This window comes from Acidobacteriota bacterium, from assembly GCA_026393675.1.
GTDB lineage: Bacteria > Acidobacteriota > Vicinamibacteria > Vicinamibacterales > JAKQTR01 > JBAXOX01.
Map to the genome: position 1 here is coordinate 57,672 of JAPKZQ010000004.1, position 115,343 is coordinate 173,014.

87 protein-coding genes and 1 pseudogene (2 of these 88 cut by a window edge) are annotated in these 115,343 nt (G+C 64.7%); 38 read left to right on the plus strand and 50 right to left on the minus strand.

Annotation, left to right across the window (positions count from 1 at the left end; genetic code table 11):
* A protein-coding gene (gene argH, locus NT151_01720; GenBank protein ID MCX6537644.1) for an argininosuccinate lyase crosses the window boundary here: on the minus strand, window positions 1–1,438 show its 5' portion. 17 nt of this gene lie to the left of the window's left edge; the window shows 1,438 of its 1,455 coding nt (coding positions 1–1,438); the start codon lies at window positions 1,436–1,438; its stop codon lies off the left edge, out of view.
* 364 nt (window positions 1,439–1,802) lie between these two features.
* Between argH and NT151_01725 the strand changes: the two genes are divergently transcribed.
* Window positions 1,803–4,721 carry a TonB-dependent receptor gene (locus NT151_01725; protein MCX6537645.1) on the plus strand — a complete coding sequence of 973 codons (2,919 nt, stop codon included), beginning with the start codon at window positions 1,803–1,805 and terminating at the stop codon, window positions 4,719–4,721.
* Window positions 4,722–4,765: 44 nt separating this feature from the next.
* Entirely contained in the window at window positions 4,766–7,591 is a 2,826-nt protein-coding gene (locus tag NT151_01730) for a PIG-L family deacetylase (GenBank protein MCX6537646.1), read from the plus strand.
* Between the two features lie 12 nt (window positions 7,592–7,603).
* On the opposite strand, the gene NT151_01735 is transcribed toward NT151_01730, so the two are convergent.
* On the minus strand, window positions 7,604–8,071 hold the full coding sequence (locus NT151_01735; GenBank protein ID MCX6537647.1) for a universal stress protein: 468 nt from the start codon (window positions 8,069–8,071) through the stop codon (window positions 7,604–7,606).
* Between the two features lie 198 nt (window positions 8,072–8,269).
* Here NT151_01735 and NT151_01740 point away from each other — a divergent pair, with 198 nt between their 5' ends.
* Together NT151_01740 and NT151_01745 are read left to right on the plus strand one after the other, a co-directional pair.
* Window positions 8,270–11,074, plus strand: coding sequence for a cation-translocating P-type ATPase (locus NT151_01740; GenBank protein MCX6537648.1), 2,805 nt, complete (start codon window positions 8,270–8,272; stop codon window positions 11,072–11,074).
* A 74-nt stretch (window positions 11,075–11,148) separates the two neighbouring features.
* Window positions 11,149–14,439, plus strand: a complete 3,291-nt coding sequence (locus NT151_01745; GenBank protein ID MCX6537649.1) for a carboxypeptidase regulatory-like domain-containing protein — start codon at window positions 11,149–11,151, stop codon at window positions 14,437–14,439.
* A gap of 80 nt (window positions 14,440–14,519) precedes the next feature.
* On the opposite strand, the gene NT151_01750 is transcribed toward NT151_01745, so the two are convergent.
* The 7 genes from NT151_01750 to NT151_01780 form a co-directional block, all read right to left on the minus strand.
* Window positions 14,520–16,040, minus strand: coding sequence for an aromatic amino acid ammonia-lyase (locus tag NT151_01750; GenBank protein MCX6537650.1), 1,521 nt, complete (start codon window positions 16,038–16,040; stop codon window positions 14,520–14,522).
* Between the two features lie 156 nt (window positions 16,041–16,196).
* Window positions 16,197–17,498: an ABC transporter permease gene (locus NT151_01755; GenBank protein ID MCX6537651.1), complete on the minus strand. Its 1,302-nt coding sequence runs from the start codon at window positions 17,496–17,498 to the stop codon at window positions 16,197–16,199.
* The gene (locus NT151_01760) at window positions 17,495–18,424 is read right to left on the minus strand and encodes an ATP-binding cassette domain-containing protein (GenBank protein ID MCX6537652.1); all 930 of its coding nucleotides are present in this window, start codon (window positions 18,422–18,424) and stop codon (window positions 17,495–17,497) included. The genes NT151_01755 and NT151_01760 overlap by 4 nt, the downstream gene beginning before the upstream one ends.
* Before the next feature lies 1 nt (window position 18,425).
* Entirely contained in the window at window positions 18,426–18,866 is a 441-nt protein-coding gene (locus NT151_01765) for a hypothetical protein (GenBank protein ID MCX6537653.1), read from the minus strand.
* Between the two features lie 283 nt (window positions 18,867–19,149).
* A complete protein-coding gene (locus tag NT151_01770; protein ID MCX6537654.1) occupies window positions 19,150–19,659 on the minus strand; it encodes a Rieske 2Fe-2S domain-containing protein in 510 nt (169 codons plus the stop codon).
* Between the two features lies 1 nt (window position 19,660).
* Complete coding sequence (locus NT151_01775) at window positions 19,661–20,365, minus strand: hypothetical protein (protein ID MCX6537655.1); 705 nt, start codon at window positions 20,363–20,365, stop codon at window positions 19,661–19,663.
* Window positions 20,366–20,394: 29 nt separating this feature from the next.
* Complete coding sequence (locus NT151_01780) at window positions 20,395–20,799, minus strand: hypothetical protein (protein MCX6537656.1); 405 nt, start codon at window positions 20,797–20,799, stop codon at window positions 20,395–20,397.
* 321 nt (window positions 20,800–21,120) lie between these two features.
* Here NT151_01780 and NT151_01785 point away from each other — a divergent pair, with 321 nt between their 5' ends.
* The 14 genes from NT151_01785 to NT151_01850 all read left to right on the plus strand — a co-directional run bounded on the left by NT151_01785 (window position 21,121) and on the right by NT151_01850 (window position 37,107).
* Window positions 21,121–21,771, plus strand: coding sequence for a cytochrome c3 family protein (locus NT151_01785; GenBank protein ID MCX6537657.1), 651 nt, complete (start codon window positions 21,121–21,123; stop codon window positions 21,769–21,771).
* Between the two features lie 19 nt (window positions 21,772–21,790).
* On the plus strand, window positions 21,791–24,847 hold the full coding sequence (locus NT151_01790) for a TAT-variant-translocated molybdopterin oxidoreductase (protein ID MCX6537658.1): 3,057 nt from the start codon (window positions 21,791–21,793) through the stop codon (window positions 24,845–24,847).
* Window positions 24,848–24,908: 61 nt separating this feature from the next.
* Window positions 24,909–26,288: a polysulfide reductase NrfD gene (nrfD, locus tag NT151_01795; GenBank protein MCX6537659.1), complete on the plus strand. Its 1,380-nt coding sequence runs from the start codon at window positions 24,909–24,911 to the stop codon at window positions 26,286–26,288.
* 357 nt (window positions 26,289–26,645) lie between these two features.
* Entirely contained in the window at window positions 26,646–27,182 is a 537-nt protein-coding gene (locus tag NT151_01800; GenBank protein MCX6537660.1) for a DUF3341 domain-containing protein, read from the plus strand.
* Window positions 27,172–27,768, plus strand: a complete 597-nt coding sequence (locus NT151_01805; protein ID MCX6537661.1) for a cytochrome c — start codon at window positions 27,172–27,174, stop codon at window positions 27,766–27,768. The genes NT151_01800 and NT151_01805 overlap by 11 nt, the downstream gene beginning before the upstream one ends.
* A gap of 79 nt (window positions 27,769–27,847) precedes the next feature.
* Window positions 27,848–29,032 (plus strand): hypothetical protein, encoded by a 1,185-nt coding sequence (locus NT151_01810; protein MCX6537662.1) that lies wholly within the window; start codon window positions 27,848–27,850, stop codon window positions 29,030–29,032.
* Between the two features lie 10 nt (window positions 29,033–29,042).
* Entirely contained in the window at window positions 29,043–29,558 is a 516-nt protein-coding gene (locus NT151_01815; GenBank protein ID MCX6537663.1) for a hypothetical protein, read from the plus strand.
* The gene (locus NT151_01820) at window positions 29,555–30,439 is read left to right on the plus strand and encodes an SCO family protein (GenBank protein MCX6537664.1); all 885 of its coding nucleotides are present in this window, start codon (window positions 29,555–29,557) and stop codon (window positions 30,437–30,439) included. The genes NT151_01815 and NT151_01820 overlap by 4 nt, the downstream gene beginning before the upstream one ends.
* A 6-nt stretch (window positions 30,440–30,445) precedes the next feature.
* Window positions 30,446–31,435 (plus strand): cytochrome c oxidase subunit II, encoded by a 990-nt coding sequence (gene coxB / locus NT151_01825; GenBank protein ID MCX6537665.1) that lies wholly within the window; start codon window positions 30,446–30,448, stop codon window positions 31,433–31,435.
* A 4-nt stretch (window positions 31,436–31,439) separates the two neighbouring features.
* Complete coding sequence (gene ctaD, locus NT151_01830) at window positions 31,440–33,035, plus strand: cytochrome c oxidase subunit I (protein MCX6537666.1); 1,596 nt, start codon at window positions 31,440–31,442, stop codon at window positions 33,033–33,035.
* A 7-nt stretch (window positions 33,036–33,042) separates the two neighbouring features.
* Entirely contained in the window at window positions 33,043–33,708 is a 666-nt protein-coding gene (locus NT151_01835) for a cytochrome c oxidase subunit 3 family protein (protein MCX6537667.1), read from the plus strand.
* Between the two features lie 4 nt (window positions 33,709–33,712).
* Window positions 33,713–34,060, plus strand: coding sequence for a cytochrome C oxidase subunit IV family protein (locus tag NT151_01840; GenBank protein MCX6537668.1), 348 nt, complete (start codon window positions 33,713–33,715; stop codon window positions 34,058–34,060).
* Between the two features lie 541 nt (window positions 34,061–34,601).
* The gene (locus NT151_01845; protein ID MCX6537669.1) at window positions 34,602–35,849 is read left to right on the plus strand and encodes a CBS domain-containing protein; all 1,248 of its coding nucleotides are present in this window, start codon (window positions 34,602–34,604) and stop codon (window positions 35,847–35,849) included.
* 10 nt (window positions 35,850–35,859) lie between these two features.
* The gene (locus NT151_01850; protein ID MCX6537670.1) at window positions 35,860–37,107 is read left to right on the plus strand and encodes an Nramp family divalent metal transporter; all 1,248 of its coding nucleotides are present in this window, start codon (window positions 35,860–35,862) and stop codon (window positions 37,105–37,107) included.
* A 129-nt stretch (window positions 37,108–37,236) separates the two neighbouring features.
* Here NT151_01850 and NT151_01855 read toward each other — a convergent pair whose 3' ends face one another.
* The 6 genes from NT151_01855 to NT151_01880 all read right to left on the minus strand — a co-directional run bounded on the left by NT151_01855 (window position 37,237) and on the right by NT151_01880 (window position 48,799).
* On the minus strand, window positions 37,237–37,566 hold the full coding sequence (locus NT151_01855; protein MCX6537671.1) for a DHCW motif cupin fold protein: 330 nt from the start codon (window positions 37,564–37,566) through the stop codon (window positions 37,237–37,239).
* 141 nt (window positions 37,567–37,707) lie between these two features.
* Window positions 37,708–38,292, minus strand: a complete 585-nt coding sequence (locus tag NT151_01860) for a Uma2 family endonuclease (GenBank protein MCX6537672.1) — start codon at window positions 38,290–38,292, stop codon at window positions 37,708–37,710.
* Between the two features lie 412 nt (window positions 38,293–38,704).
* Window positions 38,705–41,140 (minus strand): M20/M25/M40 family metallo-hydrolase, encoded by a 2,436-nt coding sequence (locus NT151_01865; protein ID MCX6537673.1) that lies wholly within the window; start codon window positions 41,138–41,140, stop codon window positions 38,705–38,707.
* Between the two features lie 114 nt (window positions 41,141–41,254).
* The gene (locus tag NT151_01870; protein ID MCX6537674.1) at window positions 41,255–41,683 is read right to left on the minus strand and encodes a response regulator; all 429 of its coding nucleotides are present in this window, start codon (window positions 41,681–41,683) and stop codon (window positions 41,255–41,257) included.
* A gap of 303 nt (window positions 41,684–41,986) precedes the next feature.
* Window positions 41,987–45,259 carry a hypothetical protein gene (locus tag NT151_01875; GenBank protein ID MCX6537675.1) on the minus strand — a complete coding sequence of 1,091 codons (3,273 nt, stop codon included), beginning with the start codon at window positions 45,257–45,259 and terminating at the stop codon, window positions 41,987–41,989.
* Window positions 45,260–45,367: 108 nt separating this feature from the next.
* Entirely contained in the window at window positions 45,368–48,799 is a 3,432-nt protein-coding gene (locus tag NT151_01880) for a PDZ domain-containing protein (GenBank protein MCX6537676.1), read from the minus strand.
* Between the two features lie 333 nt (window positions 48,800–49,132).
* On the opposite strand from NT151_01880, the gene NT151_01885 reads away from it, so the two are divergent.
* Window positions 49,133–50,047, plus strand: coding sequence for a cyanophycinase (locus NT151_01885; GenBank protein ID MCX6537677.1), 915 nt, complete (start codon window positions 49,133–49,135; stop codon window positions 50,045–50,047).
* A gap of 285 nt (window positions 50,048–50,332) precedes the next feature.
* Here NT151_01885 and NT151_01890 read toward each other — a convergent pair whose 3' ends face one another.
* A complete protein-coding gene (locus tag NT151_01890; GenBank protein ID MCX6537678.1) occupies window positions 50,333–53,269 on the minus strand; it encodes a prolyl oligopeptidase family serine peptidase in 2,937 nt (978 codons plus the stop codon).
* A gap of 225 nt (window positions 53,270–53,494) precedes the next feature.
* Here NT151_01890 and NT151_01895 point away from each other — a divergent pair, with 225 nt between their 5' ends.
* The gene (locus NT151_01895; GenBank protein MCX6537679.1) at window positions 53,495–57,013 is read left to right on the plus strand and encodes a hypothetical protein; all 3,519 of its coding nucleotides are present in this window, start codon (window positions 53,495–53,497) and stop codon (window positions 57,011–57,013) included.
* A gap of 72 nt (window positions 57,014–57,085) precedes the next feature.
* On the opposite strand, the gene NT151_01900 is transcribed toward NT151_01895, so the two are convergent.
* Complete coding sequence (locus NT151_01900) at window positions 57,086–58,156, minus strand: cytochrome-c peroxidase (protein MCX6537680.1); 1,071 nt, start codon at window positions 58,154–58,156, stop codon at window positions 57,086–57,088.
* 196 nt (window positions 58,157–58,352) lie between these two features.
* Window positions 58,353–59,306: a diacylglycerol kinase family protein gene (locus NT151_01905; protein MCX6537681.1), complete on the minus strand. Its 954-nt coding sequence runs from the start codon at window positions 59,304–59,306 to the stop codon at window positions 58,353–58,355.
* Window positions 59,307–59,622: 316 nt separating this feature from the next.
* On the opposite strand from NT151_01905, the gene NT151_01910 reads away from it, so the two are divergent.
* The 7 genes and pseudogenes from NT151_01910 (at window position 59,623) to NT151_01940 (ending at window position 70,671) form a co-directional block, all read left to right on the plus strand.
* The gene (locus NT151_01910; protein MCX6537682.1) at window positions 59,623–60,399 is read left to right on the plus strand and encodes a hypothetical protein; all 777 of its coding nucleotides are present in this window, start codon (window positions 59,623–59,625) and stop codon (window positions 60,397–60,399) included.
* Between the two features lie 246 nt (window positions 60,400–60,645).
* Complete coding sequence (locus NT151_01915; GenBank protein MCX6537683.1) at window positions 60,646–64,500, plus strand: TonB-dependent receptor; 3,855 nt, start codon at window positions 60,646–60,648, stop codon at window positions 64,498–64,500.
* A gap of 684 nt (window positions 64,501–65,184) precedes the next feature.
* Window positions 65,185–65,364, plus strand: a pseudogene (locus NT151_01920) (hydroxyacid dehydrogenase).
* 167 nt (window positions 65,365–65,531) lie between these two features.
* Window positions 65,532–66,284, plus strand: coding sequence for an exodeoxyribonuclease III (locus NT151_01925; GenBank protein MCX6537684.1), 753 nt, complete (start codon window positions 65,532–65,534; stop codon window positions 66,282–66,284).
* Between the two features lie 50 nt (window positions 66,285–66,334).
* Window positions 66,335–67,162, plus strand: coding sequence for a protein-disulfide reductase DsbD family protein (locus NT151_01930; GenBank protein ID MCX6537685.1), 828 nt, complete (start codon window positions 66,335–66,337; stop codon window positions 67,160–67,162).
* Between the two features lie 58 nt (window positions 67,163–67,220).
* Window positions 67,221–67,838: a thioredoxin family protein gene (locus tag NT151_01935; protein ID MCX6537686.1), complete on the plus strand. Its 618-nt coding sequence runs from the start codon at window positions 67,221–67,223 to the stop codon at window positions 67,836–67,838.
* Between the two features lie 100 nt (window positions 67,839–67,938).
* Window positions 67,939–70,671 (plus strand): glycoside hydrolase family 3 C-terminal domain-containing protein, encoded by a 2,733-nt coding sequence (locus NT151_01940; protein ID MCX6537687.1) that lies wholly within the window; start codon window positions 67,939–67,941, stop codon window positions 70,669–70,671.
* Window positions 70,672–70,701: 30 nt separating this feature from the next.
* On the opposite strand, the gene NT151_01945 is transcribed toward NT151_01940, so the two are convergent.
* Window positions 70,702–71,910 carry a radical SAM protein gene (locus NT151_01945; protein ID MCX6537688.1) on the minus strand — a complete coding sequence of 403 codons (1,209 nt, stop codon included), beginning with the start codon at window positions 71,908–71,910 and terminating at the stop codon, window positions 70,702–70,704.
* A gap of 131 nt (window positions 71,911–72,041) precedes the next feature.
* Entirely contained in the window at window positions 72,042–73,640 is a 1,599-nt protein-coding gene (locus NT151_01950; GenBank protein MCX6537689.1) for a methyl-accepting chemotaxis protein, read from the minus strand.
* Between the two features lie 255 nt (window positions 73,641–73,895).
* Between NT151_01950 and NT151_01955 the strand changes: the two genes are divergently transcribed.
* Together NT151_01955 and NT151_01960 are read left to right on the plus strand one after the other, a co-directional pair.
* Window positions 73,896–74,612, plus strand: coding sequence for an HAD-IA family hydrolase (locus NT151_01955; protein ID MCX6537690.1), 717 nt, complete (start codon window positions 73,896–73,898; stop codon window positions 74,610–74,612).
* 202 nt (window positions 74,613–74,814) lie between these two features.
* A complete protein-coding gene (locus NT151_01960) occupies window positions 74,815–76,113 on the plus strand; it encodes an amidohydrolase family protein (protein ID MCX6537691.1) in 1,299 nt (432 codons plus the stop codon).
* 22 nt (window positions 76,114–76,135) lie between these two features.
* Here the strand turns inward: NT151_01960 and NT151_01965 are convergent, their stop codons facing one another.
* On the minus strand, window positions 76,136–78,835 hold the full coding sequence (locus NT151_01965; GenBank protein MCX6537692.1) for a M28 family peptidase: 2,700 nt from the start codon (window positions 78,833–78,835) through the stop codon (window positions 76,136–76,138).
* A 14-nt stretch (window positions 78,836–78,849) separates the two neighbouring features.
* Window positions 78,850–80,538 (minus strand): glutamine--tRNA ligase/YqeY domain fusion protein, encoded by a 1,689-nt coding sequence (locus NT151_01970; GenBank protein ID MCX6537693.1) that lies wholly within the window; start codon window positions 80,536–80,538, stop codon window positions 78,850–78,852.
* A gap of 100 nt (window positions 80,539–80,638) precedes the next feature.
* Between NT151_01970 and NT151_01975 the strand changes: the two genes are divergently transcribed.
* The 3 genes from NT151_01975 (at window position 80,639) to NT151_01985 (ending at window position 85,083) form a co-directional block, all read left to right on the plus strand.
* Window positions 80,639–81,355, plus strand: a complete 717-nt coding sequence (locus NT151_01975; GenBank protein MCX6537694.1) for a superoxide dismutase — start codon at window positions 80,639–80,641, stop codon at window positions 81,353–81,355.
* A gap of 345 nt (window positions 81,356–81,700) precedes the next feature.
* A complete protein-coding gene (locus NT151_01980; protein ID MCX6537695.1) occupies window positions 81,701–82,258 on the plus strand; it encodes a hypothetical protein in 558 nt (185 codons plus the stop codon).
* A gap of 182 nt (window positions 82,259–82,440) precedes the next feature.
* Window positions 82,441–85,083 (plus strand): hypothetical protein, encoded by a 2,643-nt coding sequence (locus NT151_01985; protein MCX6537696.1) that lies wholly within the window; start codon window positions 82,441–82,443, stop codon window positions 85,081–85,083.
* Window positions 85,084–85,409: 326 nt separating this feature from the next.
* Here NT151_01985 and NT151_01990 read toward each other — a convergent pair whose 3' ends face one another.
* The 11 genes from NT151_01990 to NT151_02040 form a co-directional block, all read right to left on the minus strand.
* Window positions 85,410–86,480: a chemotaxis response regulator protein-glutamate methylesterase gene (locus tag NT151_01990; GenBank protein MCX6537697.1), complete on the minus strand. Its 1,071-nt coding sequence runs from the start codon at window positions 86,478–86,480 to the stop codon at window positions 85,410–85,412.
* A 10-nt stretch (window positions 86,481–86,490) separates the two neighbouring features.
* The gene (locus NT151_01995) at window positions 86,491–87,000 is read right to left on the minus strand and encodes a hypothetical protein (GenBank protein ID MCX6537698.1); all 510 of its coding nucleotides are present in this window, start codon (window positions 86,998–87,000) and stop codon (window positions 86,491–86,493) included.
* The gene (locus NT151_02000; GenBank protein MCX6537699.1) at window positions 86,969–87,409 is read right to left on the minus strand and encodes a response regulator; all 441 of its coding nucleotides are present in this window, start codon (window positions 87,407–87,409) and stop codon (window positions 86,969–86,971) included. Before NT151_02000 ends, NT151_01995 begins: the two co-directional genes overlap by 32 nt.
* Before the next feature lie 11 nt (window positions 87,410–87,420).
* The gene (locus NT151_02005; GenBank protein MCX6537700.1) at window positions 87,421–87,993 is read right to left on the minus strand and encodes a chemotaxis protein CheD; all 573 of its coding nucleotides are present in this window, start codon (window positions 87,991–87,993) and stop codon (window positions 87,421–87,423) included.
* Complete coding sequence (locus NT151_02010; GenBank protein ID MCX6537701.1) at window positions 87,993–88,856, minus strand: protein-glutamate O-methyltransferase CheR; 864 nt, start codon at window positions 88,854–88,856, stop codon at window positions 87,993–87,995. The genes NT151_02005 and NT151_02010 overlap by 1 nt, the downstream gene beginning before the upstream one ends.
* A 5-nt stretch (window positions 88,857–88,861) precedes the next feature.
* Complete coding sequence (locus tag NT151_02015; GenBank protein ID MCX6537702.1) at window positions 88,862–89,377, minus strand: chemotaxis protein CheW; 516 nt, start codon at window positions 89,375–89,377, stop codon at window positions 88,862–88,864.
* 35 nt (window positions 89,378–89,412) lie between these two features.
* The gene (locus NT151_02020) at window positions 89,413–91,290 is read right to left on the minus strand and encodes a chemotaxis protein CheA (protein MCX6537703.1); all 1,878 of its coding nucleotides are present in this window, start codon (window positions 91,288–91,290) and stop codon (window positions 89,413–89,415) included.
* A gap of 158 nt (window positions 91,291–91,448) precedes the next feature.
* Window positions 91,449–91,817 (minus strand): hypothetical protein, encoded by a 369-nt coding sequence (locus NT151_02025; protein ID MCX6537704.1) that lies wholly within the window; start codon window positions 91,815–91,817, stop codon window positions 91,449–91,451.
* A gap of 99 nt (window positions 91,818–91,916) precedes the next feature.
* A complete protein-coding gene (locus tag NT151_02030; GenBank protein MCX6537705.1) occupies window positions 91,917–92,714 on the minus strand; it encodes an OmpA family protein in 798 nt (265 codons plus the stop codon).
* Between the two features lie 43 nt (window positions 92,715–92,757).
* The gene (gene motA / locus NT151_02035; GenBank protein MCX6537706.1) at window positions 92,758–93,633 is read right to left on the minus strand and encodes a flagellar motor stator protein MotA; all 876 of its coding nucleotides are present in this window, start codon (window positions 93,631–93,633) and stop codon (window positions 92,758–92,760) included.
* Entirely contained in the window at window positions 93,630–95,246 is a 1,617-nt protein-coding gene (locus NT151_02040; protein MCX6537707.1) for an ATP-binding protein, read from the minus strand. The genes motA and NT151_02040 overlap by 4 nt, the downstream gene beginning before the upstream one ends.
* A 419-nt stretch (window positions 95,247–95,665) precedes the next feature.
* Here NT151_02040 and NT151_02045 point away from each other — a divergent pair, with 419 nt between their 5' ends.
* Window positions 95,666–96,847 (plus strand): DegT/DnrJ/EryC1/StrS aminotransferase family protein, encoded by a 1,182-nt coding sequence (locus tag NT151_02045; GenBank protein MCX6537708.1) that lies wholly within the window; start codon window positions 95,666–95,668, stop codon window positions 96,845–96,847.
* Between the two features lie 52 nt (window positions 96,848–96,899).
* On the opposite strand, the gene NT151_02050 is transcribed toward NT151_02045, so the two are convergent.
* The 8 genes from NT151_02050 to NT151_02085 all read right to left on the minus strand — a co-directional run bounded on the left by NT151_02050 (window position 96,900) and on the right by NT151_02085 (window position 104,596).
* Window positions 96,900–98,057 (minus strand): polysaccharide biosynthesis protein, encoded by a 1,158-nt coding sequence (locus NT151_02050; GenBank protein MCX6537709.1) that lies wholly within the window; start codon window positions 98,055–98,057, stop codon window positions 96,900–96,902.
* A gap of 42 nt (window positions 98,058–98,099) precedes the next feature.
* Window positions 98,100–98,795, minus strand: a complete 696-nt coding sequence (locus NT151_02055; GenBank protein MCX6537710.1) for a hypothetical protein — start codon at window positions 98,793–98,795, stop codon at window positions 98,100–98,102.
* Window positions 98,792–99,805, minus strand: a complete 1,014-nt coding sequence (locus tag NT151_02060) for an ATP-grasp domain-containing protein (GenBank protein ID MCX6537711.1) — start codon at window positions 99,803–99,805, stop codon at window positions 98,792–98,794. Before NT151_02060 ends, NT151_02055 begins: the two co-directional genes overlap by 4 nt.
* Window positions 99,795–100,856, minus strand: a complete 1,062-nt coding sequence (locus tag NT151_02065) for an N-acetylneuraminate synthase family protein (GenBank protein ID MCX6537712.1) — start codon at window positions 100,854–100,856, stop codon at window positions 99,795–99,797. Before NT151_02065 ends, NT151_02060 begins: the two co-directional genes overlap by 11 nt.
* Complete coding sequence (locus tag NT151_02070) at window positions 100,846–101,538, minus strand: HAD family hydrolase (protein ID MCX6537713.1); 693 nt, start codon at window positions 101,536–101,538, stop codon at window positions 100,846–100,848. The genes NT151_02065 and NT151_02070 overlap by 11 nt, the downstream gene beginning before the upstream one ends.
* Window positions 101,535–102,518: a hypothetical protein gene (locus NT151_02075; GenBank protein MCX6537714.1), complete on the minus strand. Its 984-nt coding sequence runs from the start codon at window positions 102,516–102,518 to the stop codon at window positions 101,535–101,537. Before NT151_02075 ends, NT151_02070 begins: the two co-directional genes overlap by 4 nt.
* Before the next feature lie 2 nt (window positions 102,519–102,520).
* On the minus strand, window positions 102,521–103,714 hold the full coding sequence (locus tag NT151_02080) for a DegT/DnrJ/EryC1/StrS aminotransferase family protein (protein ID MCX6537715.1): 1,194 nt from the start codon (window positions 103,712–103,714) through the stop codon (window positions 102,521–102,523).
* Window positions 103,715–103,993: 279 nt separating this feature from the next.
* A complete protein-coding gene (locus tag NT151_02085) occupies window positions 103,994–104,596 on the minus strand; it encodes a hypothetical protein (protein MCX6537716.1) in 603 nt (200 codons plus the stop codon).
* Window positions 104,597–104,768: 172 nt separating this feature from the next.
* On the opposite strand from NT151_02085, the gene NT151_02090 reads away from it, so the two are divergent.
* The 5 genes from NT151_02090 (at window position 104,769) to NT151_02110 (ending at window position 109,208) form a co-directional block, all read left to right on the plus strand.
* Entirely contained in the window at window positions 104,769–105,575 is an 807-nt protein-coding gene (locus NT151_02090) for a flagellin (GenBank protein ID MCX6537717.1), read from the plus strand.
* A gap of 230 nt (window positions 105,576–105,805) precedes the next feature.
* Window positions 105,806–106,612: a flagellin gene (locus tag NT151_02095; protein ID MCX6537718.1), complete on the plus strand. Its 807-nt coding sequence runs from the start codon at window positions 105,806–105,808 to the stop codon at window positions 106,610–106,612.
* 335 nt (window positions 106,613–106,947) lie between these two features.
* On the plus strand, window positions 106,948–108,324 hold the full coding sequence (fliD, locus tag NT151_02100; GenBank protein ID MCX6537719.1) for a flagellar filament capping protein FliD: 1,377 nt from the start codon (window positions 106,948–106,950) through the stop codon (window positions 108,322–108,324).
* Window positions 108,325–108,336: 12 nt separating this feature from the next.
* Entirely contained in the window at window positions 108,337–108,738 is a 402-nt protein-coding gene (fliS, locus tag NT151_02105) for a flagellar export chaperone FliS (protein MCX6537720.1), read from the plus strand.
* Window positions 108,735–109,208, plus strand: a complete 474-nt coding sequence (locus tag NT151_02110; protein MCX6537721.1) for a hypothetical protein — start codon at window positions 108,735–108,737, stop codon at window positions 109,206–109,208. The genes fliS and NT151_02110 overlap by 4 nt, the downstream gene beginning before the upstream one ends.
* A 45-nt stretch (window positions 109,209–109,253) precedes the next feature.
* Here NT151_02110 and NT151_02115 read toward each other — a convergent pair whose 3' ends face one another.
* From NT151_02115 to NT151_02155, 9 genes are all read right to left on the minus strand, one after another.
* Window positions 109,254–109,547, minus strand: coding sequence for a hypothetical protein (locus tag NT151_02115; GenBank protein MCX6537722.1), 294 nt, complete (start codon window positions 109,545–109,547; stop codon window positions 109,254–109,256).
* 137 nt (window positions 109,548–109,684) lie between these two features.
* Window positions 109,685–110,653 (minus strand): GNAT family N-acetyltransferase, encoded by a 969-nt coding sequence (locus NT151_02120; GenBank protein ID MCX6537723.1) that lies wholly within the window; start codon window positions 110,651–110,653, stop codon window positions 109,685–109,687.
* A 10-nt stretch (window positions 110,654–110,663) separates the two neighbouring features.
* The gene (gene csrA / locus NT151_02125; protein MCX6537724.1) at window positions 110,664–110,909 is read right to left on the minus strand and encodes a carbon storage regulator CsrA; all 246 of its coding nucleotides are present in this window, start codon (window positions 110,907–110,909) and stop codon (window positions 110,664–110,666) included.
* A 4-nt stretch (window positions 110,910–110,913) separates the two neighbouring features.
* On the minus strand, window positions 110,914–111,393 hold the full coding sequence (gene fliW, locus NT151_02130; protein ID MCX6537725.1) for a flagellar assembly protein FliW: 480 nt from the start codon (window positions 111,391–111,393) through the stop codon (window positions 110,914–110,916).
* Complete coding sequence (locus NT151_02135; protein ID MCX6537726.1) at window positions 111,390–112,283, minus strand: flagellin; 894 nt, start codon at window positions 112,281–112,283, stop codon at window positions 111,390–111,392. Before NT151_02135 ends, fliW begins: the two co-directional genes overlap by 4 nt.
* A 30-nt stretch (window positions 112,284–112,313) precedes the next feature.
* Window positions 112,314–113,690 (minus strand): flagellar hook-associated protein FlgK, encoded by a 1,377-nt coding sequence (flgK, locus tag NT151_02140; protein MCX6537727.1) that lies wholly within the window; start codon window positions 113,688–113,690, stop codon window positions 112,314–112,316.
* Window positions 113,690–114,058, minus strand: a complete 369-nt coding sequence (locus NT151_02145) for a hypothetical protein (protein ID MCX6537728.1) — start codon at window positions 114,056–114,058, stop codon at window positions 113,690–113,692. Before NT151_02145 ends, flgK begins: the two co-directional genes overlap by 1 nt.
* Window positions 114,059–114,185: 127 nt before the next feature.
* Window positions 114,186–114,482, minus strand: coding sequence for a flagellar biosynthesis anti-sigma factor FlgM (gene flgM / locus NT151_02150; protein MCX6537729.1), 297 nt, complete (start codon window positions 114,480–114,482; stop codon window positions 114,186–114,188).
* Window positions 114,463–115,343 carry the 3' portion of a peptidoglycan DD-metalloendopeptidase family protein gene (locus tag NT151_02155; protein MCX6537730.1) on the minus strand. Its footprint extends 13 nt past the window's final position, so 881 of the gene's 894 nt are visible here — the last part of the coding sequence; its start codon lies off the right edge, out of view; the stop codon is at window positions 114,463–114,465. The genes flgM and NT151_02155 overlap by 20 nt, the downstream gene beginning before the upstream one ends.

Sequence of the window (115,343 nt, forward strand, 5' to 3'; positions counted from 1 at the left end):
GCTCGCGCAAGGTGGCACTAGCCGCGATCAGGCGCGACCGGGCCTGGCTCACCCACTGCCGGTCGGCCTCCAGCGCGGATCGTGATGCGGCCAGCGCCCTGGTGGTTTCGGCGGGGGCCGGCCCGCCCGGGGTGGTGCGGACGTCGACAAAGTGCCTGGGAGACAGGAGCAGGGCCAGGCATGCCTCGGTGTAGACGAGCGGCGTGCCCAGTAGCTCCTGCGACGCGGTGGCGACAATGGCGCTGATGAGGGCCGACGGGTCCTCGTCGCGGCCCTTCACGACACGACCGGCAATCGCGTGCGCGGTGTCGAACGCCAGGCCGTGCTCGCGCACGAGGGTGTCGGCCAGCTCACTAATCGTGATCCACCCGGCGCCGGCCCTTGCCTCGAGGCGTGCGGCATCGAACCCGGCGCTGGCGATCGCCGCGGAGACAAGCGTGATGGCCCGGCCCGCGTCGTGAAACGTCTGATCGACCAGCGGCTGCAGGTCGTCCTCGGTGTCGACAATGTCGCCAAACGGCGTGTTGTGGATGCAGGTCACGATGGCGTTGGCCTGGCCGAGCGCCTTGCTGCAGATGGCCCTGGCGTGCTCGAGAGCCACCGGGTTGCGCTTCTGCGGCATGATGCTGCTGCCCTGTACGAAGCCGTCACCGAGACGCAGGTAAGCGAACTCGGCCGTACACCACAAGAGCATGTCCTGCACAAACCGCCCGAGGCCCGCCACCAGCACAGCCGTCGTCGTCACGTTTTCGAGCAGGTAGTCGGCCGTCGCGATGCTGCCGTAGGTGTTGCCGGTCGGCGCCGAGAAGCCCAGCAGGTCGCTGGTCAACTGCCGGTCGATGGGGAACGCCGTGCCGGTGATCGCGCAGGCCCCGAGCGGGCAGCGATTGGTCGTCTCGTGCGCCGCCTTGAGCCTTGTGGCGTCCCGTTCCAGTTGCTCAATCATCGCGAGCAGGTAGTGCGCCACCGTCGACGGTTGCGCCGGCTGCGTGTGGGTATGCAACGCCAGGATGGTGTGCCGGTGGCGGTCGGCTACGTCGAGAAGCGCCGATCGAAGCCCGAACGATGCGTCCAGCGTGGCCAGCACGTACTGCCGCTGGCGCATCCGGTACAACGTCATGTCGATATCGTTGCGGCTGCGGGCCGTGTGGAGGCGACCGGCGACGCCAGGTCCGCACGACGCGGTCAGCAGGTGCTCAACGTGGTAGAAGAGGTCCTCGCAGGTCCCGTCGTAGCAGGTCCGTTTGATCTGATCGATGGACACATGGTCGAGGGCGACCCGGATGGCGTGCGCATCGGCGCTCGAGATGATGCCGCAACTGGCCAGCATGACCAGATGCGCATAGTGCATCGCCATCATCGGCTCGAGGAAGAGCGACTTGGCGTCCTCGAAGTTCTCGTTCAGGACGCACGAGACGTATTCCGGTGCGAACGTCATGGCGCAGGTGCTCCTGGTTCGATGGAAAATAACACGCCGAAGTCAGCACGCGCGTGCTCAGCGCGCGCCGGGCCTCAGTCTACCAGAAGCCCGACGTCCCGCCGGGTCACAGGCCCTGGTCCTCCGGCCCGGCATGGTTGACGCCGGCGCGCCGACTTCTTATAGTCGAATTCATATTTCGAATTCATATTGCTCAGGATCCCGGCTCTCGTGCCAGAATCGATGGAACCCCGTCTCTCGCCACCGATCCGGACTCATCGTTGCCCTCTGGCGGGATTGGCTAGGGTGTGTTTACTGCAACGTTTGTGTCACTACCACGCAGGGGGCCGGGCATTTGGGCCCCAATTGAGGAGGATCACAAGAGATGCGCCTTACAATTCTCGTAGCCATACTGGCGCTCGCTCTGGCCGTTCCCGCCGCTGCTCAGTCGCAGGCGGCCAACGGCTCCATCCAGGGCACGGTCGTCGATGCGTCGGGCGCCGTGCTGCCTGGCGCGACGGTGACCGTGACCAATCCCGAGACCGGTGCGCACCGTACGGTCGTCACGAACGAGGCCGGGATGTTCCGCGCGCTGTTGTTGCCGCTCGGCACCTACAAGGTGGTCGCCGAACTCGAGGGTTTCAAGAAATACGAGGAGTCTGGCTTGAAGCTGAGTGTCGGCCAGACGATCGTCGTCAAGATCGCGATGGGCATGGGCGCGATCACTGAGACGGTGACGGTCAACGCGGCCGACAGGCCGGCGCTGGACCTCGCCCGCATCGACATCGGCCACACGATGACCGACCAGGAAGTGCACAGCCTGCCGCTGGTCGCGCGCAACCCGTACAACTACGCGCTGGTGCAGCCGGGCGTGACCGGCATCGAGAACGTGGAGTTCGGCGTTCCGCGCCTGGCGGCCAACGGCGCCGCGATGCGCATCAACTACCAGATTGACGGCAACACGAATACCGAGAAGGACCGCGCAGGCCTGCGCCTGCTGCCAATGTCCGAGGTCATGATCCAGGAAGTGAAAGTCGTGACCACGGGCTTCGCGCCCGAGTTCGGCCAGACGATGGGCATGGTCTTCAACGCGGTCACGCCGTCGGGCTCGAACACCTTTCACGGGCAGACCAGCTACCTGTTCCGCCGCAACGCGTTCAGCGCCTTCCCGTTCTTCTTCGGCTGCGGCAGCACGACGGCCGCGGCGAGCTGCCCGCCGGTGGCCGCCAACGCGGTGCGCCCGGCGACGAAAGTCGACACGATGACGGGAAACGTGGGCGGCCCCATCGTGAAGAGCAAGCTGTTCTTCTACGGCGGCGCGGAGCGGACGCGGCGCGACCTCTCGTCGGGCAGCCTCATCACGGTGAGCCAGGACGTCGTGGCCTCGGTCGGCCTGAAGCCGCAGCCCGACGCGGCGCCCAACGTGCAGACCGCGCAGTTTGTCATTGCGAAGCTCGACTACCAGCTGAATAACAACAACCGGCTGACCGGCCGCTGGATCCAGTTCCACAACAACGCGCCGTACAACAGCGGTGGCGGCACGGCGACGCTCGAGCGGGCGACCGACTTCCTCGACGCGATGGACTCGATCGCGGCGCAGATGGTGTCGACGTTCGGATCGAACCTGCTGAACGAGTTCCGGGTGCAGTACGCGCACCGCCACCAGAGCTCTGTCGCCAACGCCGACTCGGGCACCGGTCCGGCCGTCACGATCAGCTCGCCGGCGATCGCGTTCGGCGGCCCGTGGTCCGGCACCGGCCAGGGCAACGCCGGCTTCGACTTCAAGCAGAACATCTCGCAGGTGATCGACAACTTCACCTTCGTCCGCGGAAAGCACAGCTACAAATTCGGGTTCGACCTGCAGCACGTCTACGACGAGCGCACGGCGGCCCCGCAGTTCGTCTACACGTTCCCGACCGTGGCGGCCTACCTGGCGGCCAAGGCGGGCACCAGCCCGTTCGGCTACACGACGATGCAGCAGCTGACGGGCGATCGGTCGTTCAACATGGCGACCAACATCATGAGCTTCTTCGTGCAGGACGACTGGCAGTTGACGCCGTCCCTCAAGATGCTCTACGGCGTCCGCTACGACCTCTACCGGTACCCGGCTGGTCTCGCGAACGCTCCGCTGACGCAGACGCAGTCGTTCAACCTTGACAAGAACAACTTCGGCCCGCGCGTCGGCTTCGCGTGGTCCGTGAACCCCAACACGATGGTTCGCGCGAGTGCCGGCATCATGTACGACCAGCCGATCCTCGGCGGCTACGAGCAGGCGCTGCAACTCTCCGGTTCCCCGAAGGCGCCGGTGTACACGCTCAGCTCGACCTCGCCGGGCGCCCCGGCGTTTCCGAGCGCCATCAGTTCAGGCACGCTGGCCCAGCAGTCGCCGTGGGCGATCGATCCGACCTTCCAGGTCGCGCACACCTGGCAGACCAACATCCAGGTGGAGCACGCCTTCCGGCGCGACCTGTCGGTGTCGGCGGGGTTCATGTACGCGAAGGGCAGCCAGTTGCCGGTGGTCACCGACGTGAACCTGATCAACCCGATCGGCGCGCTGGGTGACGGGCGCCCGATCTACAGCACGGCGGTCAATGCGGACACGCGCGTCGATCCGCGCTTCAACCACATCCTGGAGGTGCAGTCGATCGGCACGTCGACCTTCAAATCGATGACGCTGCAGATGACCAAGCGCGTCGGGCAGGGGCTGGCCTTCAACGTCCAGTACCAGCTGGGCAAGGGGCTCGACACCACCCCGCTGCTCACGCAGATGACCGTGCAGTCGGAAGCCGGGCGCTCGGATCCCAGCAATCTGAACCGCGACCTCGGCCCGAACCCGCTCGACATGCGGCACAACTTCACCGGCAGCATCGTCTACACGACGTCGAGCAAGTCGACCAATCCGATTGTCCGCACGCTGCTGAGCGGCAACGAAATCGGTGTGCTGCTGCAGTTCAACAGCGGCCTGCCGGTGAACATCCTCGCCAACCGCGATCTCAACGGCGACGGCGTCAGCAGCGACCGCCCGCTTTTCGTGAATCGCAACCCGATGTATCTGCCGGTCCGCAAGAATGTCGACCTGCGTTACACCCGGTGGATCCCCATCCACGGATCGGTCCGCGGCGAGGTGATCATGGAGCTGAAGAACCTGTTCAACACGCAGCAGTTGTCGGGCATCAATACGACGACGGCGGTTGACACGCTCGGCAACCCGACGGCGGCAATTCCGACCGACCCATATCAGTTCGTAAACCCGTCGGGCTACGAGCAGCGGAAGTTCCAGCTCGGGTTCCGCGTTCGCTTCTAAACCCTGAGCTCACTTGAACTGAGTCGAAGGGTAGGAACATGACCATGAAGCGTCTTCTGATTATCGGCATCACGACCGGCGCCATCGCCTTTGCCGGGATCGCGACACACGACGCAGGCGTCCACGCACAGAGCCGGCAACTCTCGATCGTCAACGCCGACGGCGGCCACGTGGCGCTCGGCCTGGCAATCCGGCGCCTGGGGGTGTCGGGCACGTTCCTGCAGACGGCGGCGCACCCGGATGACGAACACAACCAGTTGTACGCCATGTTCACCCGGGGAATGGGCCTGCGGTCGATCGACGTCCAGACCACGCGTGGCGCGGGCGGGCAGAACGAAATCGGGCCGGAACTCTTCCAGGATATGGCGGTGCTCCGCACGTCGGAACTGCTGGCGGCGCACCGTCTCGATGGCGCCGAACAGTGGTTCATTCGGGCCATTGACTTCGGCTATTCGTTCAGCCCGGACGAGATCTACCAGAAGTGGGGACGCCGCGAGGTGGTCGCCGACTTCGTGCGTCTCATTCGCACGTTCCGTCCCGACGTGGTACTGACGATGAGCATCCAGGGGCGGGGCGGCGATCGCGCGCACGAAGCGACGGCGGTGTTGACCAGGGAAGCGTTCCGCGCGGCGGCCGATCCGACGCAATTCTCCGAACAGATCGCGCAAGGGCTTCGACCGTGGCAGGCGAAGAAGCTGTACTTCACCGGCGCGCCTGGGGCTGGCGCCATCGGCGGGCCTGGCGGTCCGCCCGCAGGCGGCGGCCGCGGCGCGGGCGCCCAGCCTCCGGCACCAGCAGCACCCACCACGCCGCCAACCGTACGGCTGGCGACGATCAACACGGGCATCTACGACCCGCTGCTGGGCCGCACGTACACCGAGATCGGGGCGGACGCCCGCAGCAACCACAAGTGCCAGGGCATGGGGCAGATGCCTTCCCTCCCAGGCAGTACCGGCCGCGGCGCGGGCCCAAGCCGCTATCAACTGGTGGACTCGACGATCCCGGGACAGACCGACAAGGACGAAACGTCGCTCTTCGACGGCGTTGATACGACGATCGCAGGTCTGGCGCAGTACGCGGGGTCAAACCCGCCCGACGCGCTGAAGACGGGGCTTGCGGCCATCGCCGATCAGGCCCGGATCGCCCAGCAGGCGTTTGATGGCGGCAACGATGGCGCGACGGCAGGCCCCATCGTGGCGGGCCTCTCGGCGCTGCGGGCGCTGCGGGCGCAACTCGGGTCGATGGGCCTTGGCGAGACGGCGCGCTACGAACTCGACACGCGCCTGTCGATCAAGGAACAGGACTACCAGAACGCGGCGCTGGCCGCCTACGGCGTCAGTTTCGAGGCGCTCGCCGATGACGGTCTGGTGATTGGCGGGCAGCCGGCCAAGATCTCGTTGCTCGTGACCAATCGAGGCGTAGCCGAGATCGCAGTGAGCGACGTGGCCGTCACCGGGTTTGACGGGCGTGCGGCGTGCACTCCCGGCCCGGTCAAGAAGGACGCGACGTTGACGTGTACCGCCGACGTCCAGATTCCAAAGACGGCGAAGCTGACGTCGCCGTACTGGACCGACGAGTACTGGAACACACCGACCCCGAAAGCCGCGTTGGACATCTACGAACCCGATGTGCCGTTTGGTGCGCCGTTCCGGCCAACGCCATTCCGCGCGGTGTTCCGGCTGAAGCTGGGAGGCGCCGAGGTCACAAGGGAATTGCCGGTTCAGTACCGCTACGCCAAGGACATCTTTGTTGGTGAGAAGCGGATTGAACTCAACGTCATACCTGCGTTCTCGGTCAAGATGACGCCGACGACGGCCGTGGTCCCGGCGGCCTCCGGGGCGGCTGCCAAGCCGGTGACGCGCGAGATCCACGTCTCGGTAACCAATGGCACCAAGGGACCGGCACAGGCCACCATCGCGCTCGAGGTTCCGCAAAGCTGGCAGGTTGTTCCGGCACAGGCACCGCTCAACTTCGTGGCCGAAGACGAATCGCTCACCGTGCGATTTGTCGTGACAGTACCGGCAACGGTCAAGCCCGGCGACTACAAGGTGCGGGCCGTGGTCACGTCGGCGGCCTCCGGTACCGATCGATTCAGCAGCGGCTATCAGGAGATTGACTATCCCCACATCGAGCGCCGCCAGGTAATCAAACCCGCCGTCACGTCGCTCAAGGTCATGAACGTCAAGGTCGCCCCCAACATCCGGATCGGCTTCATCGTGGGTGCCGGCGACCAGGTGCCGGCCGCGTTGGAGCAGCTCGGCGCCAAACTGGACTTCATCGAGCCCGACGATCTGGCGTGGGGCGATCTCAGCAGGTACGACGTGATCATGACGGGCGTCCGTGCCTACGAACGCCGGAAGGACCTTCGGGCCTACAACCGTCGCCTGCTCGACTTCGCCGAGCGCGGCGGGACGGTGATCGTGCAGTACAACAAGATGGAGTTCAACCAGGCGCAGTATGGCCCCTACCCTGCCCGGGTCAGCTCAGGCCGCGTCACCGACGAGAACGCGCCGGTGAAGGTGCTGGTCGCCGACCACCCGGTGTTCACCTTCCCGAACAAGATCGGCGAGAACACGTGGCGGGGCTGGGTGCAGGAGCGCGGTCTGTACTTCCTGGGCGAGAAGGATCCGAAATACGTGGACCTGGTACAGATGGAGGATCCGTTTCCCGACAATCCCGGCGTCAAGCTTGGTTCGCTGGTTGAAGCGAGAACCGGCAAAGGCCGGTGGCTCTACGTCGGCCTGGGCCTGTGGCGCCAGGTACCGGCGGAAGTCGAGGGAGCGTATCAGCTTCTGGCGAACCTGATCAGCCTCCCGAAGGCTCCGGCAACCGCACCAAAGACGCCGGCCAAGGCCGGGGCGCCGAAGTAGGAGGGGCCCGGATTACGGCATCACGAATTCGTGGTGCGCAGGTCGCACAGTCAGCACCGGACACGGCGCCTTGCGCACAACCTTCTCGGCCACGCTGCCAAGCAACATGTGGGCGACCGGACCACGGCCGTGCGTCCCCAGCACGATCAGATCGACGTCGTGGGCGCGGGCGTAGCGGATGATCTCGAGGAACGGATTGCCCGCAATGACCGCCGTCGTGACGCGCAGGCGTTGACGCTCCTCGTCGGTCACTATGGCACCAAGCCGCTCGGTCGCCTCTTTCTCGATCTCCTCGCGCAGGCTCGGCATCGACGCCACGTAGACCTCCGCGGCCCACGCGTGCGCCAGCAGGTCTTCCACCACGTGCACCAGGTGGAGTGACGACCCGAACGCCTCGGCCATCGCCTTGGCGTACTTCACGGCTGCTTCGGACGCCTCGCTGAAATCGGTGGGAACCAGGATGGTCTTGATGGCGAGCATGGGCACCTCCCGGAAGCCGAGGGACGGGAGCCGCGTGACGACTCCATTATCGCGCCGTCAGGATGGAAACGAAAGACATCGTCTGCGTCATTCCGGCGAACGCCGGAATCCACGCAGCGGGCGGGTCGCCGCTCGCGTGGTCGTCGGCGCCTTCGCTTGCGCACATGAGATGATGAGTGAACAATGAGTCAGAAGGCCATGCCGACCGAAACACGTCCAAAACAGCCTGTATCCTCTTCTCTGTCGCCATCCGGCGACTGGCACGTGCGCTCGACCGACGATGCACTGGCCGCACTTCACACCAGCGCCGAGACGGGGCTGTCGTCGGATAATGTGGCCCGCCTGATCGACGAGCACGGCCCTAACGAACTGGCCGAGCGCGATCAAAGAAGCGTGTGGCGGATGTTGTGGGAACAATTTTCCGCCACGATGGTCCTGCTCTTGATCGCCGCGGCGATCGCCTCGGCCGCGCTCGGCGACTTCAAGGACGCCATCGCGATCTTCATCATCGTCGTCCTGAACAGTGTGCTCGGCCTCTTCCATGAGCACCGCGCCGAACGCGCCATGGCCATGCTCAAGCGCATGGCCGTTCCCATCGTCAAGGTTCGTCGGGATGGCCGTGTGCAGGAGGTGTCCTCCCGCGATCTGGTGCCCGGCGATGTCGTGCTCCTCGAGGCGGGCAACCTGGTGCCGGCCGACTGCAGGGTGATCGAGACCGCGAACCTGCGCGTGCAGGAAGCAGCCCTCACTGGCGAGAGCGAGCCCGTCGAAAAATCCCATGACGCACTGGCCGATGTGGATCTGCCCATCGGCGATCGCGTCAACATGGTCTACATGGGCACGAGCGTCGCCTATGGCCGCGGGGTCGTGATCGCCGCCGAGACCGGCATGCGGACCGAGCTCGGGCACATCGCCGATCTGCTCCAGTCGGTTGATCGCGAACCCACGCCGCTCCAGCGGCGCCTGGATCAGTTGGGTCGTGTGCTGGCCCTGTTGGCAGTCGTGCTGGTCGGTGTCATCTTCGCGAGCGGCCTGCTGCGTGGCGAACCCCTGAAACTGATGTTCCTGACGGCGGTGAGCATGGCCGTAGCGGCCGTGCCCGAAGGGCTCCCGGCCGTCGTCACGATTGCACTGGCGCTCGGGGCGCAGCGGATGCTGAAGCGCAAGGTCGTCATCCGCAAGCTGCTCGCGGTCGAGACGCTCGGATCCGTCACGGTCATCTGCTCGGACAAGACCGGCACGCTGACCCAGAATCGCATGACCGTCTCTGTGCTCGATGTCGCGGGGCGGCGGTTGGATGTCGCCGAGACGCTGCACGGCGCGGCACAGGCGAGCGACCTCGAACCCGGTCACGCGGCCGTTCCCGACAATGACAGCGCGCTGACGTTGCTGTTGACGGGCGCCGCCCTCTGCAACGACGCCGTGCTGGCGCCGCAAGCCGATCAGCCCGCGCAACTCCACACGATTGGTGACCCCACCGAGGGCGCGCTGGTGGTGGCCGCCGCCCGCTTCCGCCTGAGCAAACCAGACCTCGACCTGTTGTTTCCCCGCGTCGCCGAGGCGCCGTTCAGTTCGGACCGCAAGCGGATGACGACGATCCATGAGATGCCGCCGACGCCGATTGGCGCGGTGCCTGGTCTCGAGCCGCTGTGGGCCAGCGGCGTCGTGCTGGCACCGCATCGCTGGATCGCGTTTACCAAAGGTGCGGTCGAGCCGTTGCTGCAGGTGTCCTCGTCTATTTGGGTCGGCGACCAGGTCACGCCGATTGATGACGGCTGGCGGACCCGCGTGATGCGCGGACACGACGCGTTGGCGCACGATGGCATGCGCGTGCTCGGCGTCGCGTTCCGCATCCTAACGGAGCCGGCGGTTGATGATCCGTCGAGCGTGGAACGGGACCTCGTGTTCGTCGGGCTCGCCGGTATGAACGATCCACCGCGGCCAGAGGTCAGGGACGCGGTCGCCACCTGCCGAACTGCCGGCATCAGGCCCGTCATGATCACGGGCGATCACCCGCTGACAGCCAAGTACGTCGCGGTACAGCTTGGCATCGGCGGCCAGGGCGCGGCGGTCGTCACCGGACAAGATCTGGCGCGCATGAGCGACGACCAGCTCCAGACGACCGTCGGCAACACGACGGTGTTCGCCCGCGTCTCACCGGAGCACAAGTTGCGGATTGTCCAGGCGCTGCAGGCGCAGGGCCAGGTGGTGGCGATGACGGGCGACGGCGTCAACGACGCGCCCGCGCTTCGGCGTGCAGACATTGGCGTGGCGATGGGCATCACAGGCACGGAGGTGTCGAAGGAAGCGGCCGACATGGTGTTAAGCGACGACAACTTCGCCACCATCGTCTCGGCGGTCGAAGAAGGCCGCGTCATCTACGACAACATCCGCAAGTTCATCAAGTACCTGCTGACCAGCAACACCGGTGAACTGTGGGTGATGCTGCTCGCGCCGCTGTTGGGTATGCCTCTGCCCCTGCTGCCGTTGCAGATCCTCTGGATCAACCTCGTCACCGACGGCCTGCCCGCCCTCGCGTTGAGCGTCGAACCGGCCGAACCCCACACGATGCGCCGCGCTCCGGTGTCGCCCACGGAAAACATCCTGGGGCGCGGACTGCTGTGGCAGATCATCTGGGGAGGTCTGGTGGTGGGCCTCACGCCGCTCGGCATGGGCTACTACTTCTTCGCCATTGGCGACACCGGGTGGCAGACGATGGTGTTTACCACCTTGACGCTGTCGCAACTGGCGTACGTGCTGGCCGTGCGATCGAGCCGCGACTCGTTCTTCAGGATTGGGGCGCTGACCAACACACCGCTCGCCCTGACGGTGGTCTTCACGTTCCTGCTGCAGTTGATGGTGACCTACGTGCCCTTCTGGCAGGACCTGCTGAAAACGCGGCCGCTCACTGCTGGCGAGCTGGGTGTCAGTCTGGCAGTCGCGACGCTTCCGTTCTGGACTGAGGAAGTCTACAAGTGGCTCCGGCGCCGGCGCCTGAGGTGATCAGGTTTCGGCATTGCGCGAACCCCACCAAATTGGTGTAGATTAGGCGACTGCCCTGTAGGAGGTGTGGACTCATGCGAACCTGCCTTGTGCGCGGCATTGCCGTTGTTGCGGTGATGCTCGCGCTGATAGTGCCTGCGTACGCGCAGGAAACGACTGCAACTATTACCGGCGTTGTGACCGACGACACGGGGGCCGTGCTTCCCGGCGTGGCGATCATCGCCAAGCACGTCCCGACCGGACGAACCTTCGAGTTCGTGTCGACGAGCACCGGCGCGTACAGCGCGACGCTGCTGCCGATTGGCGCGTACGAAGTGACATTCACCCTGTCCGGCTTCCAGCCGCTCACGATCAAGGGCATCACGCTCAACGTCAACGACCGCATCGACGTCAACGGCAAGCTCAAAGTGGGCGGCCTGGCCGAGGTCATCGAGGTCAGGGCCGAGACGATGATGGTGCAGCCGACGCCGGCCGTGCAGAACCTGGTCGACGCCAAACAGGTCCAGGAGTTGCCGCTCAATAATCGCAACTTTGTGCAGCTCGCCACCCTGGCCCCGGGTGTCTCGAGCGACCTGCCCGACGAGGTCGGCATCGGCCTGACCAGCACGGTCAGCATCTCGGTCAACGGCTCGCGCCGCAACGCGGTCAACTGGCTGGTGGACGGCGTGTCGAACGTCGACGTGGGCTCCAATATCACACTGCTCTCGACGCCGACGCTCGAGTCGATCGAGCAGTTCAAGATCATCACGAGCAGTTACGCGGCCGAGTGGCCCCGCAGCGGCGGCGGCATCGTGAACGTGATCACCAAGTCCGGATCGAAGAAGTACATGGGCGTGGCGTACGACTTCATCCGCAGCGACGCGTTCAACGCGAATTCCTGGATCCGCAACCGGAGCACCGATCCCACGGTGGCTGGCCACCCGCCGAAGCTCGACTACCAGAACTTTGGCTACACCTTTGGCGGCCCCGTGCCGAAAATGAGCGACAAGCTGTTCTTCTTCTGGTCGCAGGAATGGCGCCGCATCACGCGCGCGCCGGCGTCGCTCACGGCCACCGTGCCGGATCCGACGTGGCTCACCGATCCGACCAGTACGAACTACGTGGACCCGAGCCTGCGCGACCCGAACGCGGTGAAGCTCCTCGCGGCGTATCCGGCGCCGAATGTGCCCGGCAAGAACCAGTACCTGGTGTCGTCGCCCAACATCAATAACACGCGGCAGGAAGTCATCCGCATGGACTACGACCTGTCGTCGCGGTGGCGGTTGACGGGCCGGTATACCCACGACCTCAGCCAGACGCGCGAGCTGGGTGGCCTGTGGAACGGCATCGCGATCCCGAATATCGCGACCACCGAGACGAACGTGCCGGGCCAGGTCCTCGCACTCCAGCTCAAGACCATCCTCAGCAACAACGCGCTGAACGAGTTCTCGTATCAGAAGTCGGGCAACGTGATTTCCACGACCAACCCGTCGGACACGAAGGGCATGCGGTCCGACTATGGGATCAACATCCCTGAACTGTTCCCTGAGAACCTCACGAACCGCATCCCGGGCATCGCGGTGAGCGGGCTGTCGACGTTCAACTCGATGCAGCTGTACCACATCGAGTACGTCAACCACACGTTCACGGACAACTTCTCGCTGCAGCGGGGCAACCACGCATTCAAAGCCGGCGCCCTGATGACCTTCGAGCAGAAGAATGAGAACGCCGCCAACGTCACCCAGGGCAGCTTCTCGTTCGTGGCCTCGACCAACCCGACCCGGACGGCGTTCCAGAACTTCCTGCTGGGAAATGCCGACGGCCTGTGCACGGCCTGCAGCTATTCCGAGGCCGAGCGCGACGTGACGAACCACCTGCGCTTCAACCGCTATGAGATGTACGCGCAGGACACCTGGAGAGCGCAGAAGAACCTGACGATTGATCTGGGCGTCCGCTACTCGCTCTACCCGCCCATCACCGACGCGAACAACATGCTGGTGACCTTCGATCCGTCGTTCTACAAGGCCGCGACGGCGCCACAGTTCACCAACGCCGCCGGCACCCTGGTTGATCTCTCGACGGGTGATTGGCTCGACGGCCTGGTCATCGCCGGCAAGAACTCGCCGTATGGCAATGGCATCTACGCGTTCCAGAAGAACAGCATCCAGCCGCGCCTCGGCTTCTCGTGGGATCCGAAAAGCAGCGGCAACACGATCGTCCGCGGGGCGTTCGGGATCTACTACGACCAGCCGCTGGTCGGCATCTTCGAGCAGAACTCATTCAGCAGCCCGCCGTTCGTGAACAATATCAGCCTGACCGGCATCAAGCTCAGCAACCCGGGCGCGGGCGTCACCGGGACAACCACCGGCATGCGTGCGATCCAGGCGACGTCGCTCGACTTCAAGAACCCGCGAACGACGCAATGGAACGTGGCCATCACCCGCCGGCTGTTCTCAAAAGCCACCATCGAGGTGAGCTACGTCGGCTCGCGCGGCGACAACCTGATCCGGCCGACCAACCCCAACTTTCCGCAACCCGCCGACGTGGTGGCGCTGCAGAGCACGGTCGCTAGTGCGGTAAACGCGGCCCGACCGTTCCGATCGTACGGCACCATCACTATGCGCGAGACGACGGCCAAGAGCCGGTATCAGGGTCTGCTCTCCGCGTTCAGATGGCAGTTCGGCCAAAGCGGGACGCTCTCGGTCAACTACACGCTGAGCCACGTGAAGACCGACTCGACCAACGATCGCGACGCGATTGACATCCCGCAGAACCCGGCCAACCCGATGGCCGATTACGCGGATGCCCGCACCGACCGCCGGCACATCTTCTCGGCCTCGTACGTCTACGAGATCCCGTTCTTGCGCGACTCCCCCAACTTCGCCTTGAGAAACATTCTGGGCGGCTGGCAGGTCTCGGGCATCACCTACGTCAACTCGGGCCAGCCAGTGCCGCGCATGTCGGTTGACGTGAATAATTTCCGCCGCGGCGGCTTCGCGGATCTGGTCGGCAACCCGATGGTCGGCATGCTGTCCACCAACGGCACGCCGCCGATGTGGTTCAACCCGGCAGCCTTCGCGCCGCCCGCCGACGGCACCTTCGGCAATTCGGGCCGGGCGCCATTCCGCCAGCCCGGATTCTACAAGTGGGACATCACCCTGTCGAAGAACTTCTACCTGACCAAGGATGTCAGGCTGCAGTTCCGGGCGGACTTTATCAACGCGTTCAACCAGGTCAACTGGGCCTCCGACCCGTCGGCCACGGGCCTGGACAACACCTGCACGACCAGCATCACCTCGTGCACGGTTGCGACCGACACGTTCGGCCAGCTCATCGCGGTGCGCGCGCCGCGTGAGATTCAGTTTGGGTTGAAGCTGTTCTGGTAGGGTTCGGAAAGCGCCAGACGCCAGGTATGAGTCGAAAGGGGCCGGGGATCACGCGATCCCCGGCCCCTTTCGTTTTTTTCCTAGTCGAACTTACCGACGGCCGCTTCGACCTCGCTCAACAACCCGCCGGACTGCACCAGCGCCTTCATTGCGTTGTGGTCGTTGAACAGCGGCCGGTCCACCTCAAGATGCGCCACGTGCCGGCGGATGACCTCCCGCGCCTTAAGCGTGCCCTTGCCGGGCGTGAACGTGCGGAAATCCAGGGCCTGGGCAGCCGCCATCAACTCGATCCCGAGCACGCCGTACGCATTGTCGAGAATCTGGCCGTTCTTGAGCGCCGTGTTCATGCCCATCGAAACGAAGTCTTCCTGATCGGCCGCCGCCGGGATCGACTGAATCGATGCGGGTGCCGAGAGGATACGCTGCTCGACAATCAGGTGATCGGCCGTATACTGGCTGAGCATCAGGCCCGAGTAGAAGCCGGGTTCGTGAGCCAGGAAGGCCGGCAGGCCCTGTGATAGCGCCGGGTTGGTCAGCCGGTTGAGGCGGCGCTCAGACAGCACCGACACCATCGTGATGGCGACACCGGCCATATCCATGGGCAGCGCGACCGGCGAACCCTGGAAGTTGGCGCCGGTCAGCGTCAATCGTTGCTCGGGGATGAAGATGGGGTTGTCACCGACGCCGTTCAGCTCGATCTCGACCTGGGCGCGAGCGTACACGACGGCGTCGCGCGCGGCGCCAATCACCTGGGGCGTCGAGCGCATCGAGTAGGCATCCTGGACCTTGGTCTTCATCCTGCCCGTGGCCAGGTCGGATCCCTCGATCATCCGCATGATGTTCCGGGCCGACGCGATGGCGCCGGCAAATCCCCGCAGCGTGTGCAGCGTCGTGTTGTACGGTTTCAGGTTGCCCAGCAACGCCTCGATCGACATCGCGGCCGCGATCTCGGCCTGCCGGATCCAGCGCTGCATGTCGTGGATATGGAGCGCGGACATCCCGGTGAGCAGGTTCGACCCGTTGATGGTCGCCAGTCCGTCCCGCGCGTGCAGGCCCGGCACGGGAATTCCCGCACGCCGCATCGCCTCCGCACCAGGCCTGCGTTCACCCTGGTAGAAGGCCTCTCCTTCGCCCATCAGGAGCAGTGCCGCCTGCGCCATCGGCGCGAGATCGCCGCAGGCGCCAACCGATCCCTTCTGGCAGACCACCGGGGTCACACCCCTGTTGAGCATCTCGACCAGCGTGAGGGTGATCTCCGGCCGGCACCCGGAATTGCCGTGCGCGTGCACGTTGATGCGCCCGACCAGTGCCGCGCGCACGTGTTCGACGGGGGCCGGGTCGCCAATACCCGCCGCGTGGTTGTAGACGAGATACCGCTGAAACTCCTTCACCTGCTCGTCGTTGAGCACCTTCTCCGAAAACTCGCCGATGCCGGTGTTGGTCCCGTACATGATCTCCCGGGCAGCCAACTTCTCCTCGATCATCAGTCGGCACACTTTGATCCGTTCACGCGCGGCGGGGGCCAATTGAACCGGGGTCCCATGTCTCGCGACGCTCACCAGTTTCTCAATCGTCAGATTCGATCCGTCGAGCACGATCATGAATGCCCTCTCCTTCGCCCATCGCCCTGCCGAGTCCGAAGATGGTCGGTCCCGGGCGCCCGTGATGAAACATCAGATGGTACGTCGCCGGCGCGCCAGCGTAAAGGCCGCCTGCCGGCGTCAGCCGTCAGCCAGATACGCGTGATCGGGATTGCCCTAGCGGGCGCTGATCCACTTCGCGAGATCGCGGAAGCTCGCCGATTTGCCCTGCATCAGCAGGCCGGTCCGGAAGATCTTGCCCGCCGCCCAGACGAAGACGAGCGCAGTCGCGCTCGTCAGCACGAGCGATAGCCCCACCTGCCAGGCCGGCGGGGCCGGATGCAGGAACAGTCGCAGCAGCATCAGGAATGGTGTCGCCGGTGGGACCAGCGAGATGACGACGGCGAACAGGCTGTCGGGCGCGCGTGCGACCGTCATCCACGTCGCGATCGGAATGACGATGATGATGACGACAGGTGTCATCAGGCTCTGCGCGTCCTTGAGATCCGAGCAGGCTGCGCCAATCGCGCCGTAGAACGAGCCGAACAGGAGCACTGCGAGGCACAGGAACACCACGAACCAGATCAGGAGCCTCGCCGTAATGATGTCGCCGTATCCCTGGGTCACCGCCACGGCAATGGCACCACACAAGTAGGTGCCAGCGAACACGAGTGTGACGCCGGAGGCACCGACCAGTTTGCCCAGCATGAACTCGAAGGGGCTGAGCGACCCCAACATGACCTCGCTGATCCGGCTCATCTTCTCTTCGAGCACGGTGGTCATCAGTTGGGGCGTCGCGGTCATCACCGAAATGAGCATCAGGAACATCAGTCCGGCCGGAATCCCGAAGGTCCTGATCACGTCCACGGTGTCCGCCTGCTTCAGTTGGCCCGTCGCGTCGCGGACGAAGAGTCCACGCTCGGTCGCCTTAACCGGTCTGACAAGCTTCGAGACGACGACCGGATCCACGCCGGCCATCCTGAATCGCTCGGCCTGCACGATGCGCGTGACCGCGGCCTCGATCCATCGTGGCAGCAGCGTGTAGGTCGGATGATTGGAGTAGTAACCGAGCGCGCGGTCCGCCGACCCGTCCGACGCCAGGATCGACTCCCCGATTTCGACGAAGGCGAACAACTCCCGGGACGTCACGCGCCCGGAGAGTTCGACCCGGATCTGATCCAGCGACCGCGACCCCGCATCGACCTTGATGGGAACAAACGAGGGCCCGCCCCTGCCCGTTGCTGCCGTCGCGTTGTACTCGGAGGCGGCCCGATCGAGAGCCGCGAACAGCTTCCCCGACTGGTCGACGACGGCAAAGACCCGCGTCTCGGTGTCAACCTGATCCATGGCGCGCCGCTGCATGAACATGATGCCGCCCATGAGCACCGGCATGAGCAGCAGGCCAATCACGAACGCCTTGGTCCGCACGGTCAACTGAAACTCGGAGGAGGCGACAAGGCCGATTTTCGAGAACTTCATGCGCGGCCTCCCGTTGACGGTGACACGTGCTCGGGCCCGGGCCTGGCAATTCTCACGAAGATGTCCTGCAGCGACGGCCGGGTCACCTCGAAGTAGGTGACGCTGGTCTTCGACGACAGTTGTTGGAGCAGTCGCTGTGGGTCGCCCTGGATGCGGACTTCCTGCATATTTCCGTAATCGTTGACGGATTCAATCCCAGGAAGACCGGCGAGCGCTTGCCGGCCGGCTTCGGTGCGGACTCGGATCGTATCGGCGCCGTAGGCGGCCTGGATCTCGGCGAGTGTGCCATCGAGCACCTTGCGGCCCTTGAAGATCATGAAGATGCGATCACACATCCTCTCGGCCACGCTCATATCGTGCGTGCTGAGCACGACGGTCGTGCCCCGTCGCCGCAAGTCGAGCATCGCATCCTTCAGGACGTCGGCATTGACCGGATCGAGTCCCGTGAACGGCTCGTCGAGGATCGCGAGGTCGGGTTTCGACACCACGGCCGCCATAAACTGGACCTTCTGCGCCATGCCCTTCGACAACGCGTCGATGCGCCGATCGGCCCAGTCGACCAAGTCCATCGCCTTCAGCCATTCACCAATCGACGTGTCGACTTCGGCCGCGCTTCGCCCCTTGAGCCGCCCGTAGTAGCGCAGCAGGCGGCGCACGGTCATCTTCTTGTACAGCCCGCGTTCTTCCGGCAGGTAGCCGACCCGATCGCGCGCAGCGGCTGTACCGTCGTCACCAAGCACCTCGACGCGGCCCTGGTCCGGCAGCAGGATACGCATGATCATGCGCAGCGTGGTGGTCTTGCCCGATCCGTTCGGCCCGATGAAACCGTAGATGCAGCCGGTCGGAACTTCGAGCGAGACGGTGTCGACAGCGGTCACCTCGCCAAAGCGCTTGGTGACGTCGCGGAGGCTGATGGCAGTATCCATATCAGTTCTTGAACAGATCGTCGAAGGCGCTGCGAGCCGGTGTCTGCCGCACGGACCCCGTCTCGCGTTCGACGGTCGTGCGGGCCTCGAACAGCTCGCAGAGGTTGAAGGCGTCTTTGGGCGCCACGCGTGCGGTGATCGGCTGCATGCACTCGAATCTGGCCGCCGGGTTGAACGATTCACACTGCGCGCAGCAGTGCAGCGGTGACGCGCACTTCGCGCACTTCGCGCTCGACAACACGCTGCCGTCGGTCACGTGGCCGCAACGATAGCACCGTACGGCGGTGCGGAATCCGGGCATGTTGGGCGTGCGCGGACCTTCCGGGCGGTCCGCCGACCGCGGTTTGGCGGTTCCGCTGTCGCCGGTTTTCGGCCGGGCGTGTTCCCGGTCGCGCGAGCCGTCGTCCTGGTAACCGCGCTGGCGGTATTTCCGATCACTCATGACACGAACTCCCTGTCGATCCTCAGAAGAGGAGAAGACGTGCGCGACAGTGGCACACGGAAGCTGGCATGGTCTCGGGGGCGGGCGACGGCAGGAGCCGCAGCATCAGACTGCCCCATCGCGGCTCACTGTATCACAGGGATTCTCGCAGTCGGAGGGCGGCCTTCACGCGCACTCGCGCGAGTGCCAGCCGCCACGCCGGTCCAACCGGCCGTTGCCGAACTGGTGGCCACCGCCTGAGCAGGTCGCGCAACGCGTTCGGCGAGGGCTCGCCAGGGCGGGTCTACACCGCGACGAAGGCGGTGTGCCACGCGGCGTTCTGCTCGCCCGACTGAATCATCTGCGCCACGTTGACGATGATCGAGCTGCCGCTGCGCTTGATGGCGAAGCGATCCATGTTGCGGGTGGCACGCCCGCCGACGTAGGTGCCGTCGGGACTGTAGACCGAGTCGTGCTTGCTGCACTCGAACCGCAGGTCGGCCTGGCGCCAGCGCACGGCGGCGTTCTGGTGCGGGCACGACAGGTTGAAGGCCATGACCTTTCCCTGAAACCGCACGATGATGACCGCGTTCTCGCGGTCGATGGTCACGCCGTCACTGGCGGGGACCGGGTACGTAATCTCGTCGCCTGAGCGTCCAAGGGAGTCGCCCAAGGCTATGGGGAGTTCGGCGGCCGCAGCGATGCCGCGGCTCCCCGCGACCAGGCCCGCGGCCAGCATGGCCACCTGGCGGATGAAATCCCGGCGTGGGTTGACACATGAACACGGGTCGCACCCGTGGGAGGCAGACGTCATGTCACTCACCTCCGCCAAACAGCATCATCAGATAGCTGATACCCGAAACGACCATCGACGTGGTGGCGATGGCCCGGTGAACCATGCGCTGGTGGTAGTAGTTGTCGACGCCGCCTCTGAGGCTGGGCCGCATGGCGCCAGAAACCGCGAAGCCGGCGTCGGCGGCGAGCATCGTGATTCCGTGCAGCATCCGCCGGCCCCGATGGTTCGGATCCTTGCGGCCGTCCCACAGATTCCAGACGCCGGTGACGGTGTTGACCGCGAACAGGCTCCCGATCGACATCCCCAGCGTGCGGTGCACCGATTGCAGCGACGACGTGATATTGACGGGATACGCGTACATGTACGCGCCAACCCAGTACTCCGCGACAAACAGCGGGATCGTCGTGTAGCTGGCGATCTTGTGGATCTTGTTCCTGATCTTGTAGGCGTCGCTGTACTCGACGGCAATCGCGCGTCGCCTCCCGGTGGTGGCCTGGTCCGCCGCCTCGGCTGCGCCGACATTCGTGGTGCCAATCGAGGGCATCGAGAGCCGTGGTGCCGGAGCGACGCTCGTCGCCGCCCAGTTCACCGCCCAGGGACTGCCGCGCATCGGCACATCGGCGCAGGGTTGCCAGGTCGATCGGGCGAACTCATCATCGGCGGATGCCGGCAAGACGCCCCCAAGTACCGCGACGACGATCGCGATCGGAAATACGTGACGCATAGATGACTCCGAGGTCAGAGGGAGGGGGTTTACCGATTCTGCAGGGCGCCGCCAAGCACCCAGTTCCTGATCATCGTCGACTTGGTCGCCCGGTCGCCGCTCAGCAAGCCGTACATCGAGCCACCAGATCTCGTGGCGACGACCAACCGGGAACTGGCATTACCGGCGACAACGGCACGCATGACGGCTGTATAGGACGACAGGTCGTATCCAGCCGAGGGGCTTCTGCTGCCGTGGCATCGAACGCAATCGCCATCAAGAATGGGTTTGACGTCCTGGGTATACGCCGGGGTCGTCCCGGCCGGAGGCGCGACGACGGTGGTTGGTGACGTGGGAGAAGCGGACGAATCGAACGTGCCCGCAGCACACGCGGACGCGAGCGCAGCCGCCGCCACGGGCACAACCAAACATGCCAATAGGCATCGTGTCTTCATTGGGGCCTTCGGTGCATCAGCGATTGATCAGTATCTACCCAGCCTTGCAAGTGTGGTGCCTGCCGCCTCACGTTGTGATCGTGTGCCCGTACCTGAATTATCGCACGCTGGGCAAGCCGGCCACCGATCCGGTCCGTGCTCACCAGATGACAATGTGTGATCGTCTGAGTACAGCGTGGGGTACGCAGACACCACGTCCATCGGGCGCGTGCGCATGAACGATCGTTCATTGAAAACGCATCGATCCAGTGTTTCGGTACGCAGCGGCCGCATCGTTGTAGTAGGCTAAGAATCTGGGGTTGGGCCCCAACAATTTAACCAATGTCTCAGATCTTTCATCCGAGTGCGAACAGCATCGCCCGGATCATGCTCACGGTCACGGTTGTGCTGGTCGCGACAAGCGGCTATCTGGTCTATGAACTCGGCCGTTCGCCGTACGTCACGCGAGCCTACGAAGCGCGGCAGCAGCCCATCCAGTTCAGCCACGAACGGCATGTCGGCGGTAACGGTCTCGATTGCCGCTATTGCCATACCTCGGTCGAGACATCCGCGGTGGCGGGCATCCCGCCGACCAAGGTCTGCATGAACTGTCACTCGCAGATCCTCTCGTCCAGTTCGTACCTGGAGCCGGTGCGCGCGAGCTTCCGAACTGATCAATCCATCCAGTGGGTCAAGGTGCACGACCTGCCGGATTTCGTGTATTTCAACCACGGCATTCACGTGAACAAGGGCGTCGGGTGCACGACGTGCCACGGCCAGGTGGACCAGATGCCGCTGATGTGGACGGTCACGACGCTCCAGATGGAGTGGTGCCTCGACTGTCACCGGAACCCGGAAAAGTACGTGCGCCCGCGTGGTGCCGTCTTCAGGGTGGACTATCAGCCGCCGGCCGACCAGATGGCACTTGGCCGGAAGCTCGTGCAGGACTACCAGATCCAGACGCTCACCAGTTGTTCCACCTGCCATCGGTAAGACCACTTCCAGCAGACGCATGAGCGAACACCACGATCGCGACCACTCGCCGCAGCAGACCGCTCCGATGTCAGGCGGCCGTCAGGAATACTGGCGCAGCCTCGAGGAGCTGGCCGACACCGAGGAGTTTCAGCACTGGCTCCACCGTGAATTTCCTGAGCAGGCGTCCGAATTCACCGATCCGGTTGGCCGGCGGCAGTTCCTTCGGCTGATGGGCGCGTCGCTGGCGCTGGCGGGCGTGACCGCGTGTACCAAGCAACCGGCCGAAGCGATCGTCCCCTACGTCCGCCCGCCCGAAAACTTCGTGCCCGGCAAGCCGTTGTTCTTTGCGACGGCCGTCACGCTTGGCGGGGTCGCCACCGGGGTACTGGTCGAGAGTCACGAGGGGCGGCCGACCAAGATTGAAGGCAGTCCAGAACACCCGGCCAGCCTGGGCGCCACCGACCTGTTTGCGCAGGCGTCGATTCTCTCGCTCTACGATCCCGACCGTTCCCAGACGTTGTCGTATCGGGGAGATATTCGCACGTGGAGCGCGTTTCTCGGGGCGGTCCGGAGCGCGCTCGAATCGGTGCGCGCGGCCCGAGGCAAGGGTCTTCGCATCCTGACCGAGACGTGTACGTCCCTCACGCTCGCGCGCCAGTTGCAGGCGCTTCTGGCGGAGTTCCCGGCAGCCAGGTGGCACCAGTACGAGCCAGCCGGTCGCGACGAGGTCCGCGCCGGTGCCAGGCTCGCCTTCGGGTCTGCGGTCGACACCCGTTATGTCGTCGACAAGGCCCGGGTGATCGTGTCGCTCGATGCCGACTTCCTTGGTGTGATGCCAGGGTCGGTGCGCTACACGCGCGACTTTTCGGCGGTGCGCCGGGTGCGCGGCGGTCACGTCGAGATGAACCGTCTGTATGCGGTGGAAAGCGCGCCCACCAACACCGGGGCGAAAGCGGATCACCGCCTGGCGGCGAAGCCGAGTGCCATGATCACGATCGCCCGCACGCTGGCGGCGGCCATTGGTGTGATTGGTGTGACGCCAATGATGCTGCCGGCCGAATCGCAGCGCTTCGTCGAGGCGGCAGCCCGCGATCTCGCCGCGAACAAGACTGCCTCGCTGGTGGTGGCCGGTGACGAGCAACCCGCAGCGGTGCACGTCCTGGCTCATGCCATCAACCAGGCGCTCGGCAACGTCGGCCAGACGGTTCTGTATTCCGATTCGATCGAAGCCAATCCGATCGATCAGATGGCCTCTCTACGCGAACTGATCGCCGACATGCAGGCGGGCGCCGTGAGCGGTCTGCTGATCCTCGGCGGCAATCCGGTCTATAGCGCCCCGGCAGATCTGAAGTTTGGTGAGGCGCTGCAGCGGGTCGCGTTCTCGGCTCACCTGAGCCTCTACGAGGACGAAACCTCGGCCGCCTGCCAGTGGCACATCCCCGAAACGCACCCGCTCGAAGCGTGGAGCGACGCCCGCGCATGGGACGGAACGGTGACGATCCTGCAGCCGCTCATCTCGCCGCTCTACGGCGGCAAGTCCGCGCACGACGTGGTCGCGGGATTATCGGCATCCCCGGGCCGCGGCGGCTACGACCAGGTGCGCGACACATGGGAGCTGTTTGCGGATCAAGCCGGGATCGTTGATTTCGAGGCCTTCTGGCGCAAGTCCGTGCATGATGGCACCGTGGCCGGCACCACGCTTGCGCCAAAGCTCGTCACGTTGGGTGATGTCGCCAAGACGATTGGCTCACAACCGTCGACCAGTGCCGGACTGGAGTTGGTCTTCCGGCCCGACCCCACCGTGTACGACGGCCGCTTTGCCAATTCGGGCTGGCTCCAGGAACTCCCCAAGCCGTTCAGCAAGATCACGTGGGACAACACGGTTCAGTTGAGCCCGGCCACGGCCGCCAGCCTCGGCATGGGCAACGAGGATGTCGTCGACGTCACGGCGAACGGGCGGACGGTGCGGGGGCCGGTCTGGGTCGTTCCGGGTCAGGCCGATGGCGTGGTGACGGTGCACCTGGGGTACGGCCGCACGCACGCCGGGCGCGTCGGTAACCGGGTCGGCTTCAACGCCTACCAGCTCCGAACGAGCGACGCAGCCTGGGCCTCGATCGGCGTCACGCTTGCCAGGACCGGCGGGCGCTACGCGGTGGCCAGTACGCAACTGCACCATGACATGGCCGGCCGACCGCTCATCCGGTCGGCGTCGCTGGAGGAGTTCCGGAATAACCCCGACGTCGTGAAGGCCGAGGAACCGGAGCCGCCAGCAACGCTCACGCTCTATCCCGAGCACGAGTACAAGGGCTACGCCTGGGGGCTCGCCATCGACATCAATTCGTGCACGGGCTGCAACGCCTGCGTCGTCGCCTGCCAGTCGGAAAACAACGTGCCGGTGGTGGGCAAGGAGCAGGTGGCCAAGGGTCGCGAGATGCAGTGGATTCGCGTGGACACGTATTACAAGGGCCACCCCGACGCGAACCCCGAGGCCTATCACCAGCCGGTGATGTGCCAGCAATGCGAGAACGCGCCCTGCGAGGTGGTCTGCCCGGTCGGCGCCACGCTGCACAGCGACGAAGGTCTGAACGACATGGTCTATAACCGCTGTGTCGGTACGCGGTACTGCTCCAATAACTGCCCCTACAAGGTGCGGCGCTTCAACTTTCTGCTCTACCAGGATTGGGACACGCCCACGCTCAAGATGCAGCGCAACCCCGACGTGTCGGTGCGCAGTCGGGGCGTGATGGAAAAGTGCACGTATTGCGTGCAGCGAATCACGCGCGCCAAGATCGACAGCGAGAAGGAAGACCGCAAGGTCCGCGATGGGGAGATCGTCACGGCATGCGAACAGGTCTGCCCGGCCCAGGCGATTGTCTTCGGCAACATCAACGACCCGGAGAGCCGCGTCGCGAAGTTGCGGGCCGAGTCGCTGAGCTACTCGCTGCTCGGGGAGCTGAACACGCGTCCCCGCACGACGTACCTGGCGGCGCTGAAAAACCCGAACCCGGCGTTTGGGATTAGAGACACGGACGAAACAAGTAGCAAGAAGTCAGTAGCAAAACGACGAAAGCGAGAACGCATCCCTGCTCCTTGATTCTTGATGCTTGTTCCTTGCTTCTGACATGGATGACGGAATGTCCGACGATACCAACGTGATGCCGACTTCGGGTGCCGCGGGCCACGAACCGCGGCCGGCGTTCATCGCGCCGGGCCATTCGTTCGCGACGGTCACCGACAAGATCAGCTCGATCGTCCTGACGCAGAAGTTCTCAGTGGGCTGGTTGGCCGGGCTGACCGTCTCGTCGATGCTGGCTGCACTGCTGCTTGTGTCGGTCGGTTACCTGTTCACCAAGGGCATCGGCATCTGGGGCAACAACATCCCGGTCGGCTGGGCATTCGACATCACGAATTTCGTCTGGTGGATCGGCATCGGCCACGCGGGCACGCTTATCTCGGCCATCCTGCTGCTCCTGCGTCAGCAGTGGCGCACTTCGATCAACCGGTTCGCCGAGGCGATGACGCTGTTTGCCGTCGCCTGCGCCGGCATGTTCCCGCTGATTCATGTCGGCCGCCCGTGGCTGGCCTACTGGCTGCTGCCCATCCCGAACACGATGACGGTCTGGCCGCAGTTCAGGAGTCCGCTGATCTGGGACGTGTTTGCCGTCTCGACTTACGCCACCGTGTCGTTGCTCTTCTTTTTTGTGGGTCTCATCCCCGACCTCGCCACGTTGCGCGATCGCACACCGTCGAAGATCGGACGGGTGATCTACGGCATCTTCGCGATGGGCTGGCGGGGCTCGGCCATGCACTGGCACCGCTACGAGACGGCCTACCTGCTGCTGGCCGGCCTGGCGACCCCACTGGTGGTCTCGGTGCACACGATCGTGAGCTTCGACTTCGCGGTCTCGCTCATCCCGGGCTGGCATACGACGGTGTTCCCGCCGTACTTCGTCGCCGGCGCCATCTACTCGGGATTTGCGATGGTGCTGACGCTGGCGATTCCGATCCGGGCGATTTACGGACTCGGCGACTTTATTACGAAGCGGCATCTCGACGTGATGGCCAAGGTCATGTTGTCGACGGGCCTGATCGTGGCGTACGGCTACTTGATGGAAGCCTTCATCTCCTGGTACAGCGGCAACATCTACGAACGCTCAACCATGTGGAACCGCATGACCGGACCGTACTGGTGGGCGTACTGGAGCCTGATCCTCACCAACGTCGCGATCCCGCAATTGCTGTGGGCCAGGCGGGTGCGGGCCAATGTCGTGGCACTCTGGATGCTGTCGATCGTCATCAATATCGGGATGTGGCTCGAGCGCTTCGTCATCATCGTGACGAGCCTGCACCGGGATTTCCTGCCCTCGTCGTGGGGCATGTACCGGCCGTCGTTCTGGGATTGGTCGACCTTCGTCGGCACGCTTGGGTTGTTTTTGACGCTGCTGTTCCTGTTTATCCGCTTCCTGCCGATGATCTCGATTTTCGAGATGCGCACCATGGTGCCGGGAGCGCGGGTGGAGCGACACGGAGAGTAGGGATGCCCGCCTTCGCCCGCGGATTGTCAACGGGCTTCGGCGGGCAAGCGGGATTGGGGATTCGGGGGGAGCCCGCAGGCGCGGGTGTTCGTGTCGGTGGGAGGACGGCTTCCAAAGCGGCCCCTCGAACCAAGCCGACAGCGAAGTCCTGAGCGAAGTCGAAGGGCGTCAGTTTGCAAAACCTGCCGTGAGGGCCAAGACAGGCAGGGGGATCGGGGCCCCGGATCGTAAGGTCGGCGTCACGTCCCGGCAAGGCGCGTTTTGCGGGCTTGCGTGAGCGGGGACGCGGAGGAACTGTCATCCCGCAAGCGCGAGGCTGCGCGCAGAGAGCAAGAAGAGGGAGTTCGGGATACGACTATGGCTGAACAACCGCTCTACGGCCTGATGGCCGAATTCGAGAGTCCGACCGCGTTGGTCGCCGCGGCCCACAAGGCGCGCGAGGCCGGCTACCGGAAGATGGATGCGTACTCCCCGATCCCCATCGAGGAGCTGCACGAGGCTCTCGGGTTACCGACGACGAAGCTCCCGATGCTGGTCGCAGGCGGCGCGCTCGTCGGCGCGCTGACGGGATTCGGTCTCCAGGTGTGGGCGTCGACGGTGGCATACCCCATCAACATCGGCGGACGGCCGCTGTTGAGTTGGCCGTCGTTCATCCCGCCGACTTTCGAAACAGCCATCCTGTTTGCGGCCTTGGCGGCGGTATTCGGGATGCTGGCCCTCAACGGTCTGCCGATGCCCTATCACCCGGTGTTCAACGCTACGCGGTTCGTCATGGCCAGCCGCGATCGGTTCTTCCTCTGCATCGAGGCGCGGGATCTGAAATTCGATCTGGCGGCGACGCGCCAGTTCCTCCAGGGGTTGGCTCCGCGCGAGGTGTCCGACGTTGAGAACTAGCACGACGCTGGCATTGTTGGCGGCGGGCCTGCTGATGGCCGGCTGCCGGCAGGACATGCACGACCAGCCAAAGTTCAAGCCGTACGCGAAGAGTGATTTCTTCGCCGACCAGCGATCAGCCCGGCCGCTGGTCGACGGCACCATCGCGCGCGGACAGCTGCGAGACGACGAACTGCTCGAGACGGGCAAGGTGGCAGGTAAGCCATCCGACCTGTTTCCGTTCCCCATCACGGCGTCCGTGCTGGAACGCGGTCACGATCGCTACGACATCTACTGTTCACCGTGCCATGGACGGACCGGCCAGGGCGACGGCATGATCGTGCGGCGAGGCTATCGCCGGCCGCCCTCGTTTCATCAGGATCGCCTCAGGCAGGCCGCGCCCGGATACCTCTTCGATGTGACGTCGCGCGGGTTCGGTGCGATGCCCGACTACGCGACGCAGGTGCCGGCACACGATCGGTGGGCGATAATCGCCTACCTGAGAGTCTTGCAGCGGAGCCAGCGGGCCACGCTGGCCGACGTGCCCGAGCGAGATCGGCGGCAGCTCGAGGCGGCAGGCAAACGCGAACCACGACAGCCGCAGTAGGTGGCTCAGAGGATCCCGGGCCACACCGTGGGGTTGAGGAAAGGCCTGGGCGCGGGGATTGGAACCGGACAGTAACGACATGCACGACGCGACGTACACACCACCCGCCAGTCTCGACGCGCTGCGCCGGCGGTCGCTTATTATCGGGATCGTCGGCCTGGTCGCCTCCGGGGCCGGCGGGTTCATCAACCCGAATCAGTTTCTGCACTCGTACCTCCTGGGATTTCTGCTGTGGCTCGCCGCCGCGCTCGGCGGCCTGGCATTGACAATGCTGCAGCACATGAGCGGCGGCGGATGGGGTGTGGTGCTCCGGCGGATCTTCGAGGCCGCGGCCCGAACGCTGCCCTGGATGGCCCTGTTCTTCGTGCCGATCGCGTTGGGCGCCACCCGCCTCTACCCGTGGACTGACGCGGCCCGCGTCGCGGCCGATCACGTGCTGACGGAAAAGGCCCTGTACCTGAACCTGCCGTTTTTCTACGCGCGTGCCGTGCTGTATTTCGCGGTGTGGTGCGGCCTCGCCTGGTTCCTGACGAAGTGGTCGGCCGAGCAGGATGTGACCGGCGCCCCGGATCTGCAGCGGCGGATGCGGGCAATGAGCGCCATCGGCCTGGTCGTTTACGTGTTGACGATGACGTTTGCGTCGATTGACTGGGGCATGTCGCTCGAACCGCACTGGTTCTCGACGATGTACGGGTTCCTCTTTATCGGCGGTCAGGCCCTGATGGGACTCTCGATCGCCATTGTCATGGCGAGGCGGTTGTCACTCGAGCCGCCGATGTCGGGCGTCTTCAACGCGGGGCACTTCCACGATTTCGGCAAGCTGCTGTTCGCGTTCACGATGGTGTGGGCGTACCTGTCTTTCTCGCAGTTCCTGATCATCTGGTCGGCGAATCTGCCCGAGGAAATTCCGTGGTACATCCACCGGATGCACGGCGGGTGGCAGTCGATCGGGATCGGGTTGATGCTCTTCCACTTCGCCGTACCGTTCGTAGTGCTCGTGAATCGGAAGGCCAAGCGGAACTCCGCGATCCTGGCCGGCATGGCGCTGTGGATGATCGCGGTGCGCTTCCTCGATCTGTTCTACATCATCGGGCCTGAGGCCTACCCGGATGGATTGCGCCTCCACTGGCTCGATGTCGCGACGGTGGTCGGCATCGGCGGCGTCTGGATGGCGCTCTTCGCGGCGAACTTGAAGGGCCGCCCGTTGCTGCCGCTCAAGGATCCGGAACTAGCGAGCGCGCTGCGGGGACCGGAGGGGCACTAGAGAAACGGTCATGACAGAAAACAAGCGAGACGAGGGACGGTCGGAGAGCACGGCGTACGAGACCCGGGATATCAAGGTCCGCCCGCTGGTCGGGTTTGCCGCGGGCCTCGCCGTGTTGATCATCTTCTCGTTTCTCGTCGTCCTGTGGGTCTTCAGGTTGTTCAGTTCGCAGCACGCTGCGCAGGACGCGCAGGCGGCCCCCTCGTCAAGTGCGCGCCCGACCGCCGCCGCCCCGGCTGACGAGCAGTTGAAGTGGCCGGAACCCCGTGTCCAGAGCCGCCCGGCCGATGATCTCAAGGCGCTGCGCGAGGGAGAAGACGCATCGCTCACGACCTACGGCTGGGTCGATCGCGCGGGCGGCGTGGTCCGCGTGCCGATTGACGTGGCCATGCAGCTGATACTGAAGGAAGGGCTGCCCGCACGTCAGCCCGCGACGGTCTCTCCGGCGGCGGGCTCGCCCGAAACGGGCTCGTCGGCTCGGGTCATTGCGCCGAAAGGCGCGGGAAAGAAGCAGAAGTCGCCATGAAGTCCCTGATTGCCGTTCTCGCGCTCGGGCTGACGCTGGCCAGCGCCCAGCCACCCCGCTTCACGGGCGGCGGTCTGCCCCGGGAGCAAGGGATGACCGGTCCCGGCACGCCGTCAGAGCTGGTGCCGGACATTCTCGCAAAAGTCGGCGTCGACCAGAAGCTGAACGCCCAGGTGCCACTCGATCTCGCCTTCCGGGACGAGTCCGGCCGTCCGATCAGGCTGGGCGACTACTTCGGCAAAAAGCCCGTCGTCCTGATGCTTGTCTACTTCGAGTGCCCGATGCTTTGCACGCAGGTGCTCAACGGCGCGGTCGCCGCGATGAAGATGCTCAACTTCACGATCGGCGACGAATACGACGTGGTCACAGTCAGCTTCAATCCGAAAGAAACGCCGGCGCTCGCGCAGTCGAAGAAGACGACGTATGTGGCGAAGTACGGGCGGCCGCCGGCCACGACCGGCTGGCACTTCCTGACCGGCGACGAGCCAGCCATTGCATTGCTGGCAAGCGCCGTGGGCTTCCGCTACACCTTTGATCCGACGACGCAGCAGTACGTGCACACCACCGCGATCATGGTGCTGACGCCGCAAGGCCGCGTTTCGAAGTACTTCTTCGGGATCGACTATCCGCCCAAGGATCTCCGCCTGGGCCTGATCGAAGCGTCCAACGGCAAGATCGGCAACCCGGTTGATCAGTTGCTGCTCTATTGCTACCACTACGATCCACATACCGGGAAGTACAGCATGATGGTGCTGAACGTGCTCCGGTTGGCGGGCCTCGCGACGGTCGCGCTTATTGGCGGCTTCATTGCAGTGATGTGGAGCCGGGATCGACGGAAACTGAAACACGCCGTGGCCAGCGTGCCGCCGGTGACGCGGTAATCGCGTATGCCTCAGACGCAGCTGCTTCCGGAACAGGCCTCCACGATGGCGCCCCGCGTGGATGCCTTGTACTTTTTCCTGCTCGCCGTCGCGGCATTCTTTACGCTGCTCATCGCGGGCCTGGTCATCTACTTCGCGTTCAAGTACCGCCGCAGGTCGAAGAATGAAGCCGGCGTGCCCATCCACGGTTCCATCTGGCTGGAAGCGACGTGGACGATCATCCCGATCATCATTGTCCTGGTCATCTTCGGCTGGAGTTCGAGCATCTTCTTCTCGATGGCGCGGCCGCCGGCCAAGACGCTCGACGTCTATGTGGTCGGCAAGCAGTGGATGTGGAAGTTCCAGCATCCCGATGGCCACATGGAAGTGAACGAATTGCACGTGCCGGTGGGCGTGGACGTCAAGCTGACGATGACGTCACAGGACGTGATTCACGACGTGTACATCCCGAACTTCCGGCTCAAGGCCGACGTCCTGCCGGGTAAGTACACGCACATGTGGTTCAAAGCCACCAAGCCGGGTAAGTATCACCTCTTCTGCGCGGAGTACTGCGGCACGAACCACTCGGGCATGGTCGGGTGGATTACCGTCCAGGAGCGGGCCGAGTACGAGCAGTGGCTCGCCGGGAGCAGCGGCCAGGGCACGACGATGGCCCAGGCGGGAGAGAAGCTGTTCAAGGACCTGGCCTGCTCGTCATGTCACCAGACCGACACAATCGGCCGGGGACCGACGCTCGTCGGCTTGTACGACAACAAGGTCACCCTCGACAACGGGTCGACCGTGATGGCCGACGACGCGTACCTGCGAGAGTCGATTACCAATCCGCGGGCGAAAGTGGTCGCGGGTTTCCAGCCCGTGATGCCGTCGTTCCAGGGCCTCGTCAGCGAAGAAGGCCTGCTGCAAATACTGGAGTACATCAAGTCGCTGCGGACCACGCCCTCGAACGCGACCGGGGTTGTTCCCCCACCTGCTCCCGCGATCCCAGCGAAGAAGTAAGCCTATGGATACCGCCGCCACGCCGCATTCGAACTACCTGACCGACGGTTACAGCTTGAAGTCGTGGCTCCTGACCCGCGACCACAAGCGCATCGGGCTGCTGTACCTGTTCAGTGTCACCGCCTTCTTTCTGCTCGGCGCGTTTTTCGCCGGGATCATCCGCCTGGAGCTGCTGACGCCGGCCGGCGACCTGGTCTCGTCGGACATTTATAACCGGCTCTTCACGATGCACGGCGTCGTGATGATCTTCTTCTTCCTGATCCCGTCGATTCCGTCGGTGCTCGGCAACTTTCTGGTGCCCATCATGATTGGCGCCAAGGATCTCGCCTTTCCGCGTCTCAACCTGCTGAGCTGGTATCTGTACACGTTCGGCGGGCTCTTCACGCTGTGGGCCCTGGTGACGGGCGGCGTGGACACGGGCTGGACCTTCTACACGCCGTACAGCAGCTCGTTCTCGAACTCGAATGTCGCGCTGGTAATAGTCGGCATTTTCATTAATGGTTTCTCGTCGATCCTGACCGGCCTCAACTTCATCGTCACGATCCACAAGATGCGCGCGCCCGGCATGACCTGGTTCCGGATGCCGCTTTTCGTCTGGGCCCACTACGCGACCTCGCTCATCTTCGTCCTGGGGACGCCGGTCATCGCCATCACGCTCCTGATGGTCGGCGCCGAGCGGGTGCTGCACCTGGGCATCTTCGACCCGAAACTGGGCGGCGACCCGGTGCTCTTCCAGCACCTGTTCTGGTTCTATTCACACCCGGCCGTCTACATCATGATCCTGCCGGCCATGGGCGTCGCAAGCGAGTTGGTGGCCGCCTTTTCACGCAAGGCGATTTTCGGCTACGAGTTCGTGGCCTTCTCGAGTCTCGCGATCGCGGTATTCGGCTTCCTCGTCTGGGGCCATCACATGTTCGTCAGCAGCGAGTCGGTGTACTCGGCAATGGCGTTCTCGCTGCTCAGTTTCCTGGTCGCGATCCCGTCGGCGGTCAAGGTCTTCAACTGGTCCGCGACGATGTACAAGGGCTCGATCTCGTTTGAAGCACCGATGCTGTACGTGTTCGGGTTCATCGGTCTGTTCATGATCGGCGGGCTGACGGGCTTGTTCCTGGCGGCGATCGCGGTCGATGTGCACGTCACCGACACGTACTTCGTCGTGGCGCACTTCCACTACATCATGGTCGGGGGCGCCATCATGATGTACATGGGCGGTCTGCACTTCTGGTGGCCCAAGATCTTCGGCAAGCTCTACAACGAGTTCTGGGCTCAGGTGGCGGCGGTGACGATCTTTGTCGGCTTCAACCTGACGTTCTTCCCGCAGTTCATCGTCGGTTACCTCGGCATGCCGCGCCGCTACCATGCGTATCCGCCGGAGTTCCAGTTGTGGAACATCCTCTCGACCGCCGGCGCCACTGTGCTGGCGGTGGGCTACGCGATGCCGGCGTTCTACCTGCTGCACTCGCTCTTCAAGGGCAAGCGTGCGCCGTCGAACCCGTGGGGCGCGAAGGGGCTCGAGTGGGAGACCACGTCGCCGCCGCCGACCCATAATTTCGAAACGCCGCCGGTGGTGACCGAACCGCCATACAACTACGCGAAGTGAGGACGTGATGTCGGGCACGCACTCAGACGAACCCTCGGTCCTCCAGCACCACTTCGACAATCTCGGACAGCAGTTCGAGGCGTCGGCGCTCGGGATGTGGGTGTTCCTGGTGACCGAAGTCCTTTTCTTTGGAGGGCTGTTCACGGCCTACATGGTCTACCGGATGACGTACCCGGAGGCCTTCGCGGAGGCCAGCCACCAGTTGAATATCGTGCTCGGCGGCACCAACACCGCCGTGCTCATCGGGAGTTCGCTCACGATGGCCATGGCGGTCTACGCGGCCCAACAGGGCGACCGCCACAAGCAGGTGCTGTTCCTGGTGCTCACGATGGTGCTCGGTATGGTGTTTCTGGGCGTCAAGTCGGTGGAATACAGCCATAAGTTCGCCGAGGGCCTGGTCCCGGGGCCGAACTTCCGATTCGAGGGCGACGCCATCCATGCGCAGTTGTTCTTCTCGCTCTACTTCGTGATGACCGGCCTGCACGCGCTGCACATGATTGTCGGCATCGGTATCATGGCCGTGCTGACGGTGTTCGCGTGGCGAGGGCGGTATACCAGCCGCTACCACACGCCGGTTGATGTGAGCGGTCTCTACTGGCATTTCGTGGACATCGTCTGGATCTTCCTGTTCCCACTGCTCTACCTGATCGACCGGCACGGGGCGGTCCGTTGACGGCATGGTAAACGACGTGACGCACGCCGACGTGGAATACGGCGGGACCGAGCGGCCCAAGCATCTCGTCCCCTTGAGGGTCTATTTCGCGGTGTTTGCCGCGCTGATGACGTTGACGGCGCTGACCGTCTTTGCGGCCATGCAGGACCTCGGGCCATTCAACACGGTGGTGGCGCTGGTCATCGCCTGCACCAAGGCTGTGCTGGTGGTGCTGTACTTCATGCACGTGCGATACAGCACGAAGCTGACGTGGGCCGTGATTGCCGGCGGCGTCTTCTGGCTGCTCCTCCTGCTGCTCATGACGCTCAGCGACTACATCACGCGCGGCCCCGGCTGGCTGCACTTCGGGTAGCCCAGCGGGACGGTCGTTCCCTTCGCGTCCCCTCGTTTTCCGTCGGTCGCCAGTTGCCTCAAGGGTGACGCGGCGATTCGCGGCGCGGCCCCAGCTGGCTGTACTTCGGGTAGCCCCGCGGGATGGTCGTTCCCTTCGCGTCCCCTCGTTTTCCGTCGGTCGCCAGTTGCCTCAAGGGTGACGCGGCGATTCGCGGCGCGGCCCCTCGAACCAAGCCGACAGCGAAGTCCTGAGCGAAGTCGAAGGGCGTCAGTCTGCAAAACGTGCCGTGAGGGCCGGGACAGGACCGGGGAATGGGGGCCCCCATCGTAAGGTCGGCGACACGTCCCGGTAAGGCGCGTCTTGCCGGCTTGCGTGAGCGGGGACGCAACGCGAAGCACCGCGTCGCCATGCAATCCGCCTCTGTGCCGTTTTCGGTGGCATGAGGCCGTATCCTGCGTGGTATAAGAAAGAGACGCGCCGGCAGCGGCCCGCATCGCGAGACGCGCGTCTTCAGTCCGATCAACACCCAGACACGACCGACGTCGAGCGGAGCGGTGCCATGGCCGACAGCCTGCTCTTTCTCACTGAACTGATGGGTATGAGGGTCTACGACCTGAAGGGCCGAAAAATCGGTCGCCTTCGGGACGCCTGCCTTGTACCCAGTGTCGATCCGGTCCTGGTCGACCGGTACCTGGTCGGCGGAGAATTGACGTGGTGGACCGTCCGCCAGGACCAGGTTGAGCGGATCTCGCTCGACGGCATCTACCTCCGCGACGAACAACTCACCCCGTACCACGAGGACGAGTACATGCTGCGGATGGTGCGCGACCTGCTCGATCAGCAGATCATCGACATCCATGGCCGCAAGGTGGTCCGTGTCAACGATGTCACGCTCGAACTGAAGCGCGCCAACAGCCACGATCAGCTCTGGGTGCGCGAAGTCGACGTGGGTATGCGGAGCATCTTCCGGCGCCTGTGTCAGGGCATCGTTCCTCCCCGGCTGGTCCGCCGGATGATGATGCGCATTCCGCCGAACTCGATTCGCTGGGAATTCTGCAACATCGTCGAACCCGACCCGCAGCGCCGATTGCGGTTGAAGATCGACATGACGGCCCTCGAGGACATGCACCCGGCCGATCTGGCCGACATCGTCGAGGAACTGAGTCACGAAGATCGGGAGGCGGTGTTCGAAGCGATCGACAGCGAGGTCGCGGCCGACACGCTCTCGGAGGTGGACGACCCGCGCACGCAGGCGTCGATTCTCGAATCCCTCGAAGCTGATCGTGCAGCCGACATCGTCGAGGAGATGGACCCAGACGAGGCCGCCGATGTGTTGGCTGAACTGGAAGACGAGAAGTCGGAAGCCATCCTCGACGAGATGGAAGCCGAACCGAAGACCGAGGTCGAGGAACTACTCGAATTTCATGAGAAGTCGGCCGGCGGCATGATGACCAGCGAGTTTGTCGCCGTCGCCGACACCGGGACGGTGGCCGACGCGATGGCGGCCGTCCGCGAACAGGTCGAACACATCGACACGCTGACTAACCTCTTCCTCGTGGATGCCGACGGCCGGCTCACCGGTTCGCTACCGGTGGGACGGCTGCTGCTGGCTGAAGCGCCGACTCTGCTGAGAGATCTCGCCGCCGACGACGAAATCGTGTCGGTGGTTGTCACGGAACGCCGCGATCGCGTCACTGAGATCGTGGACAAGTACAACCTGATGGCGCTGCCGGTGGTCGACGAGCACGGGGCGCTTGTCGGCGCGATTACCGCGGACGACATCATCTCGGTGCTCAGGCAGGAGTAGGCGCGTGCGGATTCTCGATCGTCTGCCTCGCCAGTGGCTGGTCTTCTTTGCCGTGATCGGCCCTGGCTTCGTCACGGCCATGGTGGATAACGACGCGGGCGGCATCTACACCTACTCGCAGGCGGGCGCCAAGTTCGGCTACATGATGCTCTGGACGCTGCCGCCGATTGCCCTGCTGCTCGTGGTGACGCAGGAAATGAACGCCCGCATGGGCGCGGTCACCGGCAAAGGACTTTCCGATCTCATTCGCGAGGAATTCGGCCTCCGGACGACGTTCGTCGTGATGATTCTGCTCGTCCTGGGGAATTTCACCAACGTCGTCGCCGAGTTCGCTGGCGTCGCCAGCGCGCTCGAGTTGTTTCACATCAGCAAGTTCATCTCGGTGCCGCTCGCCGCCCTCGCCGTCTGGCTGCTCGTCGTCAAGGGCACCTACGCGAGCGTCGAGAAGATCTTTCTCGGCGCCTGCGTGGTGTATATCGCCTACATCGTGGCGGCGGTGCTCATCAGCCCGGACTGGGAAGCCTCGGCGCTGGCCAGCGTCAGGCCGGTGCTCTTGTGGGATGCCGCGTACCTGACGCTGCTCGTCGGACTGGTGGGCACGTCTGTCGCGCCATGGATGCAGTTCTATCTGCAGGCGGCGGTGGTCGAAAAGGGCATCACGGTCAAGGACTACAGGGAATCCCGCGTCGAGGTCATCGTCGGCTGCATCGTCATGGTGGTCGTGGCGTTCTTTATCATCGTCGCGTGCGCCGCGGCCATTTACAAAACCGGGCCGCGCGACATCAACAACGCGGCCGAGGCGGCCAAAGCGCTCAGGCCCTTCGGCGAGTACGCCTATCTGCTGTTCAGCGCCGGACTGCTCAACGCATCACTGTTCGCGGCAAGTATCCTGCCCCTCTCAACGGCGTATTCGGTCTGCGAAGGTCTGGGGTTCGAATCCGGCGTCAACAAGCGATTCCGCGAGGCACCAATCTTCTATTGGCTCTACACCGGCTTGATCGTCATTGGCGCCGCCGTTGTCCTGCTGCCGAACTTCCCGCTCATTAAGATGATCCTGTTCTCGCAGGTCGTGAACGGCGTCCTGCTGCCCGTCATCCTGGTGTTCATGATCAAGCTGGTCAATAAGACCGACCTGATGGGCGAATGGGTCAATCCCCACTTCTACAACGTGATCGCGTGGATTGCCGTGGTTGTGCTGGCGGGGCTCACCTTCGTACTGACGGGCCTCACCGTGCGCGACATGTACTTCTCTGGGTAGCGCACAAACAAGCGTAGGGGCAACCCCCCGTGGTTGCCCTACCGGCGCAAGGCGGGGCGGCCACAGGGGTCGCCCCTACCAGAGAGAAACGAGCCGGACCCCCATAGGTAGGTTACCAGCCCGTCACCGTCAGTCGACGACGAACAGCTTCGCGCCCGATGCGGTCCTGGAGCGGTGCGGCTCTTCATTGTCGGCCACCTGGTAGCTCTGGCCGGGCCGCAACGTGAAGGTGCGACCGTCTTTGAGTTCGGTGACCAGCTCGCCCTCGAGGACGAGCAGCACGTGACCTCGGCTGCACCAGTGGTCCGCCAGATACCCTGGCGAGTACTCGACCATGCGGACGCGGATGTTCCCCGCTTCGAATGTCTTCCACCGCGCGGTTCCGGTTTCACCCGGATGATCCGTGCTCGGGACCTTGCTCCAATCGGTTACACCAAATGGCACGCCGGTGATCGGCATCGCGTACTCCTGAGTGTTTCGGCTGGCAACTACGGCCGCGGATTCGCGTGAGGCGATCTGGTCAAGACGCTCGCTCAGCACTACGTCCTAAGGGAATGAGTTCGTCGCCGAACTCATGAATCGAAGGAGCTAATCCCGATACTACTCCGCTATGTCCGCCCACAGCGAGCTGAGCTCCAGATCGAGCTCAACGAACGGCTCCGCTCGCACCACCTCGTCGCACATGTGGGTCGAGACGATGGTCCAGCGGCCGGATTCGAGGCGCAGGACTTCGAGCGATCGGCCAATCGGATCGATCAGCCAGGCATGCGGGATTGACTCCCGAGCATAGATCGTCAGCTTCCTGACCCTGTCGAGCGCAGCGGTCTTCGGCGACACAACCTCGCAGATCCAGTCTGGGGCCAGCGGGAAGTAGGCAGTCTTGGGCGGCTGAGCCATCCGGCTGCGACGCCAGCCCGCGACGTCCGGCACCAGGACGTCTGGGCCGAGGTGGAGCTCAGGCTCGTCCAGAATCCACCACCCACCGGGTCCGCCCTTCCCGTAGTGGTACGGCACGCTGACGAGCGCGCCAAGACCAGAAGCGGCCACCGCGTGGGGAGGTGTTGGCCTGGGTGATGCGTGCAGTTCGCCATTGACGATCTCGGCCACAAGGTTGTCGGCCAGTTGAACGAGATCGTCATACGTGGCAGGGCGATCGAACGGCGGAACGCGAGGCACGGGTTGCATTGTACATCGTCGCCAATGCACGTCACGTGCCCGAGACGGAGCCATCCCAGTGTGCGGAAATCGGTGCGTTTCGCAGGGGTAGCGAAGGCGGATGGCAGAATCTGCACGTCGCGCCGTCGACGCGAATTGCAGATTCTGCGAGAGTCTGGCTTCTCAAACGTGAAACAAGAAATCCGTCAGTTGATGACGGACAACGTCGCGTCGCAGTCGGTCAGGGAAGGGTCGCCAGAATTCACCGGTCTCGACGGACAACCCGGGGTCTGAAGACCCCGGGCTCCACCAGAACAAACAAGAACGACGAACAATGCCTGACCCGTCTCAATCACTGTCGGCATGGGCGGCCACGGGCGGCCGCCCCTGCGGAATCCGGTCTTGAAGGCGCGGGGGCAACCTCCCGTGGTTGCCCGTTCAGCTACTGACCGCCCCTTCCGGCTGGCGCCGGCGAGAAGCGGCTCAGATTGCTCTGACCGGGCGCGCCGGCCGATCCGGCGGCGGCGACGCCCACCATGGCGTTGATCTCATCTCGGGTCCACTTCGCCTTGAGCAACGACATGTAAAGCGTGCGCGTGATTTGGGCGCGATCCTTGTGGGCGCCCATCGATAGCATCAGGTTGTTCTTTCCGACGACTGCCGCCGACGCTCCGAGCTTCTTGACGCACCCGTCAATATCCGCCGGGTCGCACACGACGATGGCCAGTGCCTTCTTCGCCTTGAACTTCTCTGCAAACGCGGTATCCATCGCGCCAGGCTCGGTCACCATGACCGGCTTCTGGGCGTTGTCGAGCACATCGCCGAGAAGACTGGCTTGCGGGCGCACGAGGTTGACCACAATGTTGGCGGCCTCCATCGCCTTTAATGCCGCCTTGCCGTCGGCCGACAGCTTCTCGCCAAACCACGTGCCGTCAGGCCCGGCGACGTCGATACGACCGAAGTTCAGCAGCGCCGCCGCGGCTTCCATCGTCTGGATGCTGCCCTGGAAGACGCCAGGACCGCGGACGCCGGTGCTGTACCTCGCGCCGCCACCACCGCCCCGGCCGCCACGACCGCCGGCCGCTGTGGCTCCGGCGGCCTGCATCTCCCTGATGCGCTGCGTCATCGCCGTCATCAGTTCGCCGTTGGTGGACACTCGCACGAACGACCAGCCGCCTCGTCCGCCCCCGCCCTCTCCTGCAACGTCGGGCACGACGAATCGCTGCGCGTTGTACTGGTCGAGGCGATCGGAGACGATCAGGTTGACCTCGGTTTCGTTCGCCACGTTCAACGCGCCCTGCAGAACAAACTGCCCGGTCGACCCCAGAATGTCCGCCTCGATCTTCGACGGGTCATCGGTGGAGTCGTGGTAGTCGGGATGGCCACCGCGGCCGCTCGTCATCAACGCCAGCGCTTCGATGCCGCGCGAGATGAACGCCGAGTAGTCGCTGCCACCGGCACCGGCTTCGCTCGCGTCCACGATTTTCGCGATTGCCGGATCCTGGTCCTTCATGATCACCTTGAAGATCGACGGGAAGTTCAGCGCGCCCGGCGCGCCGATGCGATCGCCGAGGCCGACCATATCCATGTTGAAGTTGGTGACGACGGTGTCCATCTTCACGCCGTCGGTCGGGTTCTCGGCCCAGTAGTTGGAGCCCAGCAACCCCTGTTCCTCGCCGCACCACAAGCCGAAGATGATCGTCCGCTTCGGCTGCACCTTGTTGACAGCCATCAGGCGCGCCACCTCGAGCACCACCGCGGATCCGGACGCGTTGTCGTCCGCGCCGTTGTACACGATGCCGTCGCGGACCCCATTGTGATCAAGATGACCGCCAAGGACGACGTACTGGGTTTTCAACGTCGGATCGGTGCCGTCGATCTTCGCGACGACGTTGCGGGAGAAGTTGTTCTTGAACGCCTCGCCGTAGAGCGACACCGATGCGTAGCCCTTGAGCTGGGCCGTCTTGCCGGTTCGGATCGAGTGGGTCTTCTTGTTCTTGATGTCCTGCCGGTAGAGGCCGATTCGGCGGCCGTACGCGTTGGCCGACTCCTGCGGATCGGTCCACATGATCGAGTCGAATACGCTCTTTTCAATATTTGTCACGTAGACGAACGAGGTCTTGAATGGCGACGCGCCGACGGCACCGCCCCTGCCTCCACCGCCAGCCGGTCTGGCCGCGGCGGCTCCGGGGAATCCCGCAGCCGGTGCCGGTGGATCGTAGAGCATGATGCCAGCCGCGCCCTTCTCGTAGGCCGTCATCGCCTTCTTCTGATCAACCGACTCGTCGACAAATTCGTCCTTCGCATCAGCCGCCGCCGGCGCCGCGCCGGGCGGCGCAAACTGGATACGCACGGCCGGAGCCGCGGCGGGCGAACCCTTCAACGCGACGACAATCTTGCCTTTGACGTCGATGCCTGCGTACTCGTCAAGGCCCTTGGCCGGCGCCGAGATGCCATACCCCACGAACACGACATCGGCGTTCACCAGGGCGCCCGGCGTCGACAGCGGGCTGACCGTGAAGTCGCCCTCGCGGAGCTGGAAGGCGCGGCTGCTGATAATCAGGCTCGGCACGCCCGTGGTCCACACCAGCGTTGAACGCGCGCCGGTAATGGTCACCTTCTGGAAGTAGGTGCCGTTCTCGCCCGCCGGCTTGAGGCCCCATTCCTTGAACTTGCCCGCCGCCCACTCGGCCATCTTTTCGTAACCGGGCGTCAGCGTGCGACGGCCCTGTTGCTCGTCGGCCGCAAGAAACGTAATGTAGCCCTTGATGATCTTGCCGTCGACCTTGATCTTCGTCGGCTCGGCGGTCGTCCGCACAGAGACGACGATGGCCAGGCATACGGCCAGCGCGAACGACAGAACAGTGCTTCGGCGCATGCGGAAATCCTCTCAGCGGGGGCTGAAATGACGGACGCGGATTGCCTGGGGGCGAAAGGCAGCGGGGGCACACGTCCCCTTGTCTGATACCTACGACGCAGGAGGGTGGTTTGTTTAGGGCCGTGACGCGGCGGGGCCTTGTGCCAAAAGCGCCAGAAGCCTGGCGTCGAGGTCCGCCATTCGCAGCGGTTTTGTCATGTGGCGGACGTCAGAACGCGCGAGAAACGCCTCGGCCTCCGGCGTCGCCGCGCCACCGGTGAGAAATAGCGTGCGAGCCCGCAGCAACGGATTCAGACCGGCAAGCTTCTCGGCGAATTCCATGCCGGTCATCACTGGCATCATCAGGTCGCAGACGATGGCGTCGAATGGCTGGGTTCGAATCAGATCGAGCGCCGCCATCGCGCTCGATGCGCAGGTGATGTCCCACGACCGGCGAAGGCTACGCTGGATCAGGCTAGTAATCAGCGACTCGTCGTCGACCAGCAGCACGCGGGGCTTCACCGGCTCAGGCCCTTGGGCAACGGAATGGCTACCGGTCGTCATGCGCACCACGCTCGCGGCCGACTCAAAGTGGACACTGGACTCACAGGCCTTGAAGTATGCCAAATTCAGGCCGAAGTCGCCAGCGGGGGCGCGGAGTGGCGGGATTCGGGAGGGCCGTGTCGCGAGCAAATTCCTGGGAGCGCCGGGCTCCCCGACTTCGCTCGTTGAGCTTCGTCGAGGTCTCGCCGTAGCGCTGCGCGCGGAGGCGGACAGCCCGGCCCGCATTCCCGCCACGCTGGAGCGTGGCGATCCCAGGGAACACGGCAGGGGCACGCGCGCTGCGTGCCCCTGTCGTACACTCCGCTACTTGATTGCCAGCCCCTTCCCCGCGTTCGCCTTGTTGAACGCCGGCAGGTCCTTCTCCATCAGCGTGGCGTAGTCGCGTTCGGCTGCCGCCAGGTCCTTCTCCATCCAGGCGAGCGCTTCGAGCGACGCGTCGGTCGGCCGATGATCGGCTCCGCCCTGCACATCGCTGGCGCCGCCGCCCACCATGCCGCCGAGCCACACGAGGTTCAGATACACCTTGTAGGCCTCGACGTACCACTTGTCGTCGCTGTGCATCTCGGTGCGCGACAGCAACTGCAGCTCGATCGCCATCATCTTTTGATCGAGGGCGCGCAGGGCCTGCAGAGCGGCCTTCCTGCCAGCGTTGGCCTTCAGCAGATCCTCGATTTGCTTCCGCATCACTTCGATCTTGTTGATGATCGCGACGGTCCTGTTGATGTCGTTGCGAATCCGGATTTGCGCCGTGGTCGACTCCACCAGGTCGGTCAGTGGTGCCGGCAGTTTCGGATCCTTGAAGACGTCGAACGACCGCGGATACACCTGGTCTCCCACCGTCATGCGCACCAGATAGCGTCCGGGCGCCGCGATGGGCCCCTGCCGCTGCGGCCCCTGAATTCCCCAGTGCACGATGGGTCGCGTGTCACGTCCCTTGAAGCGTGCCTCCTCCCAGATGTGCGGGTTGTCTGGCGGAATCGTGCGCAGCTCCACCTGCGCTGGGCCGTCGTACCGCAGATCCCACGCGACGCGGTTGAGCCCGACACGGCCGGATCCATCCAGCTTGCGAATGACGGTGCCGTTCGCATCGACGATCTCGAACTTGATGCGATCGATTGACGCGGCTTTGAGCGAGTAGAGGAACTCCGCGCTTCCGCCCCGCGCCAGCCGAGACGCGACGCGTGGCTGATACAGGAACGCCGGCGCCTTGTCGACACCCTGATCCTGCTGTTCGAGACGCGTGATGTCGCGCAGCAGGAACAGGCCGCGGCCATAGGTGGAGATGGCCACATCGTGCGCCTGCGGCTGCACGTCAATCCAGCTGACCGGCGCCGCAGGCAACCCCTCGTTGAGCGCGGTCCACGTCTTCCCATCGTCCATGGAGTAGTAGAACGCGTGGCCGGTTCCCGCGAACAGCATCCCCTTGCGATTCGGGTTCTCCGCAAACGACAGGACATAGGCGAGCGGGTGCATCTTCGGGAGCGCGTCGCTGATCTTCGTCCACGTCTTCCCGAAGTCGGTGGTCTTGTAGATGAACGGTTCGCGATTGTCCATCAGGTGGAGATCGACCGCGACGTACGCCGTCGCCGCGTCAAAGCGCGACGGCTCGATCTTCCGAACCGTTCCCCACACCGGCAGGCCCGCGATGTTTTTCGACACGTTCGTCCATGCGCCGCCCCCATCACGCGTGTACCAGACCTGGCCGTCGTTGGTGCCGGCCCAGATGAGGCCCTTCTGGTTTTTCGAGGGCGCGATCGCGAACACGACTTCGCCGTAAAACTGGCCGAGGTTGTCGCCGATGATGCCGCCCGACGACACGATGCGCGTCGGATCCTGCGTGGACAGATCCGGGCTGATGACGCTCCACGTCTGCCCCTGATCGCTCGTCTTGAAGATGACCTGGCAGCCGTAGTACACGGTCTCCTTCTCGAACGGATCAAATGCCAGCGGCGGTGTCCAGTGGCAGCGATACTTCGCCTTGTTCGGCTCCGAATCGAGCGTGTGGATCCACGGCGCCACCGATCGTGCAGTGCCAAGACGGTTGTCGAACCTGGTCACCTCGTTGCCGTAACAGGTGGCCCAGATGATGTCGGGGTTGCCCGGCAGCGGGATCGTGAATCCCGACTCGCAGCCGCCGATGTTCGGCTGCCAGGCCACGCCGCCACCGCCGCGTCCGCCTCCACCTCCCCCACCAGCCGCTTGCCCTGAGCTTGTCGAAGGGCCACGTCCAGCCTGCGCCGCCGAATACGACGGCACATTAGTGACGGGCACCGGTGACATGCTCGGCCCTCTCATCGTCCCATCGTCCTGCCGATTGCTGTAGAGCCAGTACGGCACCTGGTCATCAACCGCCACGTGGTACATCTGGCCGATTGGCAACACGACGCTGAAGAACGACTTCGCATGGTCGCGCGTGATACCCATGCCGCCATCGCCGGTCGCCACCCAGTGGTCGCCGTTGGTGGGATCGATCCAGATGTCGTGGCAATCGCCGCACCCGCCGCCGCCACCACCACCACCGCCGCCTGGCGGGAACGTCAAGCCGCCATCGGTTGAGCGGTGGAAGCTGCTGTTGGCGATGAGCACCTCGTTTTCGTTTTGCGGATTGACCTCGACGCGAATGTAGTAGCCCGCGCGGCCGATGAGCCGGCGATCCCAACTGACGACTTTCCACAAGTCGCCGCCGTCATCCGAGCGCCAGAGTGATCCCTGGTTGGGCGTTTGGATGAGGGCGAACATGCGCTTCGCGTTCGACGGCGCAATCGCGACGTCGATCTTGCCGACCGGTGAGATCGGGAGGCCGGGCGACGTGAGTTTCTGCCAGGTCGTGCCGCCGTCCTTCGATCGGTAGACCGCGCTGCCGGGTCCGCCGCTGAACATCGCCCACGTGTGCATCACCACTTCCCACGTGCCGGCGAGCAGCAGATTCGGGTCCTTCGGATCCATGCTGAGGCCCGAGCATCCCGTGTCGGCGTTCACAAACAGCACACGCTGCCACGTCTTGCCGCCGTCGGTCGTGCGGAACACGCCGCGTTCCTCCTGCGGTCCGGTGGCGCGGCCGAGCGCGCACGCAAACACGATGTCGGGATTGGTCGGGTGGATGAGAATACGTCCGATGCGGCCGGTGTCCTTGAGGCCGACATTCGACCAGGTCTTGCCGGCATCGGTCGATTTGTAGATGCCGTCGCCCATGATGTCGGCGTCGCGAATCGCCCACGCCTCACCGGTGCCTGCCAAGACGATGTCGTGGTTTGAGCGGGAGACGGCGAGCGCGCCAATCGCCTGGACGGGCTGGCCATCGAAGATCGGCTCGAACGACTGACCGCCGTCGGTGGTTTTCCAGACGCCGCCCGAGGCCGCGCCCGCGTAGTAGGTCTTCGTGTCGCCGGGAATGCCGGCGACGGCCGAAATGCGGCCGGAACTTGCGGGCCCCATGTAGCGGAACCGCAGAGGTTCGATGGTCGGGTCGGGGGCCGGGCCCCCGCCTCTGCCCTGAGCGTTGAGCGCAATGGCGAACAGAACAGCGAGCGTCGCGCCAATCGCGAGCCTCATGGCCGTTGTGGCTTTCGAGTGCATGCCTGTATCCTCCGGGTTTCCCTATCTGCCGACAACCGGTTTCATCACCCGTTCTTGCGGCGAAATTGGGCCGCCGTGCGCAGGTGATGAGACCGTCTTTGATGTCACCTATTTCCTCTTGCCCCACGTCGGCGGGGGCGGCTCCTTGATGGCGCGATCGACCGGCTTCGCCTTGAGCATGCGCAGCGCTTCCTGCACTGCGCGCTCGAGTTGCGGATCTTTGCCCGCAATCACGTCCTTCGGCCAGTTCTCGACGTCGACATCCGGCCCGACGCCCTCGTTTTCGACGGCCCACTTGTTGTCGCGCGAGAAGAACCCGCCGCGCGGGGCAATCATCGATCCGCCGTCGATGAAGGTCGGCGTGTCGGCCGTGTGCACGAGGCCTCCCCACGTGCGTTTGCCAACCAGCACGCCGATCTTGCGGTACCGGAACATGTACGGCATCAGGTCGCCGCCCGAGCCGGCCATCTCGTTGATGATCATCACCTTCGGCCCCCAGATGCCGGCCGCGGGACTGGTGAACGGATAGCGGTCGCCCGCCACGTTGTTGAAGTAGCCGTCGAAATCACGCTGGAGGACGTCGATGATGTAGTCGGCCGCCGATCCGCCGCCGTTGAATCGCTCGTCGATGATCGCGCCCTTCTTCTCCTGCTGCGCGAAGTAGTAGCGGTTGAAGCTCGCGTAGCCGGGCTGACCGGTATTCGGCACGTAGACATACGCCAACTGCCCATCGGAAAGCTTGTCGACCAGACGCCGGTTCGATTCGACAAAGGCCCGCGTCCGCAGCCCCTGTTCATTGGCGACCGGAACGACCGTTACCTGCCGCGAGCCCTCCATGACGGGCTTCGCGTTGATGGTGAGTACCGTCTGCCGGTTGGCCGTGCCATCGAGCAGGCGGTAGATGCTGTCGGGCGCCTTCAGTTCGACGCCGTTGATCGCGAGCACATAGTCGCCCACCGACACGTCCACGCCTGGTGACGCCAGCGGCGCGCGCAGGTCGGGATTCCAGTTCTCGTTGTCGTAAATCCTGGTGATCTTGTAGCGCTGGCTGTCGATGGCGAAATCGGCGCCGAGCAGGCCACCATAGACGGGCGGCACTTCTGGCATGTCGCCGCCGCGCACGTACGAATGCCCGATGGCGATCTCGGATCCCATGTTGTCGAGCAGGTAGTTCAGGTCGGCGCGGTGCATCGCGTACGGCAAGAGTGCGCCGTACATCTGCTTCATCTTCGGCCAGTCGGTGCCGTGCAGGTTGGGCACGTAGAGGTAGTCGCGCTGGTTGCGCCAGCCTTCGTTGAAGATCTGCTTGAACTCCTCTTTCGGCTCCAGGAACATCCGGAGCGTCGCCTCCAGACGACCCTGTCCGGGCTGCGGAGGCGTGCGGTCGGCATCGACCAGATACAGGCTGGGGCCACTGCCGCCCCCTGCCGCCGTGCCTCGGCCACCACCACCGCCACCGGCGCTGCGATACACGAGTTTGCGGCCGTCCGCGCTGACGTCGTACGTGGCAACACCAGTGACAAACAGCGCAGCCTTGCGATCACTCAGGCGATAGCGCTGCAGCGTGGCACCACCTCCACCGCCTCGCCCTCCGCCGCCAGCGGCCGCTGGAGGTTCGAGATAGAACACCGTACCGGCTACGCCTGGCCGCAGCAGCGTGTACGGCCGCTCTGGAACGCCGGGAACCGAGATGATGCGCTGCTGCACGCCGGCAAAATCAATCTCGACGATCACTGGCGTGCGCGGACCGCGTGCTGCCGGCGCAGGCTGATCGCCGCCTGCTCCGCCAGCTTCAGCACTCGCCGCCTGCCCTGTGCCTGTCGACGAACCACCGCGACCTCCGCGGCCTGGGCCTGTCGACGGATCACCGGGCGCCGGCGCACTGCCCACGCCCTTGTCTTCGTCGCTCTCGGGCAGCAACGGGCTCGGGTCGCCTTTCTTCAGCACGGCAAAGTAGAGACCGAAGTTCGCCTCATGGTCGTACGACGTCATGTCGAGCCACTGCGATCGCAGCGCGAAGTCGGTCGACGCGAAGAACCACAGGTACTTGCCGCCCGCATCCCACACCGGGAACATTGCGTCGGCCAGTCCATCGGTCACCTGCTTGCTCTCGCCCGTCTCGATATTGCTCACGAAGATGGCGTGGTAGAGCGACCGCAACCGGCTCGAGTACGCCACCCACTTGGAGTCGGGGCTCCACGTGGGATTGAGCGTGCGTTGAGGCACCATCCACGGATCGGCTCCCACCACCTTGGCCTGCCCCGTCGCCACGTCCAGCACCCACACCTTGAGATTGGTGTCGGTGAACATGATCTTCTTCGAATCGGGCGACCACGACGGCGTGTAGTAGTGCGTCGGGTTCTGGAGCGCGATCTCGCGGGGCGGCGTCAGGCCGTCCTGCGTCTCGATGACGAGCTTGTACTCACCCGACTTGTCACTGAAGTACGACACGAACTTGCCGTCGGGCGACCAGGCCGGATCGCGTCCGGCCGAACCGCTCGCATGCGTCAGGTTGCGGACATCGCCTTTCTCTGCCGGGATCGTGAAGATCTCACCCCGCGCTTCGACGACGACGCGCTTTCCGGTCGGCGAGAGGCTGATGTTGGTCATGCGGCTCGTGACGTCTTCCCATTTCGGCATCATCCACGGGAAATCGCCGGCCGCGCGGATATTGACGATGTGATCGCGCCCGCTCTTGGGGTCGAGTTCGTGGATGTTGCCCGCCTGCTCGAAGACCACCGCACCAGCGCCGGAGTCCATCGCCTTCACGTCGAAGTCCGTGAACTTCGTGACCTGCGCCAGTTTCTTCGCCTTCGTCTCGAACGACCACACGTTGGCGACGCCGTCACGATCGGAAATGAAGAATACCGTGTCGCCCACCCAGCACGGATCGACGTCCTTCGAGTCGGTCCACGGCGGCGAGATCAGGTCGTAGGTCTTGAGATCAACGATCCAGATCGGCCGGTTCTGCCCACCGCGGTAGTTCCGGCGCTCCTCGTCCCACGAGTTGTTCATCCGGTAGGCGATGCGCGCGCCGTCGGCGGAGATCTTCCCCTGGTAGGCTCTCGGCAGCGCCATCGGTTCCTCGACGCCGCCCTCGGCCGGCACCGTCCAGAAACGCGGCGCGCCGCTCGGCGACCACGTCGCCCGAGACGAGGCGAAGACCACGGACTTACCGTCCGGCGTCCAGCCCTGGACCTGATCAGCGCCCGGATGCCACGTGAGCCGGCGTGGTTCGCCGCCCGCCGCAGGCACCACGTACGCGTCCGTGTTGCCGGCGTAGTCGGCGCTGAACGCGATCCACTTACCGTCGGGCGAGAAATGGGGATTGCTGGTCTGGCCCTGGAAGCTCGTGAGGCGGCGCGCCGAACCGCCGGCGCGCTTGACCACCCAGATGTTGTTGGCATAGGCAAAGGCAATCTGCGTCGCGCTGACCGTGGGCGAGCGCAGCAGACGCGTAGACTCGTTGTCGGGTGCGGCAGCCAGCACCACCACGGCGACGAGAGACAGGACACCAAGCACCGCTCGAAGCTGACGCATCGCCCTCTCCTTTGTGGTTCGAGATTGCCCGCGGCTCATGCCCGCGACCCGGGCTATCCTACATCAGCCCGGGCATGTCGCCATGCGTACAATCGTAGGGGCAACCCCCGTGGTTGCCCCACCGGCGCGTGGCAGGGCGGCCACGGGGGGCCGGCTCTACGTTTGCACGAACCGATCCCAGGGGGAACGGTGTCCGATCAAGCGACAACTCCCGTTGTTACCCACTGAACGCCCCGCGTGTGCGGGTACGGTAGGATGCGCGGACACGAGCGAGGATTAACGACCCGGCGCAACGAGACACGCGAGGCTGGCCCGGGCTATTCGGAGGACATTATGCGCAGACGATTCGTGATGGTGATCGCGGCCGCACTCGTTCTGGCCGCCAGTTATACCGGCCGCATCAGCGGCCAGGACGCGCCCGAATACGGCCCACCCAAAGGCACGCTGGTCATTGTCGGCGGCGGATCTCTGGAGGGCACCGGCATCTACGAGAAGTTCATCCAGCTCGCCGGTGGCCCCAACGGCTCGTTTGTCATCGTGCCCACCGCCGGCGGCAACAAGAACCCGGACGGCACGATCAGGGAATACAAGGAAGAACAGGTCGTCGCCGGCTGGCTCAAGCGTGGCGTGAAGAACGTCAAGATGCTCCACACCCACGATCCCAAGGTGGCCGACACCGAGGAGTTCGCGAAGATCCTGCGGACGGCCAACGCGGTGTGGTTTGATGGCGGCCGCCAATGGAACATCGTCGACTCCTACATGAACACGCTGACATACAAGGAATTCCACAAGGTCCTCGAGCGCGGTGGCGTGATCGGGGGCAGTTCGGCCGGCGCGACGATCCAGGGCGACTACCTGGTGCGCGGCGCCGTGGCCGGTGCGCAGATCATGATGACGCCGGAAAAGGAGCACGAACACGGGTTCGCCTTCCTGCGCAAATCCGCGATCGACCAGCACATCAACACGCGTATCCGGTGGGACGACCTCATCCAGGTGATCCAGAAGATGCCGAACCTGCTCGGGATCGGCCTCTCGGAAGGGACCGCGATCATCGTCACTGGCGACACGTTCGAGGTGGCAGGCAAGTGGAAGGTGGCCATCCACGACAACACGCGCCTGTATCAGCCGTGGGAGAAGCCGTACTACGTGCTGTCGGTGGGCGACGTCTACAACATGAAGACGCGAAAGATCGTGAAGCTTGGGACGGGCGCGGCGCCAGCACGCGGGGGTGCGCCTGGGGGATTCTAGGGTCCCGCGGGAGGACGGCTTCCGAAGCGGCCCCTCGAACCAAGCCGACAGCGAAGTCTGCAAAACGCACCGATAGGGCCAGGACAGGTAGCGCGAATAGCGCGACCGTCAGGTCGGCGACCCGTCCCGGCAAGGTGCGTTTTGCCGGCTTGTGTGAGCGGGGACGCGAAGGAACCGTCGCCCCGCGGGCTGGACCAGGTACCGCTGGCGGATTCGAGAAGCCGAGGAACGCGTACAAACCGAGGGGCGGGCACAGGGGCCCGCCCCTACGAATCCATCTTCTTACTACTGCTTTTCGATCGGCTCCGCCGGCGCGGGCTTCTTCTCCACCTTCACCGGATTCTTCACATACTTGTCGAGCCACGCGGACCAGCGGGCCCACAAGTCGAGCAGCGTCTCACGCGCCACCGGCCCGTGATCCTCAAACGGATAGAGATACAGCGACGACGTCTTGCCGAGTCCGTTCAGCGCGTGGTGCAGCCGGATCGAGTTGGTGGGGTCGGTGCCGACGTTCTGGTCATGGAGGTTGTGATACATGAGCAGGGCGCCGGTCAGGTTGTTCGCGTACAGGAACGGCGACATGCCGAGGTAGACATTCGGAGCCTCCCAGAGGTCGCGGCGCTCGCTCTGGAACCCGATCGGTGTCAGCGTGCGGTTGTAGGCGCCGTCGCCCGCGATGCCCGCCTTGAAGAACGGCGTGTGCACCATCGCGTTGACGGTCGTAAACGCGCCGTAGCTGTGGCCGCCAATCGCCAGGCGCGTGCGGTCCACCAGCCCGCGGCGATCGAGCTCGTCGATCATCGCTGACAGACTGTTCCGCAGGTCGTTCACGTAGTTGTTGTTCTGCTGGTTGGCCGGCCCGACAATGGGCAGCGCTCCCGGCGAGTCGACCACGACGGCGTAGCCCATCCGCACGAAGAACTGCATCGACCGGGCGTTGAAGTTCTGGAACGCGTTCTTGTTGAAGGTCCGATCCGGTCTGTCGATCGCGTCCTGGTCGGTGAACTCGCGCGGGTACAGCCAGAAGATGGCCGGCGGCTTCGGGCCGCCCGGCTTCCAGTCGGGCGGCAGCATGACGCTGACGGCGAACTTGACGCCGTCGGCGCGCTCGACCATTACGCGCTGCTTCGGTGCACTGGTCAGGTCCGGGAACAGGTCCTTGTTCTCGGTGAGTTGCTTGCGCGCGGCGCCGTCGACGAGGAAGAACTGCGGCACCTGCGTGGGACTCTGGCGTTCCACGACAAAGCGGCCGGCCTCCGGGTCAATCACGGTCGTGACGCTCTCGAACGCGTCCTTGTTGTCGCCCTCGAACAGCCGTTTCTTCTCGCCGTTCTTGATCGCGACCTTGTCGATGAAGGTCTTGGGCCCGACCTGATCGGGGTTCTTGTCGTAGGTGGTGCCCTGGTAGTAGACACTCGTGTTGTCGGCCGACATCATCACGGGACCGGAGCCGCCGCCGGCTCCACCGCGGCCGCCACCACCACCACCACCGCCACGGCCGCCGCCACCGCCGCCGCCGCGCGTCGACACGAGTGTGCCGGGGTTGGCTGCCGGCTCATCGGTCCTGAAGCGCGCGAGCGTATAGCGCTGCTCCGGCTCCTTCAAGGCGACGGCGACTTCGACGGTGTTTTGCCCGGCTGTCTCCCGGAAGAAGATCGTCTGCATGTCCGGTGAGTACCGCACGCCATTCATGCGCGTGTTGTTCTCGAAGATAACCTTGGCGCCCTTCTCGGCGAACGGCGGCGCCCACTGATACAGGCGATCCTTGCGCTGCAGCGCCTGACCTCGTCCTGCCCCTCCAGCCTGATCGCCGCCGGCACCCGCGCCGCCTCGTCCCGCGCGACCGCCGCCGGCTCGTCCTGATCCGCCCGCACCGGCTGGTGCCGGCTCCTGCTCGAGGTAGGTGAGGCCCTGACTATCGGCGCGCCACGCCAGCTCACGCTTGCCCTGCTGGCTGCCACGACCGGTCGGCGGCTCCGACGGATCCGGTGCGGTCGCGTCCTGCGTGCCGAGGTCCAGCGGCCTGTCGGTCACCTTCGCCAGCCCCTTACCTTCGACATCCCAGACTTCCTCGACCTGGCCGAAGTTACCCACCGGCACGATGTACGAGAACGGCCTGGTCATGGTCGTGACGCGCAAGAACTTGCCATCCGGTGAGGCATCGATCGCGCGGATCATCGCCGGCTGACCGATCTTCTTCACATTCTTTGCTGCCGCGGGTTTGCCCTTCGCAGCAGGCGCCACCGGGGTCTGCACGTCGATCCACACGAGCTGTCCGGTGGTATGCCATTCGAGCAGCGCAAACTCGTACGGCGTGGACATCAGGCTCGGGAACGTCCGCAGCCGGTTCTTGTCGGTCCCTTCGCTGACCTTCACTTCAGGACCGCTCGGCGCCACCGGAGGCACGGGCATGGGCTTGCGTCCATCCGGAATGAGGACGGTGGCAATCTGCTTGCTGTCGTCAGTGAACTCGAAGCTCGACACGAGCGTCGCCAGCACGGGTGTGGTCGTCACCTGCCGTGCCTTGTTGGTCGCGACATCGGTGATCCAGATGTGCGTGGCATCGTCGGTATGGACGTAGTACGCGATGCTCTTCCCATCTGGCGACCACACGGCGTTCGACACGCGCGCGTTGGGCGGGGTCTGGATCGCCTTCTTCGTGCCGTCGGCCGCCGACGTGATCTGGATGCCAACGTTGTTGCTGATGGTCAGCGAGCGCACGCGATTGGCCTTGAAGTCGATGAAGACGCCCCCGAGTTCATGGAACGGCTTCGAAAACGTGGACATCGGCACCGGGCCGTCGCCGATCTGGCTGAGGAACCACTTCTTGTCCTGGCTCGCGTTGCCGAGCGTCACATTCTGCCAGCGCGGCGCGAGCACGGCCGGCGCCAATTCGGGCGGCGGCGTCGCGTAGGATTCCTGCGAGAGGATCTGGTCCGCCCAGCTGAGCGGCTTCTTTGGCGGCTCCGGCGCCTTTTCGGGCGCCTTCGGAGCGGCTTGCGGAGTTGCGGTAACCGGTTTCTGTCCTGCAGGCTGCGTCGGTATGACGACCGGCTTCTGCGCCGTTGGCGGCGCGGCGACCGCCGGTTTCTGCGGTGGCGCTGTCGTGGTCGCCTGCGCGAACATCGGCAGCTGGAAAACCGTGAGAACGAGGATGAGGGAAACGGCCAGTGCGAAGCGCTTCGCGAGGTGGCCTGAGCCGATTGGCCCGCGTGTCGACATGATGCCTCCGTGGCGTGGTTCTGTGTGTGTCAAGCGGTCGCGACACTGATCCCGGCAGGCCCGGGTCGTGGCGAGACGTGGCAAGATACACCCCCGGGCCTTCCCGTGTCGAGGGCAAGGGACTCATGTGAGACCGAACAGGTGTTCGGACTTGCCCGCGCCAAACGCGCCCGGACTGGCCTATAATCGGCCGTCTCACCCCTGATGTTCTGGAGGCTACCTGTGATGAAACGCTTACGAGTGATTGGTCTCGGCGCGGTGATTGCCCTTATCCTGGCCATTGCCGGCCAGACGCTGGCTGGCGCCGGCCAGCAGGCGGCGCCGGCCAAGCCGGCAGGCTCGCCGTTCGACACGCTCCATTTCCGTGCCATCGGCCCCGCGTCGATGTCCGGCCGCATCGCCGATGTCGCCGTCTACGAGGCCAACCCCGCAATCTACTACGTGGGCGCGTCGCATGGCGGCGTGTGGAAGACCACCAACAACGGCACGACGTTCGAAGCCCAGTTCCAGGATCAGGGCCTGATGTCGATTGGCGATGTCACCGTGTCTCAGAGCAACCCGGACCTGGTCTGGGTCGGTACCGGCGAATCGAACAATCGCCAGAGCGGCTCGTGGGGTGACGGCGTCTACAGGTCGACCGACGGCGGGAAGACGTGGGTCAACATGGGGCTGCGCACGTCGCGGCACATCAACCGCATCCTCATCGATCCGCGCGATAACAACACCGTGTTTGTGGCGGCCACCGGAAGCTTGTGGGGCCCGGGTGGCGAGCGCGGCGTGTACAAGACGACGGACGCCGGCAAGACGTGGAAGCAGGTGCTGAAGGTCGACGACGACACCGGCGCGAACGACCTGGCAATGGACGCGGCCAACAGCAGGATCCTGTACGCGTCGATGTATCAGCGTCGCCGCACGGCGTGCTGCATGAACGGCGGTGGCCCGGGCAGTGGCCTCTTCAAGTCGACTGATGGCGGAGAGACCTGGACAAAGGCGAAGGGCGGCTTGCCCGAGGGCGCATTGGGACGCATCGCGCTTGATGTCTACCGACGCCGGCCCAACATCCTCTATGCCCTGATCGAGGGCCCCTCGCCGGCGGGCGGTGGACGCGGAGCCGGTGGTGGGGGTGGTACCGGAGCGCAGGCTGGCACTCCCGCCGGGGCGCCGCCTGGCGCGGCGGGTGGCCCGCCTTCGCCTGCGGCTACGGCGGGGCAAGCCGGCGAGGAAGGTCCCGGCCCGCAGGCTGGAGGCGGTGGCGGCGGACGCGGCATGGCCACGGGCGTCAACACCGCCACGGCGACCGGCCTCTACCGCTCGGATGACAGCGGGGCGACGTGGCGCAAGGTCAATAACGTCAACCCGCGGCCGATGTACTTCAGCCAGGTCCGCATCGACCCGAACGATCCCGACGTGCTGTTCCTCGGTGGCGTCGACCTGCATTTGTCGACCGACGGCGGAAAGACCGTCAACACGGCCGCCGCGTCGCGCATCCACTCGGATCATCACGCGATCTGGATCGATCCCTTGAATTCCAGTCACGTCCTGATTGGCAACGACGGCGGCCTGGCCGTGTCGTACGACGCGTCGAAGACATGGAATTTCCTGCCGAACCTGCCCGTCGGGCTCTTCTATCACGTGAGCTTCGACATGGCGATCCCGTACAACGTGTGCGGCGGCATGCAGGACAACTACGACTGGTGCGGACCGAGCGCCGTGCGCGGCAACGCCGGCATCGCCAATCATCACTGGGCCACGGTCCAGGGCGGCGACGGCTTCGTCGTGCTGCAGGACCCGACCGACCCGCGCGTGATTTACAGCGAGTCGCAGGATGGCAACATCGTGCGCATCGATCGGGTGACATTCGAGTCGATGCAGATTCGGCCGCAGGCCGCGCCAGGCGAGCCCCCGCTGCGCTGGCAGTGGGACACGCCGGTCACGTTGTCGCCCCACGACCCGAAGGTCGTCTACGCGCCGGCCAACAGGGTGTGGCGCTCGAACGACAAGGGCCTCACCTTCACCGCCATCAGCCCCGATCTGACCAGCGGCGCGAGCCGTGACGACATCGTGACGATGGGCGTGAAGGGCAGCGAGATTACGATTTCGAGAAACGACGGCATCGTGGCATGGCCGACGATCACCACGTTCGCGGAGTCGCCGAAGAAGGCGGGCCTGCTCTACGTGGGCACCGACGACGGGCGGCTCGCTGTCACGAAGGATGCCGGCAAGGCGTGGGCGCAGGTCATCGACAAGGTGCCTGGCCTGCCCAAGGGCATCTACGTGTCGAAGGTCGCACCGTCGCGGTTCGACGAGAACACGGTCTACGCGACGTTTGACGGCCACCGCCAGAACGACTTCGAGACGTACATCTACGCGAGCAACGACGCCGGACAAACGTGGCGGTCGGCGAACGCCAACCTGAAAGGCGAAGTGGCGCGGACGCTGACCGAAGATTTGAAGAACCCGGACGTGCTGTATCTCGGCACGGAGACCGGTTTGTTCGTGTCGATCGATCGCGCGAAAAGCTGGATGCGCATCAGGTCGAATTTTCCCACCGTGCGGGTTGACGAGATTACGCTGCACCCGCGCGACAACGCGATGCTGATTGCGACGCACGGGCGGGCGATCTGGATTCTCGATCATCTCGAGCCTATCCAGGAGTTGGCGGCGGCACAGGCCGCGGCAGCCGACGCCAAGCTGTTCACACCGCCGCCGTTCTCAATGTACCGGCGGCCGGCCAGTGATCGCAACTATGAGTTCTGGGGCGATCAAACGTTCTTTGGCGAGAACCCGCCGCCGGCGGCGGTCATCTCCTGGTTCCTCAAGAAGCAGGCCGGCGACGTGAAGTTGAAGATCACGGATGCGGCCGGCAAGGACGTGCGTGAAATCTCCGGGCAGGTCCTCGCCAACAGCAACAAGCCGGGCATGCAGGCGGCGTGCTGGGATCTGCGCGTGCAGCCGCTCCCGGCGACGGCGGCTGATGCGGGTGGCCGTGGCGGCCGGGGTGGTGGCGGCGGCGGTGGTGGCCAGGGCGGCGCTGGCGGCGCGGCTGTGCAGAACCCCTTCGGCGCAGGCTGCAGCTCGGGCGGCCGGGGCGGTGGCGGCGGATTCGGGGGGGGAGGCGGCAACCCAGGCCCGTTCGTGCCTGCCGGCACGTACACCGTGGCGCTGGTGGTTGACGGCAAGACCGTCGAAAGCAAGCCGTTGAAGGTGACGTCGGATCCAGAAGTCGCCGTGTCGGTGATCGAGCGCAAGAAGATGTTCGATATGGCAATGGAGATGCACGAACTCCAGCGCGTCGCCAACGACGCGAGCACTGCGCTCCGGCCGCTCAGCACGCGCGCCGGAGAGTTGGCGAAAGAGATCGCCGGCCGCACCGACGTGCCGGCCGACGTCAAGGCCTCATTCGAGGCGTTCAATAAGGATCTGACGGCGCTCATGCCAAAATTCGCCGCGGGTGGCGGACGCGGTGGCGGTGGTGGCGGAGGAGGCGGCGCAGCAGCCGTGACGCCGACGCCAAGCCTGGTGGCGCGCATCACGCAGGCCAAAAACGCGCTGATGGCGACGATGCCCCTCAACGATGCGGCGCAGAAGGCCTATACCGAATCCAAGGTGCAGTTCCCGAAGACGATGGCCGAGGTCAATGCGCTGATTGCCAAAGCGGCCACGCTCAGCAAGACGCTGGCGACCTACAAACTGAAGCTCGACGTGCCGGAGCCCATCAAGATACCGGCGCCGGCGAAGAAGTAACCCACCTGTACATGGCAGGCGGCGGGGCATTCGGGTCCCGCCGCCTGTCGGTCTCAGCGTTTCCCGCCGTCGTCAGTTCTCTTCAATCGCCTTCGGTGTTCTCGCGGTGCTCTTCGGCAGCACGGGCGGCTTGATGTACTCGGGATCGATCGTCCCGGTGAGCGCCTTCAGGAAATCCGTGATCTCCTTGACCTGCTGGTCGCTCAGGGTCGTCCCCAACTGATACTCCCCCATCTCGCGGATGGCCTGCGGGAGGCTCGCGGTCTTACCGTCGTGGAAGTACGGCCCGGTCTTCTCGACATTCCGCAGCGACGGGACCTTGAACATGGCGCGATCCAACTCGGCGTGCGTCACCTTCATGCGCCCCGGGTCGGTCGATCGCGTAAACGCCTTCACGACGCCCATCCGCTGGTACGTCGTGCCCCCAAGCAGTGCACCCGTGTGGCATCCTGAGCAACCGGAATCCACAAACGTACGGAAACCGATCTTTTCTTCAGGCGTCAACGCGTTCTGATCGCCCTTCAGCAGCGCGTCCCACCGCGATGGCGTCTTCAACTTCCGCTCGAATGCGCCAATCGCTTTCGCCATGTTGTCGTAGGTGACGGGCTTCTTGTCGTTGGGGAATGCGCGTGTGAACGCATCGACGTATTCCGGCATCGACTCGAGCACGGCGACGACGTTCGCCTCGGCGGGCATCGCCATTTCGACCGGGTTCAGCACCGGTCCCTTGGCCTGCGCTTCGACATCGGCGGCGCGGCCGTCCCAGAATTGTACGAAGTGAGCCGCCGCGTTGTACACCGTCGGCGAGTTGCGATCGCCTTTCTGTCCCTTGTGGCCATTCGACGTCGGCTCGCCGTCCACGCCGTACTTCGCCAGATCGTGGCAGGTATTGCAGGAGATCTTCTGGTTCTTTGACAGGCGCGGCTCGAAGAACAACATGCGCCCCAGCCGCACCTGGTCGTTCGACGCAACCCCCTGCAACGCGGGCATCGCGTCGGGCAGCGGCGGGAACGCCTTCAGCATGGCCGGTTCGATGATGGCCTGAGGCCGGGCCGAAGGTGGCGGGGCCTCCTTCGTGCAAGCGACAGTCATGGCCGCCAGCACAGGCAACAGCACTATCGTGGTCCGTATTGATCTACGCATCGTGTTCCTCCGTAGGGGGACAATACCGTCCATCAACATGGGGCCAGGCCCCGAGAAAATTGGGTCAGACCCATTTTCTCATTTCAGTCTCATTTTCCAGGGTCGTTTTCCGGTCACTTGTTGCAGTTTTTGCAACATCCCCACCCGACACCTCTTGGTGCTGTCCTCAATCGAGGACGGGTTGAAAGATGGTTCGTCAGGCGATCACGCGGAGCGCGCCGGGGCGGACGGCGACCTCGAAGCGGTTCTCCTCGCAGACCAGTTCGCCGTCGGCCGCAAACGGCAGACGATGCTCGCAGGTGATGACCGCGCGGTCGGTGCGCACGACGCGCAGCACACCGTCCGGCACGCGCCATCCATTCGCGAGGCACAGGAAGGCCCAATGGAGGCGTGCACGAGACATCGCTTCGATGCAGGCGATCTCGAGCTGGCCATCGGCCATGTCGGAGTCGATTGGCACGTCCATCCCGCCGCCCAGCAGCGTGGTGTTGGTGACAAACGCGCCGTAGATCGACCGGGGCTCTGATGCGTGATCTAAGGTTTCGACGGCCACGCGCTCCAGGCGCGAACCACGACTGAGAAGCGCGTTCAGACCGGCGATCCGATAGGACCATCCGCCGAGCGCACGCATGACGGGCCTGGTCCAGGACCCCGGCCGGAGCAGTCGGTCGAACGCTAGGGTGGCTTCGGCTGCCAGACCAAGCACGCCGACGGTGCAGAAGAGGCGATGGTTGACGGCGATCAGGTCAACCGTGCGAATCTGTCCGTCGAGGATCCGGGCGGCTGCGCCGGCCGGAGCGACTGGTAGATGCAGCGCGCGCGCGAAGTCGTTGCCCGTTCCAAGCGGCAGCAGACCAATCGGCACGGCCGACCCCTCGATGGCGTTGATCACCCGGTGCAGAGTGCCATCACCCCCGGCGACGATCACCGCTTCGCAGGACGCAGCGGCGGCTTTCGCGGCCGCGTGTAGTCCTTCGACACTCGATGGCGCGACAATCTCGACGCGATAGCGTTGCTCCAGCGTGTGCGCGACATCTGCGATCGCCGCGCGGTCATGTGTCGAGCGTGCGGCGGGATTGACCAGCACCACTATGCGGTCATCGGTGTGCAGAGAAAGCCCGTTGGCGGGATTTGCCGGGGGTGAAGTCACGGCACAGCATAGTGCTTCGACTCGCAAGTACGGTTGCGTTTTCTTGTAAGGCGATCCGATCAAACATGCTCGCTCAGCACGATGTCCTGAGTGAGTGAATTCGTTGCCGAATTCATGAATCGAAGGGCATAGCTCGGCCAGCGCGGCGTGCGCCAGATGGCCAGCGAACTCAGCCCGTCATTCCCGCGAACGCGGGAATTCACGACTGGACCCCGGCTTTCGCCGGGGTGACAAAGACCTGCTCCATGCGGAGCCGTCGCTTGACGCCCGCCGCCCACGGGGGAACAATGGGGCCGGTCCCCGTGGAGGTTGCCTTATGTCGCGACGCTCACGGCCCCTGATCATCGCTCTTCTCCTTCTCCCTCTCATTGCGGTGCTCGCGTGTGGCGGTTCTCAGCCGCCCGCTGAAAAGCCGGCGCCGGCGTCGGGCCCGCCACCCAAACCAATCACCGAGCTGACCAAGGAAATGCACGAACAGCTCGGCAAGGTGACCATCGTCCAGCAGGCCGTGATCCGGGGTGATCTGGAGACGGCGGCCGTGCCGGCCAAATGGATGGCCGACCATCAGGCGGTGGCGGGGTTCCCGGCCGAGACCGCTTCCTATGTGGCCGACATGAAGAAGTTCGCGGCCAACGTGGCCGGAGCCAAGGACATCAAGGGCGCCGCGACGGCGACAACGATGATGATCTCGTACTGTGGCGGCTGTCATGTGGCCGCGAAGGTCAAGCCTGCGTTTCCCGACCTGCCGAAACCCACCTGGACCAAGGGCGCGGCCGCGCACATGCTCGAGCACCAATGGGCGGTCGACCTGATGTATCAGGGACTGGCTGGACCATCTGACGAGCTCTGGAAGAAGGGCGTCGATGCGCTCAAAGCCGCGCCGCTCTCGGCAGCAGATCTGCCAAGGGACTCGAGCCTCACCACGGAGATCGTGGCCAACGAGAAGAAGATCCACGAGCAGGCCGACAAGGCACTGAAGACGATAGACATGGGCTCGCGAGTGGCGCTCTACAGCGAGGTGCTGGGCGAGTGCGCCTCCTGTCACAGCCTGCACGGCCGGGTGTGGGGCCCGGGGCTGCCTATTGGCAAGTAGGGACCCTGCACCGGTAAGAGTGGACTCGTCAGTCGCGGCGTGAAGGTGGAGCCTGGCGCTTGGCGCAACCTCGCCAGCCCCCTCTGGCCCCCGGTTGCGCCTGCAAAATTGGGCAATACACCCTTCTTGAATTCCCTTCTTGAATTCCCTTGACACCTGTGAATCGGCGTGGATACTTAACCCCACCGCTTGTCATCTGTACGTCTCTGCCCCCCCGCGAGGGGGAAATCGAGGAGGAAAGCCCCCATGAGAACACGCGTCTCTCGGATCCTGGGTGCAGTCGCACTGGTCGCCGTGCTTCTGCTCTCGAGTGCCCCGGCCTTCGCGCAAGGCGGAACGACTAACACCATTTCCGGCGTCGTCGTCGACTCGGGCGGTGGCGTTATTCCCGGTGCGGACGTCGTCGTCAAGCACAACGCCACAAATGTCACCCAGTCCAAGGTGACCAACTCTGAAGGCGTGTTCACGTTTTCGAACCTGAACATCGGCACCTACACGGTGACGGTGAGCCTGAGCGGGTTCAAGACGTTCGTGACCAACGATGTGGTCCTGACGTCGACAGCCCCGGCGAGCGTGAAAGCCACGCTGACCGTTGGCGGCATAGAAGAAACCGTGATGGTGCAGTCCACCGCCGAGATCATCCAGACGCAGTCGACGACGATCTCGTCGACGGTCAACATTAAACAGATTACGCAATTGCCGCTCACCACGCGCAGCGTGATGGACTTCGTCACGTTACTGCCGGGCGTCTCGACGCCGGGCGGCAATCGGAGTTCAACGGTCAACGGCCTGCCTCAGGGGATGATCAACATCACGCTCGACGGCGTGAACATCCAGGACAACACGCTGCGAAGCACCGATGGGTTCTTCTCCATTGTCGCTCCGCGGCTGGACGCGGTTGAGGAGGTGTCGGTGACGACGGCGGGGCAGGGGGCGGACTCGGCCCAGGGCGCGGTGCAGATCAAGTTCGTCACGAGATCGGGCTCGAACCTGTTCACCGGGAGCCTCTACGAGTACCGCCGCCAGGACAGCATGATCGCGAACACGTGGTTCAACATTCGCGACAAGGTGGCGAAGGCGAAGCTCAAGAGTGATCAGTACGGCGGGCGCGTGGGCGGCCCGATCATGATTCCGGGGCTGTTCGACGGTCGCAACAAGGCCTTCTTCTTCTTCAACATGGAAAAGACGACGTCACCGAGCGACGTCACGCGGAACCGCACGCTCCTGAACACCCAGGCGCAGCAGGGCATCTACGCGTTTGCGGGGGGGCAACTCGATGTGCTGGCGCTCGCGGCGGCCAACGGACAGGTCTCCACGGTCGATCCGATCATCAAGCAACTGCTGATTGACATCCGAAGTTCGACGGCGGGCGGATCTCTCACCGATCTCGACACGAACACGCAGCGATTCACCTACAACGTGCCCGTCGTATCGAACCGGATGTACCCGACGGTCCGCGTCGACTACAACATCACGAACCGGCACCGGTTCACCAGCTCGTTCAATTACCAGAAGTTCACCGACTACCCGGATACCCTCAATAGCCGCGACGCGAATTGGCCGGGGTTCCCCGTGTCGGCCGGCCAGACGTCGATCCGTCTGAGTTTGAGCAACTCGATTCAGTCGACGCTGCGCAACAACCTCATGAACGAGGTGCGCGTCGGGCTGAGCAGTGCGCCCGTGAAGTTCTTCGACGAATTGACGACCTCGATGTGGAAAGGCACGACCATCGCCAACCAGAACGGCTTCCAGCTGAACCTCGGCACGGTCGGACAGGGGCTGACCGGCCCGAGCGCTGCGCCGTCGCCGCAGTCGCGCAATGCGAAGCAACTGGCCATCGAGGACACGGTGACGTGGCTCAAGGGATCGCACAGCATTACGGGGGGCCTGTCGTTCACGCAGTACACGTACTGGCAGAAGATGTCGGCGCTGGTGCCGAGCATGAACTTCGGCCTGGTGACCGGCGACCCGGCTGAGAACATGATCACCTCGGCCATGGTCGGCGGCTCGTCGACCAACCAGACGGCGGCGAACCAGTTGTATTCCCTGTTGACCGGTCGCGTCTCGGCGATCACTGGCGACGCCCGAATCAACGAGGCCACTGACAAATACGACTACATGGGCGTGGGCACCGAGCGGGCGCGGATGAACGAGATGGGCTTCTACGTTCAGGATGCCTGGCGTGTGAAGCCGAATCTCACGGCAAACTTGGGAGTGAGGTACGACCTGCAGTTCCCGTTCTTCCCGATGAACAACGCCTACTCGATCGCCACGATGGCTGACTTCTGCGGGATCTCTGGCATGGACTCGTCGGGGAACTGCAACCTGTTCAACCCGAACGTGCAGTCCGGAAAGGTGCCGCAGTTCTATCAGTACACGGCAGGCACGAAGGGGTACCAGACCCAGTACAAGAACATCTCGCCCAGCCTCGGTGTCGCCTGGACCATTGGTGGAGGCTCGGGCCTGCTCAAGGCGCTGTTCGGCAACGAGGGAGACAGCGTGATCCGCGTTGGAGCCTCCCGCGCGTACAGCCGAAGCGGGATGAACGACTTCACGGGCCGATTCGCTGGAAACCCTGGCCTCACCATTCCCGCCAGCCGTTCGCAGTCGCTCGGCAATCTCGGCACGCTACCCCTGCTGTTCCGCGACCCGTCCGGCCTCGGTGCGCCGGCGGTCCTGGCAGCACCCGTCTATCCGATGACGACAGATGTTACCGGCCAGATCAGGGTATTCGACCAGAACATCAAGGTGCCCTATGCCGATTCGTACAGCTTCGGCATCTCGCGGGCGATCACCAAGACCATGGCCGTCGAGGTCCGCTACGTCGGCACCCGGTCGCGACTCGGCTGGGCCAACCTCAGCTACAACGAGGTCGACATCTTCGAGAACGGCTTCCTCAACGAGTTCAGATTGGCACAGGCCAACCTGCAGGCGAATATCGCGGCGGGCCGCGGCGCCAACTTCAAGTACTTTGGCGCCGGTACCGGCACCTCGCCGCTGCCGATCATGCTGGCGTACTTCGCGGGAGTCTCACAGGCCAATGCGTCGAATGCGGCGCTCTATACCTCGACGAACTTCAGCTCGTCGACCTACGTCAACCCGCTGGCGACGTACAACCCGAACCCGTTCACCGTCGCCCAGGCGCTCGTTCTGAATTCCACGACGCGGGCCAACGGTGTGACAGCCGGTCTGCCGCGGAATTTCTTCGTGATGAACCCCGACCTGCTCGGAACGAGTTCCACAACGGTCGGCGGATCGAGCTTCACGACGAACCAAGTCAGCACCGACTTCAACGGGTTGCAGGTCGAACTGCGCAGACGGTATTCGGGCGGCCTGCAGTTCGCGGCCAGCTATGCCTTCGGGCGGGGGTGGACCTCGAACTTCAGGACGCTGCGACAGCCGGTGTTCATGGTCCGCCGCGTGGGCGCGACCGGCGACGTGGATCACTCCTTCAAGCTGAATGCTGTCTACGACATGCCCTTCGGCCAGGGACGGCGCTTTTTGGGCAACGCCGGCGGCCTGCTCGAGCGAATCGTCGGGGGGTGGTCGGTCGGCTTGACGTCCCGCGTGCAGAGCGGGTATCTGGTCGACCTGGGCAACGTGCGCCTGATGGGCGGGTTGACGGCGGATGAAGTGCAAAGCCTGTTCAAGATCCGCATCGATCCGACGACCCAGAAGGTCTACATGCTCCCGCAGGACATCATCGACCAGACCGTCAAGGCCTTCAGCGTGAGCGCCACGACGGCGACGGGCTACGGCACGCTTGGGGCGCCGAGCGGCAAGTACTTCGCGCCGGCCAACGGCCCGGATTGCATCGAAATCGACAACGGGGCCGGCTACGGCGGGTGCCCCGGAACGACGCGATCGCTCGCTTTGCGCGGTCCGTGGTTCTCGCAAAGCGACCTCAGCGTCGCCAAGCGCATCCGCGTGGTGGGCCGCGTGAACGTCGAGCTGCGCGCCGAGATTCTAAACCTCTTCAACAAGGTCAACTACGTGCCGACCAACTACCTCGGCAACCAGGCGGCGAGCTTTGAAGTCACGTCGCTGACCGGCACCAACACGTCGCGCACGGCCCAGTTCGTGGGGCGCTTCTCCTGGTAGGCGAGTCGAATCGCCGCCTCACACCGCCGGAGAGTCGTTCGCGGCCTCCGGCGGGACGTCCCGACCAGCCAGACCGGCCCCGTGTCTGGTGATGCGCGGGTGAGTTGACAGAAGGCCTCCGGATCGTGGTGATCCGGAGGCCTTTTGCATTTTTCCTGGTCGAGCATCCCGGCAGGCAGAGAGATGGCATGGTCGCGTCGAGGTGAAGGCACGACCCTTGGGCGGCAACTGTGAACCAGATTGCAGAGGCCGGCCTGTCCGGCCTAGCCTATGAAACACCGGTTGGAGTGCTGCGCGATCGCACCGTTCGCCGAACAGCGACACTTGGAAGTTCCGCGGGCGTTCAGAGCGACGACTCGAGGCAGTTCCAGCAGGGCGAACGTGCGTAGCCACAAGAGCGTATATGGCGCATTTCTTCGTGTATTGCTTGGGAATTATCGATGCTGAAGCCGAAACCAGAGCCGAGCACGGCGAGGCGTGGTGGTTCGTCATCGTCGACGTCGTCGCCGCGCTCACCGATTCGGCCAATCCCTCCGGCTACCTCAAGGACATGCGACGTCGCGAGCCGGTCTTGGGCGAGGTTCTCACGGGAGGGGGGCAATTTGTCCCCCCCCTTGGCTTCAAGGTCGCGACCGAGGGCGGGACTCAGAAAGTCCTGTGCTGGCACACGGATAGGAGATATCCATGCCCCACAACGCTCCGCCGCAATCCAGCCTCATCCTCTACCAGACGGAAGACGGCCGCACGCGCATCGAGTGCCGCTTCCAGGACGACACGATCTGGCTGACGCAGGCGCTCATCGCCGAACTGTTCCAGGTTGTCGTGCCGACCGTGAACGAGCACCTGAAAGGCATCTTCGCCGAGCTCTCGCGGAGCAGGAATATGAGCGGTTTGCTGCCCGACGCCGCGCCAGCCTCGAAGACGAGGCGGAGGCTGATACGTTCAAGCAACTCGAAAACGCGGTAAAGACACTGCCGGCCATGAAGAAAAGCAAGCGCCCAAAGCCATAAACGAAGACGAGGCGAGAACAGATGAAAGTCGCGACCTGGAATGTGAACGGCATCCGCGCCCGTGAGGCGCAGGTGCAGGAGTGGCTCGAGCGCGAGCAGCCGGATGTGGTCTGCCTGCAGGAACTGAAGGCTGCCCGCGAGCAGGTTCCCGCCGGCCTCCAGCAACTCGACGGCTACTGGGGCTACTGGCACGGTGCCGCCGCGTACTCGGGCGTCGCCCTGCTCGTGCGGAAGGCCTGCTGCCGGCAGCCGCCTGAGTTCACCCATCCCGAATTCGATCACGAGACGCGCATCGTCTCGGCCGATATCGGCCCGTTTGTCGTCTCATCAATCTACGTCCCAAACGGGGGCAAGGACTTCGCCGCCAAGGTCCATTTCCTCGAAGCGCTGGCCGGCTACACGCATCATTACGCGGCTGATGGCCGCGCGATCGTACTGTGTGGCGACATGAACGTGGCCCGCACGGACATGGACGTCCATCCCAAGGAGCGCAAGCCTGGTGCGATCGGCCAGTCGCCGCAAGAACGCGACCTGTTCGAGCGCGTCATCGGTCATGGACTCGTCGACCTTGGCCGCTCACTCGATCCCACCAACGCCGACCTGTTCACGTGGTGGCCGCCGTGGCGGAACATGCGGCAGAGGAACATCGGCTGGCGGCTCGACTACGTGCTCGCCAGCGAGAGCGTGGCCAGCCGCGCCACCTCGTGCCCGTCGTTCCGCGAGATCGGGACGAGCGACCATGCGCCCGTCGTCGCCACTATTGACGGGTCGTGACGAGATGACGCTCTGGTAAAATAGGGCCAATCAAGCCCCGGAGGCGAGTCGTGCGCGTGGCCTGTGTCCCCGGCATCGTGTCGATCTGTATGACCGCGGCAGCGGCCGCCTTCGCGCAGGCGCCCCCGGCGCGCGCGGTTACCGCGGCGCACGTGACCGTCGAACTCCTCTGTGCCGCCGAACGGCCGGTCGCCGGTCAGCAGGCGATGGGTTTGCAGTTCACGCTCGAGCCAGGGTGGCACATCTACTGGCAGAATCCCGGTGACTCGGGCACTCCGCCCGACACGCAGTGGCAGTTGCCCGCTGGCGTCTGGGCCTCGCCCGTCGAGTGGCCTCTTCCCGAGCGCATAGACGAAGCGGGGTCGGTCAACTACGGCTATCGCGGCCACGTCGTGCTGCCGTTCACACTGACGATCGCGCCCAGTGCCGCTGGCGCGCCGCTGGCGGTCCGGGCGGCCGTGCAATGGCTGGTCTGCCGCGACATGTGCGTGGCGGGCAAGGCGGCCCTGGAGCTGAAGTTTCCCCTCGTCTCAGCCGATCGGGCCCGTGTGGGCGAATGGGAGCTTCTGATCGCCCACGCGAAGCGTCAGGTGCCGCAACCCGCGCCGTCGTCATGGAAGGCGACCGCCAAGGCCTCCGGCGACGCGTTCGTCGTGGACATCATCACGGGACGATCCGAGCAGAGCGGCACGATCTTTCCGCTCGACGTCAGCCAGGTTGACGATGGCGCACCACAAGGACAGGAATCTTTGCCGGCCGGTGTCAGGTTCACGTTGCGCAAATCGCAGCAGTTGGTTAAAGATCCCGCTACGCTGCGTCTTGTCGTCGCGCTGGATGGTGGGCGGGCTGGCATCATTGAGGTGCCGCTGGTCCGTTAAGGTGGTTTCGACATTGAGAACGGGTTTTGAAGGCGGTTCGAGGCACAAGGAGTTGGACATGCGGAAGACGACCATCTGGGTTCTGGCTCTGGCGCTTGCTCTGGTGACCGTCGCACTGACGATACACGCAGCGAAGGTCGGCGACCCGGCGCCGGCCTTCACCGCGACCGACACCAAGGGCAAGACCCACACGCTGTCGGCGTTCAAGGGCAAGTGGGTTGTGCTCGAGTGGCACAACAACGGATGCCCGTACGTGAAGCGACACTACGCCGGTAACATGCAGAAACTCCAGCGGGACTGGACGGCGAAGGGGGTGGTCTGGTTGACGGTGATTTCGTCGGCACCCGGCACGCAGGGCTATGTCACGGCTGCCGAAGCCGAGACTTACGCGAAAGAGGTGAAGGCGGCGCCGACGGCCATCCTGCTCGATCCGAAGGGTGATCTCGGTCATTTGTACGAGGCCAAGACGACACCGCACATGTATGTCATCAATCCGCAGGGCGTCCTGGTCTATAACGGCGCGATTGACAACAAGCCGTCCACCAATCCGGCCGACACTGCCACGGCCACCAACTACGTGTCCGCGGCGTTGACGGAAGGGTTGGCAGGTAAGCCCATCACCACGTCGACATCCCGTCCGTACGGGTGTTCCGTGAAGTACGCGCAGATCGAGTAGCGGCCACCCGTTTCGCACATTCGTCATTCTGGCGAATGCCGGAATCCAGTGCAGGGCACGCTGGCTGCTCCCCGCCGGGTGCGCCTTTCGGAGGTCTCGCGTGCTCACATCGATTGTCTCTCGCCAATGGCTGCTCGGTGCGCTGACGGCCGCATTGGTGGCCGTTGCGGGGTGGGTGATTCCCTTCCACGCGCAGTCAACCGAACCCCTGATCTACACAGACGCGGCCGCGCCGATCGAGCGACGCGTGAGCGATCTGGTGGGCCGCATGACGCTCCAGGAGAAGGTCTCCCAGTTGGTCCACGACGCGAAGGCAATCAACCGGCTTGGCGTGCCGGCCTACAACTGGTGGAACGAGGGGCTGCACGGCGTGGCCCGCGCAGGGCGGGCCACGGTGTTTCCCCAGGCCATCGGTCTGGCGGCGATGTGGGACACGGCGCTCATGCGCGAGGTCGCGACGGCGATTTCCGACGAAGCCCGCGCCAAGCACCACGAGTTCGTGCGCCGCGGCCAGCGCGGCATCTACGAGGGCCTGACCTTCTGGTCGCCCAACATCAACATCTTCCGCGATCCCCGCTGGGGCCGCGGGATGGAGACCTACGGCGAGGATCCCTATCTGGTGGGCCGACTGGCGGTTGAGTTCGTCAGGGGTCTTCAGGGGGACGACCCGAAGTACTTGAAGACGGTCGCGACACCCAAGCACTTTGCCGTGCACAGCGGACCTGAGTCGGATCGCCACACGTTCGACGCGACGGTCGACGAACGCGACTTGCGCGAGACCTACCTGCCGCAGTTCGAGATGGCCGTGCGCGAGGGCGGCGCGCTTTCGGTGATGTGCGCCTACAACCGCTACCTGGGCGTTCCCGCGTGCGCCAGTCCGCTGCTGCTCGACCAGGTGTTGCGCAAGGAATGGGGGTTTGCCGGCTACGTCGTGTCGGACTGCGGCGCCATCGACGACATCTACCAGACGCACAAGCTTGTCAAGACGGCGGCAGAGGCGGCGGCCATGGGCGTGCGGGGCGGCTGCGATCTGAGTTGCGGCGACACGTACAAATCACTGGTCGAATCCGTCAAGCTCGGGCTCATCACCGAAGCCGACATCGACGTGGCGGTGCGGCGATTGTTCACGATCCGCTTCAGGCTCGGCATGTTCGATCCGCCAGCATCGGTGCCGTACGCGCAGATTCCATATGCGACCGTCGACAGCCCGGCACACCGGAGGCTGGCGCTTCAGGCGGCGCGCAAGTCGATCGTCCTGCTCAAGAACGAGGGCCAACTGCTTCCGCTCAAGGCCGGATACAAGACGATCGCTGTCATCGGGCCAAACGCAGACGATGAGGAGGTGCTGCTGGGAAACTACAACGGGACGCCCACCAGCGCGGTGACGCCGCTGCAGGGGATCAGGGCCAGGCTGGGATCCTCGGCTCGCGTCCTGTTTGAACAGGGCACCGACTGGGCCGACAACCTCCCTTCGTTCGAGGTCATTCCTTCGAGCGCCCTGCGCACGACATCCGGGGGCCGCACGGTTCCGGGCCTGACAGGCGCCTACTTCAACATCCGCGGGCAGAGCACCTCAGCGTCGTGGCAGTCGTCGACACTCACGTTTCCGGCACTCGGTGACACAGCTGTGTTGACGCGGGTCGATCCCCGGATCGACTTCCGCTGGCTCGATCGATCGCCCGATCCGCAATTGCCGGATGACGGCTTTGCCGTCAGGTGGACCGGCGAGCTTGTCGCGCCAGAGACGGGCACGTATCAACTGGGCGGCGTCGGCCTCAGTGGATTCCGCATCTACCTGGATGACGAACTGGTGGTCGAATACCGGGGCAATCACGAATCGAACAAGAAGGCCAAAGCCGTGCTGCTCGAAGCCGGGCATGCCTACCGGCTGCGCATCGAGTATTTCAACCGCCACGCCGATGCGCGGTTCCAGTTGTTCTGGTCACGACCCGTGCGACGGCTCGAAGAAAAGGCGCTCGCTGCCGCCCGCCAGGCCGATCTGATTGTCGCTGTGATGGGACTCTCGCCGCGGCTCGAGGGCGAACAGATGGACGTGCCGGTCGAGGGTTTCAAGGGCGGCGATCGCGTCGATCTCGGCTTGCCCAATGCGCAGGATCGCTTGCTGCACGCGCTGGCGGGGCTTGGCAAGCCCCTCGTCCTCGTCCTGCTCAACGGCAGCGCGCTGGCGTGCCCGTGGGCGGTCGAACACGTGCCCGCGATCGTCGAGGCCTGGTATCCGGGCCAGGCGGCGGGGACAGCACTCTCTGACGTGCTGGCGGGCGATTACAACCCGGCAGGCCGTCTGCCGGTGACGGTCTACTCGTCGGCGACGCAACTGCCGCCGTTCAACGACTACGCGATGAAGAACCGAACGTACCGGTACTTCACGGGCGAGCCGCTGTTTCCCTTCGGGTTCGGCTTGAGCTATACGACGTTTGCCTACCGGAACCTTGTGATTCCGGCGCAGGCGCTGGCCGGCCAACCCGTGGCCGTGTCGGTCGACGTCGAGAACACCGGCACTCGCGCCGGCGAGGAAGTGGTCCAACTCTACGTGACCGATGTCGCCGCCACGGTGCCCGTGCCCATCCGATCACTTCAGGGTTTCGAGCGCATCACGCTCAAGCCTGGCGAGCAGCGGACGGTCAGGTTCACTCTGGCGCCGCGTCAACTGTCGCTCGTCGACAAGAACATGCAACGGGTCATCGAACCTGGTGTTTTCGAGATCGCGGTCGGGGGAAAACAGCCGGGGTTCAAGGGCCGGGCCGACGCGGCGACGACGCAGGTGGTGACGGGACGGTTTGAAGTCACGGGGAGCACGTACTCCGTCAGATGACGTTCGGCTGACCCGTTTCCGCCGGCCCCTTTAGTACACGAACTCCCGGATGTCGTACGTGGCGAATTTCGGTCCGGACTCGTCGAAGCGGAGTCCGGCCCGAATCGCTTCGCGCTGCGTGCGCCTGGCTTCGGGTGAGAGCGATTGGATCGCCTCACGTTCCGCGATGCGCGGGTATGCCGTGCTCGCGATTTCGACGAGGTCGCTGAAGTAGATCAGATCTCCCTCACCCAATTGCATCTGGTTAACGACCGCAACGGTGTCGGCCACGTGGCCGGTCGCGAATCGCTCACCGCCAAGCCCGGTCATCACGATGACGCCGACCTGCACACCGGCACCTTTGATTCGGCGCACGGTATCAACTGCGTCGGCAGCACGCCCGGGTTTCCGAATGAAGGCGAGCAGCGGATCGTGGCCAGACTCGAGGCCGATATACACGCGCCGCAGGCCAAGGTGGCTGAGCAGCCGGTATTCGTCGGCGGTCTTCCTGGTGCCCGTGAACCCATCCACAAACGCGCACACGCCACGGGGGATGGCGTCCAATTCCTCAACCAATGTCTCAAAAATGGGTACGATCGTCGCCATCGGCACCGCCAGCGCGTTGGCCGCTCCGAGAAAGATACCGCGCGATCGCAGGTTGATCGACGCGCCGAGGTACCGTCGCACCTCCTCCACGTGCGCGCGGAACTGGTCCGGCGATTTCACGTGGTAGCCGTCATGATAGAGGTCGCAGAACGTGCACGTGTTGAAGGAGCAGCCGTCGGTCGCCTGCACGACCAGTGACAGGTACTGATCGGGCGGCAGGATGCCCACCGGTCGATACACCGTCGCAAAGCGACCGGCGTCGCTGCGCGCCTGCGCCGCATCACACTGCGCGCACAGTTGCAGGTGAGATACGACCAGTTGGGCAACGACTGACTCGACTGGTCCCGCCCATCGCCACGCTGGTGTCGTGACGGCATCGGCAGTCTCGCGCGCGAATGTGGCCGCGCCATCAACGACCGCGTCCGCCCCGGCCGGCGTCAGCCACATCCGCGAGCGGGACGCGCCACTCCCCCGCTTCTCCAACACCTCCCCGCTCAATCCCCTCCGCCACGTCACGTCATCCTGGTAGACGCAGTAGAGACGCCCGCCGAGATCCCATGAGACCACGTGCGTCTCGTCGCGGCTGACGGCCAGCGAGTGCGGTTTGAGGCTGATGATGAAGGAGGACGATGCGTGTGTCGCGCGCAGAACCATGTGTGGGTCCAGTATAGACGCGCGTGGCGGGATGAACGCGAATCCCTGAGTCAGGCGCGAAAGGGACCGGGTGACATGTTCCCCATATCCTGGAGAGTGTCACCCGACCCCTTTCTCACGTTCGCTCCCGTTTAGAACTTGCCGAAGGTCCCGGTATCGTCGAACGGGATGGCTTTCTCGGCCTTGGTGGGCGTCGGGCCGGTCTTCGCCCTGGGCGTCATCGACATCTTGACCACCTTGCCGCCCGCCGCCGGCGCTGCCTTCCGGGCTACCGTCCGCGCCGGAATGCTCGCCGACCGGCTGCCGCCCACCATCATCTCGAGGTTGCCGACCACCTGCATGGACGTCTCGGCCTGCGCGTTGAGTTCCTCGCTGGCTGCGGCGCTCTCTTCCGCCGTCGCCGCGGTCGTCTGCGTCACCTGCTCCATCTGCGAGATGCTCTGGGTCACTTGCTCAATCCCCTGCGTCTGCTCGCGGCTCGCCACGCTGATTTCATCCACCAGCGAACGGACCTTTGTCGCCTTCTCCGTGATGACGCCAATCACCGACCCCATCTGGGTCACCCGGTCGCTGCCCTGCTGCGACCGCGCAATCGCGTCCTCAATCAGGCTGGCCGTGTCCTTGGCCGCCTGCGCCGACCGCTGCGCCAGATTCCGCACCTCGTCGGCCACCACGGCGAAGCCCATGCCGGCTTCGCCTGCTCGCGCGGCTTCCACGGCGGCGTTGAGCGCCAGGATGTTGGTCTGGAACGCAATCTCGTCAATTGTCTTGATGATCTTCGAGATCTTGCCGCTCGAATCGCGGATGCCGGCCATCGCCTCGACCATCGCGGCCAGCGCCACGTTGGACTCCTGCACGGCCTTCTCGGTCTCGACCACCAGCCCCGCCGCCTGTTGCGAATTCTGTGCGTTCTTGCGCGTCATCGACGCCATTTCTTCCATCGACGCGGACGTCTCTTCGAGCGAGGCCGCCTGCTCGGTCGATCCCTGCGAGAGCGACTGCGCCGACGAAGCCACCTGCGATGAGGCCGCCACCACCTGCTCGGCCGACGTCCGCATCTCGACGGCCGTGTCGCGCAACTGTCGCGTGATGCCACGAACCAGCCAGACGACGAGACCGGCAATCGCCAGCGACACCAGGACCATCAGACCAATGACCGTCAGGCCCTTCTGTGCGGCCGCCTGACCTTCCGCCTTAGCCTCCACGAGGCGCTTCTCCTGAGAATCCAGGATCGCATCGATGAGGGCAGCGTTCTCATCGGTGAGCGCCCGGTTCTTCGCGCGCGACAACATCTGTGCGTCGTGGTACTTTCCGGCGTCGATCAACGCACGGACATCTACGTTGTTTATCTCCCACTGCTGAATCAGCCCCTGACTCTTGGCGAGCGCGTCCTTCTCGACCTGTATCCTGACGATCGGCGTGATGGCCTCGACCGTTTTGTTGAAGTCGGCGAGCACCACCTTGTTGCGTTCCACCCACGTGTCGTAGTTCTTCTTGTCGTTGTCGTACCCGGAGAGAATCAGGATCTTCTCGGCGGCGTACAACTCGAAGCCGAGGCGCTTGAGTTTGGCGGCCAGCCGGAGTTGGTGCGCTTGATCAACGGCGTCATCGAACCGGGACGACGCTCCGCGCTCACTCCACCAGGATTGTGCGCCGCCGATGAAGACGATTGCGACCAACACGCCAATGGCCGAAAAGAGCTTCTTGCCGACGGTCCAGTTGCTGCCCACGATGCTCTCCTGCTTGGATAAGTCGGCGCCTGTCGTTCCGGGAAGACGTGGAGGGCTTTTTCCCCTTGTCGCCGACACCGATTGTCTGACCAAGGCACGGCTCATCCGTGTCCTACACCGGAAAATCGACAATCTGGCTCCAAACTTGAACCACCGGGATTGGAGCCGCCCAACGAGAAGGCGCCCAACGAGGCTCGACAGATGACGCTCCGGATGGCAGACTGAAGGCACGAAATCACGGGACCGGCGATCACGATGCGCTATCAGACGATCTTTCTCGATGCGGGCGGTGTGCTGGTGTGCCCGAACTGGGACCGGGCAGCCGAGACACTCGGGCGGCATGGCGTGCGGGTCGAGGCGGCCACGCTCGCGGCGGCTGAACCGGCCGTCAAGCGCCAGCTCGATGTGGCGCACACCGTCCGCGCCACTAACGACGAGCAGCGTGGATTCCTGTATTTCGACCTGATCCTCAAGCGTGCCGGCATCAGCCCGACCGCCCGGAGCGACGCCGCGCTCGCCGAGTTGAAAGTGTTCCACGACCGTGAGAACACCTGGGACGCCATGCCGGGCGACGTCATCCCGGCGCTTCGGCGCCTGAAGGGCGCGGGGTTTCGCGTCGTGGTGGTGTCGAACACGAGCGCGACGCTCCGCCGGGCCTTCTCGCGACTGGGCATTGAGCCGTTCATCGACCTGGTGATTGCGTCGGACGAAGAGCGTGTGGAGAAACCCGACCCACGCCTGTTCCACATCGCGCTCGAACGCGCCGGCGCGGACCCGGCGACCACAATCCACTGCGGCGATCTCTACGAGATTGACATCGTCGGCGCACGGGCAGCTGGTCTGCCCGCCGTGCTGCTCGATTCGGCCGGCGTCTACAATGGCGTCGATTGCCCGCGCGTCGCGTCGATGACGGAACTGATGGACGGCCTGCTCGCCGGACGATTCGATTCGGAGGGTGTCGGGGCGCAATAAAGTGCGCCCCTACGAATTCGGGTGTCTGGAGTCCCTGTCGGGCGCACGGTGAGTCTCCGTGCGGCATCTCTCTTTTTAGGGGTGCGACAGGTCGCGCGGTGCAGTGCGTCTCTTTGCGGAAGAACGCCGCCATCTTGATCTGTCGTAGGGGCGCGATTGATCGCGCCCGCGGAAACGATCTTTTATCGCGTGAGGTGCTCCAATGAAACGCATGCGTATTCTGATGGTGCTCATCGTGGTGGCCGCGGCAGTGGTGAGCAGCCAGGCCCAGCAGCCGGGTCCGGCCAACGTCCTGCTGAAACCCGCGCGTGTCTTCGACGGCGCGTCAGCCCAGTTGCACGAGGGGTGGGTCGTGCTTGTCACCGGAAACAGGATTGCGGCTGCCGGCGCGGCGGCCGATGTGAAGGTGCCTGCCGGCGCACAGGTCATCGATCTCGCCGGTATGACGCTGCTGCCCGGACTCATCGACGCACACTCGCACATCTACCTGCATCCGTATAACGAGGCGCTGTGGAACGACCAGGTGATGAAGGAGACGCTGGCGTACCGCACGATCGCGGCGGTGCTGCACTGCGAAGCCACGCTCATGTCGGGATTCACGGCGCTCCGCGATCTCGGCACGGAAGGCGCCGAATACGCAGATGTGTCGGTGCAGAAGGCGATCAACGAAGGACGCATTCCCGGGCCGCGATTGCAGGTGGCCACCAAGGCCATTGTCGCGTCGGCCAGCTATGGCCCAGGCCCGAGAGGTTTTGCCACGAACTTCGAACTGCCACGAGGGGCCGAGGAAGTGTCGGGCGTCGATCAGATGTTGTGGGCCGTGCGCGATCAGATCGGCCACGGCGCCGACTGGGTGAAACTGTACGCCGACTATCGCCGCGGGCCGAATGGGTCGACGGTGCCAACCCTGAATCCAGCCGAGATGCAGGCCGCTGTGCAGGAAGCGCGGCGGGCACGACGCCCCGTGGCTGTCCACGCCGCCAATCCCGATGGCATGCGCGACGCGGTGATGGCTGGCGTCGACACCATTGAACACGGCTACGGCGGCACAGACGAGATCTTCAAGCTGATGGCCGACAAAGGCGTCGTCTACTACCCGACACTGGCGGCCCAAGAAGCCTCGTCTATCTACAACCAGGGCTACAAGCCGGGCGTGTCGAAGCCCACGGCGTCGATGGAAGAAGGGCGCCGCGCGTTCCAGTCGGCCATGAAGCAGCACGTCATCATCGGCCTCGGCAGCGACGTGGGGGTGTTTGCGCACGGCACGAACTGGCGCGAACTCGAGTTGATGGTGGAATACGGCATGACGCCAGTCCAGGCGCTCATCGCGGCGACCTCCATCAACGCGAAGGCGATGAACTGGGCAGACCGGATCGGTCAGGTAAAGACGGGCCTGCTTGCCGATCTCGTGGCGTTCGCGGGCGACCCGACCAAAGACATCACGGTCTGCCGGACCGCGAAATTTGTGATGAAGGACGGGAAAATCTACCGGCAGCCGTAGGCGCGCCGCCGTGCGGGCGCCCCTACTTGACCACAACCTTCGCCCAGTCCCACCCTTCGAGCCCCTTCGCGTTGACCGCCTTCACCGAGATGATCGTGCCGGGTTCGATGCCGGCGAGGGTCGCCTCAGGCTTCAGGACGGTCATCCGGTTCTTGAGCGGCGATGCCGCCGGGCCGTACGCCACGATGTAGCTGCGCACGCTCTTCTCGGAACTCGGTGTCCACGTCAGCTTTGCCGTCTTGCCCTGGTAGCCCGCCACCTTCAGTCCGGTGAGCCGGGACGGGCTCGACGCCAGCAGCATGATGCTGGCCACGGTCGTCCGGCTGGTCTCGGTCACCAGATCGTGATTGACCGTCTCAAGCAAGTCGGTCGGCTGGTGGTAGTGCGGATTGCCCAGCACCGGGTACGACCCGATCCCGCCAACGATGTCGCCGTACGCCTCGTAAAACGCGGCGGCGTCGGTCGACTTGAAGTACAGGGAGTCATACGTGATCAACCTGGTGAAGAACGACGCCGCGTGCTGCACGTCCCGGATGCCGGGGTTCGAGTACCGAATCGTGTTGTCGAGACGGTGATCATTGGACCAGCCGATCATGTCGTTGTTGAGCGCCCCGACGATCTTCCAGCCCGCCGCCTTCGCCCGGCGCACAAACTCTCGGCTTCCGAGCAGCCCCGCTTCTTCGCCCGTAAACGACGCAAACACGACTGTCGCCGGCATGGGCTTGCCGGCCAGCACCCTCGCGGCCTCGACCAGTGCCGCCGTCGCCGAGCTGTCGTCGTCTCCGCCCGGGCTCACAACATTCGAATCATAGTGGCTGCTGACCACGTAGATGAGCTCGGGGTTCTCTGTGCCCTTGAGTGTAGCGACGATGTTGGCGGATTTGCCGTCGAGCGCGCCCCTGGGCTCGAACCACTGATATTCGGGCTCGTAGCCGAACGAACGGTACAGATTGAAGAGATACTCCCCGGCCAGCTTATTGCCCGGCTTCGAGATGTGTTTGGAATCGAACTCGAAGAGCCGCTTCTCGTAGGTGTCGATGCGCGTTATTGACACGTCGGCCAGCGTCCGCTTCACCGCAGTGGCGATGGGCGCGAACATCCGCTGCCCCTCGGCGCGGAGCGCCTTCTCCGCGGCGAGGTTCGCATCCAGTCGGGCGACGACGTCGGCTTTGGTGACCTTGCGATCGAGGGGCACCAGGTAGATACCGCGCTCGGGCGAGACGGTGTCGCCGTCGCGCTCGGCGCTGATCAGGATCTGCCGGCCATCGGGGCTGACTACCCACGCGTACTCAGGGGCGATCGTGCGAATCGTGTTGTTGTGGAACAGCCTCACGCGCCCGAGCGACGTCAGGTCGTAGAGCGACGAGCGCATGTGACGGGGTTCGCCGGTGGCGTACAGCACGACGTTGTTTGTGACGAAGCGCGGAAGCGTGTCGTGCTGGATTTCGCGCGTCACGCGCGTTTCGTTTGAGCCATCGCGGTTCAGGACGTAGATCTCCCAATCGTCCTTCGACATCACCTGCAGGGCCACACGGCTGCCATCGGGCGCCAGGGCCGGATTGGCCAGCCGGTCGCGCGTCTTCTTGATGGGCTTCGCTTCTCCACCAACGGGTCCGGCCATCAACGTCGTCTCGTCGCCGTGACGCACAAGGTACCCCCACGTCGAGCCATCGGCCGAAATGGTGCACCCTGTGCCGTCGATTGTTATCGTGGCCCCCGTCCTCCTATAGACCAGGGCGAAACTGGTGGCGCCTTGACCGCCGCGGCCACCACCTCCCCCACCGGCCGGACCACCGGCGCCGGCAGCCTGCGCAGCGCCCCCGCTCCCGGTCCCACCAGCACCCGCGGCACCACGGCCGCCCCCCGTACCCGCACGCCCGCTTCCTGGCGCGGCGCCGCCTGCCTGGGCGGCCGGACGGGCAAACGGGTTGGTCTGCACGGGGAGATACACGATCGACTCGCTCTTCGGCACAATCTGGAAGTTCTGTTTGTAGCCCGGTTCGGTGGTGACGGCTACCGGCTGCCCGCACGTCGCGGGCATGGCGTAGACATCGTTGCGCGACGCGTCGTCTTCGCGCGCGCCGAGGAAGTAGATCGTCTGACCATCGGCGCTGAAGGCGGGCGCCTGCTTCAACAGTCCATCGGGCGGGCACACGCGATCCTTGCCGGACTCCACCACGACGATGTCCACGAACTTTGCCTGGAGGAAATTCAACAGTTGCTGCCCGGCTCCTCGACCGCCTCCCTGTCCACCCGCCTGGCCGGCATCCGCGACGGCCTTCGACACTTCATCCGACGGACGCGGCCTGAGGTACACAAGCCGGTCGCTGGTGGACGCGAACGACAGGCTGTGGCCACCGACCTCGGCCACGGCCTTTGCCTCCGCCGACGCCTGGACGATTCTGGTCTTGCGCGCAGGACCCGTGCCGGTCTCGTACGTCACCAGTTTCCCGTCCGGGCTGAATCGTGGATTGAGCCCGTCGGTGGTGATCTCGATCGTCTTGTAAAGCTCGCCCGTCTGCAGCGCGATCGGTTCCAGGAGGGCCTCGCCTCCCGTGGCCGTCAGCAAGCTTCTGTAGGCGGTGAGCGCCGCAATGTAATCGCCCCGGTCCCACGCGTCGTTGGCGAGATCGAACGATGGCTTGGCGGGTTGCTGGGCGCTGGCCGCGACGACCAATCCGGCGAGCAGACCTGCGGCACAGAGGGCGCGTTTCGTCGACATGGTATGAGACCCTTTCAGTGGGCTGTCCTCCGGGCGATACGCGCCCAGGTGTCCTTGAGCGTCACGGTCCGATTGAACACGAGTTTCCCGGGTTGCGAGTCGGGGTCCACCGCGAAGTAGCCAAGCCGCTCGAACTGATACCGGTCGCCGGCCTTCGCCGCCGCAAGCGTCGGTTCGACCGGGCATGACAGGGTTTCGAGTGATGCCGGATTGAGCGACGTTCGCCAGTCGCCGCCATCGGCCTGATCGCCGGGCGTCTGGTTGGTGAACAGCCGGTCGTACAACCGGACCTCGGCGGTGAGCGCGTGCGAGGCCGACACCCAGTGGATGGTCGCTTTCGGTTTGCGGCCATCGGGCGCGTTGCCGTCGCGCGTCGCGGGATCGTACGTGCAGTGAAGCATGGTCACCTCACCAGCGGCGTTCTTCTCGACGCGGTCGCAGGTCAGAAAATACGTGCCCCGCAGGCGTACTTCACGGCCGGGCGAGAGCCGGAAGAACTTCTTCGGCGGTTCCTCCATGAAGTCGTCGCGCTCGATATAGAGTTCGCGCGAGAACGGCACCTGCCGCGTCCCGGCGTCAGGATTTTCCGGGTTGACGGGGATCCTGATCTGGTCAACATGACCTTCGGGAACGTTGTCGATGACGACCTTGAGCGGCCGCAGCACCGCCATCGCCCGCGGCGCGCGCCTGTTGAGGTCGTCGCGCACGGCGTCCTCGAGCAGCGCCACGTCCACGAGGTTCTCGCGTTTGGCGACGCCAATACGGGCGGCAAATTCCCGCATCGCCTCCGGCGTGTAGCCCCGCCGCCTGATCCCGCTCAACGTCGGCATGCGCGGGTCGTCCCACCCCCGCACCACGCCTTCCTGCACCAGCGAGAGCAGACGCCGTTTGCTCATCACGGTGTAGGTGAGATTGAGCCTCGCGAACTCGATCTGCCGGGGCCGGCTCGGCACGGTGCAGTGCTCGATGCACCAGTCGTAGAGCGGACGATGATCCTCGAACTCCAGCGTGCACAGCGAATGCGTGATGCCCTCGATGGCGTCCGACAACGCGTGCGCGAAGTCGTACATCGGGTAGATACACCAGGCGTCACCCGTGCGGTGGTGCGTGGCCCGGCGAATGCGGTAGAGCGCGGGATCGCGCAGATTGATATTGGGCGAGGCCATGTCGATTGTCGCGCGCAGCGTGTAGGCCCCGTCGGCGAACTCCCCGGCCCGCATCCGGCGAAACAGGTCGAGACTTTCCGCGATCGGGCGGTTCCGGTACGGAGACTCGCGCCCGGGCTCGGTCAGCGTGCCCCGATGCTCACGGACTTCGTCTGGCGTCAGATTGTCGACGTAGGCCAGACCCTTGTCGATGAGCTCGACGGCCCACTGATAGAGCTGTTCGAAATAATCGGACGCGTAGTACTCGCGATTCTCCCAGTCGAAGCCGAGCCAGCGCACGTCCTCCTTGATCGCGTCGACGTACTCGACATCTTCCTTGGCCGGATTCGTGTCGTCGAAGCGCAGGTTGCAGGCGCCGCCGAATTCCTGTGCCACGCCAAAATTCAGGCAGATCGACTTCGCGTGTCCGATGTGCAGGTAACCGTTTGGTTCGGGGGGGAAGCGGGTCCGGACACGGCTGCTGTTTCGCCCCGCCGCCAGGTCGCCGGCCACGATGGCGCGGATGAAATCGAGAGGGGGCGCGGCGTCGGTGCTCATCCGGCAATTGTACCCGGTAGACCGCACGGATTGCAGGTAGCTGGCATTCGGGCTGGACTCGGGCTACTCTGGAGGTGGGCCATTCAGGAAAGGACCATCCATGATCGTCACGCGCAGAGAAGCTCTGTCGACGCTCGGCGTGAGCGCCATCGCCCTGGCCGTTCCCGGCCGCGAGATCATCGCCGCTGAGGGTGGGCAGGCGGCAGCGCCGGTCGGACCGTATGTGCTCGCGCCGCTTCCGTATCCTGTCGGAGCGCTCGAGCCGCACATCGACGCGCTGACGATGCAGATCCACCACGATCGGCATCACCAGGCGTACGTGAATAACCTGAACGCCGCGATAGCCAGCGCGGGCGAGGCCGGCAAGACGCCGCTCGACGACCTGCTGAAGAACCTTGCGGCGGTACCAGAGGCCGTGCGCGTGGCCGTGCGCAACAACGGCGGCGGGCACGTGAACCATCGCCAGTTCTGGACGTTGCTGGCGCCCAACGCCGGCGGGCCGCCGTCGGGCGCCATTGCGGACGCCATCAAGGGAACGTTTGGCAGTTTCGACGCGTTCAAAGACCAGTTCGCCAAAGCCGCCATGGGCCGCTTCGGAAGCGGCTGGGCTTGGCTCAGCGACGACCGCGGCACACTCGTCGTCCACAGCACGCCGAACCAGGACACGCCCTCGATGGAGGGCAAGCGTGCCGTGTTCGGCCTCGACGTATGGGAGCACGCCTACTACCTGAAGTACCAGAACCGGAGGGCCGACTACGTGGGGGCGTTCTGGAACGTGATCAACTGGGCGGAGATCAACAAGCGCCTGGCGGGGTGACGGCTTGCCGCGCAATCTCGTGGGGTGACTTCTGGTCTGCCTTAGACGTGAAAGTGCGTGACTCGATCGCCGGCCTGGCGGATGATGTCGGCGGTGCCAAAGGCCAAGTCCCCGACAATCGAAGGGGTGGGGCGGAAGGGAACGAGTTTGCATCGTCAGGTCTGGGTGTGTGTTCTTGCAACCGTCATAATGCTGGGAGCCGGGCAGACGGCCTGGACCCAGCCGGCTGCGGCGCAACGACCAGCGGCGGAACCGCCGTCGACACAGGCGGCGGTCGCCGAGCCCACGGTGACATGGAGTGCCGGAGCGACCTTCACTTCGATATTTGTGTGGAGGGGCTTTGTCGTGGCCGATGCGCCGAGTGCTCAGCCCACGGCGTGGATGACGATCGGCAACATCACGGCGACGTCGTGGGTGAACCTGATCGCCAATGGGGCATCGCAAGGATGGTCCGAACATGATCTGACCATCGACTACACCCGCGAGGCTGGCGCCTGGGAGCTGTCGGCGGGCTACACCTGCTACTACTTCCCGACGGTGCAAACCGGGCGTGTCTCACACGAGTTCTATGTCGGCGCGGCGTTTTCTGGCCCGTTGAACCCGCTTGTCACGGTCTACCACGACATCAAGGTGGGCGACGGCACGTATGTCAGCACCGGGGTCAGCCAGGCGTTTCCGCTCGGCGCGTCGAAATGGTCGGCCACGCCGGCGGTGACGCTCGGTTACAACAATCACCAGTGGGTGGTGGGGTCGGGCTGGAGCGACCTGAACCTCGGGGTGACACTGGCGCTGCCCCCGGGCAGCCATGTGGAAGTCGCGGGGTCGTTCAACTACTCGAAATCGCTGCGCACCGAATGGTTCCCCAGCCGCGCGTACTTTGGTTTGACGGTGACGGTGCACTGACTGCTGCCGGATCGTCGCCCTGGGATCGCCACGCTCCAGCGTGGCCATTCCGCGGGCCGGGCTGCCAGCCCTGAGGGAACTCGAAGGGGAGCCCGGCGTTCCCAGGAAAACGCCTGTCTCGCCGGGAGAGGAAATCCCGAATCCCGAACCCCGAGATACAATCCCCGCGGAGATACCCACCGATGAGACACATCCGGACCGGTCTCGTGGCCTTCGTACTTTTCGCCCTCGCATTGGTGGCGGTTCCGCGGGGCCAGGAACCGCGCTTCAACGATGCGCTGCTCGAGCGGCTCACCTGGCGCAATCTCGGCCCGTTCCGCACGGGGGCGTGGATCTCGGACATCGCGTTCCCGGAGACGCCCGCCACGGCTCACCTCTATACCCTCTATGTGGGCGTGCGAAACGGCGGCGTCTGGAAGACCACGAACAACGGCACGACCTTTGAGTCCGTGTTCGACGCGCAATCGACGACGAGCATCGGAGCGATTGCCGTGGCTCCAAGCGACCAAAACCTCGTCTGGGTCGGCACCGGCGAGACGTACCAGACGCGGATGTCATATGCGGGAGACGGCGTCTACAAGTCGACCGACGGCGGCAACACATGGGCAAACATGGGGCTGCGCGATACGCATCACATCAGTCGCATCCTCGTCCATCCGACCAACCCCAACATCGTCTACGTCGCGGCCATGGGTCACCTGTATTCGACCAATGCCGAGCGCGGATTGTTCATGACGACCGACGGCGGTAGGACGTGGACAAAATCGCTCTTCGTCGACGACAGGACGGGCGTCATCGATCTCGTGATGAACCGCAAAGAGCCGAACGTGCTGTACGCGGCAACGTACGAACTCAAGCGGGTGCCGTGGGATCTGGATGTCGGCGGTCCGGGCAGTGGCATCTGGAAGTCCGTGAACGGCGGCAGGAAATGGATGCGACTCGCCGGAGGTCTGCCAACCGGCCGGCTGGGCCGTATCGGTCTCGACATCTATCAGCCGAATCCGAACATCCTCTACACCGTCGTCGAAAACGCGAATCTGCGTCCGGCCACGTCGCGCGAGGCCGAACGCGACAAGGAACGCCCGAAGCCATTCGAGCACGTCGTCGGCAACGAGGTCTACCGCACCGACGATGGCGGGAAGACGTGGAAGAAGACGCACGACGCCTCCATCTCGCCCGGCAACAAGGCGCCGTATTCGTTCAACATCATCCGGGTCGATCCGGGAAACGCCAACCACATCATCGTGCTGAGCGACGCGCTGCCGAACTCCGCAGACGGCGGCAAAACGTGGCTCGATACCACCTGGCCGCCGAAACGGATGTTCCCGAAGGCGTTTGGCGATGTGCGCGTGTTGTGGTTCGACCAGCAGAATCCCAACCGGATCTTCATGGGATCGGATGGCGGCGTCCACATCTCGTATGACAACGGCCGCACAGCCGATCACTACGTCAACCTGCCTGTCGGTGAACTGTGGGGCGTCGGCGTAGATCTCGACCAGCCGTACAACGTCTACGCCGGCATGCAGGATCACGATTCGTGGAAAGGCCCGAGCAATGGCTGGTCGGGGTCGGTGACGATCGCCGACTGGATCACCGTCCGCGAAGGCGATGGCATGTACAACAAGGTGGATCCGACCGACTCGCGGTGGCTCTACAACACGCGCGAATTCGGCGATCACAAGCGCGTGGACCAGACGCTGCGCACGATGACCGACATCATGCCCCGCCGACCGAAGGGGCAGCCGCCCCTGCGCTGGAATTGGAACACGCCGCTTGCGATCTCTCCGCACAATCCGCAGATCATCTACACGGGCGCCCAGGTGCTGCTGCGGTCGCTCAACCGTGGCGACGCATGGCAGGAGATCAGCCCGGATCTGACGACCAACGATTCAGAGAAGGTGTTTGGGCGCGGCAACATCCAGCACTGCACGATCACGACGATCTCGGAGTCGCCCGTCACGCCAGGCGTGATCTGGGTGGGCACCGATGACGGCCGGGTGCAGATGACGAAGACACACGGCGCGACCTGGATCGATGCCACACCGGCGATCGCGAAAGCGGGCGGGCCGGCCGACCGCTGGGTGACGCGTGTGCTCGCGTCGAGCCGGGATGCCGGGACGGCCTACGTCGCGAAAAGCGGCTACCGGCACGACGATGCCAAGCCGTATCTGTTCAAGACGACCGACTACGGCGCCACGTGGACGTCGATTGCGGCGAATCTCCCGGACAAGGGGATCAACGTGGTAGTCGAGGACGCGACCAACACGAGATCGCTGTTTGTGGGCACCGATATGGGGGTGTTCGCAACCATTGACGGTGGAGGGCGGTGGGTACGGCTGAAGGGCAACATGCCGAATGTACCCGTGCACGATCTGGTGATCCACCCGCGCGAACACGACCTCGTCGCCGGCACGTTCGGGCGGGCGATCTGGACCACGGACATCTCGGTTCTGGAGCAACTCGACGAGGCGCAACTCGGCGAGGACCTGCGCGTGTTCGACATCCGGCCGCGCGCCAGAGTTCAGACGAGCGGCTGGGGTGGCTACGACTTCTACGGTGACCGGTACACCCCGACCGACAACGAACCCAACGCGATCGCGGTCACCTACTACTTGCGGGACAAGACAGGCCGGACCATCGCGATCAAGGTCACCGATCTGGCAGGTCAACCCGTGCGAACGCTGACCGCCACGTCGCGGCAGGGCCTGAACACGGTGCTGTGGGACATGAAGAACCAGGCGGGCCGGGAGCAACCAGCGGGTGATTACCGCATCGTGGTGGAGGTGGATGGCCGGACAATCACGAAGACGGCGACGATCCGGTAGGACGAAACGGGATTCGGGATTCGGGCGAACCGTGTGACGGGTGAATTCCTGGGAGCGCCGGGCTCCAGCCCGGCCCGCGTCCCGGCCACGCTGGAGCGTGGCGATCCCAGGGATCCTGGGACCGAAAAGAGCTCGGACCTGATTGCAGAAAACCGATGAGAAATGGGGTCTGACCCCAATATCCGCTCGACCCCTGTCCTCTTCCGAGGTCGGCGCCTGCTGGCGTCAGAAGGAGATGTTGAAGAAACTGCAACAAATGCTCGGAGAGCGGCCCGCAAGAATGAGACTGACATGAGAAATTGGGTCTGACCCCATTTTCCTGCGCACTATGCTGCGTGCCGGACGCTGAGGCGGTCGAAGCATTCAAAGACCAGCGACGGCATCTTCAGCAGCGTCGAGACGTGCATGGCGGCTCCGCGCTCGATGGCCACTTTCGGCATCCCGAACACGACGCACGACTGTTCATCTTCTGCCATGGTTTCTGCCCCGGCCTGACGCAGCGCCAGCAGGCCATCGGCGCCGTCGGCGCCCATGCCGGTCAGGATCGCCGCCACCATCGGTACGCCCTTCAACTGTGCGGCCGATCGGAACAACACGTCAACAGCCGGCCGCTGATAGTGTTCGGCGGGTCCCTGGTTAAGCGCCGTCCGAAGTTGCAGCCCTGATCGGGTCACGGTCATGTGATAGTCGCCGGGCGCGATGTACGCCGTGCCCCGTTCGAGCAGCATGTCACCGGTAGCTTCGACGACCCGCATGGCACAGAGCTGGTTCAGCCGCTGTGCGAACGCCGCCGTGAAATGCGCGGGCATGTGCTGCACGATCAGGACCGGCGGGCCGTCGGCCGGCATGCGCGTCAGCACCGCTTCAATTGCCTGGGTCCCGCCGGTGGACGCGCCAATCAGCAGCAATCCGTTCCTGGGCCCCAGGCTCAACTGGATGACCGGTGTGATCGTTGGCGCCGCGACCGGCGTGTGTGCCACATGGCGGATGCGCGCGACCCCGCCGGCGGCGAGGCCGCGAATCGTGTGGACGATGCGGTCGGTGACCTGCCCGACCGAGTGCGGGCCGTCAGGCTTGGCAATCACCTCGACGGCGCCGGCACGCAGCGCCTCGATGCTGGCGGCCGATCCCGCCTGCCCCACGGAGCTGACGATGATAACAGGCAGCGGATAGGAGGCCATCAGCTTCTTCAGGAAGGTCAGCCCGTCCATCCGCGGCATTTCGAGATCGAGCGTCAGGAGATCGGGTTTGTAGAGCAGGATCTGCTCGCGCGCGATGTACGGATCGGCGGCCCCGCCGACGACCTCGATGTCGGGTTCCTTCCGCAGGCGGTCGCCAATCAGCTTCCGGACCACCGCCGAATCATCAACGATTAGTACGCGCGTTTTGTTCGGCATCGGCGTGTCCTCACGAAGGCCTGAATTCGAGTCGCATGCTGACGGGCTGGTCGTTGACGAGCATGAGCGCCTCCTGGCCGTCGGTGACGCGCTCGACGGGTGGACCGGCCGGCGTCACGACCGGCGACCGTAGATCGAAGCGGCGCCTGGCACAGGCATGCGTGAGCCAGGTGCCACACACCATGTTGGCGAACTCGCCTGTTGAATCGAATACGTGACTCTCGGGTACGACTTCGTCCGGCATGAGTCCGGTGAACGACATCAGCAGGTCGGCGGCGAGCGCATACGGCAGGGTCAACTCTATGACGCCCGCGAACGCGCCTTCGAACTCCACTCTCGATCGCAGCCAGTCGTTGGCGGAGCCGGCGGACTGGGCGCCGACCGCAACCAGCGCTTCGCTGAAGCGGTCAGTCTCGCAGGCCTCCGCGAAGGCGAAGAAGCTCTCCTGGGCCACGTTGACCAGCGCCTCCTGCAGGGCGGTCCGCTGCTCAGCAAACGTCGGTGTGCGTCGCTGACACATTGTAGAGGACATCGCGCATTACCTCCGGGCGGAACGGCTTCTCCACATAGAGACGCACGTCGAGGTCTTTGACCTCTATCCGCCGAGCTTCCGATCCATCGGTCGAGATGATTACCCGCACAAGATCCCGCCATCGCTCGTTGCCCGCGATCGCGCGGAGCAGTTCCGTCCCCGTCATGACGGGCATGTTGATGTCAGTAAACAGCGCGTCCACCTCCTGCGCCTCCAGGATCTTGATCGCCTCGGCGCCGTTGGCCGCCTCGAGGACCTTGCCGATCGGCACGTCGCAGAGGGCGGTGACGCGTTTGATCATGGCGCGCATCATCGCCGAGTCGTCCACGATCAGGACAGTGAGCGGGCGCAGGACCTGGCTCACGATGGCCATTTCGTGCGCTGGTTCAGGATTCATGACATCAACTCCTACAACTCCACGACGATGTGGTTGCTGGACGAGATCCGAACGGTGCCATCCAGGACGTTCAGCGCTACGTTTCTCGGTTCGGATCCTCCGAGCCGTTCCGCCTTGATGAGCACGCCGTTTTTCCAGAGAATGTTCTTCGCGGCGACCTGGTTCCGGCGGCCGATATCCAGCGTCCCGGCCTTCTGCAACGAACTGACGTCGGCTCCTCCGACCAGTTTGACGACACACCGGGACTTGACCGCCCCGATCCGGTAGAGGTCCTGGAACAGTTGTGGGATGCCCAGGTCGGCGAACGTCGACGGCTGCTGCTGCGCCCGCGCGGGATTGATGCGCGAATCGGGCAGCAGGAAGTGTAACAATCCGCCCACGTGGGCCACCTGGTCGTACACGCAGACCGCAATGCAACTGCCGAGTGCGTGTGTCACGATCACGCTTCCAGTGTCTGCCGACACGGCGTGCTCGCCAATGCCGATGACGATGCGTCTGGCGGGCGGCGAGTCCACGCTAGTTCCCATGGTCAGGCCGGATGGCCGAGTCGGCGCCGCCGCCGTCGCAACAGAAGGAGTCGCCATTACGCGAGCCTCCGCTGGTACACGGCCGGCGCGATCCACCGCAAGCCGTGCGAGACGCCGTTCAGGCTCTCGGAATGCGAAATGAACAGATAGCCGTTCGGCCGCAGGTGCCGCTCGAGCATGCTTACCACGCGCTGCTGCACGTGCAGATCGAAGTAGATCATCACGTTGCGGCAGAAGATCACGTCGAAGGCGCGTCCGAGATCGCCGATTTCGATCAGGTTCAGCTGGATAAACTCGATCTGGCGCCGAAGCAAAGGCACGACGCGGGCGAGTCCCTGCTGCGCCCCCATCCCACGCTCGAAATGGCGGCGCAGCACATCGAGAGGCAGATCTTTGACCCGCTCGATCTTGTAGGTGGCGCTGCGCGCCGCCGTCAGCGCCTTGGTCGACAGGTCGGATGCCAGCATCCGATACCCCTCGGCGCCGTTCGGCAGCGATTCGGCGAGCGTCATGGCCAGCGTGTAGGGTTCTTCGCCGGTCGAGCAGGCGGCGCTCCAGATGTCGACGCAGGGCCATCCCGGACGCGCAACGAGCTCCGGCACGACCCTGGATCGCAGCAGGTCGAAATGCTGCGGTTCACGGAAGAACGACGTGTGGTTGGTGGCGATCGCGTCCAGAAACGCCGTCATCTCCTCGCCGACCCCGTCGCGGTCCAGGACATCCAGGTACTGCCCGAACGAGGACATACGCAGGTGCCTGAGCCTCTTCTGCAGGCGGGCCGTGATGAGCTCGCGCTTGCCATCGTGCAGATTGATGCCTGCCCGCTGGTAGACGAGCTTCACCACGCGCGCGAGATCGCGGTCGCTCAGGACGAGCGGCTCCTCGATCAGCGCGATCGCCGCGCCGGTCCTGGTGCCCATGATGCCTACGCCTCGCCTAACCGCGTCCTGGCATCCCATCCAAGGGCCCGATCGAGGTCGAGCAGGATCTTGACGCAGCCCTTCACCTTGGCCATGCCGCTCAGGTAGTCGGTCACGACACGATCGCCAAAGGCCGGCGTCTGTTCAATCTCGTCGGAAACGATGTTCAGCACGTCCGACACGAAATCCACGATGATCCCGGTCAGCACCTTGCCGGCGTCCACGGCGATTTCCACCACGACGATGGCCGTCTGGTCGGTGTGCTCCTGGGCCTTCAGCCCGAACTTGAGGCGCAGATCCACCACCGTGATGACCTTGCCCCGCAGGTTGATCACGCCCTTGACGTGGGGCGGCACCTGCGGTACCGCGGTGATGGGCATGATCTTCATGATTTCGCGCACCTTGAGCACGGGCACGCCGTACTCCTCGGAGGCGAGCGAGAAGGTCAGGTACTTGCCTGGCTTCGCGCGCTTCGCGTCTGCTGCTGCGTCTGTCTCGACTAACGTGGCTGCGGTACTCATAACGGTCCCCTTTCAAGTATCGCGCCGGCCGACTGTCATGCCGCTCGCGCCGATGTGTGGCAGACAAGATCCGTCAAGCCCGCGGCGTCCAGGATCAACCCGACGCGGCCATCACCGAGGATGGCCCCGCCGGCAACCCCGCGCACGCGAGCGAAGGTCCCGCCCAGAGACTTGATGACGACTTCCTGCTTTCCGAGCAACTCGTCGACCAGAAGGGCGACCCGCCGCCCGTCATCCTCGATGACCACGGCGACGCGATCGGAAGGATTCGCGGGTGTCTCGGCGAAGCCCACCAGCTCCGCCAGCGACGCGAGTGGCAGCAACGCGTTGCGCACCTGGATCATGTGCGGGCGGCCCTGGATGCAATGCACCTGCTCAGGCTTTGGCCGCAGCGACTCGCGGACGGCGAAGGTCGGCAGCACGAATCGTTCGCCCGCCGCCCGCAACATCAGGCCGTCGACAATCGCGAGCGTGAGCGGCAGCTTGATCATGAAGGAGGTGCCGCGCCCGGGCGTGCTCTGGATGTCGATGCGACCCCGCAGCGCATCGACGTTGCGGCGGACGACGTCCATGCCGACGCCGCGCCCGGAGATCTCGGTGACTTTGTCCGCCGTCGAGAAGCCCGGCCGGAAGATGAGCTGGTGAATCTCGTTGTCGCTCAGGGTGTCGTTCTCGCCGATGAGGCCTTGTGCGATCGCCTTCTTCCGGATCCTCTCCGTGTTCAGGCCCGCCCCATCATCGGACACCACGATCACGATGCTCCCGCCGTGATGGTAGGCGCTCAGCGACAGCCGGCCATGTGGCGGCTTGCCCGCGGCGGCGCGCTTCCCGGCATCCTCGATGCCGTGGTCCACGCTGTTGCGGACCATGTGCATCAACGGATCGTTGATATCCTCCACGACCTGGCGATCCAGTTCGGTGTCTTCCCCTGAGAGGTCCAATTCGACCACCTTGCCGGATTTCTTGCCGAGGTCGCGGACCAGGCGTGCCATCTTCTGGAATGTCTGGCGCACGGGCATCATGCGCATCGCCATGGCGTTGCGCTGCAGGTCGGTCGTAATGCGCTTGAGCTGCGAGAGGTTTCGCGACAACCGTTCATCACCGTTGCGGCGCAGGGCGGGATCCTCGTGGATCATCGCCTGGACGATCACGAGTTCGCCGACCATGTCGACCAGGTTGTCGAGCTTGCGCGTATCGACCTTGACCGTGTCCATCTTCACGCTGGTCGTGACGGGCCGGCCCGCACCATTCTCGGCGGCGGCGGGCGTCTGGACCGCAACAGAAGTTGGTGCGACCGGCGCCGCCGCGACCGGTTCGGGCGTGGCCGCCATCCCGGCATCCAACATGGGCGGCGCACTCAGGTCTGGTACGGCGGCGGCGGGCGTCTCAATGGGCGTGGACGGCGGAGGTGGTGGCGCCTGCGCCACGACCGGCGCCGGGCGCGGGCCACCCGAGACGATGGCATCGACCACCGTGATGAGAATGTCCCGCTCGGCCGTGACATCCGGGGCGACCTGTCCGTCGAGCTTCAGCTTCAGGCCGCCGATCATCGTCGTCAACACGTCGACGGCTTTGAGGATGGCGTCGATCTCGTCCTCGCCGATGGCCAGTTTGCCGGATCGGCCCAGGTCCAGGAGGTTCTCGACTTTGTGCGCCAGGGCCTGGACGCTGACCACGCCGAGCGCGCCGGCGTTGCCCTTGATCGTGTGGAAGGGGCGAAACAGGTCGTTGAGCAGCTTGACATCGCCAGGCGACGTTTCGAGCGCCAGCACGGTGGCTTCGATCGATCCCAGGTGGTCGAGCGCCTCGGCAATGAACATGCCTGCCAGTTCCGGGTCGGCCTTCAGCATTTCGAGTTCCGCGCTGTCGACATCGTCAGGCTGTCGATTGTGTTCGTGGTCGAACCCGTCCATGTTGTCTCCCTGAGGCGGGGCCCGACACGGCGCAGATGCCCGCCACTAGCTGAAATCGGCAAATGGCGACCGCCCATGAGCGCGCAGTCGCTTGTCAGAACCCGATTTCGATCCTGAGCGTGCTCGCGGTGATGCGCCAGCGGCGACCCGATCCGACTCTAGAATTTGCCGAAAGTCCCCGTGCCTTCGAGAGGGATTTGCTCCTCGGCCGCCGATGAGCGCTTGGCACGGGTCGAACCTGACGTCATCTTCATGACGTTGGAGGCGGTCGCGGGCCGAGGTGCAGGCCTGCCTGGGGCGTGAGCGCCCTGGTCCGATGCGCCGACCAGGGCTTCCAGGCGAGCGACGACATCCATCGACTGTTCGGCCTGGGCATTGAGTTCTTCGCTCGCCGCCGCGCTCTCCTCGGCCGTCGCGGCCGTCGTGTGCGTCACCTTCTCCATCTGCATGATGGCTTGTGTTACCTGGTCGATGCCCTGCGTCTGCTGCTGGCTCGCGGCGCTCACCTCATCGATCAGGCCCTTCACCTTGATCGAACTCTCGGTAATCGCCGTCATCGCTGCCGGATAGGAAATCGGCCGACGCCCATCGGTCTTGAATTTGGCGGGATGTTCGATCGGAAGGGTCTACTCCGGCAGACCGTCAAACGGCACGATGATCGACACCCGGCGGTTGCGGGCATCGAAAGGGTTCTCCTTGAAGCGAAGACGAAGGTCGGCGTATCCACGCACTTCTTTCACCATGTCCGGCCCGAGACCGCCTCCCTGCATCAGCCGCCGCGCGGCGTTGGCACGTTCGACGGACAAATCCCAGTTCGAGTACGCGTTGGTGGCGGAGTATGGCCGGCGGTCGGTATGCCCTTCGACGATGATGGGTTTCGCCAGCAGCGCGAGTTCCTTCGCGATCAGCACCAGGAGCCGCTCGGTGTCGGCCTTGACCTTCGCGCTGCCGGTGTCAAAGAACATCGATTCGTCCGAATCGAGCAGCTCGATGCGCATCCCCTCGTTGGTCAGCGTGATCTCGACCTGCTTCTCCAAGCCCTTCATTCCGCCGATCTTGGCCAGTTCGGCTTTGAGGCGTGCACTCGCCTTCTCCATGGCCTGACGCACGATCTGCCGGGCCGTGGCGTCCTGACCGGTCGCCTTCATCGTGGCGGCGCCGGGCAGAATGCCCGAACCCTCGTTGCCGATGCCGCCCTTTGACGTGGTCTGGAACGCCCCTGGATCGCGGAAGTACGCCGCGACGGCCACCTTGATGTCCTTCTTCATGGAAATCAGCCACATCACCATGAAGAACGCCATCAACGCCGTCATGAAGTCGGCGAAGGCCACCTTCCAGGCCCCGCCATGGTGGCCGGCGTGGCCACCTTTCTTTCTCTTGATGATGATCTCGTCTTTGGCTTCGTGCACGGCAGTCGGTCCCATCGTCGCCCGCGTGTCGGGCGGGCTCTGACCTCTTTACATGACGCTACGCCGCGGCAGCCGCCTGCGACCTGCCCTTTCCGCGACAGGCGCGCTCGGTCTCCTCGAAGCTCGGGCGCACGTCCTCGGGTAGCACCCGCCGCGCGAACTCCACGGCCAGCACCGGCGGCAGCCCCTTGTGAATCGCCAGGATGCCGGTCTTGATGCACTCGAGATAAAGCGCCTCCGCGGCAGCCCGGTGACCGAGCGTCGCCGCCAGCGGATTCACAAATCCGTACGCCAGGAAGACGCCGAGGAAGGTGCCGACCAGTGCGGCCGCGATCTTCTCGCCGATCTCGGCCGGCGATCCGTCAATGGCGCCCATCGTGATGCACACGCCCAGGACGGCCGCAACGATGCCGAGGCCGGGCAGCGTATCGCCCATCCGCGAGAGCGACTCCGACGGCTGCAGTGTTTCCTTGTGGTGCACCTCGAGGTCTTCCTCCATCAGTTCGTCGAAATCATGCGCACGCACGCCGCCCATGATCATCACCTTGAGCGAATCGCAGAGGAACTCGACGGCGTGGTGACGCGCGAGAAACTCGGGGTGCGCCTTGAAGATGGAGCTTTCCTTCGGCTTTTCGGCGTGAGTCTCGAGCGCCATCGCGCCGGCCTGCTGCCCGGCGCGAAACAGGTTGTAGAGCATCGTGAGCAGATCGAGATAGACGGCTTTGGTCCCGGCGGGCTTGGTGATGCGGCCTAATTGGCCACCCAGTGCCTTCAGCGCGGCCATGGGCGTCCCGATCACCATCGATCCGATCGCGGCGCCACCGATAATCAGAAACTCGGACGGCTGGTACAGCACACCCAGTTTGCCGCCGTGCGCCATGTACCCGGCCAGCACCGAAATCAAGACCATCAGGAACCCGATAGGTGCGGTCATGATATCTTGGCCCGTTTGGTCGCCGACGCCTTGTCGGCTTCGCTGCGCTTGTCCTGCTGATGCCGACGCACGGCATCCGCAACAGCCTGCTGCAAGGCGCCCATCGTCGCAGGCTTGGCCACGATGGACCCGATGCCCGGGGGCGGTTCAGGGCCAAAATCCACCGCCCAGGCGGTCATCAGGACGATGGCAACGTGTGGCTTGACCGTGGCCACGCGGCTGGCCAATTCGATGCCGTTGATCCCTGGCATACCAAGGTCGGTCACGATCACCTCAATCGGTTGATTGGCGACAATCGCCACGGCCTCGAGGCCATCGCGTGCGGTGGTGACCTTGTGTCCCATGGCAGCCACCATGGCCGCCAGGCTCTCGCAGACATCCGGCTCGTCATCGACCACCAGCACGTTGAACGTACCGACGGAGGCGGCCGGGTCGTGGGATGGCGCCGCGGGACGCGGTGACTCGATGGGTGTGGGCGGCGGGAATGTCAGCTTGAACGTGGTACCGACGCCGGGCTCGCTCTCGACGAAAAACTTGGCCCTGTGCCGTTCGGCAAGCGAGGCGCACACGCTCAATCCGAGACCGTTGCCCTTGTTCCCTTTCGTGGAGAAGAACGGCTCGAACACGCGCGCCTTGACTTCGTCGGTCATGCCGATGCCGGTATCGATCACCGACACTTCGGGATGGCCCTTGAGATCGCGCGCGACGATGCGCACGGAGCCACCGTGCGGCATGGCATCGAGGCTGTTGAAGACGAGGTTGATGAGCAACTCCCGGATTTCCGCGGGCGTCCCGAGCACGATCGGTCCGTGCCTGGCGTCGACGACGACGTCGAAGCGGTGCCCGGTCTTGTCGGCCAGTTCCTGGCACCGGGGTCGCACCAGATCGGCAACCGCGCTGGCGATCTCGCCGAGGTCGATAAACTCGTGCGGTTCGGCGCGATTGGAGCTCGGCGCGAGCCGGCCGAACATCTGCAGACGGCGGACCATAGCCGCCGCATCCAGCGCCGCGGTGCGAATCGTCTCGATGTCGCCACGATGGGGCGCGTCTGGCGTCATTTCGTAGAGCAGCCAGTCGCTCAAGCCGAGAATCGTCGTCAGCGCGTTGTTGAAGTCGTGAGCCACACCAGAGGCCACCTGGCCGAGCGCCTGGAGCCGACTGGCCTGGCTGACGTGGACCTGGGCTTTCTGGAGCGCCTGCAGCGATTGCTGCAATTCGTGGGCTCCGGTGACATCGATGCCGACGCCGGCGACGCCGACCACGTCTCCTTCCGCGTTGCGCCAGGGGAGACGGCGCAGCACGAGCTGACGGGGATGGCCATTCAGCGTGAGCGTGACCTCGTCTTCCAGTTCGTGGCCGCATAACTGAACGAGTTGCTCACGGGCCGTGTTTTCGAGGGCGATGTCTGGCGGGAAGAATTCTTCGTCACGATGACCGATCACGTCGGAGACCTCGCGTCCGAGCGCGGCGAGGAATGCCGGGTTGGCCTCGACGTACACGCCCGCGAGATCCTTGGCAAACACGTAGTCACTCGTCGACAGGAACATCGATCCGTACGGCTCCGTGCCGGGGTCGACCACACGCGCCGTCGGCGAGCTGGACGCGACACTCATGCCAATCCCCCCCCCAAAACGACCATCCCGGTGACCCGACGCGTCCCCTCGCGCGTCTGGACCGGGCCGCTGAGCAGGCCAAACACTAGCCGCCGGGCTTTCGCCCGGCGGATCTCCGACTGACACCTCCGACCGCGCCGCCGGCGTGAATCCGAGGTAACTGGCAACCTCACCACGCCGGAGAAGCCGATGGCGTGGATGCTGGGCAGGGATCCACCAGTCCTCTTCTGAATCGGCAGGTTCGCGGAAGACTTCAGTCGGCGTCCCGTCCTTGGTTGTCAAAATCTCGACACTTTCTGCGTGGTGAGCCACGTCATGGGCTAAATATCGACGACAGAACTACTAGATGTAGTGGGTACGAGTCTTGCGGAGCAGGTGCGTAGTCTGCGGGCGTGCGTGACGTCTATTCGGAGGATTTGATGGCAACCTATGCGCTCACCGGCTCCTCAAGCTCTCTGAACCCGCTGGTGCGCCGGGAATACCTGGTGTGGCGTGAGCCCGACATGGCGGAGGCAGACTTGCTTGCGGAACCCGCGACGGGCGTTGTCCGATCATTCGGCTTGGAACAGCGGACGGAGACCTTCGAGCGGGCGTTTGAGCAGCGGGTGGGTGCGTCGTTCGCCATCACGATGGCTTCACGCGAGGCGGCGTTGCGCGTGGCTTTGAAAGCGCTGGGGCTGGGCGCCGGCGATGACGTCGTGGTTCCCGCCATCACGTCGATGACCACCGCGAACGCGGTGTTGCAGGTGGGCGCCAATCCCGTGCTGGCTGACGTTGATCCCGCTACACACCTCCTCACGGCTGATACGGTGGATCGCGCCCGGACGAAACAGACACGGGCCATCGTCGTCACCCACCTGTGCGGCCGCGCCGCCAATCTCCAGGCTCTCGAACCGTATGCGCATGACGCGGGTCTGGCACTGGTCAACGATGCCCGTCTCGGCGTTGAGATCCAGCACGGCGGTCAGAACATCGCGCAGTATGGGGCGCTGTCGGTCTACGGCGCGGACCCGGCGCGGCGCGGAAGCACTCACGAGGGTGGCATCATCACCACCAACAATGCTGTGCTGGCTAAGCGTCTGGCGCAGTTGCGCCGGGGCCAGCAACCTGAACAGGCCAGTCACGACGGAAAGACGGGCCTGGGTTGCGAATTCCACATGACGGCGGCCCAGGCCTCGCTGGGCTTGCGATACCTTGATTGCACCGATCCGCTCAACAGACGCCGGCGGATGATCTGGAACCGGTACGACGAGGCGCTGGCCGGCCTGCCGCTTCTGCGACCCGCGCCTGTCACGCCGGGTGATCGGCACGCCCTGGGCATCTACACGGTGCTGGTCGGCACTGAGGCGATCGCCGGCGGCCGTGACGCGGTCGCCCTCGCGCTGCACAAGGCGCGCATTGGCACCGGCGTGCACTATCGCGGCGTGCACCTGCATCCCCACTATCGTGATGGTCTCGGCTACGCCCCCACGGACTTCCCGACGGCCACGCGCATCTCCAACCAGACGCTCTCCCTCCCGCTGTCGGCGGCCATGAGGGACGGTGACGTCGAGGACGTCATCATCGCACTGACGGATATTCTGGAGTCGGGCCGGCGCTAGCCCGTCGGAGGCCAGACCCCATTTCTCGCGCGGCGAGACGGTTGTCTTCGCGTTACGCCACCAGCAGGTTTGCCGCTTCCTTGGATGACCACGGCGCCATCAATGTGGCACCCCCGGCCGCGAGTCGCGCGTGATCGCTCGGTTCGTACTCCGGCACGGCCGCGCAGAGATTGGTCAACGCCGACAGGCCGTCTCCTCTCGACACGTCGGCGCGCAGCGCGCGCACCGTGCGATGGATGAGGTCGATGGCCACCGGTTTCTGATGGGCGATCCACACGCGGGCGTGCTTGGTCCTGGCCAGATCCATCCCGCGCAGCGTCAGCTGCTCGTCGAGTTTCTCGCCGGGCCGCAGGCCGATGAACGAAACCGGCACGGCGGGCATGCCAGCCCTCTTCGCCATCCTGAGCAGGCGATTGACGATGTCGACGATGCGGACGGGATGTCCCATCTCAAGCCAGCACACTTCCCCGCCGAGCCTGAGCAGGTCGGCGCGCAACACGAGCGTCGCGGCCTCACCAACCGTCATGAAATATCGTGTCGCATCCGGATGCGTAATCGGGATGGGCCGCTGGTTGACCAGGCAATCGATCATCAACTCGAGGACGCTGCCGCTGCTGCCGAGCACGTTGCCGAATCGGACGACGACGGGCTCGAACTGCCCGTCCATCTGCGCCAGCGTGACCATCTCGGCGAGGCGCTTGGTCGCGCCCATGACGCTGTGTGGGTTGACGGCCTTGTCGGAGGAGATCAGGACGAACCGCGCGCCGACGGCCTTGGCCGCCTGCACCACCGAGAGGGTCCCGAGGACGTTGGCCATGATGCCCGCGCAGATGTCGCGCTCGAGCATGGTGACGTGTTTGTAGGCGGCGGCGTGAAAGACGACATCCGGGATGGTGGCGATGCACGCCGCGCGGATGACGCGCGGCCGCGTCACATCGCCGAGCACCGGGTCGAGATGCAGGTGCGGCCACCTGGATCGAAGCTCGCGCTCGATCTGGAACAGCAGGTACTCCGAGTGATCGACCAGCGTGAGGCTGTCGGGGTCGCAGGCGGCGATGCTGCGCGCTAGTTCGGACCCAACCGAACCACCGGCGCCGGTAATCAGCATGCGGTGACCCGCGTATCCAGCGCGCTCCGATTCGGTCAACGGTTCGCACGCCGACCGTCCAATCAGGGCTTCCTGCACGCGCGTGTCGCGGATGTCAATCATCGTCTCACCCCGTGGTCCTCGTGTCTGCAGTGACGTGCAGTGTCACGCCGCATTCCGCATCAGCACCCGATCCACCTCGGCGATGATGTCGACCAGCAGCGCCGGAGCCTCGACACGATCCACGCGCGCGAGGATGGTCTTCATGAACTCGATATCCGCGGGGGTATCGACCGTCAGCCGGATGTCTGGCCGTCGTATGTCAAGCGGCGCCAGCGGGGTGACGGTTCTGAAGGCGAACAGGTAGCGTTTGATGAACAACGTGACGTGCTCGCGATCCTGCGGATTGGTGGTCAGGTCCGCGACACGGTGCAGGGTGTCTCTCGCGATCACTTCGACGGCCGTTCCAAAGGGCAGCCCCTCCTCGATGCCGTACTCGGCGTCTGCGCGCTCGACCTCGGTGATCAGCCGCGACGTGCTGCCGATGTCGACGGCGGGATTGTCGGCCGTGGCCCGCACGACGTAGCGGCAGTCCATGGTGCGGGACGCCACGATGTACCGGGCCAGCACGTCGTCGGTCTCCCCACGAACGACGCCACACCCGTAGCGCCCGGCTTCGGCGACCACCGCATCGTCAATCGGCTCCCGGGTGGTTGCCACGAGCACGGGCCCGGCATCGGCGGCTACCAGCCGCCGGATGCAGTGTCCGAGCAGCGTGTGACGTCCGAGCGGGCGCAACACCTTGCCGGGAAGGCGGGCCGAGGCCATGCGCGCCTGGAGAACGATGAGTGCGTGGCTCATGCGGCGGCTGCCGTCTCCAGGTCGGCGGTTTTGGGAATCGGGAGCAACTGACTGATGTGATCGACAAACACCGACGCCTCGTAGCTGGTCATCCAGAGGTCGGACTTGAAGCAGCCGATTGACGGTTCCACGCGCCGGCCGAGCGCCAGTTGCAACAACATGCGCGGGAAGTCGGCACCGGCTGCGATGGTCAGCGGAATCCCTCCCGAGAAGCGGGGGTTGATCTCGAAGACCGTCGGCCGGCCGTTGACTGTGCGGCACTGAATGTTGATGGGACCGGCAAAGCTCAGCGCATCGGCGCAGGCCACCGCCAGGTCGATCAACTTCTGGTCGTTGACGGTGCGTCCGCGGTCGATCACGCCCGAGCGGATCACCACGCGCTGGCGCGGCACGATAGACAGGGGACGGCCGTTGAAGTCGCACATCAGGTCGATGGTGTACTCGGGACCAGTGAGGTACTCCTGCACGACCGGATCGGCGACGTATCCGAGGAAGAAGTCGAGGTGTGGTTTGGTGCTCACTGACACGGCGCCGATGCTGCCCCGGCCCCGCCTCGGCTTGATGAACATCGGCAAACGCGGCTGGTCGGGCATGGTGTGCGGCAGGAACGATTCGGCCGCCGCGATGCCGGCGTCGCGCAGATACGTGCACGTCGTGTACTTGTCGTTGCAGATGAGCGTGGTTTCCTCGGACGACACGGCCACCTTGATTCCCCTGCGGGCGAACCTCGCGGCCACTGACGCAAACAGCGGCAACTCCTCGTCGATCGTCGGCACGATCAGACCGATGCCTTCGGCCTCGCACAGTTCGGTGACGCTGTCGAGATAGCCCGGGTCGCTCGAGAGCGGCACCTGGTAGGCGCGGTCGCAGAAGTGCACGCCGGGCGAGAGCGGGTTGACGTCGGTGGCGATGACCGTTCCTCTGACACCGAGAGCGTTGAGCGCGTGGCGAAACGCCTTGACCAACGGCACACGGCGGGAGACCGCCGTCACGAGCACATTAAGCGGCATGACACACACTCCTGCTGGCGACCGATTCGACGTCACGATCGAGGAAGGGCGTTTCCGCGGGCAGATCCCGCGTCATGATCCGCCCGACCAGGTCGCGACCGTAGCGTGGGTCGAGTCCCACGGCGGGCCGTAACGCGACAACGGCGTCTGCGGTCACGACGTCGCCGATATGCAAGTCCCTGGTGGCGTAGAGGCTGCGCCGGCTCCCTTCGCGGTTGGGACTTTCTGGGGCGAGACATTCCTTGCGCCCGTGGCCGAGCGCGCGACGTGCGGATTCGGCCGACTGAATGAGGTCCGCCAGCATCTCCGGCGTCGCCGACACGGCCGCGTCAATGGCTTCCTGGCCTTCGAGCATGAAGTGCTTCTCGTAGATCGACGCGCCCAGGGCGACGGCGAGCACGATCGCATTCGGATCGGTGCTGTGATCGGACAGGCCAACCGGCACGTCAAAGGTGCGGGCGAGATCGGCTAACGCGCGGAGATTCTGGCTGTAGTCGGGAACCGGGTAGGACGAGACACAGTGGAGCAACGCGATGTCCCGGCCGCCGGCGGAATGGAGCGTGCCCATCGCCGCGGCGATCTCGCGGGTACTGCTCATCCCGGTGGACACGACGACCGGCTTGCCGGTGCGCGCCACCCGTTCGAGCAGGCCCGTGTTGGTGATGTCGCCGCTCGCGATCTTGTAGGCCTCGCAGCCCACGCGCTCGAGCATGTCGACAACGTCTTCGTCGAAGGGCGTCGACATGAAGGTGAGGCCGCGCCGCTTCGCATCGCTGGCAATCCGGTGGTGCGCGTCTTCGTCGAGCTCGAAAGCGCGGAAGAAATCGCGGAGCGATGCGGTCGACACGTGAACCGGCGCTGGGCAACCCGAGGCGACCAAGCGGTCGGCGCGCAGCGTTTGTAACTTGACGGCCGACGCGCCAGCGGCCGCCGCGCCGGCCACCATCTCGCGAGCCACGTCAACCGAGCCGCCATGGTTCAACCCAATCTCTGCGATCACGAACATCGGTTTGCCGGATCCGACCCGGCGGCCACCAATCTCACGCAGCATTCGCCACCTCCGTAGAGAGCAGATCCGCCGCCGTTCTGATGACTTCGTCTAGCCCGAGGATGACTGCGTCGGGCGCACATGCCGCGAGGTGTTCGCGCCTGGCATGCCGGCACAGCAGGATCGCCCTCAGGCCAGCCTGTTGTGCGCCAAACACGTCGCATCGCGGGTCGTCGCCCACAAACACGCTGTGCGGCGCACGCGCGCCGACTTTCGCCAGCGCGACCTCGAATACCGCACGCTCGGGTTTGCCTGTGCCTGTTCCCCACTCACTGGCGTAGACGATGGCATCCACCAGGCGTCCCAGCCCGAGCGCGGCTGCCTTGCGGGCCTGCACGGCAGGGAATCCGTTGGTGACCACTCCCAACCGCCAACCAGCGTCGCGTGCCGCCTGCAGCGTCGCCAGTGTCTTTTCAGGCAGCCGAAGAGACGGCACGTGCGCACGAATCGTGTCGACCAGATCTGGCACGATGCCGCCGGGAAGCAGGTGGCGCGCGCAGAGTTCCTGCAGCGCGCGATTGCGGTTCCCGCGCCGAAGCGCGCCGACCAGCGTCGCAAGTGCGTCGCGGCGTGGTACGCCGAAACGCCGTTCGACCTCGGCGGCGACCGCGCTGAAGCCGCTGCGAACGAACTGACGCTCGGCATACAACGTGTCGTCGAGGTCGAACAGGAGCGCCTTGGTCACCACAGCCTCCCGGCACCAGATCCAGTGCTGCTGTTCGCCAAACGAGTCAGGGCGTCCGCCACCCGCATGGCTCCCTGGCCGTCAATCAATGCACGCCCAGCTTGACTGATGCGATGGCACAAGGTCGGGTGGTCGATGAGTCGCGTCACTTCACGCATGGCCATTGTGATGTGGCGAGCCGATCCGCCGTCGCGCGCCGCCCCGTGGCGGGCGAGCCCGCGCACCGTCGGCCGCTGAGCGACGACCACCGCCAGTGCCACTACGGGAGTGCCCATGCGGCATGCCTCGTACAGCGTGACGCCGCCGCCGACGATGGCCACCGCCGCGCGTGAGAGTTCGTGCGACAGGCCACGCTGCGGGCCGAGCCATGTGACGCCATCCATCTGCGGGGCGACACCTGCCGGCGCCAGGCCGGCCGCGATGCGCACGCGCATGCCCGGCCTGGCACGCCGGATCGCGCGGGCGAGCTTCCAGGCCACGGCTCGGCGGCGGCCGCCGAGCGAGATCAACACGTTGTTGGAGCGTACCGGCTGGTGAGATGCGCCGGCCGCCAAGATGGCGTAGCGCGGACCGAGCAAAGCGGGCCCAGAGGGCGTCCCGCCAGGGTGCACGATGCTGCCGTCGATCGCCAGATCGGCGCCGCAGTCGGCGAGACCCAGATCGTGAATCGACGCGACGCGGACACCCACGCGTTGCACGGCGCGGCAGAACCTGGTCGCCGCCACCCCCGACGGGTCGTCAATCACGACGAGGCCGGGTTGCAGCGATTGCAACAACGTCGCGACCGACCCGTTCACGAGCCGACATCCCAGGCGACGCGCCGTCGCCCGGGCCTCCGTCTGTCCCCGAAGCGACACGATCGGACGCACGCCGAGCGCCTTACCGACCACCGTCGCCCTGATCAAGTGGCCGTAGCCTATCCGCGGCCCGGCGGCCACTCTGAACAGGATCCGCACGGTGGGTCGACTGCGAGCGGGCATCCCTATCGCCCGCCCATCCGCAGCGCGCCGCGCACCTGCTCGACGACGTAGTGCCCCTCGTCTTCGGTCATGGCGGGAGAAAGAGGCAGTGACAGTGTCTGGTCCGAGACGAGCTCGGCATGCGGGAACTGGCCGCGCTTGAGCCCGAAGCGATCCGCGTAGAAGGTATGCAGGTGCAGCGCCCTGAAGTGCAGGCTGGTTGCGACGCCGCGTGCGGTCAGTGCGGCCGACAGCGCGGCGCGGTCGAGTCCGCAGCGGTCGCGGTCGACGAGAATCGTGTAGAGGTGACGGGCGTGCCGCGATCCGAATTCAACCGGCGCCGGCCGTTCGATCGGCAGATCGGCGAGGCCCTCGTCGTAGCATTCCCAGATGGCTTCGCGACGCCGCAGGTTATCTTCGATCCGCGCCAACTGATGCAGCCCGATGGCCGCCTGCAGGTCCATCATGTTGTACTTGAAGCCGGGCATCACCACGTCGTAGTCGACCGCGCCGCCGCCCGAGTAGCGGGTCCACGCATCGCGGCTCATCCCGTGCAGCGCGGCAATCCGAATCCGGCCGGCGGCCTCCGCCGACGCGGTCGTGAGCATGCCGCCTTCACCCGTCGTCAGGTTCTTGGTCGCGTAGAAACTGAAGCACGTGTAGTCGGCGGTCGTGCCAATCCGTTTGCCTCTGGCGATGCCCTCGACGCAGTGCGCCGCATCTTCGATGAGGGTGAGCCCGGCGTGGTCCGCCATCTCGCGAAACGCGCGCACATTCACCGGCCGGCCGGCGAAGTGCACGGGCAGCAGCGCACGCGTCCGAGGCGAGATCGCCGCCGCGGCCGCGGCCGGATCGAGATTCATCGTGCGCGGATCGATGTCGGCGAACACCGGCGTGGCGCCGACGTGCACGATCGTGTTGGCCGTCGCGCAGAAGGTCAGCGGCGTGGTGACGACCTCGTCGCCGGGTCCGATGCCAGCCGCCAGCAGCGAGAGGTGCAGCGCGGCGGTGCAGGAGTTGACGGCGACGGCATGCGGGGCGCCGACGTAGGCGGCAAACTGCTGCTCGAACTGCTTCACCCGGGGCCCGGTCGTCAACCAGCCCGATTCGAGCGTCGCGCGGACTTCGCGCATCTCGGCTTCGCCGATGGCCGGCCGCGAGAACATCACCCGGGTGGTCGACGGGTGGGTGGGTGCCCCGATACCTAGCGCCGCCATTGGTCGCCCCCGGTTTCTCGGTTGCCGCCAGGCTTCAGGTCGGTCCAGACGATATTCGGCAACGGCTGGCCGTCGACATGGACGGGCTTTCTTCGGGGCTTGATTTGTGAAGTTCTCATGCCTTGCCACCGTTTCGGGCCATGTCGAACCTCCGACATAGCCGACCGACAGTACGTCCGTCTCCCGCGCTCATCCCCCCGGTGTCTGGCCGTTTTCCAGAAGAATTCTGCCGGGCCAGGCGCGCTGACGACTACTTTTGCAAGGGAGATACCAGCAGTTCTACGCCGTGGCCACTCGCATCAGGACGTCGCGCCAATGCGTGAGGAGGGGTTCCAGGTCGTATTCGAGGATGTCGGCCAGTTGGACCCAGTCCCCGGACTGCTGGGCCTCGATGAGTTCCTTGGTATGTCCGTCGAGTTCGGCTGACAAATCGGCGATGGAGAGCCCCTGCTGGCCGAGCGCCCCAAAGTCGTCCGTGAGCGGGACACTGGCGGCGGCGATCACCTGAAATACGGTCAACAGGTTCTGTGTGACCAGTTGGAGTCCCTGAACAGCGGGCGACACGTCGGCACGCCTGAATCCGTCGGCCACCAGTTTCGCGGCTTGCGCTAGCTCGGACAGGGCCATCGCCGCGTCGGCCAGCGACTGCCTGGCCAGAAGACTCGGCTCTCCCGTATCGACCTCAATCCTCGAGAACGATGCCAGCGACCGGGCGCACACGTCCTCAGCCCTGAAGGCCGGTTCGTCGACACCATCCAACCGGACCGATGTCAGGATCTGATGGGTCGTGCAGAGATCAACGTCGAAGCCTTCGACCAAGTCGCCCCACGTTTCCCAGCCACTTCGGGCGGGAGTCTCCGTACCATTCACGAGTAGTGTCACGCGAAGGTCCTCCAGCTCTGACGCGAGATATGCCAGAAACCTGCCAGCTCTTTCGGCCCCCCTGACTAAAGAACATTTCAGGGTGTCCGATTACCACTTCGGCACGTAGAGATGGCTATTCTGGCCGTCTGCCATGGGCACGGACGCCCACCACTTTCAGGGAGGAATGGCAATGGCATCGTTCTCAGTCGTCAACAACATCACCGCGGCCTACGCACAGACCAACCTGCAGGCCACACAGCTGGGCTTGCAGAAGGCTCTGAGCCGCCTGTCGAGCGGCTTCCGCATCAACCAGTCGGGTGATGACGCAGCCGGCCTCGCCGTGGCGAACGGCTACCGCAACAGCTCCGCGATCCTGAGCCAGGGCATCCGGAACGCCAACGATGGCATGTCCGACCTGCAGATCAAGGACGGCGCGCTCGGTAACATCTCGAACCTGCTCGATCGGCTCGCCACGCTGGCGACCCAGGCCTCGTCCGGCAAGGCGGGCCTCAGCCTGACCAACCTGAACTCGGAGTTCGGCAAGGTCACCGCCGAGATCACCCGTGAAGCCAAGGTGGCGGGTCTCGACACGTCAACCAATTTCTCGGTGTTCGTGAGTAACACGACCTCGGCGGCCGATGGCATGGTGGCCGGCACGGTTGGCGCGGTGACGCTGGCCTCGCTCGGCATCAATACCTCGGCCATCGACACCCAGGCCAACGCGATCAGCGCAGTCGCCGATGTGGCGGCGGCGGTGGGAACGCTGGGCGGGGTCCAGAGCTCGGTCGGGTCGCTCCAGAACAACCTGCAGTTCGCGATCAGCCTGGCGCAGTCCAAGCAGGTGAACACGCAGGCCGCCGAGAGCCGGATCCGTGACGCCAACGTGGCGGAGGAAGCGGCCAATATGACCCGGTTCAGCATCCTGTCGCAGAGCGGCATCGCAGCCCTCGCCCAGGCCAACCAGTCGACCTCGTCGGTCCTGGCGCTCCTGCGGTAATGCGAAGACGGCGGCAAGTTTGCGGCGGAGCGGGCCTTCGGGTTCGTCTCCGCCGCCTTTTTGTCTGCCTCGGCCGCAATTGGTCGCGCCCGGACAGCGCCACGAAGACTCCCTCCTAATCCGATTCAAGAACTTCGCAAACGGTCCGATTACCTCTTCGGCACAGAGAGATGGCCACTCCGGCCGTCTGCCAGGGCAAGGACGCCCACCACTTTCAGGGAGGAACGGCAATGGCATCGTTCTCAGTCGTCAACAACATCACAGCGGCCTACGCACAGACCAACCTGCAGGCCACACAGCTCGGCTTGCAGAAGGCGCTGAGCCGCCTGTCGAGCGGCTTCCGCATCAACCAGTCGGGTGATGACGCGGCCGGCCTCGCCGTGGCGAACGGCTACCGCAACAGCTCCGCGATCCTGAGCCAAGGCATCCGGAACGCCAACGATGGCATGTCCGACCTGCAAATCAAGGACGGCGCGCTCGGTAACATCTCGAACTTGCTCGATCGGCTTGCCACGCTGGCGACCCAGGCCTCGTCCGGCAAGGCGGGCCTCAGCCTGGCCAACCTGAACTCGGAGTTCGACAAGGTCACGGCCGAGATCACCCGCGAAGCCAAAGTGGCGGGCCTCGACACCCAGAGCAGCTTCTCGGTGTTCGTGAGCAACTCGACCTCGGCATCCGATGGCATGGTGGCCGGCACGGTCGCCGCGGTGGACCTGACCTCGCTCGGCATCAACGCCTCGGCCGTCGACACCCAGGCCCACGCCATCGACGCAGTGTCCAAAGTGGCGGCGGCGGTGGCGACGCTTGGCGGGGTCCAGAGCTCGGTCGGGTCGCTCCAGAACAACCTGCAGTTCGCGATCAGCCTGGCGCAGTCCAAGCAGGTGAACACCCAGGCCGCCGAGAGCCGGATCCGTGACGCCAACGTGGCGGAGGAAGCGGCCAACATGACCCGGTTCAGTATCCTGTCGCAGAGCGGCATCGCGGCCCTCGCCCAGGCGAACCAGTCGACCTCGTCGGTCCTGGCGCTGTTGCGGTAAGACATCCCTCATGGAGGGCGTGGTCGGCCTTGGTGCCCCCCACGCCCTCTTTCGGTTTTTTTGCCGACCTTATGATTGGCCCAAATTTCGCATACGCACAAGCGGCCGTCGACTCGGGGCGTGGCTTGGCGCCCCCTTCGGTCGCGGCCCTTTTGGCGCGTCATCGGCTCTGTATCAAGGCCGACACGCGCGCATACGACGGTCGCCCGATCATGCGACTGGTCGATATTTCGACAGGTGAGCCGGTCTGCCGACTCCCACAGGTCGTTATCGAGTCGCTCGGGCGAATGGCTGCACGCCGGAGATCCCGACGCGCCGCCTGAGGAAAGGGTCCCATGAGTTCGCCCATCACCTTCAGCGGCTTCAACAACATCGACTTCAATTCCGTTCTGAACCTGCTCATGGCTCAGGCGCAACTGCCCCGGACGACGCTGGCGGCCCAGCAAACGGACTTGCGGTCGAAATCGAGCGCCTTCGCTGCCCTGGCCACCAAGCTCAGCGCCCTTTCATCCATCAGCAATGATCTGACCGATCCGGCCGTCACCAGCGGCCGCACGGCTTCTTCCACCGATGAGTCCGTGGTGACCGCCTCCGCCGCGAGCGGGGCGGTCCCCGGCCTCTACGATGTCGTCGTCAATGAATTGGCTCACGCCCAGGTCACCTTGGCGACCAGCCGCCAAACCGATGTCAACACGACGGTTGTGGCCGACGGCGGCACGCTCAATATCGGCAGCGGCACGGTGGACCTGGCCGGCAAGAGCCTGACGCTCCAGGGTCTGGCCGATGCGATCAATGCGACCGCAGACACGGGTATGACCGCCTCAATTGTGTCTCCGACGACCGGCACTTACGCGCTGATGCTCACCGGAAACGACACCGGAACGGCAAACGCCTTCACCATCACCAATTCGCTCACGCTCGGGTCGGGCGCGTCGCTTATCGCGTTCACCGACACCAACAACGACGGCATCAGCGGCGATAGCACGGCCGACAACGCCATGCAGGCGACCGACGCCGACGTGCTGGTCAACAACGTGCCGATCAGGAGCGCCACCAACACGATTGACGGGGCGGCGCCCGGCACGACGTTGACCCTGCTCAGCAAGACCGCGCCGGGACAAAGCGAGACCGTCAGCGTCTCCAAGACCACCGACACGACGCTTGCCCAGGTCCAGAAGTTCGTGGATTCCTATAACGGGCTGGTGACCTTCATCCAGCAGCAAGGCACGGGCACGGACGGAATCGGCCGTGATCCGCTGCTCCGGATGATGTGGTCCGAGCTCCGGGGGACGATCAACTCGAGTTACACGGCAGGCGGGGCGCAATCGAGTCTGGCCGTGATCGGCGTCGGTTTCGACCAGACCGGCAAGCTCACGCTGGATTCATCGGCCTTGAGCGATGCGCTTGCGGCCGGCGAAACCGACGTGCGTCACCTGTTTGGCGGCGACGGAACCAACGCGGGGGTGTTCAGCTCGCTCCGGGACACGCTCGACAACTACGCGAGCTCGGGCGGGCTCATCGCGAGCACCACGGATCGGCTCCATCTGCAGGTGTCGAACATGGACACCCAGCTCGCGGACATGGATACGCGACTCGCGGTCCAGAAGACGTCTCTCCAGCAGCAGTTCACGGCGGCCGACTCGCTCATGTCCCAGCTGAACAGTTCGGCGGGATCGCTCTCCAGTCTCGGCTCGCAGTACAAGTTGTTCTAGGGAATCATCAGCATGTTGTCTGCAGCAGCGCGGGCCGCGGCCCAATACCAGCGAACGGCAGTTGAGTGCGGTACGCCCCTCGAGCTTGTTGTCAGGCTGTACGACGGGGCGATTGCCAACATCGCAAGGGCGCGCGATGGCGCCTCGGGCGGCGACCTGCACGCGCGAAAAGATGGCCTGTCGAAGGCGATGGCGATTGTCAGCCAGTTGCAGAGTTCGCTCGACATGACGGCCGGTGGAGAAATCTCGACGTCGCTGGACGCGCTCTATACGTACCTCATCGGACGCATGGTGGACGCCAACACGAAGAAGGACGCCACCGCCCTCGACGAAGTGCACCGCCTGCTGTCCACACTGCGGGACGGATGGCAGCAGATCGCCAACGCGCTGCCCGGAACACGGGCCCAAGCGTGAGCGACGAGCACCTGCGGCAGCACCTCGCCCTCTATGGTCCTGGACTCGAGGCCGAGGTGGCGCTGTTGCATCAACTCCAGCGTCTCGCCTTGGCCCAGCGGGATGCGCTCGACGGCCAGGCCACTGATCTGCTCTCCAGGATTGCGCAGGAGCGCGATCGGATCATGGCCGCCCTGGTAACCATCGAAGAGAATCTTCGAACCACCCGGCAGGAACTGGCGGCCAATCGAGAAGCTGTCGCCGGGATGGACGGCTTCGCCGAGATTGCGCAACTTCATCGAACAGCGGCCGACCTGGTCGCCACCATCGTCCACTCTGACCAGGACACACAGCAGGCACTTCAGGAAGCCGAGGTCGCACGACGCTTCGCGGCCGACACGCTGAATGTGGCTGGCTCGACGCTGGCGGCCTATCGGCGCGTCGTCGCGCCTCCGGTAACAGGAGTCGGCCTGGTCGATCGCCGCGGCTGAACCTATCTGAGCCAGCCGATGCGCTGGAAGCCGCCAAACACGCGATCATACAGGTCGGTGAAACTCGGCTTGGTGGTATCGCCCAGGTACCCGCGGGTCGGCCTTCGCGGCCGGGGCATCCTTCTTCGCGTCCTTCCCGTCCTTGTTCGACTTCTCGTCGCTGGCGGGTTTCTTGACGTCCGAATCGGATGGAGTGGTTGCCACGACGTGGGTCGCCGACACCGTGAAGGTGCCCTGATGAACCTGCCGCGTCGCCTGGTCACTGGTCTGGGCCGAGAGACGGGCCTGCAGAACGAGCAGCGTGCACGCCCCGGTGATTATCAAGAAGACTGCCTGCATGAAACGCGCGTTGATGGTTCTGACCGTACAAATCTCCCCGCCGCGTCAGCAATGACGCCAGACACCCACATCAACCGGCAAATGGCGGCGATAAGTGAGGAGAGGGGAAACAGATGGTCCCGCGCGGAGGCGGCAAGTCACACGGCGAGACGACGTCCTGCTGACGGTCCATAGTTGATCCGGACCAGACCAGCTCTCCGCGCGGAGGCAAAGGCAGAGCACTCGACGAATCCCTGCCTGGCATAGAGCGTCCTGGCCGGTGCGTTCCCTTCGTCGACCATCAGCGTGATCGAGGAGTACCCGGCCTGCCCAGCCGCGGCGAATGCCTGGCTGAGCAACGTGCGGCCGACACCCTGGCGCGCGTTCTGGGGCCCGACCACCACTTGCGCGATGTGCGCCGTGCCGGGAGAGAGCGCAGTGGTCAGCACCGCTCCCAGCAACCGGCCACTCGACGGGTCATCAGCGACAAACGAGGCCTCGGGCAGAAACCGGCCGCACGACTGCCGTTCGATGAGTTGCCTCAGGTACCGCACCCACTCGTCAAGACGACCATGCGGCGCAAAACACACGGCGCCAGGCGCACCGTCGTAGGCGCTGGCGAGCAAACGTACGGCTCCGAGCATGTCCGCGCTGCGGTACGGCCGCATACGCAGGCCAGCCGCCCCTGGACGTCGGTCGAAGGTATCTGCGCCCAGTGGAAGCGTGAGGTAGAGCGAGCGGCGCACCGAGAATCTGCGCCGGCGCAGCGCGCTCAGCAATGATGCCGGCGCGGGGTAGACAAAGCAGCTGATGGATGATGCCAGGCTGGCTTCAGGCGATCCGAGTACGCCGTCGAGCAATTCGCGCACGTCGATCGCGCGGTCGGCGGAGAGCGCGCCGATCTGGAGCTCTCCTTCGAACAGCACGTAGTAGGTCCACCCGCGGACCTCGCCCGTCTGGTCGCGCAGAATCCAGCCCAGCACATCGCCCCGCTGCCGGCCAGCTTCGACAATCGCCCATGACGTGCATGTATCCCACGCGAGTTCACGCTGCCATCGCCGCTGCTCGTCTTCGTACAGACCCGCGACCAGCGTGCTGTTTGCGTCGCGCCAGTCATCGAGCGTCATGCGGGGCGCCTTATCCCTCTGCCGTCGCCGCCCGCTGGCGGAGATGGCTCGCAAGCGCGCCTGCCGGCGCTTGGCTGTGCGAGGCCTCGAGGTTTTCTGCGCGAATCAGGTCGTAGATCTCCGCTCGATTGACCGGGACGTGTGGCGGCGCGGTGATGCCGATGCGGACGCCATCGCGGCCGATTCTCAGCACCCGGACTTCGATGCCCTCGCCGATGATGATCGCTTCGTTGCGTTTGCGTGTGACGACGAGCACGGCGTTAGTCGCTCACCAGCGGATACCGCATCGGGTACAGGCTGTCGTGCGGCATCACCTGGTAACCGACCATCCGCGTCGGATTGATGACGATCGGCGCCCGCAGATTCGCGGTGGCCTCTCCGTTCTCCTTGAGCGACACCAGCACGAGCCACAGCAACGGCGCGTCGTTGGTCACCTGGAATCGTTCGCGGTCGGCGGGACTGAGCTTGCAGCGGTACTCGGGAAACACGAGACGCGGGTTGATCACGAGAAATGATGCAGGCGGGCCGTCAACCGCATGCAGACACTGGAACGGCGCGATCGACGGCGATGCCATCAGCACGAAGTGCCGACACTGCTCGAAGGCAGGGAGGCCAACCGGGAACGCCACGAGGCTGCGCCGATCGGTATCGAAGACGCCGAAGCGGGTATCGACCCGCATCACCGCCTCGTCGTCACATGGAGGGTCCAACACCTGCGTGTTCATGGCGGAAGTGCTCATTTGAGATAGTCCAGCAATGTCGGCTGCGTTGCGCTGGCGGTGGCCTTCAAAGCTGCCTGGTACGCGACACTCGCGCGGTTCATCTCGGTGGCAGCTGTCGCGAGATCCGCGTCTTCGAGCGTCGACAATCGCGTCTGCGCACTCAAGTGGCGCACGATGAGTTGCTGCTGGCATAAGGTGACCTGGTCCATCTCGTTGCCCACTCTCGTCTGCGCCGCCGTCAAGCGCGAGAACGCAGAATCCAGTGCGGTGGCTCCGTTCTGCATCGCCGTGTCATCGCCCGCCCGAACGGCCGTGGCCAGATCAGTGAGGACCTGAATCAGGTCTTTGCTGTCGGCTCCCTTGAGAATCTGGTCGCTCGAAAACCCGACCTGCACGGCGGTCTGTCGATCGATGTCCACGTTCACGGTGCCGCTGCCGCCCTGATAGGCGGAGACGGTGCCGTTGGTCTCGGTATAGGGGGCGACCGTCGGGTTATTGCCGGAAAACAAGTACGCGCCCTGGAACCTGGTGTTCATCAGCGACACGATCGAGGCGCGGATGCTCTCGAGTTGGCTGGCCGCAGCCTCGCGCTGCACCGACGTGGCGGTGGACGTACGGGCAGAGAGCACTGCCGACTGCGCCGATGTCGCCTGGTTGATCAATGTGGATAAGGCGCTATCCACGACCGACAGGCGCGACGACACCGAATCGGCCGTCGCCTGGTACTGGTCGGTGGCGGCCATCTGCGAGTGTTCCGAGACGGCGGCCTGCGCCGCCGTCGGATCGTCGCTCGCCGCGTTGAGCCGGCGTCCGGTCGCCACTTGAAGTTGGGCGGTCGCCATCTGGGACGACGCGACAGAGATCGCCTGCAACAGGTCCGCCAGATTGGTGTTGAAGGTCACGCGCATATCGTCCTCGTCGGATGGGCCAGTGCGCTATTAGCTCACCATCGTGAACAACGTCGCAATGGTGTCGTTGATGGCCCTGAAGAACTGGGCGTTGGCTTCGTACGCCCGCTGGTACTTGAGCATCATCATCGATTCTTCGTCGAGCGAGACACCCGACGCCGCGTCGGCAAGCGACTGCACCTGCGTGACGATCGCCTGGCGGCTGGCTTGGTCTTCGCGGGCCGTCTGGGTATCGCTCCCGACCCGGTAGGTCAGCTGTCCCCACGCGTCGCTGAAGGTCGAGCGCCCGCCGTCCATCACCGTGGCATCGCGAAGGTTCGCGATGTCGCGGGCCGCCTGGTTGTCGCCAGGCGCCTGCACACCCGCCGCAGCAACCAGGCTCGAATCGGCGACAATCGCAGGATTGACCGCAATCGACGCGGCCGCTCCAGCGGCCGGATCGGTGGTGAAGAAGGCCGTACCGGCGTTCCCGTTGCCATCAAACCCGGCCGAATGGATAGCGTTGACCGAGGCGGCAAACTGGGACGCCAATGTGTTGAGACGATTCTGATAGTCGGGAATGAACTGATCCCGGACCTGGAGATTCCCTGCCAGTTCGCCGCCGGTCACCTCCGAGGTGATTGACTGGCCGCCGCTGACCACATCGACGAAACTCAAGGGCGGCTGCTGCGTCGCCTCGAGACTGACGCTCTCGGCACCGACGACCAGCGGGCGCCCGTTGCCCACCGTCAAGTCGATCCCGCCATCAGCGCGTGCGATCGCATTGACATCCACCAACTGAGTCAGGCGATCGAGCGCGACCTTCTCCTGGTCTTGAAGCGTCAGCGATTGGGTGTTGTCTGCCGGCACCTGACCCAACTGGCCATTCAACGTCGCAATCTTCGCGGTCAGGATGTTGATCTCATCGACGTTGCCGCGCACCTTCGTATCCGCGTCGCGCTGCGCCGTCGACAACCGGTCGGCCATGTCCCGAAACGCCGCCGCCAGGTTCTGCCCGGCGATTACGAAGCCCTGCCGGGCCGTCGACGCGGTGGGATCCGCCGAGAGACGCGAGGCTGAATCGAAGAAGGCGCTCAACTGCGCATCGATCGACTGGCCGGGAAGGCCAATCGCGGTCTGGACGACACTGAGGGAGTCGGCAATCGCTCCTTCGCGCGCTTCGCTTGGTTTCTCCATCTGGAGGCGGCGTTCGAGCAACCGATCGCGCGTGCTACGTACGCCGGCGATCAGGACGCCCGCCCCCGCTGTCATGGGATCCGGCGCTGCGTTCGCCGTCAGGACCACCTGGCGTTTCGCATACCCGGGCGTGTTGACGTTGGCGATGTTCTGCCCCGTCACGTCGAGTCCGTAACTCTGGGCATCGAGCGCTCGCGAGGTGGCGCCGAGTGTTCCAAACAGTCCAGACACTAGCCCTTCGCCTCCAATGCGTGCACGCCCGCGGCGGCACGGGATTCCCCGCGCCGGCCGTAGGTCTGGCCGACCCCCTGGGACGCCAGAGAAAGACGCGTCAGATCGGCTAGCGTCGCCCCGAGACGGGAGCACCTGACCAGCGCGGCCCTGGCCGCAAGCAGTTCGCGAGCGGTCGCGGCACGTGCCGCCGGGTCTACCTCGGTCCGCTGGCTGGAGGCCGCCAGCGTCGACGCCATCTCGCCTTCGCAGGCGAGCAAGGTGTCAAGGTTGACGTTGGTCAGCGCATCGGCCAGCCGTTCGAGGGTCGCCCGGAGGCCAAGCGCGACGGGATGGGGTCCCGTGTCGCGTTCCGCAGTGGTCTGCATGGCTGTTCAGACCGGGGTCGCCGGTCCCTTTCTCGGGCGAGAGGGCGGACAGCCACGCGGCACGAACCAACCCCGAGGGAGGGGTCGGCACATGCCGGCTGCACGCGCCCCAATCTGGCGGGAGGCGTCAGGATTCGAGCAGGTGATCGATCAGCCGATCGGCCAACCGCTCAGCGTCGTTCCCAATCTCGCCCGCCGACAACTTCGCCCGCATCTGTTCGACCAGGTCCTGCCGGATATTCGGAGCGGCTTCCGCTGCAAGGCGTGCAGCATCGGCCAGCGCCGCGTCTTCGGAGACCTGAACCCGGTCGGTTACCTGGGCTGCGGGCCCTTGCTGGGCGTCTTTTGCCCGGCCGGTGCCCACGCGCCCCGTTTGCGGGGTGGCGACGGATTCAAGATTTGGGCTAGTGCCCTCGATTTTCATCGTCGGCTCCTGTTGTGGAGGGCGGGCTTACACGTCCTCCGACAGGGAAATCGGCATCGCTGCCCAATAACTTTAATCCGTCGAACCCCGACCCGCCCAGCGCCATGACCCCCGTTGGGTCAACGCGCTGTCCATCCCGAATCACTTCGAAGTGCAGGTGCGGCCCCGTGGCCCGCCCGCTTTGACCAACCCGGCCGATTTCCTGACCCTGCCCGACCCGATCGCCGACCGCCACGTTGACGGCCGACAGGTGCGCGTATCGTGTCTGGAGCCCTGTTTCATGCTCGATCACAACCTGTGTCCCGTAGGCTCCCTGCTCTCCCGCTGCCACAACACGCCCCCCGGCTGCCGCTGGAACGGCCGTCCCGTAGGCCGCCCCAAGGTCGATTCCCCCGTGATACTTCTGGGCGCCCGTGAACGGGTCGGCCCGCCACCCGTACGGTGACGTCATCGCCACACCCTTCCCGATCAACGGCGCGACCGGCTCGTGAGTATGCAAGTACGGAGCCGTAGCCGGTGTCGGTTCGACCGGCGCCGAAGTCCCGATTTCAGCCACGCCTGGCGTGACCGGAACTACCGCCCGCTGGTCCAGCGCCCTGAGCAGGGAGTCGGCAATCCCGATCCCCCCCGCACGGCTCAACTGCCGCGCCAGTTCCGTGTTGACGGTGTCGGTCATGGTGTCGGCCGACAGCCCCTTCTCGCCATCCTCTTCGTCGAGCATGGTCTGCCGCATCTGTCGCAACATCTGCAGCATCATGATCGACTCGAACTCCTGGGCCAGCTCAGTCACCTTCTGGCGCTCGATCGCCGCGCGCTCCGGGTTGACCGGATTCGTGCCTGGCGGAAGCGATGAGATGTTGA

Excerpts from the sequence above, each read along its gene's own strand:
- NT151_01725 (MCX6537645.1), top strand. The coding sequence starts at position 1,803 with ATGCGCCTTACAATTCTCGTAGCCATACTGGCGCTCGCTCTGGCCGTT.
- NT151_01730 (MCX6537646.1), top strand. The coding sequence starts at position 4,766 with ATGAAGCGTCTTCTGATTATCGGCATCACGACCGGCGCCATCGCCTTT.
- NT151_01735 (MCX6537647.1), bottom strand. The coding sequence starts at position 8,071 with ATGCTCGCCATCAAGACCATCCTGGTTCCCACCGATTTCAGCGAGGCG.
- NT151_01740 (MCX6537648.1), top strand. The coding sequence starts at position 8,270 with ATGCCGACCGAAACACGTCCAAAACAGCCTGTATCCTCTTCTCTGTCG.
- NT151_01745 (MCX6537649.1), top strand. The coding sequence starts at position 11,149 with ATGCGAACCTGCCTTGTGCGCGGCATTGCCGTTGTTGCGGTGATGCTC.
- NT151_01750 (MCX6537650.1), bottom strand. The coding sequence starts at position 16,040 with ATGATCGTGCTCGACGGATCGAATCTGACGATTGAGAAACTGGTGAGC.
- NT151_01755 (MCX6537651.1), bottom strand. The coding sequence starts at position 17,498 with ATGAAGTTCTCGAAAATCGGCCTTGTCGCCTCCTCCGAGTTTCAGTTG.
- NT151_01760 (MCX6537652.1), bottom strand. The coding sequence starts at position 18,424 with ATGGATACTGCCATCAGCCTCCGCGACGTCACCAAGCGCTTTGGCGAG.
- NT151_01765 (MCX6537653.1), bottom strand. The coding sequence starts at position 18,866 with ATGAGTGATCGGAAATACCGCCAGCGCGGTTACCAGGACGACGGCTCG.
- NT151_01770 (MCX6537654.1), bottom strand. The coding sequence starts at position 19,659 with ATGACGTCTGCCTCCCACGGGTGCGACCCGTGTTCATGTGTCAACCCA.
- NT151_01775 (MCX6537655.1), bottom strand. The coding sequence starts at position 20,365 with ATGCGTCACGTATTTCCGATCGCGATCGTCGTCGCGGTACTTGGGGGC.
- NT151_01780 (MCX6537656.1), bottom strand. The coding sequence starts at position 20,799 with ATGAAGACACGATGCCTATTGGCATGTTTGGTTGTGCCCGTGGCGGCG.
- NT151_01785 (MCX6537657.1), top strand. The coding sequence starts at position 21,121 with ATGTCTCAGATCTTTCATCCGAGTGCGAACAGCATCGCCCGGATCATG.
- NT151_01790 (MCX6537658.1), top strand. The coding sequence starts at position 21,791 with ATGAGCGAACACCACGATCGCGACCACTCGCCGCAGCAGACCGCTCCG.
- nrfD (MCX6537659.1), top strand. The coding sequence starts at position 24,909 with ATGCCGACTTCGGGTGCCGCGGGCCACGAACCGCGGCCGGCGTTCATC.
- NT151_01800 (MCX6537660.1), top strand. The coding sequence starts at position 26,646 with ATGGCTGAACAACCGCTCTACGGCCTGATGGCCGAATTCGAGAGTCCG.
- NT151_01810 (MCX6537662.1), top strand. The coding sequence starts at position 27,848 with ATGCACGACGCGACGTACACACCACCCGCCAGTCTCGACGCGCTGCGC.
- NT151_01815 (MCX6537663.1), top strand. The coding sequence starts at position 29,043 with ATGACAGAAAACAAGCGAGACGAGGGACGGTCGGAGAGCACGGCGTAC.
- NT151_01820 (MCX6537664.1), top strand. The coding sequence starts at position 29,555 with ATGAAGTCCCTGATTGCCGTTCTCGCGCTCGGGCTGACGCTGGCCAGC.
- coxB (MCX6537665.1), top strand. The coding sequence starts at position 30,446 with ATGCCTCAGACGCAGCTGCTTCCGGAACAGGCCTCCACGATGGCGCCC.
- ctaD (MCX6537666.1), top strand. The coding sequence starts at position 31,440 with ATGGATACCGCCGCCACGCCGCATTCGAACTACCTGACCGACGGTTAC.
- NT151_01835 (MCX6537667.1), top strand. The coding sequence starts at position 33,043 with ATGTCGGGCACGCACTCAGACGAACCCTCGGTCCTCCAGCACCACTTC.
- NT151_01840 (MCX6537668.1), top strand. The coding sequence starts at position 33,713 with ATGGTAAACGACGTGACGCACGCCGACGTGGAATACGGCGGGACCGAG.
- NT151_01845 (MCX6537669.1), top strand. The coding sequence starts at position 34,602 with ATGGCCGACAGCCTGCTCTTTCTCACTGAACTGATGGGTATGAGGGTC.
- NT151_01855 (MCX6537671.1), bottom strand. The coding sequence starts at position 37,566 with ATGCCGATCACCGGCGTGCCATTTGGTGTAACCGATTGGAGCAAGGTC.
- NT151_01860 (MCX6537672.1), bottom strand. The coding sequence starts at position 38,292 with ATGCAACCCGTGCCTCGCGTTCCGCCGTTCGATCGCCCTGCCACGTAT.
- NT151_01865 (MCX6537673.1), bottom strand. The coding sequence starts at position 41,140 with ATGCGCCGAAGCACTGTTCTGTCGTTCGCGCTGGCCGTATGCCTGGCC.
- NT151_01870 (MCX6537674.1), bottom strand. The coding sequence starts at position 41,683 with ATGACGACCGGTAGCCATTCCGTTGCCCAAGGGCCTGAGCCGGTGAAG.
- NT151_01875 (MCX6537675.1), bottom strand. The coding sequence starts at position 45,259 with ATGCACTCGAAAGCCACAACGGCCATGAGGCTCGCGATTGGCGCGACG.
- NT151_01880 (MCX6537676.1), bottom strand. The coding sequence starts at position 48,799 with ATGCGTCAGCTTCGAGCGGTGCTTGGTGTCCTGTCTCTCGTCGCCGTG.
- NT151_01885 (MCX6537677.1), top strand. The coding sequence starts at position 49,133 with ATGCGCAGACGATTCGTGATGGTGATCGCGGCCGCACTCGTTCTGGCC.
- NT151_01890 (MCX6537678.1), bottom strand. The coding sequence starts at position 53,269 with ATGTCGACACGCGGGCCAATCGGCTCAGGCCACCTCGCGAAGCGCTTC.
- NT151_01895 (MCX6537679.1), top strand. The coding sequence starts at position 53,495 with ATGAAACGCTTACGAGTGATTGGTCTCGGCGCGGTGATTGCCCTTATC.
- NT151_01900 (MCX6537680.1), bottom strand. The coding sequence starts at position 58,156 with ATGCGTAGATCAATACGGACCACGATAGTGCTGTTGCCTGTGCTGGCG.
- NT151_01910 (MCX6537682.1), top strand. The coding sequence starts at position 59,623 with ATGTCGCGACGCTCACGGCCCCTGATCATCGCTCTTCTCCTTCTCCCT.
- NT151_01915 (MCX6537683.1), top strand. The coding sequence starts at position 60,646 with ATGAGAACACGCGTCTCTCGGATCCTGGGTGCAGTCGCACTGGTCGCC.
- NT151_01925 (MCX6537684.1), top strand. The coding sequence starts at position 65,532 with ATGAAAGTCGCGACCTGGAATGTGAACGGCATCCGCGCCCGTGAGGCG.
- NT151_01935 (MCX6537686.1), top strand. The coding sequence starts at position 67,221 with ATGCGGAAGACGACCATCTGGGTTCTGGCTCTGGCGCTTGCTCTGGTG.
- NT151_01945 (MCX6537688.1), bottom strand. The coding sequence starts at position 71,910 with ATGGTTCTGCGCGCGACACACGCATCGTCCTCCTTCATCATCAGCCTC.
- NT151_01955 (MCX6537690.1), top strand. The coding sequence starts at position 73,896 with ATGCGCTATCAGACGATCTTTCTCGATGCGGGCGGTGTGCTGGTGTGC.
- NT151_01960 (MCX6537691.1), top strand. The coding sequence starts at position 74,815 with ATGAAACGCATGCGTATTCTGATGGTGCTCATCGTGGTGGCCGCGGCA.
- NT151_01965 (MCX6537692.1), bottom strand. The coding sequence starts at position 78,835 with ATGTCGACGAAACGCGCCCTCTGTGCCGCAGGTCTGCTCGCCGGATTG.
- NT151_01970 (MCX6537693.1), bottom strand. The coding sequence starts at position 80,538 with ATGAGCACCGACGCCGCGCCCCCTCTCGATTTCATCCGCGCCATCGTG.
- NT151_01975 (MCX6537694.1), top strand. The coding sequence starts at position 80,639 with ATGATCGTCACGCGCAGAGAAGCTCTGTCGACGCTCGGCGTGAGCGCC.
- NT151_01985 (MCX6537696.1), top strand. The coding sequence starts at position 82,441 with ATGAGACACATCCGGACCGGTCTCGTGGCCTTCGTACTTTTCGCCCTC.
- NT151_01990 (MCX6537697.1), bottom strand. The coding sequence starts at position 86,480 with ATGCCGAACAAAACGCGCGTACTAATCGTTGATGATTCGGCGGTGGTC.
- NT151_01995 (MCX6537698.1), bottom strand. The coding sequence starts at position 87,000 with ATGTGTCAGCGACGCACACCGACGTTTGCTGAGCAGCGGACCGCCCTG.
- NT151_02000 (MCX6537699.1), bottom strand. The coding sequence starts at position 87,409 with ATGAATCCTGAACCAGCGCACGAAATGGCCATCGTGAGCCAGGTCCTG.
- NT151_02005 (MCX6537700.1), bottom strand. The coding sequence starts at position 87,993 with ATGGCGACTCCTTCTGTTGCGACGGCGGCGGCGCCGACTCGGCCATCC.
- NT151_02010 (MCX6537701.1), bottom strand. The coding sequence starts at position 88,856 with ATGGGCACCAGGACCGGCGCGGCGATCGCGCTGATCGAGGAGCCGCTC.
- NT151_02015 (MCX6537702.1), bottom strand. The coding sequence starts at position 89,377 with ATGAGTACCGCAGCCACGTTAGTCGAGACAGACGCAGCAGCAGACGCG.
- NT151_02020 (MCX6537703.1), bottom strand. The coding sequence starts at position 91,290 with ATGGACGGGTTCGACCACGAACACAATCGACAGCCTGACGATGTCGAC.
- NT151_02030 (MCX6537705.1), bottom strand. The coding sequence starts at position 92,714 with ATGGGACCGACTGCCGTGCACGAAGCCAAAGACGAGATCATCATCAAG.
- motA (MCX6537706.1), bottom strand. The coding sequence starts at position 93,633 with ATGACCGCACCTATCGGGTTCCTGATGGTCTTGATTTCGGTGCTGGCC.
- NT151_02040 (MCX6537707.1), bottom strand. The coding sequence starts at position 95,246 with ATGAGTGTCGCGTCCAGCTCGCCGACGGCGCGTGTGGTCGACCCCGGC.
- NT151_02045 (MCX6537708.1), top strand. The coding sequence starts at position 95,666 with ATGGCAACCTATGCGCTCACCGGCTCCTCAAGCTCTCTGAACCCGCTG.
- NT151_02050 (MCX6537709.1), bottom strand. The coding sequence starts at position 98,057 with ATGATTGACATCCGCGACACGCGCGTGCAGGAAGCCCTGATTGGACGG.
- NT151_02055 (MCX6537710.1), bottom strand. The coding sequence starts at position 98,795 with ATGAGCCACGCACTCATCGTTCTCCAGGCGCGCATGGCCTCGGCCCGC.
- NT151_02060 (MCX6537711.1), bottom strand. The coding sequence starts at position 99,805 with ATGCCGCTTAATGTGCTCGTGACGGCGGTCTCCCGCCGTGTGCCGTTG.
- NT151_02065 (MCX6537712.1), bottom strand. The coding sequence starts at position 100,856 with ATGCTGCGTGAGATTGGTGGCCGCCGGGTCGGATCCGGCAAACCGATG.
- NT151_02075 (MCX6537714.1), bottom strand. The coding sequence starts at position 102,518 with ATGCCCGCTCGCAGTCGACCCACCGTGCGGATCCTGTTCAGAGTGGCC.
- NT151_02080 (MCX6537715.1), bottom strand. The coding sequence starts at position 103,714 with ATGGCGGCGCTAGGTATCGGGGCACCCACCCACCCGTCGACCACCCGG.
- NT151_02090 (MCX6537717.1), top strand. The coding sequence starts at position 104,769 with ATGGCATCGTTCTCAGTCGTCAACAACATCACCGCGGCCTACGCACAG.
- NT151_02095 (MCX6537718.1), top strand. The coding sequence starts at position 105,806 with ATGGCATCGTTCTCAGTCGTCAACAACATCACAGCGGCCTACGCACAG.
- fliD (MCX6537719.1), top strand. The coding sequence starts at position 106,948 with ATGAGTTCGCCCATCACCTTCAGCGGCTTCAACAACATCGACTTCAAT.
- fliS (MCX6537720.1), top strand. The coding sequence starts at position 108,337 with ATGTTGTCTGCAGCAGCGCGGGCCGCGGCCCAATACCAGCGAACGGCA.
- NT151_02115 (MCX6537722.1), bottom strand. The coding sequence starts at position 109,547 with ATGCAGGCAGTCTTCTTGATAATCACCGGGGCGTGCACGCTGCTCGTT.
- NT151_02120 (MCX6537723.1), bottom strand. The coding sequence starts at position 110,653 with ATGACGCTCGATGACTGGCGCGACGCAAACAGCACGCTGGTCGCGGGT.
- fliW (MCX6537725.1), bottom strand. The coding sequence starts at position 111,393 with ATGAGCACTTCCGCCATGAACACGCAGGTGTTGGACCCTCCATGTGAC.
- NT151_02135 (MCX6537726.1), bottom strand. The coding sequence starts at position 112,283 with ATGCGCGTGACCTTCAACACCAATCTGGCGGACCTGTTGCAGGCGATC.
- NT151_02145 (MCX6537728.1), bottom strand. The coding sequence starts at position 114,058 with ATGCAGACCACTGCGGAACGCGACACGGGACCCCATCCCGTCGCGCTT.
- flgM (MCX6537729.1), bottom strand. The coding sequence starts at position 114,482 with ATGAAAATCGAGGGCACTAGCCCAAATCTTGAATCCGTCGCCACCCCG.